Genomic DNA, 115,343 nt, shown 5'->3' with positions numbered 1-115,343 from the left:
CCGGCAATAAACAGCAAGGGTTGTTTGTCACGTGCCACTTGATTTAAGTCATTTTGTCGAATTACCTTACCTTGAGGACTCAAGTAAATCGTTTTACAATGACTCGGCATTTGACTACGTGCCTGCATAATTGCCCCTTTTAAGGGCTCATACATCATCACCATTCCCGGACCGCCACCATAAGGCTTATCATCGACTTGCCTATAGGGCCTGGAAGACCAATCTCTTGGGTTCCAGTAATCAATCTTGACTAGTTTCTGCTCAATTGCTCTACCCGTAATGCCATAGTTTAATGCATTCAGTATTTCGGGTATTAAGCTGATTACTCCGAGATGAAGTACCACTTAAAAATCCATATCCCAATCAACAGTAATTAATTGCTGGTTGGTATCAATATCTAATATAAACTGGTCGAGTAAATAAGGTATTAAATGTTTTTTATTACCTTCTACAACCAAAACATCATTTGCACCTGTAGGAATTATTTCCGTGACAGTCCCAAAAGATTCACCCTTTTGGTTGATCACCTTCATTCCTATAAGTTGATGCCAATAATATTCACCAGGTTTTAGTGTTTCCAGTTGTTCCTGTTGAACTGCAATTTCTATATTAGTGAGGTGAGCTACTGATTCGCGCTCAGGATAACCTTCAATTTGGGCTATGATGGATTTAGTTTGTACTTCAGCACGCAATAACTTTATTGGCTGCCATTTATTGTTGATAAAGGCATGCCAATTTGTGTACTTCAGCACATTATCTCGAGGCTCTGTAAAGGAGTGAACCGTAACAAAACCTTTAACACCATGTGGCCGCCCAAAACGGGCAATTACTATCCAGTTTTCCTGATTATTCACGTTATTAAGCAGCTTCGCCTTTTTTATTAAACTCTTTGACTAAAGCGCTTACGCGATCAGACAATTGTGCGCCTACTTTTTGCCATTGGCTTAATTTTTCTGCATCAATGTGCAAACGTACTTCTTGCCCACGAGCTACAGGGTTAAAATAACCGATACGCTCAATGTAACTGCCATCGCGGCGTTTGCGACTGTCAGTAACGACCATATGATAAAACGGACGCTTTTTGGCGCCACCTCTTGATAAACGTATAACGACCATTGTTTTCCTCTACTTTAGAGTGGTTACGTAAAAATGCCGTGTATTGTACGAAAATTAATTCAGCATGTGAAGTAATTCTTGCGAATTATTTAAAATCATCGGGTAATATGCCTTTTAAACCGGCCATCCCACCAAGTCCACGCATCATTTTTTGCATTCCACCAGGTTTGGTAAATTTTTTCATCATTTTTTGCATTTGTTCAAATTGCTTCAATAACTTATTCACATCCTGTATTTGTGTTCCCGATCCCAAAGCAATACGTTTTTTGCGTGAACCCACAATAAGCTTGGGTATACGACGTTCTTTGGGCGTCATGGAGTTAATAATGGCAATCGTTTGCGCCATGGCTTTATCGCTAACTTGTTTCATTGCCTGCTGTGGCATCATTTGACTGACACCAGGTAGTTTACTCATCATTCCAGTAATACCACCCATATTATTCATTTGCAGAAGCTGTTGTTTAAAGTCTTCCAGATCAAAGCTTTTGCCTTTTTTCAGTTTTTTAGCAAGTTTTTCACTGGCTTGTTTGTCCGCCTTACGCTCAACTTCTTCAATCAGCGTGAGAATATCTCCCATGCCAAGAATTCTTGAGGCAATTCGCTCAGGATGAAACGGCTCCAACGCATCTACTTTTTCACCACTACCGATAAATTTAATGGGTTGGCCGGTAATTTGTTTTACAGAAAGAGCAGCTCCCCCTCGTGCATCACCATCGGTTTTGGTCAGAATGACCCCGGTTAGCGGCAGGGCTTCATGAAAAGCTTTTGCGGTATTTGCAGCATCTTGCCCCGTCATGCTGTCGACCACAAACAGGGTTTCAATCGGATTAATTTCTTTGTGTAGGCCTTTAATTTCAGCCATCATATCCGCATCAATATGCAATCGGCCTGCTGTATCAATCAGCAAGACATCCATATATTGTTTTTTCGCGGCATCAAGCGATTTTTTTGCAATGGCAAGTGGCTGTTCATTGGCTTCTGCTGGGAAGAAGGTAACACCTATTTGATCCGCCAATACTTTAAGCTGTTGAATTGCTGCAGGTCGATAGACGTCGACGCTGGTTACCATTACTTTTTTATTCTCAGACTCTTTTAAGTAACGAGCTAATTTCGCTGTACTGGTTGTTTTACCAGAGCCTTGCAATCCTGCCATTAAAAATACTGCAGGGGGTTGGGTTTTAAAATTAAGCTCGGCACGTTCATCGCCCATGATATGGATTAATTCATCATGAACGATTTTAACAAAGGCTTGATCAGGATTTAATTCCGTTAAGACTTCTTGCCCTAATGCTTTTTGTTTTACTTGTTCAATAAATTCTTTAATAACAGGCAATGCAACATCGGCTTCAAGCAGTGAAAGCCTGACTTCGCGCAGGACGTGTTGTACATTCTCTTCAGTTAATCGACCCTGTCCCCGTAAATTTTTAAAGGTGCGAGTCAAACGTTCGGTTAAGGTTTCAAACATGATGTGGTGCCCGAAAAAAATTGAAACTATAGCACAGAGAAGCCATGATATGAAACTGTTGGGAACATCGTCTCAACTTAAGGGGATGCAGCTCGGACCAGACCATGCCCTAATCCGCGATTAAGGCCACATTCCCTACGTCTTCTAATATGGGCTCTGTATAAATAATAGTATTGTCCACTTCTCTTGCGGGGGCGAGTGATTTTGTGCATAAAGACAGGAAAAAAGGCAGAGATTTTCTGATTAAATCATGTTATTTTACAGTGCGTATTAAAAATCTGCGGGTTACTAAACAAAATCAAGGAACATTTTGTTTAATTATTACCCTATTATTAAGGGTTTCTTAAGCTAATTTCTATATAATTAAGCTTCTGCATGCCCAAAACTGCACTGAAGGAATGCGATGATCGAGAAAAAACATTCACTGACAATTTTCAGTCTGACTATGATAACCGTTGGCTCTGTAGACAGCATACGCAATTTGCCTGCTACAGCCTTATTCGGTAGTCAATTAATCTTTTATTTTGTTTTAGGTGCTTTATTTTTTCTAATTCCCACCGCTTTGGTTTCAGCAGAGTTGGCTTCAGGATGGGCTCGTCAGGGTGGGATTTATATTTGGGTAAAACAGGCTTTTGGCAAAAAAATGGGTTTCTTAGCCATTTGGTTGCAATGGATAGAAAATGTTATCTGGTATCCCACGATTTTATCTTTTGTTGCCGGAACTATTGGCTATTTAATTAATCCCGAGCTAACAAGCAATCCTGTTTTTCTATGGGCAATCATCGTGAGTTCTTTTTGGGGCGCTACGATTTTGAACCTGCGTGGAATGAAATCTTCTGCCGCATTCAGTAATTTGTGTTCTCTTGCAGGTTTATTGTTACCCATGTCATTAATTATTGGTCTTGGGGTGGTATGGATGACCCAAGGGAATCCCTTACAGATTCAATTTGATATCCCCAGCATTGTGCCCCATTTGTCCGATAAATCCATGTGGGTATCCTTAACTGCGATTATTATGTCCTTTTGTGGTATCGAGATTGCCACAGTTCATGCTAATGATGTCAATAACCCACAGCATGCTTTTCCCAAGGTTTTAATCTATTCGGTAGGGATTATTTTAAGTACTTTAATTCTTGGCTCTTTAGCCATTGCGATTGTTTTACCTGGAAAAGACATCAATTTAGTAGCGGGTATTATGCAAGCATTCGAGGCGTTTTTTTCCAGCTATCATTTATACTGGATGATGCCTGTAGTTGCTTTAATGCTGGTTCTGGGAGGACTGGGTGGTGTGAGTAACTGGATCATTGCCCCCACCAAAGGATTATTGGTTGCTGCAGAGGATGGGAATTTGCCAGAGTACTTCCAACGTACGAATGCAAAAGGTGCCCCGGTCGTGATGCTTTTCACGCAGGCGAGCATTGTCACTGTCTTATCCGCCTTATTTTTATTTATGCCGAGTGTGAATGGTTCTTATTGGTTATTAACTGCGTTAGCCGCGCAATTGTATATGTTGATGTATTTCATCATGTTTGCTGCAGCAATTAAATTGCGTTTTTCTGAGCCGCACCATCATCGACCTTTTGCAATCCCAGGCGGAATAGCAGGAATGTTATTTGTCGCAGGTATTGGCATTATTGGGGTATGTGCTACCTTAGCAGTGAGTTTTATTCCACCCGAAGGGATTAATGTTGGGGGTATTGTACGTTATGAAATGACCTTAATTGGTGGCTTAATTTTAATGTGTTTACCACCATTTATCAGTTCTTGGTCGCAAGAAAAAACAGCAGTATTGGAGGCTGTTCCAGATTAACGATCCTTGCATACGTTTCTTGACCTAAGTTAAGAAGAGGCATTTATGGACCAGAGCATGATGGCCAAAGCAAATGGATAGACCAGCAGAATCCAATGAATTACTAAGCCAGTTAATGGCAAGGTTACCCGAATTGGAATGGAAAATTAGCGAGCTTGGTCCATTTTTTTCAAGTCAACGCTTGCCTAAAGGGTTATTCCGTCTTGATGCAGAGATCAGTGGTGCAGCATGTATTGCGGAAATTAAAGCAGACATCCACGCTTTAGGTAAGCAACAAAATAAGCGCAGTGCGTTTTATTTGGCAGAGCGAATCAGACAAAAAATTAATGTTCTGGTGGTTTTATGTCAAATGCATCAAGGTAAAAATAAGCCAGAGGAAAAACCTTCATTTGGCATTAAGATGTTAAGTACCAGGCGGCAATGGATCACTGATCTTGAGACGGAAGTCAAAACCTTGGAAGAACAGCAGCAAGCAATGACTAAAGCTTTGGAGCATCTGAGGCACAATCCTAATGCCAATGCGATTTTGCATTTAAAAGCAGAGTTAGGGGAAGTAGAGCGTCGCCTCACTTTAGCCAAAGAAACGCTCAACCGAGCGGTTTCTTAATCAATAAGAAATCACGCATCGCAATTTTTTTGTGCCCACCTGCATTAATCCCATGCAGCAATGCGACATAGTTCATATTTTATCACCTAAATCTTCAGCAAAGCGCAACATATAACCATCCGGATCTAAAATAATGAATTGCCGTTGGCCAATTTTAAGCTCACCCGCTTGATACCATCGGTCTTCGATAGGCATAAAGAGATTGATTTTATAGCGTTGAATGTGGCTGTATAATTGATCGATCTCAGTCGTTTTTATTTGTAAATTTATCCCCCGACCAAAAGGGACCTCGAGTGGGGCAGTTAACCATATTCGACCCACTTGCTTTATTTGCTCCAACATCAAGCGCGCTCCTTGACGCTCGAGCATCGCAAATTGTTCTTCGTCACGTTGGTATTGGACATTAAATCCTAATACCTCGGTATAAAAAGACAAGCTACGGTCTATATTAGAACAATATAATTCGGGTATAAGTGCTGTGGTCAATCGTTCGATGTTCATAGACTCAGAGTGTATCACCAAGGGATTAGTTAATAATTTACATTAAAAGTGGATAAATAACAGCAGGCCAAGGTAAGCTTAGTTTTGATGAGTCAGGATTACTTTCCATGCCGAGCCGTAGTCGGGATGTAGCAAACACACATTGGGAGAATATCATGCGATTTAAGGGAAAGACGATAGTGGTAACTGGTGGAAGCAGCGGTATTGGTTTTGCTGTTGCAAAACGAGTTACTGATGAGGGTGGACGCGTGATTATCACCGGCCGCAATCAAACGAAACTGGAAACGGCTCTAAAAATCCTTGGAAAAACGGCGCAATCCCTTGTCTCTGATGCCAGTCGCATCAGTGATATTGAAGCCTTGTTTTCTTCCATTAAAAAAGAGGTGGGTTTTATCGATGGACTTTTTGCCAATGCAGGCACGGTACTCTTTGAACCGGTAGATGTAGTGACGGAAGAGCATTTCGATTATCTCATGAATACCAATGTGAAAAGTGTCTTTTTTACTTTGCAAAAAGCAATTCCGCATTTGGCGGAGGGGGCATCCATTGTGGTGAATGCCTCTGTTGCTGGAAGTACAGGTCACGCTACTTCTTCAGTGTACAGTGCGACTAAAGCGGCGGTGCGCTCCATAGCGCGTACTTTTGCTGCCAGTCTTTTGGAGCGAAAAATTCGTGTCAACGCCGTAAGCCCAGGGCCAATTGATACGCCACTGTGGTTCGTTGAAGGGGGGCTTCCCGCAGATCAGGTGCATAAGGTTTTAGAGGATATCAAGGCAGCCAATCCGATGAAACGCTTTGGATCTGCAGAAGAAGTTGCCGCGGCAGTCGCTTTCTTACTTACCTCGGAATCTTCTTATATTACAGGAAGTGAGCTCTTTGTCGATGGAGGATTGACTCAACTTTAAGCTTTGTGCATGGTCATTGTTTTGGGAGGTATTGATTTAGCAATTAGCCTTCCTTGGCTCAAGTTCGATTTATAGGGCGGGGGTGAAGCTGGTTGATTCCTCCTGCATAAATCCGAATTTATTTTCTATGACATTCGTTCTATCTCTGAATTGTTGCAACGTTGAGGCTATGTTTAACAACTCATCTTGATCTTGAATTTTTGTTGTAGAGGCAGCTAAATTGCTGAAATCCTTATTTACGAATAAAGATTCGTTTGAACGTTGTGTTTTTGCATTGATATTAGTAACACCACCAAAAAATCTGTCCTGGAATCCAAGAGAGATCATGGAGTGAGTCAGAAGATTTAAATCAACATCGTCTAGTTTTTTCTTTTCATCAAGTGTTACTTGCTTGGATTGGCTGGCTTGTTTCTTAATATCCTCAAGAAACTCTTCGATTAGTTCTAATAATTCGTCTGGGTCTTGAATAATCTTTTTTGCTAACGCGTGGCTCAGTTTATTACGACTTTTTGCAACCTGCAGATTTGCTCCCTCAGCGAGTTGTAAAGTACCATTGGTTTGCTCTAATAACATATCGGCAAAAAACTCATTGAGATCTGCTAATTTTGCTCTAATCTCTTTTAATTGTGGAAAAATAAGCGAGAACTTTTCTAAAGACGCCAGAAAAGATTTTGTAGTTTGATAACAATTTTTAACTTTAACCAGAGGGTTTGATTTTATTGCATCAAAAGTTGGATCGAATGCCGCAAAAGTACTTATATAATCAGTCAGATTTACTTTCAAAATGTACTCCAATTGGTTTTGTTTAAATTTAAAAGCATTCCTTGCTGTATGTACTTCAAAAGTTCCCTAAATTTTTTATATTGTCAAAAAATCGCGCGATTGTAGCTTTTGAGTTAAAAATAGTCAAAGTAAGGTAATGACCTTCTTATATTTTTGATCTTAATTGCTTTTAGTGGAATTTTTTGCGGTTTACTGCTGAAAAGCGACTCATAAAGCCTTTTTCTTAATCCCAAAATGATCATTTTTCGAGTCTCAATCAAATTGAATTCATTTAGCGTGTTACATGCTTTTCTGAATATGCGTGGTTTCTTCGTCCTCATTCTCCACCTGAGCCAATGGTGTTGAAGTCGAAAGTGTAGCTGCAACAGATGGGTTTAATTGCGAACTAAAAAAAATAAATTGATGTCGTGAGTTGTCAACTGGAAGAGGAAGCAACCTGATCCTGGACGAGAGGGATGGAAGTTCATCCCTTGGCATAGAAAACCGAGGCCTAGTGAAATTCAATAGTGTATTCTTTGAAGGGGTAGCAGCATAAGGTTGTTTTAATTTCGAGCAACCAAAAAAAGTTAAGTTGTGTGGCGAGTCATTCACTGGAAGGGGAAGCAACTTAAGCCTGGAAGAGAGAGGTGGTTTCTCATTATTTTGTAAAGAAGACTCGGGAATATTCTTTGGAGATTGAGTAGCGGTAGTTCCCTGCCAATTTTCAACTGATTGATTAAACCCAGTTGCAGGAATTTCATTGGGATTAAAACCCAAGTTCTGGACTACCTCATCCAGTGATAATGGTTCTTCACTTAACATATCATTTGGGAAAATAATTGGGTTATTAACTTGATGCTCAATTAGTGTTTTTGTTGAAACAGGCCAATGTACCGTTGCATGAGTATTGGGGTCACTAGAGAGCCTATCTATTCCTGACGAAATCGCTTTTATTCTAAATGTATGCTCATCGATCTTTACCAGGTATACGAAGGTACTTTCGTTTATATCATGGAATTTTTGATCAATGGGATCATAATATTTAGGCATTAGGTTTCTTATTAGTGACAAATTTACAACATCATAGCATTAGTGCTCCCTTCAGTTGTATTAAAATTCCTATGGGTTTGTGAACCGTCTAAATTAGATATCCAGAAATATGTAATTTCCTGTGAAAACCAGTTCGTAAACTCTATACATTAATCAAAGTTCATTAATTTTAACTGATTAATACTTAATAAACTTGTATAGCTATAATCAGAAAAATAAATAGATTTAAAAAAGTGATTGACAATTCTATCTTCTAATAGATAGAATCGGATTATGAAAATTACAACAATGCAAGAAAAAATATTAACCACTGCAGAAAGCTTAATCCAGAAGATGGGTTATAACGCTTTTAGTTACAAAGATATTGCTCAAGTGGTGGGCATTAAAACATCAAGCATACATTATTATTATCCAGCTAAAGAAGACTTGGCTGCTGCTGTAATAGATTGGCAACTATCTCGATTGTCTTTTTTTTTAAATGAGTTGCAATTCAACTCTTCATTGTCTTTGCAGAAAAAGTTATTGAGCTTAGTAGATAAAGTGATTTCTTTGACTTTGCATGATGAGATGAAAATGTGTTTGGGTGGTATGCTTGCCTCAGATGTAATTTCATTAACCGAAAAGGTTAAAGTGAAAGTCCGAACTTTTTTTAATGTTTTGGAAAGATGGATAAAAGAAGCAATCAGTGAAGGGGTTACTGATAAACAAAGACTAGGCATAGCTCAACCTGAGGAACTTTCTAGATATATACTGGTTCAACTAGAAGGGGGGTTGCTGATGTCAAGACTGTATGAGGATATTTCTTATGTTGAAACAGTGAAACAATATATTAAAAAAACATTTTGATTTTTTTTATTTGATTTATCTATCTATCAATAGATAGTCAAAGATGTCTATGAAATTTAAACTATTAATTATTTGTTCTCTTACTTTTGGATTAATAACTTCTAACTATGCGAGTAAAACAACCATGATAATTAACGCTAATAACATTAACAACGCTACTTATATCAATATGGAAAGCAAAAACGAATCAACGTCAAAATTTGAAGAATTTCTTAGAAAGGGTGCTCTACTTGTGCGTCAAACCGAACCTAATACTGCTCTGTGGTTCGCGTTAAAAGACGGCAATCATCTTGCTATTTTTGATATTTTTCTTAATGAAAAAGGAAGGGAGCTGCATTTTGCTGGTCAAGTTGCAAAAGCATTAAAAGAAAGTGCTTCACAATTGGTAATAGGAGGGTGGGAACAAGGAGTATTACATAATATAAGTAATTACGATGTCATTGCCTCTAATAACTTTAATATGGATATGGTTTTGACTGCTCAGGAAGCATCTTATATTGTTTTTAAGGCAAAAACGGGTAAATCTCATGAGTTAGAACTTTTATTAAAAGAAGGTTCGCAACTTATTAATTCAACAGAACCAAAAACTTATTTTTGGGTTGCTTTAAAAACTGACAAAAATACTTATGCTATATTTGATGCCTTTCATAATAAAGCCGCTCAGAATGCTCATTTCTCTGGCCGAGTTGCATCTACCCTACAGAAAAATGCGGAACATTTGATTGCAGGAGGATGGGAAAAAGGAGTTTTAGCCCATGTTCGTAATTTTCAAATTATTGCTTCATCCTAATGTTGCGCACCCTGGTGCGCATTTCTTTGTCGTACTATCGGACAATATATTAAGCTGATTAGAGTACACCTTATTGATATAAATCCTATTGAGTAAAATTTTCACCTGTTTCCATAAAACGATAGATATTAAAAGCACACATATGCACATATGGGGTCAGGCCTTGAATTATGAATTTACTTTTAATTGAAAATTCACAATTCAAGGCCTGACCCTCTAAGTCTATGCTCAGCAAAAAAATTTAACGGAAGTTGTTTTTCTGATAAAGAAAAAACAACTACAAAAATTTTTATGTAAAGGATTATTACGATTTCCAAAAAATTCTGATAAATATACTGCATTTACAGATTGTTTAAAACAATCTATTAATTGCAATGATTTAGAAAGTTGGCAAATTTTATTAGATAAAGTAAAAGCTGCGAGTGCCATACATTCTGATCAAGGATTTAAAGGTTGTTTTAAATGACAAAAATATACGCAATAGTTAGTCCTGCATTTACTATGTCTGGTGATGGTTTCGCAGATATAGCATATTTAGCAGTTGCTCCTTTTCATAAGCTGTTTTATGAGCGAGTTTGCGGCTACTCTTTAGGTCATAATGCTCATTTCTATGACACTATACAAGAAGCTAAAAGTAGGTTTGAACGGGTAATAGCAAGCGATGCTGCATCGATTTCTAGAAGAGTAACTCAAAGTGCTATTATAGAATTAGAATTTGATCAAGGGCAGATCATTGGATTTAATAAAATCTATATTGTGGATGATATTACACAACTCATTAAATCAAAAAAAGATGCCCGTTTTTTTAAAGTAATAGATGTGCCTGTGTGGAAAGAACTAACGATTGGATCTGCTGATATATCAGCTAACGCGCTTGCTGAAATTAACAGACAATATCAAACTAAAGATGGACAACATCTCAGCTCTGCGATGACTAATTAGTTCATTTTTCAGCAACGATTGCACATTGTACGAGGTAATTTAAAGTATACATATGGGGTCAGGCCTTGAATTGTGAATCAACTTATAATTGAAAATTCACAATTCAAGGCCTGACCCTCTAACTCCGCTTTAATAAATAGATGTTAAAATTTTGTTCTTTACTGGCTAATAATAGACCACCATGAAATCTAAAGATGAAAATATTTCTCTCAAAAGAAAAGCAAGCGCAATAGAACAAGTCCAATTAGATGGGCCGAAAAGCCTAGAGGTAGATGGGATAGTGGAAATAGGGAAAGAAGAATTCTATCAGCAAAAAGCGCCTAAAAAGCAAAAAGAGATCACTGATAGCAGCTCTAATGAATTGCTACCCCCTACAATCATGGAAGAGCTACTGAAATTGATGTTTTCTCAACCGGAAGTTTTAACACCCCAACCACTGAATCCTAATTCATATTCATCCATATTTTCCCCACTTAATGAGCCACAACAAAAAGAGGTTATGACTCAAACAGTGGAGGCGAATAATGAAGGGGTACAGATCCTTACTATTGATGATGAAGGCAAGGGGAGAGAGGAAGAGTTGGTGATAGGCGACAACCCTTTTGCTACGACTACTCCTGCACAAAGTCACAGACCAATATTTTATCTTGATGATAATAAATCTATTCAAGAGCTAGAGAATTCAATTCACTTATCAGTCAATGGTTCCCAGGTTAACTTTCAATACAAAAGTGGCAAAAAAGACAAACCCGATCTGGTTTACATTGCTCCTCTGAATATCATTTCATCACCGCAAATTCACTATGGTGTTTACGCCAGGCGTTTCATCAAAAAGGGAACTGTTTTATTCGAGTACACTGGTGAAAAAGTTTCCGATGAGGAAAATCAGGATGAAAAGAAAGACAGAGATTATTTTATGTTTTTGAAAAACAGGAACAAAATACTTGATGCAAAATACCAGGGAAATGTCTCTCGTTTTATTAATGCTTCAACCATTCAGGAAAATGTCGAATTTATAGAAAAGAAAAAAAGAATGTTGGTCATTGCCGCCAGAGATATTTATGAAGATGAGCAATTATTAGTTGATTATGGTAAAGATTATTATTTTTGCTTTAAACCTCTCTTTTTACACCCTGAGTTATGCTCGAATCTGGTGTATGGGAAAAATAAATTAGGTGGCGTATTCTGTTGATTGTTCCGCAAGAACATAATCAACAAAAGGAACTACGCCATGAAGAATTGTAAACTGAAAGAAGTCTCAACACCAGTTGAAAAAATTGCTGATCCCTTAACTGAATTATTGAGAAATGGAGCCCGTGATTTGATTAGGCAAGCAGTAGAAGCGGAGCTCAGTGCTATGTTGTCTGAATATGAGGATTATAAATTACTCGACGGTAGACAGGCTATCGTTCGCAACGGTTATTTGCCAGAAAGAACCATTCAGACAGGCGTTGGTGATGTCAGCATCAAAGTACCCAAAGTGCGGGACCGGGGAGGCTCTGGTATTCATTTTCAAAGCCATTTGTTACCTCCCTATTTAAGACGTACAAAGAGTATTGAGGAATTGATTCCCTGGCTTTATTTAAAAGGATTATCAACGGGTGATTACTCCGAGGCTTTAGGTTCTCTGTTGGGTGAGCATGCAAAAGGCTTATCTGCAAATACGGTGTGTCGATTAAAAAGCCAATGGCTTGATGAGCATCAAAGCTGGCAGCGTCAGGATTTAAGTCACAAGCGTTATGTTTATTGGTGGGCAGATGGTATTTACAGTCAAGTGCGAATGGATGACCGCTTGTGTTTGCTGGTTATTATTGGCGTTACTGAGCACGGTCATAAAGAGCTAGTCGCTGTGAGTGATGGGTTCCGTGAGTCCTCAGCAAGCTGGGAGGAGCTGTTGACAAGCTTACGACAAAGGGGGCTTGCTCACACTCCAAAACTGGCTGCAGGGGATGGTGCATTGGGCTTTTGGAATGCTATTAGCAAAGTGTATCCCGATACCCGTCATCAACGATGTTGGGTGCATAAAACAGCCAATGTCCTGAATAAATTACCGAAATCGGTGCAGCCCAAGGTGAAAGCAGCATTGCATGAAATCTGGATGGCATCAACACGCAAAGAGGCTTATAAAGCGTTTGACAACACAGTGGAGTTATTCGCGCCTAAGTATCCAAAAGCAATGGAGTGCTTAAGTAAAGACCGTGAGGAATTACTCGCATTTTATGATTTTCCTGCGGAGCATTGGATTCATATCCGAACAACAAATCCAATTGAATCCGCTTTCGCTACAGTGCGCCTACGTACAAAAAAATCACGTAACTGTGGCTCAAGAGACAGCACGTTGGCAATGGTATTTAAATTGATGGAGTCAGCTCAGAAACGATGGATTAAAATTAGAGGGTTTAACCTATTAACTCTTGTTGTTAATAACGTGAAGTTTGAAGACGGAGTACAGGTTGGTGAACAATCAGACAGAAACGCCGCCTAATGCTGTACACCACTTTTGACAATAACTCTTACACCCTTCGGATAATTTTAGATGTGCTCAGGAAATTTTTGAAGAATATCAGGATAACTATCATCCTGTTCCTTACAATTTTGCAAACTGTACATATGATCTTAGCCCCTTAGGTATTACCAAAGAAGATACTGCTTTTCTACCTAAACCTGTTTACGAAATGCTACAAAATAGAAATATCAGAAAATATGATTCTATTTCTTATTTGCCGTTGCCAATTTTAAAAGTAAAAGATGGGCAATTCATGCCGCTGTGGCAGCAGGAGCGTATCACTTTACTTTTGATGGCCGCTTTTCTGGGTAACGTAACGGTATTGAAGAAATTACTCCAGAATCCTAAAATGGATACAACGATTCAGCAATCAATGTCGGGCCGTACCGCATTACATCTTGCGTGCTTGGGTACCTCCCTAGATAGAACACCTCGAGACATAAAAAATCGATTAGCTGCTATAGATCTGCTTATAGAAAAACCGGGCTTAGATTTCAAAGATAGGAATCATAGAACGCCTATTTTTACATTGATTGATAATGGTTCCCCCAATTATTTAAAGCATCTACTGCAGAAAATTAAACCTTCCGTTACTAATTTCCAACGTCATAAAAAAAATCGGATTGACCCATTTTTCTATGCATTAAAAAAGAATAAAAAAGATCATGCTTCAGTTATTATTGATTATATGGATAGTATTGGAAAATTATCTAAATATGCTGAGCACATAAAAGAGTTTGTGCGTAAAGCGCTAATATTTAATAATGGTCGCTATGATCTCAAATTAATCGCAGCGTGTAATGAAGTGCTTGAAAAAAAAGGCATCCCTGGGACAGTTGTTAAAATGCCAAACCTTTTCAAACCTCTAGTATCAATACCTAATGACCAGAATATGATTTGTCGAGGAGATTCTCAATCTAATTTGCCGGTACAGAATACCTAATCCAGATAAGAAGTGGTTTGACAGACACTAAACGGGGACGGTCCGCACATATGGGGTCAGTGCCTGGCCCTCTGACTCCTCACACAATCTGAGCCAATGTTGTAGTCTAAAGATGGAGCTGTCAAAAAGTCGAGTTAAAAACTAATAAATTGGAAATCCTTTTTCAGAAAATCTAGTTTTTGATTATGTAAGATATTTCTTAAATTCTTTTGTCTAGTTAAATTAAAAGCCTCTGTATATAATAACTTATCAAAATGCTAAATTGTGGGTAATTCTGTGATAAAGGAGATATAAAATGGATGACATTTATTTAATAAAAAAATATATAGGTTATGAATATCTAAGGGATGATATTCAGAACAACATTGAGATGGATAACTTAGATAAAACACAATACCCTCATACTAATTCCATATTTGTAATCAATGATAAAACAGATTTTTCAATATGGGTCGATTAATAGTAATTGGTTCTGGTATTAAATCGATAGCTCATTTAACTGAAGAGTCATTAGTCTTATTAAGAAATTGTGAGAAACTTCTTTTTTTAGTAAACGATAAGATTATGTCGAATTTCTTAATGAAAGAGCATAAAAATGCTGAATCATTAGATGAGATATATTTCAACTATACCAATAGACAAGATTCATATAAAAATTTAACTGACAAAATTGTCTCTGATTATTGTTTATACAGTAGTGTGTGTGTAGTTTTGTACGGACATCCTACTTTTTTTGCTGATTTTGCTTTAAATGCCGTTATAAAAATAAGGCAGCAGGGAGGTACAGCTTATGTATTGCCAGCCATTTCTTCACTAGATTGCTTGTTTGCTGACTTGCTTATTAATCCGGGGCAAGGAGGACTTTGTGTCTATGATGCAACTGAATTGTTAATTTATAAAAAAAATATAGATGTAAATTCAAATTTGGTTTTATATCAAGTAAGCAGCTTGGGTATGAACGATATGAACATTTCCAAGTATTTAGATGTTCTTAAAAAATATTTAATGGCATATTATCCACCTGAGCATGAATTAGCAGTGTACACCGCATCACAAATACCTGGCAAAATATTTTCTAATGAAGTAAAAAAGTTAAAAGATCTAGCTATGGAAAATATTTCTCATATATCAACCATATTTATACCTCCTTTAAAGAGAGGAGAATTAAATTCTGATATATTGGAATTATTTAATTATATTATTTGATCTTGAAATTCTTAAACAACCCCTAAAAAACTTAGCATCATTAGATATATCTAATTTATTATATTTGGATATTTGAAATCTTAAGTCATGCTCAGTAATTTGTTTTGCAAGTAAAATATTATCTTTTGGATCCGATGGCTTATTATGAAAAAAAGATAGTTTTATGTTTTGACAAGCCCAATATAAATCGCTGCCGAAAGAATTGGAGTCATCCGAAGAAAATTCCTCTAAATAAGAGAGAAGAATTTTCCTTAGTACAGCTAATTCTTGGTAAGTACTGTTATTCATTCTAATTTTGAAAGTATTTATTTTTTTGCTTGGCTGCTGAAGAGAATAATATATGTGATCCAAGTTATTATTAAAACTAGAAGGAACCATTAAGATCGGAGAATAAGTTAGCTGGTATATTTTATGGTATATTTCTTGTATAGGCTCTATAGGAAGAAGTTTAGAATTTTGTGCCGGAATATATCCAATTCCTTTTCCCATTATTATATTGAAAATATATTTGGCAGTGTCGATGAGAAAGGGAGTAGGTCTATGTTTGTTTACACTATTTGAAGTCATAAATAAATCATTATAAAATGAATTATACAAGTCCCTACTAATTCTTTTTCTCAAATTCTCTGAAAAAAAGAATTTTACACCCAGCCATGCTGGGTTATTTCTTATCTCATCTATCCATTGCTTCGAAAAAAATAAAATCGTGCTATGCCAGTCCTTGTAATATCCTGTTTTATATAGTATTTCTCTAAATAAAGCATAGTGCTCATTAGGATCTTTAGGGGCTTCAGATTCAATACCTAGGGCTAACTGAACTTTTTTATGGTGAACCTTGCATCCTATATTTGGTAACATAAAAATAGATTTTACACCTGAATGGAGAGAAATAGTATTATTTTCAATTGTTTGTTCTTCTTGGAAAATAATTTGTTGATTAAAAATTGTACCTTCACCTTGCACGGCAAAAGGAAATATTTCATTCCTTTCTTCGTAAGACCATTCACAAAAATTCTCCATTATTAAACCAAGGGGAGAGCTATTTTTGCCGTAATCCAAATCTTTTGCTATTTCATTTGGAATGAGATTAGATCCTAGATAAGATTCATTACCAGTATGATCGGGGATAAAGAAATCACTTTTAGAGCCTATTACCTTCCCATAATCATATGTTGCAAGATAAAGTGGCATAGAAGATACAGAAGATATACTTTCGATTAAATTAAAGAAATTTTTATTAATAATTTTAATTTTATCCTTGACTTCATCCCAATTAGTTTTAATTATAGCGCTCAATTTTTTATCCCTAATTTAATGTAAAAAAATCCTAGGTAAAAATTTACATAACAAAAAAGGTAGTTAAAATTATCATACAGAATTTAATCAGTAAAGGATTACAATGTAATGTTTTCATTGAGAAAAAAAGGAATCAGCCTAAATTTACTTCATTTAATCAGCGGGATTGTTACATTTAGCTATGCAGTTTTGTTTTCTTCACTAGTGTTATATTTAACTAGAGGATTAGGTTATACCAAAAATGAAGCCAATTCCTTTATTGGAATGTTTTTGGCTTTTAATTTCGCATTACATCTTGTTGCTGGATATTTGGGAGGCCGAATTATTAGTAACAGGATTCTATTAATCATATCCACATTTTTTCAGGTTATAGGAACATATATTTTAAGTTTTTCAACCTCTACTGGTTTAATGTATGGATTAAGTTTATTTTTGATAGGTTGCGGTATAAATTCTACTTCCTTAAAGTGCATCCTTACTCAGAAGATAGAAAATGATGCAAACAGAGAAATCTCATTTTTCATCAACTATTCAGCTATTAATGCTGGTTTTTTATCTGGGTTTTTTGTTGGTGGGTATTATGAGTTTTGTTCTAATTATACTCGTCTCTTCAATATATGTAATATTTTTAATGTTCTCGCAGTTATTTTGATTATATGCAATTGGAGATCATATGAGTGTGGAATGGAACAAAGGATAGTTAGCTTTTTTAAGCAAATAACATTAGCGTTAGGAATAATGAGCATATTGTGCTTGCTTATTATAATAGGCTTTAGTTATGCATATTATTCAAATAGTTTAGTTGTTGTTTTAGGTATTTTTACATTACTATTCTTAATTCATCAAATTAAGATAACAAAAATCATTACTGAAAAAAGAAATATATATGCGTTCATTTTATTATCTCTATCGTCAATCATATTTTGGACTTTATTTTATATTGGACCAATGGGTATAACATATTTTTTAAAAGAAAATATAAAAGCCCAGATATTCAGAGTTGTTATTCCACCACAATGGTATATGAATCTAAATTCAATATTTGTGATTATATTCTCCCCTTTATTGGGTTATTTTTTCCAAAAACTAAAAAAATGGGGATTAGATTTAAGTCTATCCCATAAATTTATAATTGCCATAACATTTATTGGTATCTCCTTTTTTGTATTTTCATTGGGTATTATTAATTCAGATGATTCTGGTTTTGTATCTCCGTCTTGGGTTGCGCTTCATTTTATTTTGCAAGCATTTGGTGAGGTGTTTATAGCGCCAGTCGGTTATTCTATGGTAGGCGTATTAGCTCCCCAAAGGTTACAAGGTATAATGATGGGTTTTTGGATGATGGTATCTGGAATTGCGGCTTCTTTGGCTAATTTTCTCTCAAATTCGATTCATTATGAAATACAATTAGATCCACTAAGCAGCAATCCTAACTATTTGAGCTTTTTTGATAAATTAGGTGTATCCGCATTGTTTTTTGCGACTATTATGTTCTTCTTTTCAAGGAGAATTGATAACCTTGTTGCAAAAAATTATGAAAACGACTGTTCCTGTCAGGACAACTCATGAAAAATATTGAGCTAGAATAGTAACATCTATCCTCAGTATCTGCTGTATTAAGTAGTATCCTCAATAGTATTTTCCTCGCTAAAAAATATGCTGCATTCTATATTTCACCTCACATTAACCCTCCCTGATTTTAGGGCCAAGGAGGATATTGGGCCATTAAAATGGAATCGTACAATCGGTTAATTAAACTGTTTACAAAAATATCAGTAAGACTTTTATTTTCCATTAAAAATTTACATGTAAAAAAAAAAATTTTTTCATTGTTTAATTACGACTAAATTGCTCATCGATAAGGAATTAATAATAAAAGGAGCAATCATGTTAGTTACAATGTTAAAAGCAAAAATTCATCGAGCAACAATAACTCAGGCAAATCTGAATTATATAGGAAGTATCACTATTGATGAAAATTTACTACTAGAAACTGGAATACAGGAAAATGAAAAAGTTCAAATTGTGGATATAAATAACGGTTCACGATTTGAAACTTATGTAATAAAAGGGCGCAAAGGAAGTGGGGAGATCTGTGTGAATGGAGCGGCGGCAAGGCTTGTTCATGAAGGTGATAAAATTATAATTATTTGTTACTGCAATCTAAATGAAAATCAGGTATCAAAACATATCCCCAAAGTTGTTTTTATGAATGAAGACAATACCATCCATAGTCGTTCAGAGCAGGAACTTCCTAATACCTTATTTGTAAATTAGCTGAATTCAAAAATTCAAAAAACAAGAAATTTAAACTAAATCGTTATCTTTCAAGATAACCAAATTGCATCAATTGGAGAATTATTATGGACAATACTGTAAATCCCAAAATTAGCTTTATCTTTGGTGGTGTTTCTGTTGAACGCGATCTTTCATTGAGAACGTTTCACAGCATTTATTCTGAATTACAGCATCAAATAAAAGATACAAACCTATATCAATATGTCTACTATGTAACTGAAGAAGGTTTTGTTATTAGAAAACCATTTGATTTTGAAAAAGATCCTGATTATTACATGACGAGCAAAAAAGCTCCAATCTCAATTATCGAAGCATTCCAACACATTAAAAAAAATAACGAATATGTATTTTCTTTATTATATGGGAAGTTTGGTGAGGATGGGCATATTCAAGGTCTAGGAAAAATATTCGATATAAAAAATTCTTTTGGCTCGGTACTTTCTTCTAGCCTAACTAAAAGTAAATTTCACTGCTCAAAATACATTGAATCAATGTATCCCGAACTAGAGCCAATACCGATGCTCTCTATCAGAGATGCAAACATCTCACATATCAAGGCAAAGTTATTGCTTTTTTATAATCAAGAAATAGTGATTAAACCTAATTCACTTGGCACCAGTATGTTTACTGAGCGTATGTTACTCAATGAAAATTCAATCGATGCCGCGGTAAACTTAATCATTGATATCTTAAAGATCGATAATATTGCTCTTTTACAAAAGTATATTCCAGGTGAGGAATATTCTTGTGGCTGTATTGAAAATCTGGGAAGTATTGAGGTGTTACCTCTAATTTTGGTAAGAACCCGAAATAGATTTTTTGGTCGAAGAGAAAAACTTTGTAAGTTTGGAGTGAGTGAGCGAATTATCCCCCAATCTTATAATAAATTTACAACTCAAATTGCTGATATCTCGAAACGAATTTTCTCTGATTTAATGTTTGAAAACATGTTTCGGCTTGATTTTATTGTTTCAGAAGGGAAGATTTATTTCCTTGAAGTTAATTCATTGCCAGGATTAAGTCATGCTAGCTTTTTCCCGAAAATGCTCAAAGAAATCAATATCTCAATGTCTGATTTTATTCAGTTGACATTTAAAAACAGTCTAAACAGGAAGAATAAAACAAATCAGTATAATGAAGAAATGGACTTACGAGGTGCAGCATGAAGTGCATTGGTTTACTTGGAGGTGTTAGCTGGGCTTCTACAATGGAATACTATAAGCGACTTAATTTAACCATTAATAGAGCAAAAGGAAAAAATCACTCAGCCAAAATAGTAATGTATAGTTTTGATTTCGAAGAAATTCTGGAGCATCAAAAAAAACAAAATGAAGTAATGGAATTAAGATTAATTCAAGAAAAAGTGATTTTGTTGGATAAGGCCGGTTCAGATGTAATCGCAATTTGTTCTAATACTACGAATAAGTTGGCGAATCAATTGGATGCTAAGATCCACAAAAAATTAATAAACATCATTGATGCAACCGGTGATTATTTACATCATTTTGGTGCACAAAAAGTGGGTTTAATTGGCACTCGTTATACAATGGAGCAAGATTTTTATAAAAATAAACTGCTTAAAAAAGGACTTCAAGTGGTAACTCCCGATGCTTATGATCGGGAGTTGCTTCATCAGATCATTTATCATGAATTATGTCACGGTATTGTCACGAGTAGTTCAAAAGAGATCGTTCTAAATATTATTAATAAATTAGCTTCGAGTTACCATTTAGATGGGGTCATACTTGGTTGTACGGAGTTGCCTCTATTGGTATCAAAAGCGGATGTTAGTATCCCACTGTTTGATACGGTTGAAATACATGTAAATGCGATTATAACAAAAATTGAACGACTTAATTAGGGGTATAATAATGAGATTTTTTAACCCTAATTTAAAGCTGATTTGGTGTTTGCTATTAGGCATTGTTTGCGTGAACTCAGCAAAATTTATGTGCCTTCCTTTTTTAATCTTATTTCTTAATCATAATACTCACTTTTCATTATGGATAAGTGGTTTAGTCTGTGGAATTGCTCCCTTTTGTTCAATATTTGGTGGTTTTATCGGTGGACAATTATCGGATAAATATGGACGAATTCCATTATTATATATTTCGATTTTCACATCAGCCTGTATCTTCCTATTATTAGGTTTAAGCTGGCAAATTAATTCTCGGTATCTTCAATTAATATTGATCGGCACGCTTAATGGAATGTTTGGGTTATTTTCTTCTTTCTTTCAGCCGGTCGCACTCGCATTAATCAGCGAATTAGTTGATAAAGAACATCGAGAGTTATTTTTTAACTTACGTTATGCCGCAATGAATGTTGGTGCTGTTTTTGGACCTTTATTAGCAGTATATCTAGGAGTTACTTTATCTCCCATTGCATTTTATATAGCAGGCTTCATGTATTTTAGTTTTGGCTGTTTCTTATATGCTGTCCTGTTAAAAGAACCAAGACAACTTTGTAGAAACAAACAAAGCAATGTTTCTTTATCGGCGACCTTACGAGCTATTTCTTTAGATCGTAGGTTATTAAATTTCATTCTTTTTAATATAGTATTTGCCTTATGTTACTCGCAAATCGATTCCACATTAGCTCAATTCATATCCCAGCAAATCGATGATGGTGTGCGTGTCTATTCCTTAACGATTGCATTAAATGCATTGTTTGTGCTGATTGGACAGCTTCCTATTTTTCTATTGTGTAGGAGAATACCGAGGCATCAAGCTGTTTTTTATGGTTGTTTTTTATTTTTTCTTGGCTGTTTGGGTTTTTCTTGTTGTGGTAACAAAGCAAGCTACTTTTACTATTCTATTTTAATTATCACCGTGGGTGAGTTGTTCATATTTCCTATTGCATTCTTGTTTGTTGATGATATGGCTCCTTCGCATTTGAAAGGCTCATATTTTGGAGCTTTAGCTTTTAGAGAATTGGGCTTGGCTCTAGGGCCAGTTTTAGGTGGGGTTCTCCTTGAATCTTTTGGAGGTCAGATCCTGTTTATCATAATTGGAGGGCTGTCATTGATTTCATATTTTTTTGTTTATGTAGGTGAGTACGCGAAACCCGTTATGAAACAGTCTTTAGGAAGAGCGTTTAATAATATGGAGTAAATATGAGTAGATCGATTTTATTTGTAAATGTTTCTGATGAGCATAATTTGGTAAAAATAGAGGCTGCGAAAAATCTAGGGATAAAGGTTTTTTTGATAGCTCCTAATTTACCGGATTGGGCAAAAGATATAGTTGATAAATTTATTAAGGCAGATACCACTAATTTTGCTGAGACTATTTCTGTTTTAAAAGAGGAGTATAAAGAGACACCTTTTGATGGTGTAATTACCATACTGGATAAAAGTGTCGAGTTGGTTGCAGCAATCGCAGAAGAATTTAAACTACCTGGTAGCTCACTTGCTTCAGCAACTACAGTGAAACATAAATACAAAATGCGAGAAGCGTTGAAGAGGAGGGAGGTTCCCCATCCAAAATTTCAATTGGTAAAAACATTTAAGGACTTGCAAAATGCAGCAAATACTATCGGATTCCCATTAATATTCAAACCCGTAGCTGCTTCAACAAGTGTTGCGGTTTTTAAATTAAACAACCAAGCTGAGCTCGAAGAAGCATTTGCGCTGATGAGTACTTGTGAACGTGTATCCTTTTGGTTGTACGCTGATGAGTATATTGCTGAGGAGTTTATGGCGGGACAGGAAGTTAGTGTTGAAGGGATTATTAATCAATCTCAAGTTTATTTTGCGGGGATTACTAAAAAATTTGTAGAAAAACCTGGTTTCACGGAATGGATGCATTGTTTTCCATATGAGCCGGAACCAGAAGTTTGTTCTTCAATTTATAAGGTGGTTGAAAAGGCTATTCATGCCGTTGGCATCAACAATTGTGCTTTTCATGTAGAAGTCATGTTGACCGCCGAAGGACCTAAAATTGTTGAGGTAAACTCACGAATGGCTGGGGGCTTTGTTTCAAGCCACCTTGTTCCATTAGCCTCTGGAATTAATTTAGCGCAAGCAAGTATCCAAACCGCACTTGGCGAACCGATTGAGTTAAAAGCAACAAAAAATAAATTTGCATGCGAACGAAATTTATTCGCAACCGAGAATGGTATCATTACAGATTGGAAGTATGTTGAAGAAATGAGTAATCAACCAGGGGTAAGGGATTTTAAAATTTTGCGACAGGTCAATGAGTTGGTTACTGTTCCGCCGCGAGGGTATGACCATTTGTTATGTGCAGTTATCACCGAAGGAGACACGTTTGAAATGGCAATCGATTTAGCGGATGCTGCTTTGAAACGTGTTCATTGTGTTTATCAGTAAAATCTTTTTAAACCCTTTTTTTCTTCTTTTTTAATTGTTCCCTCTTTCCAAATTCACAGAGGGAAATGAAGTGTGACGCGAGGCGAGTGTGGAAGTGGAGTGTGCATGCAAGTACATGAGAGATTTGAGCACTACATCGATGAAGCAAATCACTTTCCTCACTAGCGTTTGGAATGAGGGACAATTAAGGAATGGTCGGGCCAAGGCACGACCTATGTGTGCTCGCAATGCGATATCATTAAACTCGCACATCAAGAAGAATGATCAATCATTTATCACTCAGTGTCCTTGTTTCTGGCATTGTAAATGTATAGAGGATCAATCCAATTGCGGCAATAAAAGATAGTGAAATAAATCCCACATGAAATCCGTAAATTTTTGCTATGAATCCTGCAATAATGTTACTCAGTGATGAACCGATGCCTGCGCACAATCCAAGAGTACCCAATAAAAAATTAAATCGGCCTGTTCCACTTGCTAAATCAGAAACGATAACTACGGCTACCACTCCAAAAATTCCGGCGCTAATACCATCTAATAACTGGATAATCAGTAGATAAAAGGAACTTTCTGTTATTGAAAATAAATAAGGCCCGTAAAATTAAAAAGATAAAGGAAAATAAAAAAATGGGCTTACGGCCTATTTTATCGATTAAGAATCCCAATGAAAAGGCAACTACTACCATAACGATTTGTGCCAATACAATGCAACCTGCCATAAAGATAGAATCACTATGAGGATTAAGTTTTGCAAGCTCTTGTCCAACCATCGGCAATTGCGCTGCATTAGCAAAATGAAAAACAATCACAATTCAAGGCCTGACCCTCTAACTCTAGACATTCCCTCGCGGATGGTAATTTCCGGCTCGTAACGCAGTACTGTCTTAGCTCGACTTATGTCCAGTGAAAACGGGTAGCCAATCAGCCGGACCAACTCTCGCGTCAGTGGCGGATCTCCAGGCAACCAACCGGCAGCCCAAAGCTTTTCCATTCCTCTTCCCATCAACCAGGCAACCGGAGCAGGTACCGACATCCGTGGTACCTCCAGCCCACTCGCATGCAGGCGTTGGGTTATGAATTCGCGGAAGGTGATTTCTTCGTCATCTGTCAAGAAGAACGCTCCGGTCACTTCGGAGCGTAGTGCGAGCGCTATAGCGTGGCACAGGTTTTGAACATGACAGGTGGCATAGGGGTACTCCCCTCGGTTGATCCACGCAAACTGTCGTTTACGGACTCGGTCGCCCAAGTCACCATCGACCGTATCGCCGGGCCCCCAAATGAGAGGTGGACGCAAAGCCACCGTACTGAAACCATCGGAATGCGCGGCTAGAACATGCGACTCGGCGATTGCCTTCGTTGTTGAGTAAGGCAGATGGCGCAACTCGGTCAATGGCCAAGACTCATCAGCATGGGCAATTGGCATTGCCGCCTGCATAACCACGGAAGCGGCACTAACGTGAACAAAGCGCTTGATGCCGCATGCTTTCGCTGCATTAAGCACTTGATCCGTCAAGGTCACATTGCTGACTTCGAAGTCCTCCCACGACCCCCACATCTTCAGGTGTGCAGCAATATGAACGGCAGCATCACATCCATCCATTGCTTGCTCAAGTGCGGCCGGATCTGCATATTCGAGTACAGTCGACGATGCTCCAAGTGCGCGTAACCGTTTACAGGCCACCTCACGCCTAGCGGGCGCGACCACCGAATGCTCATCTGCCAGTAACCGCTTGATGCTATGCCCACCCACAAACCCAGTGCCGCCTGTGACAAAGACTTTCATGCACTACTCCTGTAAAGGATTGCAATAAATATAGCAATCCTTTAATGAAATTGCCATGATGGTGTTTCTTTAAACACCACACTTACAGTCCAATTTAGCCAATAAAATTTTTCTTCTTAACAAACGAGGGTTTAATGGTAGTTGGAATATGGTGGGGTGATGCACAGAGGAGGGATAATTTTTTCCCATATAATTTATAACAATAACTTTTGAACATTAAATTTTAAAATTAAATATCATCCCGAACCACATATGGGGTCAGGCCTTGAATTATGAATCAACTTTTAATTGAAAATTCACAATTCAAGGCCTGACCCTATAACTCTCCTCCAATGTGGGTCAGACATTTAAAAAGGTTCCATAAGCTTTCTGTTCCTCTGTTAAAGTTAACTCTTGAATGACTTTACTGTATTCAAATGTGCCCTTCACTGAATTTTTATATGAAGAATGCCAGGCTCCGCTGGCTGTGATATATAATTGGTCCTCTTTACTGATAAACTTGATATTTCCTTCTTGCACAATATTGTAAGGAGCTGTTTGTTGTGATGGATTGAAATAGTACTTATGGGCTACAAAGTTCCCATTCTCAAAGTTTAAATTTCCTATAATTCTATATTCACCGTAATCGTCTTGCTCGTCATTAAAGGTTTCGAACTCCATCAAATTTTTTTGCTCATTCCATTTAAAGCGTAATTTTGGATGAAATTTGCCAACTAGTCCCGGAATCCCAGAATCAGAATAGGTACCCTCCCATAAACTGTCTAATGTACTTGGATTCAATTTCAAAAATTCAATCAGATCTGAGTTTTCACCAAGATTATTAGTGGCCGAAATAGAACTTACTGCAACTGCATGGTTGAGCAAGAGGTGAGAATTTTCATAAGGGCCGCTTATTAGTAAAGAATTATCTATTTGACTGCTATTTTTCTTACATTTTTTATATATTATTGCCACTAAGCATACGAATAAAAGTAGTACTACAATCGTACCACCTATTACCTTTAAACATTTACTGTCACAGGATCCGCTACCACCACCATATCCATGACCATAACTACCCCCTCCAAATCCACCTCCATGTCCACCGCCCCCTCTTTGTGCTTCGATAAGTGGGGCTGAAAGCAATAAAACTATTAAATTGAATAAGCGGTTATCAGCGCTGACTAAAGGGAGATTTTGAGTGCGGTTGTAAAAGAAGGTAAACATATTAAGTCCTTTATCAAATATAGAAAGCTGAAATTATATTTTCTGGTTGAAAGAATTTATAAGATATTGAATTTTAATACAATCCAGGTGCAGACCCTTAACATATATGGGGGCAGGGTCAGGCCTTGAATTATGAATCAATTTTTAATTGAAAATTCACAATTCAAGGCCTGACCCTCTAAGTCCTTGGTAGCGTTTGGAAAGAGGGCAATAATGCTAGTAATGCGATATCATTAAACTCGCACATCAAGAAGAATGATCAATCATTTATCACTCAGTGTCCTTGTTTCTGGCATTGTAAATGTATAGAGGATCAATCCAATCGCGGCAATAAAAGATAGTGAAATAAATCCCACATGAAATCCGTAAATTTTTGCTATGAATCCTGCAATAATGTTACTCAGTGATGAACCGATGCCTACGCATAATCCAAGAGTACCCAATAAAAAATTAAATCGACCTGTTCCACTTGCTAAATCAGAAACGATCACTACAGCGACCACTCCAAAAATTCCGGCGCTTATACCATCTAATAACTGGATAATCAGTAGATGAAAGGAACTTTCTGTTATTGAAAATAAAAAGGCCCGTAAAATTAAAAAGATAAAGGAAAATAAAAAAATGGGTTTACGGCCTATTTTATTGATTATGAATCCCAATGAAAAGGCAACTACTACCATAACGATTTGTGCTAATACAATGCAACCTGCCATAAAGATAGAATCACTATGAGGATTAAGTTTTGCAAGCTCTTGTCCAACCAACGGTAGTTGCGCTGCATTAGCAAAATGAAAAACAATTACAGCGCTAAAAAAGATTAGAATTGATTTTGATTTTGCGAGTTGCAAAAAGTGGACAGGCCCGGCTTGTGTTTCGTTATTCTTATTTTGTATCAGGGGCATTTCCCTTGCTACAGAATAGTTTATTTCATTGGGATTAATGAATGGGATTGGCATTAATGCCAGGATTGAAAACATGATGGTGCCATATACTATCCAGGAGTGCCCATATAATTGGGCCAATAATCCTATGATGATAATAGCAACGACGGTTCCTGCATGAACGATCGATTCATTAATACTGACTCTTTGGGGAAACAAGTCTTTCCCCACCAACCCCAAGGATATTGCAGCAATTGAAGGGGGGATCAGGCTGGAGGCCAGGCCAACAAGGGATTGTGCTGCAATAATGAGATATAACGAAGTTTGGCTTAACAAAATGGCGCAGCTTAAAATAATACAGGTACATGCAAAGGCTATAAGCGATCGCTTAAATCGAATGGCATCAACTATTATTCCACTTGGAATTTGAAATAATACGCCAACAATACCTGTTGTAGCTAGCGCTATACCAACCTGGCTAGTGTCCCACCCTAAATTGGAGCGTAAATAAATAGAGAGAATAGGACCAATACCTCCTTGGATATCGGCAATGAAAAATATCATTAGGCTTAATGCAAGCAAACTACGACTCGATAATTGTGAGTTCTTCACTCAGTCTCCTTAAAGAAAATAGGCATAGATTAAAAGATTGATTAACGTGGCGGGACTCCTGTTTTTATAAACTCCATGGACTCCTCAAACTCAGGGGACTAGGAGTACATCTTCCTTTAAAAGTTGGGGCAACTTCCACTTGCAAAATAAAGCGTATTTTATTGAATGCAAAGACATAATACTTATAAACCGAGTTGTTTTAAACCACCTTGTTCCATAGCTTCTGGAATTAATTTAGCCTAAAGAGATCTATGGCAATAATGTTCGCTGAAGAGAGTTTGGGAATAATGAAATGACCGTCAACTAAAGAGAAGTTAGGGCTGAAAATTGAATAATGAAATCTGGTAATTGCATGAAAAATAAAAAAATATTAGTATCCTAACTAAAGAAAGTTACCTAAGATCTCTTATAAAGGATAAGCAGTGCCACAATACCCTATTGTTCCTGAAGTATATGATCAGTCTATTCCACAAATTGTAACTACCAAAACTATTGTTTTGGATTTTTTGGAAAAGGCTGATATTCCTGAAGAATCAACTATCATGGATGTCTGTTGTGGTACTGGTAGTTTAGCTGGTTTTCTTGGAAATCATTTTCCAAGTTGCCGCATTGTAGGGTTAGATAATGCAGAGAACATGATTGAGTTCGCTGAAGAGAAATATTCAAAGAACAATGTGTCTTTTCAAGTCGAGGATCTTACTTCATTTAATCCGTCCCTCAAAAATTCAGCAGATTTAATAATATGCTCCTGGGCTGTATCACATATTCCCATGGAGCAACAAAAAACTTTTACTAATAATCTTTATCAGTATCTTAAAAATGAAGGTCAATTAATTGTTCTCTTCCCAGTAATGGGTTCGACATTGTCTACAGTAATTCAAGAAACTGTAAAATCAGAAAAATGGAATAATATATTTACTAAGTTAGATAACAAGCGGGTTACATTTACAGTCGATCAATTTGATAAGATGTTAAGAGAAGTTAACTTTATGGATTGTAAGGTTGATCTTTGTTCTCAAGAAATAATTTTTAAAAATCAGAGTGAATTACGTTGTTTTATTATCACATCACTTGCACGTTACTTGCCTTATGTACCAGAGCCTGAGCTACGTGAAGAATTTATTAATGATATAACAAATAATTATCAAGAGGCGATGCCTAATCTTTCTTACACTGTTACCATTTTATCAGCTGTTGCAAAACGTACCGCCCTTAATTTGCTGCTACAGAAAAGAGGCTCATTTAGCTCTGACTCCAACCACTGTCGAGAAGAGGATATAACTTCCTCCTTATATTCCAAGCTGAATTAAGTTCATTGATTAGGGCTTCAAGGGTTGGTGTTGATTCAAAGTAATCCTATGCTCGTAACTAGCCTTTAGCTGAAAAGGAAATGTCCTCATTCGCGGCAGAACAATCGAGCAGCGTGATGCAACGCTGCACGCACTACAATCACTCAATCAACATGAGCGCGTAAACCTTAAGGACTGATTTGCTCAATAAAATTTTAGGTTAAATTACACAAGATAAATTCAACAGATCAAAGGGGATTTTGATGGAAGAAAAAAGACAATACAAGAAGTATATTTTTGATTTTATTTTAGCGATTTACCAATGTGTTAATCTACTTACTCAAGTTCACTCTTTTTTTCGAAAGAGCATAAGATCGGCGAAAAATAGAAAAATAATCTACTATTTATTTTTTTTTCTATCTCTTGAACCTGGCAGTGCATCATACGCCCATGTTTCATTACTCCCTGAATTGGAAATTCAATTACAGTCTAATGCAAATACTGTAGTTCCTTGTAATCAAGGACTGGGAAACTGTATGGTAACCATTGCACAAAACTCTTCTTGCTTGTCGCAGCCTGGTTCTATAACAATTACCAATACTTCAAAAGTAGTCGCACAAAATATTAGTACATTTTCTAATGACGCAAATTTCTTGACTTATGTGGTGCAAAATAATGGATGCCCGCCTCGCTTATATCCGGGAGCAAGTTGCACTATATCTTTTCACACCAATACTGGAGTGACCTTTTTAATATCCAATGTGGCCGTTAAAGGAAGTAATACCTCAGCAAGATTCTTTGATATGCAAGCCATTATTTGCAGTCCTCCGAACGCATTGATTAGTGCATCTCCTTCCTCATTAAATATGACAACCGTTGGTCCGGAAAGTACACAAAACATCTATGTGATAAACAGTTCCTCCTCACCTGTTAATGCTGAAAATATAAAGGCTAATTTAAATGGAGCTGGCGGGGCTATCAGTGCAAGTTATGCTAATTGCAGCTTGGTTGCTCCGGGAAGTACGTGCACGATTACATTGACTGCACATAATGTATTACCCACCACTTCTATTGAAATACAAGGCAATAATACTAATTCAGTGTCTGTTAGCTTATCCGTTGTATCGCCGACAGTTTCACTTTCTGTACCTTCAACGGCAATAATTCCTGTCAATGATCCAACAGGAGTTGACATTACTGTAGCTAATTTGACACCGAATACAATAACTAATGTAGGTGTGGATTTATCATCTACAGGATGGACAGGAGTTACAAGTACAACTTGCCCTGTGCTTGCAGGAAATGGAACATGCACAGTAAAAATTACATCAAATACAGTACAGCCCTATTTGGCTCAAGGAGGAATAATTTTCAGTGGCGATGGTCCAAATATATCAAACCCAATTGCCTTGGCTTTTTCCATCTATGGCTACATGGTATTTTCTATTCCGGATAGCTCTACCGCTTATGTAGTAGATAATAATGATGCTTCTGGTTCACCTGTTGTTTGGAGTTCAGACGGAACTGGAGGTACTAATCCCGATTTTACGAGTATTTGGGGCGTAGCCGAAAACTCAACCAGTTTAGCTCCTTTTCCTAATGCAACGGAACCATCAGGGCAAACTGCTACTCAATACCCTGGACAGCAAAATTGTAATGGAGGTACTGATGGTGTGTGCAACTCACAAAATATTTTTATTTATTACAATAGCTTTAGTAGCACTGCGCCAGTTTTAACCAATTATTATGCAGCAGGTCTATGTCACCAAATCACTGCTGATAATAGTGGAACTGTATCTGAGGGCACTTGGTATTTACCTGCAATTTGTCAATTAGGGCCGGATGAAGTAGGCAGGGGTTCAGGCTGCACTTCAAGTATGGAAAATATAGCAACCAATCTATTTTTACTGGGCTTTGTTTCTAATTTAGCAACCAATCAATTGTATTGGAGCTCAACGGAGGCTTCGAGTGCTCCAATGAACGCTGCCTGGTATCAGGAGTTTCGGCCAGGGCCGGTTTCTGAACCTTTTCCTAACGTTAAATCTGGAGTATTCGCTGTTCGCTGTGTACGGGCTGTTAACTACTAATGGATGTTTGTCGGGCCAAGGGCCCGGCCTACAATAATTATCCCTAACCCTCATGCGATAAAATATTGATTAAGGTATCAGAATAAGGATTGAGTACCAGTTGCTCCTTTTGGTATTTAGAAAGTTTTTTAATGTAACGTTCTATGCGCATTGCGATGAGTTTGCCTCCCTTTATCTCCCAGCTTTGAGCAATTGAAAGGGGTTTAAAGCTTCGCGTATATTTACTCCCTTTACCTGAGAGGTGCTCTTGAAAACGTCTTTCGAGATTATCTGTATATCCGGTGTAATAACTTTGGTTGTTACATTGTAAAATATAAACCCAATAGATTTTCTCAGACATGTTGCAAAAAATAATACTCAAATTTCCAGGTGATTCAACTATAGAGAGATGCTCATCATTAAGCAAACATTAAAAAACTATCTTGGCGTATAAAGCCTTTTACTGGTTTAAGTATGCTCTTAATCGATAGCTTGCAAATATATTTGAATGATCTGCACACATGTGCACATATGGGGGCAGGCCTTGAATCAAGAATCAACTTATAATTGAAAATTCACAATTCAAGGCCTGACCCTCTACGTCCTCTTCGATTGGGGTACCAATCACCCGAGTTATATGAGGTCAAACAAGTTGCTTAACTTGGCGTCCATTTTTTTCATGCAAGATCAGGGCAAACTTGCCTGACCAATATGGTTAGAAAGTATAATTCCTCTCTTCTTCCTTTTCCGGCTCTTTTTCTTCACGCTTTGTTGTATTGTTGACATTAGTAGTCTTAACTGGATTGAAAAAAAACAATGTTTGACTAGCAGGACAAGGTCTAGATACAGGTTGTTGATAAATATAACCCAATGTCGCTGATTTATTTTCTTTAGGCGGGGGAGCTATTCTCATCTTGATCTGTTGTAATTCAGGAGCTAACCCAATGATTAGGTTTATGTACATAGGATAAAGTGTTTGACTATCCAAAATAGTACGATTAACAATAGGACTGTCTGATTCAGAAGAAACAGCACTCATCATGATTGCATTATCATGTTCAACATAATTTCTTAATCGCTTTAAGTTTGAGTAATTCTCCTCCAAGAAACTGGTTTTTTGATAAGCATGTAATTGACGAATAATTTGCAGGTGTTGCACTAGCTGACCAAAATTATACTCAAGAGCCGCACGCAATATCGGTTTAGCCAGCAGTCTTACAGCAAGGATTTCTCCATGTTTTTGTAAAGGATAATCTTGCAAAATAGATAACTCTTCGGTTAGAAACTCTCTCATGTTATCTAGAGCCTCTATAGCCGCATTAATCCTGTCTAAAGGACTTAGAGTATGACCTTCATCCTGGTGTTTTTTAGCAATTTCAACGATACTCCGAATAGTATCCAATCCCTTCATTTTGTTTTTTTTCTCCATTTCACGTTGTTTCGCCTCTTCCTGTATTTTCCTAAGCATTTCTTCTCGCTGGCTTTTTTTTAGCTTAGGTGGACTTAAGGCATTCCTCATGATCTGACTTAACCTTGTAAAACTCTGGAAATCGTCTTTCTTCGTGGGGAAATATGCTTGTCTGAATTGTCCTTCTTCTTTGGTGGTCAGCGGTGATTTTTCTTCGCCCCGCAAAATTTTGCGCCACAAATCTTCTACTTCTTGCGGAGCATTCTTTCTTATCAGAAAACCTATAAAAAATTCTTCATCTTCTTTGGACGTTAAGAGGCTTTTAGCATTTCTTTTTTGGGATGATGCAAATTGATCCACAGCTTTTTTTTCTTGTGCTTTATAAATATTTAACCAATGTTCTTGAAAGTTTCCTTCAAAAACAGAGGCTTTTTGTTCACGTAATAGCAAGTTATCCAATAAAAAGATAATAAGCTCTTTTAATTCTACCTGAACTATTTGCTTCAACTGGTGAGGGTCTTGAAGCAAAAGATCCACGACATATTTATTATTATCTTGATCCTGATGAACAATAATATTCCTTAAACTGACAAGATCTTCCCAAGAGACCGACTCATTATAGGCACTATAAAAATTTTTTCCTGTTAGATATTCTCCTAGTTTTTGCAAATACCTTAAAGCTGCGTGCCGGCCTACTTTTGAAGAAAAGTAAAGGAACGTATCTTTGTATTCATCTATCTTGGGTTTAGAATTTCTAGCTTTATCAATCGATTGATTAACAAATGACAACAAAGATAAAACATTTTTATACGTATTGGTATCTATTAGACGCTGTGTTAAAGCTTGTATATTAAGTAAAGAAACAGGTTGGATTAAACTATCAGGCCTTTTTGCATCTAATTCGGCTCTCATTTTTTCTACGCATTCCTTTAAAATCGGAAGGTCTTTCTCGATGATATCAGGAAGTGCGTGAATAAGAATATCACCAGTATGAGCCAACTCATTAACCAATCGGTTAACCGCTGAAAAATAGCATTTCTTTTTTTCTACTTCACTTGAACCTATGGAGCTTAGATATTCTGTGTCTATTAGCAAGGAATTTTCCGAGATATCTTCCCCCATTAAGCCACCAAATTGCTCAAATGTTATCCAGGTAAAGGGGGCGGGAATAAATAATTTGCTGTATTTATTCAGGGTGTCATCAGATACATGGTATAGCGTTTGGCACATCTGCAAAAGAAGCTCCCTAGCAGAGCTAACCCCCCAGTTTTCAAGAACCTCTGCATGAAAATCATCCAATTCAATATCGACAGGGACTGCAATACCCCTGTTGCCGCGATATTTTAAAAGAAAATTAATAATTAAAAGAACATGCTCTAATTGTTGGAGATCACGAGGAATATCTTGAGTTCCTTTTTCTTTCGCTCCAAATTTCAAGGCTTTATTCCAAGAGACAAGTAAATCATCAGTGTCATCATCGTAGGATGAGGTAAAATGTATTCGCAAAAAGTCTCTAGCGGACTTAATTTCTCGTGGATTGTTTAGCCTATCTTCTGTGCTAAGAGGTGTTCTTTGTTGAATAACAGAGGCTTTCTGAAATAACTTAAAATTTACCTCTTTTCGTAAATTAGAAACCGCCCGAACTAGAGATTTATTTGTAAAATAAACTTCAGAATCGTGTAGGGGTTCCACCAACTTTAAAGCCGCGTCGTAATTTCTTTTTTTTGTCAATGAAAGAGCCTGCTTACATATTCGACCCATTTCATCATTGCTTTTAGCCAACTTAGTTAGCTCTTCAACTATTTTTTGGTGACGCAGATTAGAAGGATTTGTTTCTTTCTTTGTAAACATAATATAAACCACCGAATTATTTTTAAAAAAAGTATAACCTTGATAAAATTCATAAGAATTGCTTCTGGCAATACTTATGTTTCCATTCTACCGGCTTAAGGCACTGCCGCTAAGTTAACCCACGAGCGGCCATATCTGTTAAGCAAGAATAACATAAGACCTTGACTGATTAATTTTCTTCAACAAGACTGGATTTGCCAACAATTAAGGTTCTTGGGAAGGTATTATTGCCAAGAGAGAGCTGTGAATAGGCTTAAGATCACATCGTACAAATATCTTGTATTGGCCATTAAGATTTTTAAAGGGGCACAATATTCCATAAAAATTCTAATGGGTCAATAAAAAAAACAACATGCTAAATTCCAACTAAAATTTGGTACGAATTAAACTCACTTGCGCCAAACTCTTAATATAAATGATTTACGATCAATATATTAAGTTGGGTAGTAATTGAGTTTCCTATAAGAATCATCTAAAAGGACTAAGACGGATAATTTAAAAGAAAACTATTTTTGGCTTGCATTTATCTACGGGGGATGAGTTTTTGATATTTAGAAAGTTTTTTAATGTAACGTTCTATGCGCATTGCGATGAGTTTGCCTCCTTTTATCTCCCAGCTTTGAGCAATTGAAAGGGGTTTAAAGCTTCGCGTATATTTACTCCCTTTACCTGAGAGGTGCTCTTGAAAACGTCTTTCGAGATTATCTGTATATCTGGTGTAATAACTTTGGTTGTTACATTGTAAAATATAAACCCAATAGATTTTCTCAGACATGTTGCAAAAAATAATACTCAAATTTCCAGGTGATTCAACTATAGAGAGATGCTCATCATTAAGCAAACATTAAAAAATATCTTGGGGTATAAAGCCTTCTACTGGTTTAAGTATGCTCTTAATCGATAGCTTGCAAAAATATTTGAATGATCTGAACCAGTACTGTTGCAACTGCCATGGAGATCCTTAAGAATTAAGGGACGAACAACTTATTACTTAAATCATAAGGTATAAAATCATATGCCTATAGACAAAATAGTTTGTGTAGGAAAAAATTATATCGAGCATGCCATGGAACTTGGTGATGCAATGCCCGAAAAACCGGTATTGTTTTTAAAACCACCCAGTGTCCTGAGACAAGCCTCTGGTTGGGGTGAGCATCTCTATCTTGATTTTCCCAATGAAGACAACGCCGTACAACCTGAATGTGAAATTGTTCTACGCGTAGCCTGTGATGGGTATAAAATGACACATGATGAAGCCCGCAATGCGATTTCGGACATCAGCCTTGGTCTTGATATGACTTTAAGAGCACGTCAATCTGAACTAAAAAAACAAGGGCATCCCTGGACTACTGCTAAGGTCTTTAAAGATGCAGCTGTTCTAGGCCCATGGATTTCCTATCATCAGTTTCGTGATTATCTGAATACCGAATTTCAACTGCTTGTTAATGGCACGATCAAGCAATGCGCCAAAGGAGCAGACATGATGATGCGGCCTGAAGATTTATTAGTTTATATCAGCCAGTTTTTTCCCTTAAAATCAGGGGACATTATCTATACCGGAACCCCGGCAGGAGTAACCTCAATTTCCAAAGGCACTACAGCTGAATTACACTGGGATAATTACTCATACAACGTAACCTGGGAGTAGTGTTTCCTGTTTTGAGAATTGATTCAACTCCTTTTCCGCGAAGGTGGGTTTGCGGACTATTAGATGCTTAATGGAAATCTTTATTCCATGACGTAGCATCAGGTGGATCTGTATTTTCTGATTGAGGACCTGTTGGTTGGCTTTTGCTTTTATTGAGTGTTGAAAATATCCCTAGCCTTGCTAACCCGAACAGGAGTATTGTCGCTGACTTTGTCTGGAGCTATTTCAGACTCGAGGTCAGAACTCAAAGGTGGCAATGACGTTAGCTCTTGATATTGTGGCGATTTTAATAGTGCATACAAATTTTCAATGTTGGTGTTTAGCTCGATGGGTAGTGAATTTTTTTGTATTGAGTTAGGAGGGGGTAATAGCGTGACCAACTCATTTAACATTAAATTTAATTGATGAGCGTATTCTGCAGACGACATATTGGTTGCATTGGCCATGCTGGTAAAGCTAATGAGGTTGCGCAATAGAGGATTATCAGCAACAAGATGGGCTAATGCCAGTTGGTTTTCGATGGCAATCAATAGCTCTCGTAAACGAATAAGAGTCTGGTTAAATACAATCTGATCGAGATAGGGAAGTACGGGTCGTGCTTCATCAAGATGTAATTCAGTAAATTTAAGGGTTTCTTTTACATCGGTAACAAGATATTGCGTTTGCCCTGGTTTCAGTATTTCTTCTTCACTGGGATAAGCAGACAAGCTGCTAATATCCATTTCATTTGCGTTATTTATATAAAGCATAATGGGCAATTTTTCATTGGCTTCAACGCCTGCAAAATCTTTAGCAGTTTTTACTGAGGTTGAGGTGCTGGTCATCGCATCTTCAGTGAAGGTGTCATTGGCCAAATAGCTGTTCATGATTTCGGGGACGGCTTTATTTTTCATTACCTCTGAAGATGCTTTCATACCTCGCACGGTTTGAAAATGTAAAAGATGTAAATGTTCAGAAGGAATATGATTCATTACCTTATTTGTAATGGAATCAATTTGTTGTCGATAGGATTCCAGTGCACGAGAATCGGCTACAAAACGGCTCAGCTTGTGTGGGTTTGTCGTGCAGCGTGGTGAGTTCATCAGCATATCATGTTCCGTTTGGGACAATTTTAAATCGATACTCAATTTCGTTGTCTTATCATCCAGTTTGATAATGCTTTTGTTATTAATAAAATAAGCTTTATAGTCGAGTGAGCCAGGTGGTGTATTGATAAGAACGATGCCTGGTTTGGTAGATAATTTTTGACTTTTTAAAAAACTGGTTGGGTCCATTTCTTTTTTTGCTTTATCGTCATCACCAATATCTTGTTCTATCTCTGAAATATCATTCGCTAAATAAAGGCCAATGGGTGCTTTTTTATTGGTTGCTTTTATCAAGACTGCTAATGTGGGAAGCGCCTCTTTAAATGCTGCTGCTCTTTGCTGATCATCTTCTAATTGAATTGAAATCCTTTGCTCTTTTCGTGGTAGGGTGCCAAATCTGAGTAATGAATTGAGTTCTAAATACCGCTCAGTGGTATAAGTATGTATCGCTCTCTTTTCGGCATCTAATAGATCACCTGTATTTTCCACAGGATCTAATTCTTTCCTGGCTTGCATAAAACTATCTATGTCTATTGGTGTAGCATCTTTCTTTTTATCAGGAATCTTATTTGACGATTTATTAGCAGGATACATATATTGAAAATGTTTGGTGCTTGAGTAATATTTTTGCAGTATGGATTCATCAAACTCCATGACGCCAAAATCAATATACTTATATGCCTGTGTATAATTGATGACAACATCGCCTTCAATTACAGGTGGTTTACTGGGTGCTTGTGGTTTTGGTTGATTAAGACGTTCTGCTTGCTCACATAATTTAATGTACTCTCTACGGTTTTTTGCATATTCATTAATAAGCAGGGTTTGCATCGTATCTCGAGGTATTTTTATTACATATTCACCTCGTGCATTGATCTCAGTGTGAATATCCATCCCTAAAATAATCGCTTGAATAGCCTGTTCCATTGTTTTTGTCAGCAAAGTCTTCTGTCGAGGCCCTTGGAGTACAGTCGACTCTTTTGCTATTTGTTGTTCTATAGCAGGATAACGCTCTTTATCAGTCTGCAGTAGTTGGGGTTTGAGCCAATCGATGAGGCCTTCTTTCGTTGCTGCTCTGAGGATGGCGATAAATTCATTCGTGGAGTTGAAAGGGTTTTCCCTGCCGTTTTCTCTGCATTGTTCAATGTAGTGCAACAGATTTTGTGCATTTTGTTTATCTGATTCTGCTGCATCTTTTGAATTGACAATTAACTTACAGCGAGTTAACAAAAGTTCTATCGTTTCTTCAATAAATTTTATTTTTACTTCATTGTTATTGTTGCTATCACCGATAAGTCCCCTCAATTTTTTGTAGTGATCACTAGTGGTTTGTAATCTATTCCATTTTGTCCCGTCGGTATCGAGTATTTTTAATACTAATTGCATGTATAAATAAACAGCATCCTCGTACTGTTCTGAGTCAATATTTAATGCTTGAGTTTTTTTATTGATTGTTTCAGGCTTTGCATCATTAATTAATGCTTCAATTTCGAGTGCATGACCGGGTGCGGTGGCGCCACTAACAAGTGAGGTTGCTTTGGCAACCCGAGGCCCATGTTTGCCAATTGGATAATTCTCATTTAAAAACTCTAGGTTCATTGACTCAATTTTATTTATCAGTTCATTGATTTTTCTAATAATATTTGATCTGTCTGAGGCGCTCGAACTTTTGCTGTTCATGTACATATCCTCTTCTAAGCTTATAAAAAAAATTATTGTTTTAGTTGATATGATTATAGTCCACTTGAGAAATAAAAGCCCTTTATGATTATTTATTGTTCTTAATGTTTTCTTAATGTAATGTAGTTATAATAAACAAACGACATATCCTCTCCTTAGGGAAAGCTAGAGGACTGGTACATCACTTAGTTTTAATCATTAAACGGGTTTGTCGCTGAGGCAAAGAATAAGAAAAAGCAAAAGGCTTTTTCTTGAGACTTTAATGCGGCGAAGCAAATCCTGTAACCCATTCGAAGAATTTCTCACTTGCCTCTAATTAAGTTTTATATCGATTTGAGCGATTGGAGATATAATTATGGGCAAATTCTTACTATTCAAAGTGAAGGGTATTAAAGGTACTCCTCCGAAACAAACAGCAAATCTAGAAATGAAAGATGAGGGTAGACATTGGATTGGTTGTTATGGAAATGAAGAAACGCCAATAACAAGTGAGCTTCTCAATGAAGCATTTGATTTGGTGGGGGAGTTGCCGAGCAACAACCTGGATGTCATGATAACAAGTCCGGAAATGGCTGGAAAATTGCATCTGTTCCCCCGCAAATTCACATCGATTATGTTTTCCCATTCAGTGTTTAACGCTTCAGATCTATCTGGAAAGGCTGAGCAGTCCAGGCAGGATTGCATCGAGTATTTAACTCAACTTCCTGACTTTATCACTAAGGTTCATTTTAATGTCTGCCATAAATGGAAAAATCCAGAAGAAGTAATCAAGGCTATTCCAAAACAGGTGACTCATTTCACGATTAATGCAGATGTCATTGAAAATTGCACTCATAAAGAACTGATTTCATTTTTTAGCAGTTTCCCAAATCATGTAAAAGAAATTTCTCTTTTAGGGAGTGACGGAAAAAACCTCGTTATTGATGATGAGGTCTTACGTGATTTAGTTATTAGATTACCTATGTCTGTAAAAACGCTCAAGGTTCCTAAAGCGATGAGCTTTTCCAGTCATATAACTGAAAGGACAATAAGCCTGGATGCCTACAGAAAAAAAGAGTACTTCCCGGATAGTTACGAAGAATTGACCTCAGACGATTTATTTGATAGTGCCGAAAATCTTTTAAATGATTACACCAAAAATACCAATTGCTTCCCTCTTGCTGCACGTTTTTTTACATTACACATGTTTCGACATCATGTAGATAAGGTAAATGAAATAGTGCAAAACAGCACCGGTATCGAGGATTTATTGAAAAAGCTTGAAGCGATAGCGAGCCAAAAAGAGTTCAATCACACAGGTTCTTTGGCACGCAGAATTCACTATATAAAACATTTGCAGTATCAGTCTCAGAAGGAGAATAATGAGGTGGAGCCGTTAAATGATATAACCATGAATATGTAAATTTAAAAATATTAAAAAAGAATCATAGGGAGAACGCTCTTAAAAAGAAGCCATAAAATGATATTTTTTTTAAAGTACCAAAAGGGTTTTGCCTTGTACTTGCTAATCGTGTAGGGAAAGTTTTCGCCCCTGAGTTGTATAACCTTAGGGGCGAATAAATTAGAGCGATAAACTCTTTGCTGAGGTTATTTCTTCTTGGTCATTTTCAGGAACAGGATTTTGGTAAATCGTAAATCGGGTTAATAATGATACTACTGAAACATCAGAGGGTATGGACAAGAGATTACAAACAAAATCGGTAAGTGTCTTGATAAATCCAGCAACTGCATTTCTCATTTCATCAATACTTTGGAATCGTTCCATATCTTCATGTCGAAGGTAAGATAAGTCGACGTTTTGAATGGTGTCCAATAAATGCTGAGGGTTTTTATGATGTTTTAATGCATCTTTCATTAAGCTTGAAATCTGCAGACTGGAGTACCCACCATTGGCGATAAGGCTCTCTATAAAACAAGCCACTTCATGGTCATAGGCTTCCTGATCAAGAGATCCTTTTAACGATTGTAGCTTCAGAACTTTATCCAAAAAATTGGAACAAGTGCTCGTACCTGTTGGATCGATCCACATCCCTGTTGTCTTGTCTGTTGATAAATCCTTTACCTCGAGTAGATGGGTAAAGCCAGAAGAGTTGTTTTCGTTTTTATAACACAAAACAAATTGGTCATTTTTAAAAATTTCAAACATGATTATTCGCCAACGTAAATAATGGGCGGATGTTAGCATAAAATTATCTCAAATGCTTTTTCTATGAACAAATAATTTGTTGTATGTGACACTTTTGATAGCGCTCTAAGATTTTATTTTTAACAAGAAAAGCCTCGATCAGAGACTAGCCTGGCTTCTTGCAGCCAGGCTTTGCTTTTATCGTTTGGAATAAGTACCGATTTAGACTAGTTCATTTTTATGTCGGTCGATACCGCATCATATGGCGTATTGATGTCTATGCCATAGGTATCTTGTCCAAATTTTCTTAACGTTTCCCAGGAATTTGGAAATTGATGCGCATCAAAATAGTGAAAGAAGCGATACAGTTTTGAACCATAGATCGTTTCTCCTTTTGAGCCGGTGGTGATGTCGAAATGAAGTTGTAATGGCGCTTTAAATTGATCGACCCGTGCCAAAAACTCGGTTAATGATTCTGCCTCTTTAACATAGTGTACCAGGTCTTTTTTTAGCGATCGCCAATTACCTTGATTTTTTTGGCTTCGTGCGTCGAGTAATTCAGCCTTACTTTGTATTGGATCGAGTTCAGTTGCTACTATCGCTGATTTGGACTGATTGGGTTTAGATTCTTCTTTCGATTTTTTCAAAGCCAATTGATTCAGTTTTCTTACGTCCGGTAATCCTGAATAAGGCAAAGGTTTTTCCCCAGATAAAACACGTTCCAGATTTCTGAATTGGTGAAATTTTTTGTGTAGAATGGTTTGTGTTTCCCTGGTTTCATAGGTAATCTGTCTTAAGAAGTCATTTTCCTCTTTATACGTTTTGATCCAATAAGCCGCAGAGCTCAAACAATAGCGATGAAGCATTGGCTGAACTATATTTCTAGCATACTCAGAGGCTGTAAGTTCGATGCTGGATTGGACTGTCTCCGTTCCATAAAGATAGGAGGTGTTCTGCTTTGTGGGAGTAAAAGTAGCTTTGACATTAGGATTTGCCCCATGGGCAATTAAGGCTTGAATGATTTCAAGATGGTGATCCATCGCTTCAAACGGATCATCCATTGCACGAGTCATATTGTCCACATAGAAATGCAATACTGACATGTTTCGTGCGGAAAACTCTCTCCCTTGGCTATATAAAGCATCTTCGAAGGGATCCGCAGGGGAATTATAGATAATAGTTTTATCAAACTCTAAACCCTTCTCTTTCAATTTGGGCAATAGGTTGAGAACATCCAATGTCCTCAATCGATTCTCATTTCTATCTAATAATTGAAAGAGCAAGTAATAGGGCTTAATTTGAGCCTGATGATTCAAAGTGCTTGCATCTGCTTTATCTAAAAAGAAATCAAACAGTTTTGGAAAGCCTACGTTCATAGCAAGCATCAAGGGTGTATGGCCATTAGCACTGGTCACATCAAGAGATGCACCGTGTTGAAGCAGTAGTTTGACTATATCAAAAACAAGGCATTCTTCGATATTGCCGGAAAAAATCTTCGCTATGAGCACGTGAATGAGTGCGGGGACGCCGAGTACATCCGAGGTCTGGGGATTGGCTCCGTGTGTCAGTAAGTACTTTAAGATCTCCAGCGAGTTCTTTCCACCCTTAGCCACTGCGTCGATCGCGGTACTCAGAACACTCAGTCGACTGATATCGCCTGCCCTTTGCATGCTTCCTGCGGCGCTTACCACCTCCTGAACCAAATCCTCACGGCCTGCTTGAATTGCGGCGTGTATAGGGAGCTCATCGATATATTGTTTTTTTAAGTCTGCTTTTTTAAATGCTTCATAAAGCTTCTGATTCGATTTTAGCTTTGCCCAGGTAAAGACTGGACTCGCTTTGTCCGTGAGTACCCATTCAAATAATGCTTTTCTTTCGGGGAAAAGGGATAGAGAAAAATAATGGTCTGCAAGAATCTCGATTGCCGATCGCATATCAGGTAATGGCTTCCAACATGGATCAGCCCCGAGTCTAACTAATAATTCAAATACGGGGATGGAGTCTGCTTCTATCGCTGCTTTAAGAAGAGTCTGTATCGAATAAGAATGCTGCTGGAATAAATCAAGTGTTTTGTGTTTTTTTAGAACTTTCTGAGCGAGTTCTTCAATCTTTTTTAATTGCTTCTCGATATTTTTTTTATTTTTGATCTCTGCAATTGCCTCAAATAATTGTTTTACAGACTTACCCATGAGTTTTCTCATTCCTTAAGTTAATTAAAAAAGTCGATTAATCAGTAACTTATTAGTATAAATTCAATTTTTGATCTTAGTGTGCAATTTTATCACTAAAGATTTTTAGGCTCAATGGCAAAGGAATTTACAGGTTAATGAGTCAGTTGCCCGATTACTCAGGCTACAAATCTGAATTTAAGTCTATGCAACAAGGAGGGGTATTGAAATGTCATGCCTTCGAGCAGTATGAGGTTCTAGTTGTTATTCATAATTTTTATGGCAAGAGTACTTGGAGGATATTCCGTTCTTTCACGCATATCTTGCAAACTCTTAAAGAAATTAAATGTCCAATTGCGATCTTGATAAGCTGCTGTACAGCGTCCAGATGTGGTGCCTGCATCACGTTCAAGAAATCCTTTTTCATTAGTAGAATCTGCAATATTAACCAGGGCATGAATGGGATTGGAAGCATCCTTCTTAACCAGACACACGCCTTCATTTAAACCAATTTCAGCAAAATCGCAATCAACAATTTGGTACTTTTCTGCACTGCTTAATGCACGAACCAGTAATTGGATGTCTGCAACTTGGGTGCTTACCTTAATCTCAAAGACCTTTTTTTCCTTATTGTAGGTGATGCTGACATTATTTTGATTTAACGTATTATCGTGTTGGTGGATGAGACTTAAAATTGCTTTTGTTTCAAGGCGGACATTAACGCGCTTTGAATTACTCGATAGGGCAATCAGATACATCACATTCTGTTTTTCTTTAGGTTCCAGCTCCGACTCAAAATCGGTCACTTCATCCTTCATCGCAACAACATGCTCTGTTGACGCCAAACAAGAAACGGGTAGTTTCGGGGCGCTAGGATCACGTGAAATCAAATAATGCTCTTTATCTATTTTTCGTTTTTTTACCATGGACGGATTGACTTCAACTTTTTTTCCCTTGAACAGATAAGCGGAATAACCTGATTCACGGGCTGTATTTGCAGGAGTGGTTGAATGATGCGTTGTCATAAAGGCATCTATTTTTTGTTGCTCTTTTTTGTCGTCGATGACCACAATTTTCTTGTTCACTTCTTTGTAATAGTGCTGTTCGTGCTTATTTAATTCATATTTTCGTTTCAAGGTGCTGTTGCTCCCAATCACACAAAGAGAGTAATAATTGAGCAATATTATATTGGATTAAGATTAAGAAATTATTAACGAGTAATTTCTTGAGGGAGGTTGCAACAGGAGAAATTTCCTGCGATGTAATCGTCAATAGAATTTTTGGTGTGAACGAGGAACATTTTTAGTGCCCCCTGAATAGCAGTTAACCTGCCATCCCCTCTCCACTATCGGGAGAGGGTTAGGGTGAGGGGAAAGTTCCGATCTCTTCCTTAACTCGATGGCAAGTAATCCAGACATGAGTAAATTCGGTATTAGAACAGCTTTTTGCTTTTTGAAAACTCTTTTTGCAAAATTTCATCACTCTTGTCTTCTTCATGTTTAAACAGAGAATAGTATTTTCTTGCTTTGTTTGAAGAGGTCCAAGAAAGCTCCTTCTCTTGGCCTATCTGTAAAAATTCTTTTTTAGCCTCGACATAATTATTATTTTCTCGAGCGCGTTTGATAACCTCTAATTGTTGTGCAACAGTTGCCGGAATTTTCTTCTCTTCACCCTCTACTTTGACGATATGGGGCGTCCATTGGAATCCAACGTTCCAATCTTTAGCAAGCAGATACTGTTCCGCGTTATCCAAAAAGACTTTGGCTTTATATTCTTCCGAGGATTCAATTGTTTTGGTGTAAGCAGTGACTTGTTTCAATAGGGCAGTGATAGACTGACTATAATCAACCCCAGCTTCCTCTCCTTTTAAATGGTGTGCTCTATTTTGGTAAGAAACAAGTTGGGTTAATTCACCACATAGTTGTTTCACAATAGGTAATCGACTAAGGATTTTAAATATTAATTGATCATTTTTTTCAGGATCATTTTTGACCATATAATCCTGAAGGAAATTTAAAAGAGAGGGTAAAGAAGGTGCTACATTCTTTATCTTATATTTATTAATAAACTGTGCTAACTGCTGATCAACCAATGATGCGTATTGCTCAGCGACAAATGCTTTATTAAAAAGCTCCATTTTTTCCACGGTCGGATGAATCGCTTTCAGATAAACACGCGGTTGATTGGCTATCGCTTGCCTATAAAACTTAGCTCGAGTTTTATCATGACCTTCTTTAAATCGTACTTGCTGTGTTGTTATATCTAAATCGTCGGCAATAACATTTCCTGTAAGCATCCCCTCAACCATCGAGCCTAATAGCCTGGCTTCAGAGCCTATGAATGTTGGTGAAACCCCCTGTGCAAATTGCTCATCCTTTTTAATAATTTCAAGGAGAGGTTCTTTGAGCTTTTTTAACTCATCCATAAATTCTGATATTTTTAGTTTAGGAGCAGATTGGATTAACTCTTTGAGTTTTTGATGTGTTGCATTTAAAGCACGATTCGCATCATCATAATAATGAGTCAGGAAATCATCTTGCAACTCTGCAGGTAATTGATCAAAACGCTCAATGGCAGCCTCAAAAAATTGCTCCCTATAACGTTTTTGCACCGCTTCTTTTGAACTTAACTCAGGTAGTTTGGCCACTATGGTTGACATTTTTACCTGCAAAACAACAGGAGAATGGTGAAATTCGTGTTTGGCAAAATTAGGAATGATGCTTAGGTACGATTCTAATGTTTTGTTGATGCTTTTTCGACCATAACCTACAGGGGCATGCTTTTTATCTTCGTTTAAGTAAGCAATTACTCCATTATAGGCACCCATCTCATAATTCAAATCAATGAGGTATCGAAATGAGTCTTTATCGTAATCACTTAACTTAATTGCCCGATAATTACTGAGTTGATGCGCTTGATCGACAAGATCTTGCTCCGCCTCAAAAAATACGATTTCTTCTTCATTTAAAAGAGCCTTGCTTTCATACTCTGATTTTCGCACAGCAAGACGGTCTTGATAAAATGAGTCGATTTTAGGAATGTTTTGAATAAAATATTCTCTATTGGTATTGATTTCATCTATCTCTTCAGACTGGAGACCAGCATATTTATTCTGTAATATCTCGGGTCTATTGGCATCAAAAATAAGATCTTTTAATATGGTTTGTAGTGAAGGCTTAGGCTTAAGCGATTCAGATTCCACTTGCGATTTTGCTAATTGAAATAAATTTTCCCAAGTTTTTTTTCTTTTTTCAAAATCACCAATTCCTATATTTTTTGTCAACTCAGAATTTTCAAAATCCTTTAAAATACCCCCTTCAACCGTTTGACAATAACTTTCTGGGCATTTAGAAAAACCATGAGCATGTCTGATGACGTCTAAATTTAAGAGCTTGCCTGAACTTAATCTAACGGGAACTGATTTCTCATTTAAAGAATCAAGTTTTGATTGTAACTTCTTGATAATCGATTCTAATTTTTCCTTATCTTCTGCTGTAGGTATTTGTTCTTTTAGTCGTTCAATTTCTTGTTGCAATGAAGAGATTTTGTTTTGAAGATATTTAACTATGGTTTCATTTTCTTGGCGCAAAGGAACAGCATTCAAGTAAGTCAACTGACTCGAAATATCAATCTTTGTTTCTTTCGCGATTACCTTTTTTAACTTGGTAATGAGTTCTTGTTCCTCACTATCTGGAGATGGATTGTGATTTGTGGTAAGAACTACTTTTATATTTTGTTTCTTGCCATATTGTAGGACATTGATTAGTTCACGTACGCGTTTCTGTTGTCCACTACTCATATCAACAAGTACATCATCAATATCAAAGACAATGAGTTTGGGCGGTTTAGGATATTGAGTCGATTTAGGGATGTGCTTTTCAATGCGTGATTCAAAATAATCAATTTCATCGAGAGTGCTTTGGGAAGCGCCAGATTTAATGGCTTTAATTCTTAAAAGATTGTCCAGCGATTGACTGTATTTTTCTGTTGCCACGTCAAGGCGAAGCTGTTCCTCCTCATAGAGATCAACCACTTTTTGGATTTGCACTTCCATTTTTGCTATTAATGGCGTTATCACCTCATCGTGTTGGTGGCTGCTTAGATATTCCGATCTCAATGCAGCAAAGCGTGTTTTTAATTCCTGAAATTCAGGAGTTCTCAATTGAGAATGCTTCTCCAGGCGTGAGAAATCTTTATCTAAATTTTCAAGCTGTACTCTAAGAGCATCTGATGAGGTAATTAAAAACGGAACATATTTTGCAACTAACTGAAGAACTTGCTGTCGCGCTTGCTCACATTCCGTTTCAGTTAAAGGTTGGGATTTGCGATATAAATCAAGTTTCTCCGGTGCTGGTTTTTTATAGCTGCGAGCTAAATCATTCATCGCCTCAAATAATTGCAGAATTTCTTTAGAATAAGCACCGTCGGAATGCTCACCAAAATACTCTTTGGGAAGTACTTTGAACGTGGCATCTAATAGAGCAAAACCTAATTCACCTACAAAATTTTCGAGGTTGTCTGTTTTGGTTTGGTTTTGCAAAATAGCCAATTTAAATGGATGCGTGATGTGTTCTCTTTTCCCTTGGAATAAGTTATCCAAAGTGAGGAGTACATCGGGTAGTTCTTCATCGTGATTAATAAAATTAAATACTGTTTTCAGAGCAGTAAACTGTTTTTTTAATTCATCCCACTGTTGCGGACTCAGCTCGTTCGCGACATTTAATTCACCTAATCGTTGATAAATCAAATGCATTTTTGTAATGATATGTTGTGGATTTACCTCAAGATGGTCATAACCTAAAACGAACAACTGCTCTATGACTTGGCTGTGTTGGAGCAAGCTGTCGTCAAGCACTTTATAGTCCGCCTCATCAACTTTTTCTAGAAGCCCAATGCGTTGTTTACAGCGCTCGTACTCTTTTTGTAAATTTTCAAATGCTGTTCTAGTGAACTTTTTGGGATCGTGTTGAATAATCGCATCTAATATTCCAGTCAGTGTTTCTGAAACATGAGCATTTACTGCAATACATGCTTTTTGATCTTCTTTAGATATCTTATTCCAGTTTTTTAAATAAGCGTTTTGTAGATGTGCAACGAATAAAGATTCATATTTTTTTGATTGTTCTTGTTGTTCTCGAGCGTGATCAGGGATTGCCTCACTCTCAGTTTCCTTTGCAATTTCATCCAGTAGAGCCTGATAACCTCCACTGCGAGCCTGTAAATCAAAGAACAACTCCAGCTCATCAGGGTTCCTTCTTTCTTTAAATGCGTGCAGTAGGAATTCAGTAGAGCTATGAATTGAAGAGAATAATGTTTTTGTTCTGCCCGAAATAATTGAGCTTTGGCTAACTTTTGAAACCCAAGCGGCTAATTGTGGAAAAGGAGTGGCGTTTAACTCTTGATATTGTTCTACTAAGGCAAGAAGTTCCTTATGCTCTTCCTTTACCAATTTTTGAGATGGACTCATCTGGTTAAGGTAATGATCAATTTCTTGCTTTAATAAAGTGCCATAAATGATATAAAGCTCAGGATTCTCGAATTCAAGAGAGGCGTCCGCTTCCTCCCTCATCTGCGCAATTAATTCCTCATGATTTACTTTTTTGTGCTGAGGATTTAAAGCGCGTAAAAGATAGGCGATTTGGGCGCTACTTCCTTTCCCGTCTCGGCAATGGGTATGAATATTTTGTTCAGGAAGAGTATTCATCCCTACTTCTTCAACATAGGCTAACTCTTCTCGAGTTAACTTCAAGGGTTGTTTCTCTTGAATCGGAAAATGATGTACTTGGATGGGCTTACTGCCATTGATGCTGATTTCGTAAGTGATAAATCGTCCTACTTTTCCAATGGGACGCGAAGTAATGTGGGTGTCCTTAAGTTCAGGAATATGCGGAAGTGTCACGCGTCCGTGCGCATCAGGTATGAAATAATTGATAAAATCTTTATCTAGACCCCCTTGCATTTGAGCATAGGGAAACACTCTGCCCATCGCAAAAACATGAGTCACATTATTGGCTAATAAGTTGTTTAAAAATCTTGCAATGTCACGTTGTGATTCATAAACTTCTGCACTCTTTGAAGGAATCAGTGAGCGAGCGGAATAAGGGCCAGGTGAAATTGAAACGTTGATGTCTTTAAATTTAAAATAACCCATACCTACCATTTGTTTGGCCGGCACTGCTAATTCCATGCTTGAAGGTTCTGTCAGTTTAAATTCTTTAGCTGCTTCCCCAAATTCAGCAAAGCACTCTTTAGCTAATCCCTTCTTAGGTGGATGAGATCTTATATATTCAAGTTCTTTTCTAATTGCTTCTTTTCTACTTCGTAAGCCAGGGCTCCACTCATTTGCTAAAGAGTTAAGCTCATCTTCGAGCATAATCTCTTTTTTATTGTTTGCGGAAGTGAGATCTTTAATTACCGAACTGATAACCGATTCAAAAATTATCATTTCTCGAAATGAGAGATGTTTGAGTCCATAAGATTCCAGTCGCTTTTTAATTTGCTTTTCATCAAATTGAATCTCATATAGGGCGGCAATCCTTTTATTTATAGAACCGTCTGCATTAAATACCTTATACGCCTCAAGTTCACGCAATGATGCGAACTTATATGTTCCGAATGTACTTTTTATTTTGGCAATTTCTTTGTCAAGAACGACTTTGTCTATCTTATCTGGATTTGCAAGTTGTTTACCTAATTGAACCAAAAATTCACGTTTGTCCCTTTCTGAAAACTGAAGATTTTCTTGTTCTATTTCTTCATTGGGTACTATCGCCACGGGTTTAGTTTTGAATCCTTTAGATAACTCTCGACTTTTTTGGCGCAACACATCGTTTTTATTACCTTGAGTCTCCAACACTTTGAGATAATCTTGATTATAGGCGCTACTCGGAGCACCATGTTCTTTCATTTTTTTATGGCTGTATGCGCAGGTAAAATCACCGCAGGCATAGACATCGCGTTGCGGATAAGTGGGGCCAGTGAGGGTAATCGTAATTTGACTCTCTTTTATTCCACATTTTGCCAATAAATTCAGAGTAAAGGCTTTGATTCCAGATGCACCGCTGGGACCAAAAGGGTCAAACAGTTCAAGCTCATATTTTCCTGCAGCATTATCAGGTTTAGTTAAATAAATGCCTCGCCAATGACCAGGACCTACTGGAATAAAAATATGCTTAATCCCTTCATTTTTTAGGGCTGCCATTAAATAGTCTTGCACGTCAAGAGAGGTTGGATCGTAGCGATCTGCTGAGGCAAGTACTTCGATATTCCCATAAGATTGAGGCATTAACCGGTCCATATCATGGTCTTGCAATTGATCGTGCATAGTACGTTGATGAATATATACTGCATCGTAACTGCCTTGGTCGCGGTGTCTGCGTTGAACTACGGCTGTTTCGCGGTCAAATTGATCGGTGATTTGAGAGTAAATAGAAGCAACAACGTCTGGGAGCGAAGATTCTTCAAAATCGATTTCAAGATTTTTGCTAATAATATTAATTACTTCATCGCTTTGAAAACCTAAAGATATATCACGTGCAGCAGCAAACTCATTAATAGCGGTTAAAAGTTGTTGCTTTTTCGCAGTTAATTTATTTTTGCAACGTTTTTTTAATTCTTCTAGGCACAATTCTTGCCTTTCTTTACTTAATGCCATTTACTATTCCTCTAGTGTGGTCACTACTTCAATACGCTAAAGACGGTAGGATTCCTATATTTGACCGTTTATTTATGAATATCCTCAGGGCTTATGTCTCTTGTTCGCACGGATAAATCCCATTATTAATACAATCTTATCTCATTAACATTAAGAAAGTATGAGCAACTCAGAGCAAACCAATATGGTACATTTTGGATATTTTAAAGACAAATAGCTTCAAGGTAAACATATATTGAACAATAAATTATTTAAGTGAGTAAGAAGTATTTCAAAATTCTTTGCTCAGGATGAAAATTTGGCAGTTATGGAATAACTTGTGCCATGAAAAAAATGAGTGTTAATATCGGAATCATCCTCAGAATAGTTTCTGTCGTTCTCGATATTTAGCCATTATATTGGTGCATTAATATTTGAATTTAATTCTTGACCTTTTCGTTACGTAATCCCTTATCGTGTGAATTGTCGATTTAGAGGAATATCAGATGCCTTACACAGTAAAGAAATTAGCTGAGATTTCAGGAGTGAGCTCACGAACTCTCCGTTTTTATGATGAGATTGGTCTATTGAAGCCTGCCTATTATGGGGACAATCTGTATCGTTATTATGAGGAAGAGCAACTTTTGATGTTACAGCAAATTTTATTTTTTCGTGAACTTGGATTTCCTCTGAATGACATACAGAGGATTATTGGTAGTGACGGGTTTGATAAAATTGAAACACTGAGCACGCATAAATCGATCCTCTTGGAAAGTCTTGAAAGAACAAAAGCTCTTATTAAGACAATCGATAAAACTATTTCACATATTAGAGGAAATTTAACCATGAGTGACATCGAAATGTATGAAGGATTTGATCCTAAAAAGCAGCAGGAATACGAACAGTACTTGGTTGACAGCGGTAAAATAACCCAAAAAGAAATTAATGAAAGTTGGAAAAATATTCGTCATTGGAAAAAAGAGAACTGGGACGAACATGCCAAAGAGGGGGAGGAAATTAATCTCGGCTTGGTGCAATGCATTCTGAATCAAGATAAGCCAGGAGCTAAGAAGGTTCAGGATTTAATCCACAGACATTATAATTGGGTAAAACACTTCTGGACACCAAACAGAGAAAGCTATATTGGACTAGGTCAAATGTATCTTGAGCATCCGGATTTTAAAAATTTCTACAATCAATTTCATCCTGATTTAGTGATGTTTTTAGTTGACGCCATGAAAATTTATGCGAAAGAACAATTGAATTAGCAGATGTAGATTTGAGAGATTCTCTACAAATTGACTCAGTGAGACTCTCTTTATTTTATCAACGTAGACAGGGCTATTTGAGCCCCGTCTCGACTTGTTTGTTGCGCGGGACACAGAAAAACGCTTTGATTACTCCTTTTTTGATGCTCAATTTTTCCCTATACTGTTCTTGACAGTGCCATTATGAATCACAATAATTCGATGGATTTATCGAAAATTCAGTTGCTGCACGGATTGCCGGCCCTAACTAGGAAAAAAAATGAAAAATAAAATAGTTATGTTGGCACTAACCTCTTTACCCCTTACGTTTTCGCTCGATACTTATGCCGATGAGTACCATTTGAATGGTTTGTCGTTAAGTACTTCAGTAGGAATTCTGTCAGGTAAGGCCCACGAATATGTTTATTATCCAGATACAGAGAGTAAGTTAAGCCAGCTGGATTGGCGTATAAAAAATGCCGCAATAATCAATGGGGAATTCAATTATGATTTCCTCAATTGGTTGAGCATCAATGGCAGAGGATGGACAACTCTGGCAAAAAATAAGGCGGCCATGGATGATTATGATTGGTTCAATCCAAATCAGGAAACCTGGACTGACTGGTCACATCATGATAACACGCATCTTAATTACGCGAATGAATTGGACCTGAGCTTACGAGCCTGGTTGATGCAAAAACAAGATTACAAGCTAGGCCTGGCGGCTGGTTATCAATGGAACTCCTTTAGTTGGCGCGCAATGGGGGGGTGTTACCAATATAACAATGGGGCCTATACCGGTTGTTTTTCTAGCGATCAGCCTGGAATTGGATACCAACAAAAATTCAGTACGCCCTATGTGGGTCTAGCCGGAAAATATTCCATCAATAATTTTGAGTTTAATGCGCTTTTAAAATTTAGCGATTGGGTGTCAGCGCGCGATCATGATGAGCATTATGCCCGCAACTTAACGTTCAATGAGCATGGGAATAATTTCACCTATTATGCTGCAACCCTCAATTCAGGCTACTTTTTAACACAAAATGCGAAAATTTTTGTTGAAGCTTCCTACAATCATTATTCAAATGGACATGCTGATACTGAAATAATTGATAACGATACAGGAGAACGCGGCTATGAAAGCAATTCAGCCGGTTTATCCAACAAAAATTATACTGTCGCTCTTGGCATGCAGTATCTTTTTTAAGTGTGGCTGAATCGATTTGAATTAGCCATCATCCATTTGCAAGGACAGGTTGGGCCAAGGCCCAACCTACACTGATGGTGCTAATTGATCCATCTTTCTGGAGATGTGATACGGCTAAAGACGGTGGGACTTTATGATTTCAATCGCGAGCAATTTCTATTTTATATTAGGGTTCGGTTGTGGTTGTTGTGGCATTTCTTGGAAAACTTGACTCACAAAATAATTCATTTTTCCTGATTCAGCTTTTTTTCTAAACAACATATTAACAAAGTCATCGGCTACAAGCGGCCAATGATCTTCAGGATTGGGCTCATTTTTATTTTCTTCATCGATAAGTGCTTCATTTTCTTTTAAAAAAGCATTTACTGCTTCTTCATCATACGCTACAAGGGCTCCTGAACGAATGCTTGCAAAGCCACCCTTGGGAATTACTTTGTATTCCTTATTATCTGCAACATGCACGTATATATTTTTAATGGAATTATAAGCATATAACTCTTCATTAGTAGGATTCGGAATCATAAAAACTTTTAGCCCCTTTTTTTTCAATAATTGATAAACTTGAAATGACTCAAACCCAGAACCACGAATTGTCTCCAGTGGCAAATATCCCAATGCTTTTGTTTTTCCAACCTGAGCTAAATCGCTCATTTCTGGATGGGAGAAAAAGTCATAAGATGGTGGCGGTGTAAACAGTGGCTTACTCATCGGTGCTTCATCTTGAGAACTCACTTCTTTAGAGGTTGATTCACTTTTTTTTTGTGACGAGAGTTTTTTAAAAAGTTCTTTGAATGATTTCATAATTTGCATACCGATTGATATTTATTCAAATTATATGCAAAATATTCTGATGCAGCAAAAAAGTAGATTAAAATTTCTTAAAACATACAAATTATTACTAAAAGTTGAGGATCGAGTTTTACTTTAATTTGGTTCAAGATCAAGTTACATCAACCATAGACAAATTAAGTATTCATAATAAACCAATCGATCTAATACAAATCCCGGAGAAAAGTACTCTTTCTACTTTGCAGGATCTTAAGTTATTTCCTCACGGGGTCACTCGCTATTCCAAGATATATTTATCAGCTCATGGACACGGGGAATTAGATTATTGTGTTTTAGACAAGCGGACAGTGCAAATCTATATGAACTAGATGAAGTTGCTGCATATTTCTCAAAGATATTGGTGGATCAAGAATTTAAAAATCCTGACATCAAGCCGCGGTTAACTTTGGTGATGAGTGTGCGTGAGGGGCTAGGTTTTACAAAGAAATTACAACAAATGTTATTGCAAAACTATGGGGTATACGTTGATGTGATTGCTAATGAAAATGTGATACATGAACAGTTTGAATATAATGCAATTAGCAATTAAGCAAATATTTCTCATAAAGAAACCTCTATCAAAGGATCTGGTAGAGAGCATAAGAGACAGCATAGTAAAGTAATATTAGGAATAGAATACCTATAAAGAAATAAACTACTTTTTAGGCATTCTGATATCTTTTACTAATTCCCATAAAAATGCCTTCTTTAAAGGGCCCTAAATACCATGCATAGCAGAGACGTTGCCAAACTGGTTTTTCGAGAACGCCCACCCGTCGTAAACAGCTGTCTTACACAAAGACTGTCAATAAAAGGTTTCTTGGTCAGTTGTTACCAGTCTTTTATCTATCTCTATCGTTGGTTTCATCCGTTTACGACAGAATTCGCATTGCATTTTCATGGCTTCCCTCTGTTTCGTTCAGGCTATCATTGGGAAATAGCCTGAAATCCTGCTTCATCAATTATAGTTTTAGCATATTGAGCAATTAATTGATGGATGGGCGCTGTTGGGTGAACATGATCCCAGAATATATATCCAGAACACGAATTAGAGTTTGCATTAAGTCGGGGTAGGGTTTGTTCCTGATACCCTACTAACAGAGCTTCTTTTAGAACGGGGTTAGAAAGAATAGCTTGCTTCTTCTTTTCATCCAGCACTAAATGATGTTGCTTGGCTTGAGTTTTTAAATAGTTGTCCAAAAGCTCAGTATTATTAGCCATCGCTCTTAATGAAAACCCTCCAGAGTAACAAGGCTGGGTGATATTGGTGACATTGAATTGATTTGGCTCACTGATTAATTGATTAAATAGAGAGTACACATCAAAATAAGCAATATTCACATTAGGGTATCGTTCTTTTAGTTGATTATATTTAGCTAAAAGTTTTTCATTATGCTTGTTGGTTAATTCACTTAACAAGGCCTGATTATTGTTTTGGGCTGCTTCAGGTGTTTTCCCTAAATCGGGAATATTAACCATTAAAACCATTACCGCTCCGTTATTAATCAGGGATTCAATATCAGTCCCAATGGCATCAACGACAGAACTAGTGATATCTTCTACATTAGTAGGACCATTAAGGTAGTTGTTACTGCCAATCCAGACTATATAAAGAGTAGTATCCTTATTGGTGTATTGATGTAGATAAAGATAATCATTGATTTCCGCATCAAGGGTGTAAGGTAAATTTTCTTTGTAAGATAGAACAGCCCCAGCACCTCCGACAGCAAAATCTTGAAAGTTATCGCTTGAGCCGTTGGGGAAATAGTTTTGATAAAGATTTTCAACCCAGACAGGGCCATTGCTGAAGCGTCCTTGATAATAAGGCGGAGACTTAGGAATAAAATGAGCCATGTAGGTGTATAGATTTCCATTATCTGACAAGCTATCTCCAAAAACGGTTATAGTATCAAATTTGTAACTGTAGGAATTGATGGATAACGCTAAAAGCACTAAGAGAATAATCGTTTTTTTTATCAATTTCGTTCTCCGTAATAGCTAAATAATAAATTTAGTATATAGAATAATTATTACTGTAATATTAAGAGCCAAAATGATAAGTTATATTCTCATATTGATTTACCATGCACAAAGTAATGGCTGTATGCGCATTAGATTAAGTGATACTCGACCCTCAAGTTTTTAATCTGACATGTCAGATAAAATTAATTAAGTAGCCCTCCCATATTTCAAAGAGTCTGTTGGCTCTAATCCAATTGGAGTTCTATTACTAAGGTGTTTACTATAGGGACAAGAAGAATCACTTTTTTAATTTGTTCAGTGCACTGCTCTAACTCATCACAAGGGTCGTGACAATGAATAAGCTGACTAATGAACTGAACAATAGCATCAAAACGCATCCTTTTAAGGCCAATGAAATGCGCGCAAACCTAACAGAGTGTGTTGATTTATCAGAGAGTTATAGTAGTTGTCAAATTAAAAAAACTTGAGGATTGAGTAAAAGGTGTTCTGCTGACTATAATTTAAAGTATGTTCAAACGAGGAGTAATTGTAATGCCTAAACATAAAAAGAAATTACTTCAAGATACGTCGCTCCAGAATGGTGAGGTTCAAGGATATAAATTTCAAGAAGATGATTACGCCAATCAAATGGCTTATCTTTTTGGCGGTGATAAAGGAGAAAAAGCCGCAAAAAAAATATTAGACGATGCGAATGCGCAATTCCCAAATCCATTAGACCTTTTAAAGAAAAAGAAATTTATCGAAGATCAGGTAAAACAAAGAGCCACTGAGGTTGATAGCGGTTTTCATGCTGGAATAAAAAACATTTTTGAGGGCTTAAAGAATATAGATCATCCAGTCAAGGGTGAGGAAGCAGGGAAGGAGGCAATGCTCAGTCTCATGAAGGGTCTTGGACTAAATGTCGATGATGATAATGTGCAGACTCATTATTCACCTGGGCCACCTCAGGTTTTCCAAGTTACTTGGGTCAATCGTCCCACTGAAAATCTCGCGAAAGAAGACTCTAATGTAAATAAGCTTGCCCAATGTTACTCAGAATGTTTGTCACCGAAGATAGGCGAAAAACAAGAGTTCGATACTGCTTGGCAAACCCATAAAGCCCATGCGTTGCAGGGTGGACCAAAAATTGAAAAATCCGAATTTCTAAGTCAGGCTGATCAATCGTTTGAAGCTCACTTAGATTCCCTAAAAAATCCAATAAAACAAACTGCACCTCAAGAAGAAGTGGTCAGCGATTCTAGATTAACCCATCATTGATCGATGGAATATCGGCTCCTCAGTCACTAGGGGCCTAGATGCTCATAGTCGGTGGGTTAAGAAGAGTTCACCATGTTGCTGTTAAGTTTAGAATCCTCTCTCCCATTCGGGGGAGAGGGGATATTCCTTTTGTGTTACATATTCGCCATGGTGACAACAAAATTTGGAATATTAGGCGAACCAACTCCAACGCCATCGTTCCAAAATTGATCTTCAGGCTCAAGAGTAAGCGCTGAATCCCAGCCAAACGTTTTATTCTTAATGCTAAATGCCGATGCGGGAGCAGGAATCCCCTGGATCGTTGTCGATGGTGGAGGGGTTGCGCCACTTATAATAAGCGATGGTGGAATAATCAGATTAATTGCCCTGTTTGAAAGTAAAACATCATTCATCTGATACAAATAAGGTGCGGCATGGCCTATAGGTGTTCCTTTATTCAGTAAGCTTCGTGCTTGATTGACTAAAATTAAAGTTGCCGAAAATAAAGGACACGCTAAACTGGTGCCCCCATCTTGCACGGTTACGTCATCGGCAATAATCAGTAAACCTGTTTGCGGATCGCCCAGCATTGCGATATCAGGTAGCGCACGATGCTTTCCGTAATTATTAATTACTCCATAACCACCAGCCGTATAGTTGCTAATGGAGTTCTGCCAAGTCACTGGTCCATAAAAGCGGCTAATGCCCCCACCGGTACCCCCATCAAAGGCATAGCTCCCACTATCGTTTTTTACTGAACCCCAGACAGTTTCAAATGCATAACGGTAATTCGTATCTACAAATAAAGCAGTCGCCCCAACCGCTGTGACGTAAGCAGAGCTGGAAGGATAATCAACTGTTGGTGAGGGAGGGCGGGGTGGGGTGCATTTTTTCGGTGATGTAGGTATTGTCACCACAATCGCCAGAAGAAAAGTTAACACTGATTCCCGCTGCCGCAGCTAATTCCAAGGTGTGTTCGAACGAAGTATCCAAAGTTTCTTGGCCACTCCAACTATTGGAAATGACATAAGCATTAGAAAACCCTGCGATGGAAAACTTATTGTGAATCAGTGTATGAATCACTTCGGTTAATATAGTCTTTTGATCCTTACCTAACACCAAAACAGTATTATCTCCAGGGGCTATTGTATGCGATGATTCAATGTCTAGGGCGATCTCATTACTAAAAGAGGATGCATTCGGACATGTCCTAAAGGGGGTGCCATCAGGATTAATGATCGCAAAATTTTTCGCAGCTCCTGAGGTCACAAAAGGCTTGATATTATTCGCATTAAAATATTTATTTGCATCATGTAAAATTTGATGAGGCGTATTCGTGCCACATGCATCAACGACAACTAATGTTTGGCCCGCTCCATCGAGATGCTTGCCATTAATGCGCGGGATGTTTTTCAAATTATAAGTCTTTTGCAAATTGGCTCCTGTAAAGCCTTGCAATGAAATGTCTGTAGGAATTGCAAAGGGAACAAAAGAATTCCAGATAAAATTTAAATCATGAACTTCTTTCGCGTCATGTTGAAGATTTTCTATGTTTGAGTGAAATTGAGGGATAGTGCTAAGGCCAGTAATTTCAGTAACATATTGAGCAATCTCCCGATTCAGTTGGGGAGGGTTTGTATTTGCATGAACGGTTTCGTTTTGATATTGATAATAGTTCATTTGTACATGAAGAGCTTGCTCAATTTGCGCCACGGTTCCTGTGACACGCACGCTGTGGTTAACCACTTTTGTTTGCATCCCTTGAGAAGAAAAAAATTGTTGTACCGTCTTTTCTGCTTCTTTGCTTGGTGCAAACTCTTGTTCATAAAGGTTTGCAGTTAAAAATTGATGATAACGGGGGCTATTGGGATCATAAACCTCTTGAACAAGCCTATCTAATTCTGCCTTATTCCGTAATTTTAACCAGACAATAAATGAAATTTTTTTCTCAGAGGGCACTGGTTTTATCCAGGTTGCCTGCTTGAGTAAATGTAACCCTGGATTGGGCAAACTCAATAAATCATTTTCTGGTTTTGCATAGGGAGTTGAGGTGACAAAATTCAATGACAATAAAAGTACTACTGCTTTTTTAAGTTTCAACATAATGATCTCCCTATGTTACCCGAAGAAAAATAAACTAGTGATTGGGCTGGATGTGATAAATCCCAAGTCATCGCCAGTGGTCAAGGAGAAAACATGACCGTTTTGTGTCCCGGCGTGCATCAAGCTTGCATCCGAATTAACAAACAAGGTGTACGTTATTTGGGATAAAAGGGTCCAGCTTGGATTTGGATCCGTCAAGCTGTTGGCGAAATAGGCATATTCAAAATTGATGGTTCCAGGGGGTAAAGTACTGTTTGTTGAGGTTTGTCGTGTATTGACATAAAGTTGACCATTCACCGCAAAAACATTTTGCACTGGTACAGGAACACTCGATTCGGGACCACGGATTTGATTCCAGTTCGTTCCATTATCCGTTGAATAATAGACATTCCCATCATTGCTTCCTACATAAATCGCAGAAGAGCTAAAGAATATGCTGTTGATGGGACCGGTACCTGGATTTGTTGTGGTTGCAGTCCACGTCACTCCATTGTTACTCGAATAATAAACTTTTCCTTCTTGAGTTCCGCTATAAATTCTGGAAGTAGTGGTAACAAAAACACTATTTACTGATGAAGTCCCTGGTGCATTTGTCGCAGTCCAGGAAGTACCATTATTGGTTGAGTAATATACTTTACCATCTGCGCTGCCTACATATAAAGCGCTTGGTGTTGCAAAGACACTATTCACCGCATTACCTGGCGATGGTGCAGCGGTCGCAGTCCAAGTTAAACCATTATCAGTAGAAAAGTAAACGAAACCTTTTGCAGTTCCTGAATATATTGTGCCGACGCGGGTAAAAGTTACTTCCACGGTATGATTGTCATCAATATTGGCGAGGGTAAATGTCGTTCCCCCTTTTTGGGCTCTACCGCCGTCGACTACCCATTCATCCACTTGATAACCGGTGTTAGGGGTTGCTGTAAAAGTCACACTGCTTCCTGCAATAACGGTTTGTGGGGTATTGGGATTAATTGCCCCATTGGCACCAGCACTTGGTGTAATCATATAGGTTGTGATTGGAATGAGAGTAATGTTTAAAATGTTAGCTAAAGCAGGTTGATAGCACTCCAGTACCCCTCCTTGCTCACAGACAACAGGGCCCTCTTTAATATTATTTTGTAGGGCGCTCCCATTGACGAACAAATTAAGCGTACAGGATTGATGGCCTTGCAATGTAAATGGATTGGGGCAATTTCCCGCTGAAGTAACCTGGGTAATCCCGGTAATGGACTTCATAGACAAGGTATGTGTTCGGCGAGATTGATTGGTAATCGTGTACTTAATCGTTGCCGATCCAATTGATGTGACCGAAACTGTTGGTGGATAATTAGGATCAGGTGTGAAAGTCCATACGGGTTTAACTGCATGACTTAGTGTAAAGAATAAAAAAGCAATCACCGCGATGAAAAGCTGGGGCAAAGTCATTTTAAATCGTTGCATCTTCAAATCCATTTTCAGGTACATTTTTAGTGAACTTTATCTTAAATTGAATACTTAATAGAGATCAATAAAAATAGAGGGATAAAAATACTTTTTTTTCAATGAGTTAAAAATGAAAAATCATACACAGATTCTTAATTGGGCCACTGATTATCTACTCTCTAAAGGATATTCCTTAACTCGTTCACCCGAAATTGTATTAGAAACACCTTGGTCTAATGTGATTCGATTTCCAACTTCAAAAGGCAATGTCTATTTAAAACAGCCGGCACCCTTAATCGCCCAAGAGCCAAAAATCACACAACTATTGGCCACTCAATTTCACGCCAATGTACCGATTGTGATCGCAATGAACGAAGAGCTGCATTGTTTTTTAATGCATGATGCTGGGCAATCACTGCGTGACTATCTAAAAAATGAATTTCAGCCGGTTCTATTACGTCAAGCCATTAGGCAATATACCGCGATGCAGCGAGCGACAGAAAATCATCTGGAATCTTTATTTGCCCTGGGAGTCCCTGATTGGCGATTGGATAAATTACCCCAACTCTATGAGTATCTAATCAACCAGATAGCTTTTTTAAAAGCTGAGGGTATGAACGACAACGAACTGCAAACTTTGCACGATTTAAGACCACAAATCGCATCAGAAATTGAATCTTTATCCCGGTTTCAGATTCCTGAAACTCTAGTTCAATCTGATTTTCACACGAACAATATTTTGATTCATCCGAAAACCAAAAAATTAACTTTCATTGATTTGGGAGAGATAGTTATCACCCATCCATTTTTTTCTTTACATACTTTTCTGCGTCAAGCCATCATGCACCATGGCCTAAACGAGCTCGATCAAACCTATCATCAACTTCAAGAAACGTGTTTCGAAAACTGGCTGGACTTGGCATCAAAAAAAAAGCTATTTGAAGGATTTATGTTAGCCAAAAAATTATGGCCCATTTATTCCGCGCTTGTTTTTTATCGTATCCTACATAGCGTGGATCAACAGTCCTTTAAATTGTTTTACGCCAATAGACCTAATCGACTTGCAGGTTTTTTTAGAGAATATACGGCAGCTAGTGGTGCTTAGGTTTATCTGATATTGGGGCTGAAGAATTAAATAAATTTTAATATGTGACGTTTGTCAAAATTATTGGTAATGTGGAAGGCTTTTAAAAGTAGAAAAAAATTTTACATATTTTCATGTTGCTAAAAGTAATAGTACTGACGGTGAAAATTACCGAAAACTCGAAGTAACTATTTATGGCAGGAGCTAGATAGACTATAGGAGTAGTAAATGAAAAAAATCACTATAAAAGAAGCCCTAGATAACTATGATAGTAGTAAGGGTTATAGAAGAACCTATATCAAAGAAGAGCCTCATATTAAAGAATTGCGAAGTTTTTATGAAGACTTGGAGGAGGACGATTTATCTCCTTCCTCGTTACTTAAATTAGCGCTGATTTTAATTGGTAAAAATACACGAACTGAAGAGAGCGCAAGCGGTAAAACATTCGAAGGACTGGTTAACAAACTAGGAGGATATGAAGCACTTGACACTTTATACGCTGCAAAACAATTAACTGAAGATAATGTCGTATTTTTGGAAAGACACCCCAATGAAGCGAAAGCTTTAGCTCCTCTCATCGTATCTATCGCTAAGAACCCAATAGGCGCCGATTTAAAAAAGATAATTTCTATAGCCGAAAAAATAAAAAATCCACAAGAATTAATGGCTGTCTTTAAAGAGTTGGCATTAGTTGCACACTCTAATTTTACCATTAATATTTTATCTCTATTAAATCAACACAATTTAAATACTGATGAGGTAATGCTCCTACTCAAAGGATCTGAGCAACATTTGATAATTATTTACCAAATACTGGAAACATTGGCAATAAATCCATCGCTGATTACTCTACCTAATCTGATTAATATTTTAAAAATAGAACACCTTTATGATCTCCATGCTTTATTAAAAATCCTGCCGCCAGATCAGGAAACCCTGGATAGCTTATTTCAATCAGGCGTTTCCTATACCTTGGGACAATATTATTGGATTGAAGAACTCGTTACCCAATTTAAAAACGCAAGTTGGGACCTTCACCCCTATTTAGGGATCATTCTAAGTGGGAAAATCAATGGCGGGGCAGTAAAAAAAGCCATAACAGAACTAATTGAATTGAAAGTAAATTCTGAACTTTTACCCCTAATCATACCTACTATTTTTAACAACTCTCATGAAAGTGCCCAATTAATGGAGGCGTTGAAAACACTGCATAAAGAGGGTTTAGATGAAGGTTTTCTTAAAATTGCATTTGCAATACCTAAATTTTCCAACGAGCTTGCGGCAGCTCTTGTGATGCTGCAAAAAGCAAAATGTGTTAATGAGGCAACAAAAGTATACATTGGTTTAAGTCCAGAATATGCTTTGGGTTTGGCTCAATTTTGGATTCAATTCTCGAATGCAGGATGCGTCGACTTATCCTATCGCGCCGCGATGTTGAAACAACCACAATGTGCTTCCTATACTGCTGAAGTGATCGAGTTTTTACAACAACATAAACTTCATGATGAAAAGAATATTATTGCTGTTTGTAAAGCAAAATTAACGAGTAAAGCATTGCTTAATTTGTTGAATCTTATGCTTGAAGCAAAAATTTTAAATCAGGACAGTTTAGATATCCTCTTGCCAAGATTATCTTGGGTTAAAACCTTGCATCATGGGGCGCAGTGTCTGGCGAATGGTGATAAATTAAATGCATTGAATTTTGATTCACTGGTTTCTGATCCTATTAATGCAGTTGCCTTAGCGGGAAATTTAGGGGGGAAACTTTATCCTAAAGACAAACCTTCCTTTAAAAATCCCGGTGCTCAGGATTTTGCCACCATTCGTAGAAATGCCTTAGTATTGTGTCAAGGTTATCGACAAGGGCTTTTTTCCACCGGAATGTCTTCTGAGCAGAGACAGGATTTCGAAACGAAGCGTGGTAAGACTGTCGAGCAAGCACAAAAAGAGGTTTTAGTAAAAATTGCTCAATATACAGGTAACCATGCATTAGACGGGGCAACCGAACACAATATTGCTCAAGAAACTTATTCTTCCATTTTAAAAAACAGATAGATAGTCGTTATCAGAAGCTCCATATATATCAGCCGCTCACAGAGGTGAGCGGTTTCTATCTGAAGATCCCCCACAATATGGAACAATTTCAGTCTTAACCCAGCACCTATCGTCCCCGCACACCCTGAGCCGCGTTCAATGAGACCAGTTGCGCCGTTCTTGTGGGATTAACCCGCTTTAAATAGACATTCAGGGTACGAATTTTCGTTTGGTTATTTCAATCCTACTATTTTTATAGTAGGATCTACTAAAAAAATAGTAGAGAATGCTCTATTTCGTTACTGGAGAGGAAAATGTCCGTAAAAAAAGTATCGTCAGCCCATGATCGTCTGCTTACAGAAGTAGAGCTTGAATTAATGAATATTATTTGGAGTCTTAATAAAGTAACGATTAAAGAGGTTGTGTCGCATCTGTCACAACAAAGGCCTTTAGCTTACACCACCGTGGCGACGGTGGTAAAAGTGCTTGAACAAAAAGGGTTTCTTGAATGCCAAAAACACTCCTATGCCCATGTGTTTGTGCCAATTGTTACAAAATTTGACTATGAAAATACCTGTCTTGATCATCTTGTTGCTAATGTTTTTGATGGAGAGCCTGTTGCTCTTGTCCAAAGACTCTTGATGGCCAAAAAATTACAACACGATGACCTGCAAGCCATAGAGGAGGCACTGAAACAATTAGCCCCGGACGCCCAAAAAGAAGGGGTGGAATAATGTTATTCATAGAAATTTATTTGAGCATTCATTGCTTACTCTTAATTAGCTCATACTTTATCGGGGGGCGTTGGTTAGCAAAACAGCCTTCTTTTAAACTGAAACTGGCCCGTTTTTTATTAGTCAGCTGTGTGGTTTCTCCATTAATTGTTCATTGTGTGAACTTTAAGCAAATGCCGGAGCGCCCTGGCGCTGTTTCATTTGATACGCTGCAAGAATATATGAATCAGCCAATTTTAAAGCAAGAACCGGCAAAACGCGTAAACGAATCCGCAGCTGCGTTACCCCTGGAAAATGTCAGTTATTGCCAGCTGTTTTATTTAATATTGGGTTTCATTATCTTATTTCGTGGTTATCACCTTTTATCAGGTTTGGGTAGCTTACGCGCATTGTTGCATGAAGCAATTCCTTATCGGCGCTCTGGAAAACTGATCATTAAAGTCTCTGCTCGCTGCCATATTCCTTTTTCAGTGTTTTTATTAAACAAAGCTTATATTGTATTGCCCGTGTCCTTATTCTCTTCTCCCAAAAATGTGAGCATTGCGATTGCGCATGAAGGGCAACACCATCGTAATGGAGATTGCCTATGGTCCTATTTTATTGAAACCTTGCGCATTATCTTCTTTGGAAATCCTGGTGTTACTCGATGGCATAACACTTTAAATGAATTACAAGAATTTTCATGTGATGAAGTACTGGTTGGCCACCCAAAAATTTCGGCACATGACTATGGCCACTGTCTGTTCCAAGTGATTCAGACAGTATCCCAAAGTTCTCAGTCACCTAATCAAGAATTTGCATGTGCGGTGGGCATGGCTTTGAACAATGAAAACGAAGACTGTACTTTCATCATAAGGAGAATTTCAATGTTACCAACTTATCCATTTAATGCATCTAAGCCGCTGTGGTTAGGGATTGCATTTGTTGGGTTATCTATTTTGGCACCCATGTGTGTGGCTTATTCAGCAGTAGGATCCTTGAACAGTCCTAAGGTAAAAGGTGTGGATACAACTCATTTAGATCCTAAAATGCAAAACATCGCGGAGAAAGAAATTAGCGCAGCGGTCAAACGCTATCACGCAAAATCTGGGGTTATTGCTATTGCTGATCCCAATACGGGCAATATCATTGCATTTGCTGAATCAAATCAGCAGGGGCAAAACAGTTGGAGGTCACGTGTTTTTTCACCTGGCTCGACAATAAAACCTTTTATTGCAGCCGCGGCAATCGATTCTGGTACAAGTTCTGCAACCAAAAACTATGATTGTCATTCACCTTATTCCCTAAAAGGTAAAACATTTGCAAACTACAATTCTGATGTAGGTTCTGCTTCTCTAACAGAGGCGATTGCACAGTCGATTAATGTTTGCCTTATTAAGGTGTCACAAGAGACTGGAGCACCAATAATCCGAAAAAAACTTGCTGAATTTGGTTTTGATATGAATTCGTGGTGGCAAGCAAATCAGGATGACGAGGTGCAACTGGCAATGGCTTCGCTGGGTGAGAATATCCCTGTCACCATTGAGTCGTTAACAAAATCCTATGCTGTTCTTGCGAACAAAGGACGTCCATTTGCTCGAGGAGATAAACCTGTTATCTCAGAAACCACGACAAATTCAGTGAATCATATTCTTAAGTACGCCGTCGATAATGGTACAGGGAAACGTGCAGTGATTCCTGGTGTTGCCGTGGCAGGTAAGACCGGAACGGTTATCGAGAATGGGAATAAGCATCTTGCTTTATTTGCTGGGTATGCGCCAGCCGATAAACCTCGTTATGTCATGTTAATCGTAATTGAAGACGGTCATTTAAACATGAAAGGCAAGACATTGACCTCGGGCGGGGAATTAGCCGCTCCTGTATTTCATAATGTCGCGATGAATAGTCTGTATGGGGCTAGCCAATAGCTGGCTCTATGGAGCACTGATTTTACTTCGGTTTAGTCGTGAGCTTAATGCAGATCAGATGAGGGTTGGGCCAAGGCCCAACCTACTAGACTGCCTATACCTTTTCCTCTTGAGAGAGGAGGAAAATTTCCTAATCTAATTAAAACAATTTTGAGGTTGTGATGAAAAAAAATAGTGTATTCCTATGTATGGGGTTGTTTTTTTGCAGTCCGATTTGGGCTCAAGGTACCTGCTTCTTGGCCTATGAAAATCAAACTGTGTTAAAACATGAAGGTGATGAGTGTAATCAGCGTTATGCCCCTGAATCGACCTTTAAAATTGCATTAAGTCTTATGGGTTTTGATTCAGGGATATTAAAAGATGCCCTTCATCCTGAATGGCCTTATAAGAAAGAATATGAACTTTATCTCAATGTATGGAAATACCCTCATAACCCGCGCACTTGGATAAGAGATTCTTGTGTTTGGTATTCGCAGGTATTGACACAACATTTAGGTATGAAGCGATTTAAAAATTATGTCGCGGCATTTCACTACGGCAACCAAGATGTAACCGGTGATAAAGGTCAGGACAATGGACTAACCCATGCTTGGCTTTCAAGTTCGCTTGCCATTTCGCCCACAGAGCAAAATAAGTTTCTACAAAAAATAGTCTATAAAAAACTTCCAGTGAGCAAAAAAGCGTTTACTATGACTAAAGACATTCTCTATATTCAGGAATTAGCTGGTGGTTGGAAACTGTATGGAAAAACAGGAACTGGTCGACAATTAACGGCAGATAAAAGCAAGAAGCTTCCTTTACAACATGGATGGTTCATAGGATGGATTGAAAAGGATGGTCGGGTAGTTACTTTTGTGAACCATATTGCTGACAGCAAAGAAAAAGCGACTTTTGCGAGTTTTAGAGCGAGAAATGACGCACTTATCAAATTACATTACTTGATTAATGAGCTGGAAAAATAAGAGATTCATGTCGAAATGCTCCTGCAGAGGACCACTGCGTTGTCGGTAAAGTGCACGTATCCTCATGAGACTAACACTCCGGTTCTGCGCTGCGTTCCTCTGAGCATTTGTTTCTTCGCAGCGCGTTTCAAAAGAGGTCTAATGACTCAAAAAGTTGAAAAAAATGCTTGACCCTATTGTTGCTATATACCTTACCTTTGTATTTAAGGAGGGAACATTATGACCCAATGGTTCGTTAAAGACATAAGCAAATTAACCGGTGTTTCAGTACAAACCCTGCACCATTATGACCGTACAGGGTTACTTAAACCTTCATTGCGACGTGCCAATGGGTATCGTGTTTACTCCGAGAAGGATTTATTGAAGTTGCAACAAATTATTGCTTTGAAATTTTTTGGTTTTGAGTTGTCACAAATCAAAACCTTACTCAATGAAGAGCATAGCGTGCTGAAAAATTTTAACAGCCAAGCCCAAGTCTTAGAACAAAAAGCAGCTGCTTTACTTGAGGGTGCCAAAACTTTGAGAAGCATAATTGACTCTGTTGACAACCATCAATCGATTCCTTGGGAAACCATTATTCAACTTATTGAGGTATATAGAATGACAGCGCATCTTGAGCATGATTGGGTTAAAGAAATATTCACACCCGATGAATTAAAGCAGTATGTAGCGTTTGAACAAGAAATGAAAGCCAATGTGACACCGGAACAACAAGCCGCTTTTGAAAAGAATTGGAATCAGCTGGTGGATGAGGTGAGCCATCATCTTAAGCACGATCCCAACTCAAAAATAGGGGTTGAGTTAGGAAAAAAACTTATGGATTGGGTTAATGGAGTATACGGTACAAAATATGCTCATTTAAGAACCAAAAAATTTGAAAAAGGTTTTGGGGAGGGAAAAGGTCTTGAGGAGGTGGGTTTGACACCAGAAATTGTATCATGGATGGATAAAGCGATGGATGCATACTGGCGAGAGCGAATTTATGGGATTCTTCAACAGCTAGGAAAAACCTCTTCTTCAACCCTGTTAACACTTTGGAATGAAGTATTGGTTGATATGTATGGAGATGAGACTGCACGCCAAACAGGTATATATGACCTTCTTTTTAAGGACGATAAGGTTAGTCCAGAGGCAAAAGCTTGGCTTAAAAGTATCATCAATCCTTAAAAATTGATCCCCTAGTAATAGCTTATGCGCAGTTAGCGATACAATGAGTAAGCCGGATCAGTAATAGTACCGATCCGGTGACTTTATGAATAAAAGTGGAGCGTTGACTTATTTTTTTGATTCATGAAAGAAATTGCACATTTCGTCCATAAATGCTTGATGCACTTGTTTTTTCTCCATTTTATTTTTCCAACGGTGATGATTTCCTTCGGCAACTATTTTAGCCAATTTCTCCATACGATCATTTTGAGTTTTTAAAATGTATGCTTTAATTTTGTCTTTTAATAGCTCTTCCCATGCCTCATCAGCAAGTTCTAAAAAATAATTTGATTGCATCTCTTCTCCATCGGCATGATCACAATGGCCATGTTCTCCATGATGGTGTTCTTCATGCATATAATGACAAGGACAATGGCATTGTTCTTGAGCGCATCCATAGCTTCCCATATTTTCTCCTTTCAGATTTTTTCAAAATTTAAACCATCGCACTACATAAAAAGACAACCTATCTAAAATAAATGGCAACTTAATTCATTGCAAGGGGGGGTAAGCGGGCATTAACTAACCTAACGAAGTTGGATAAGCATGCTGTCTAATTTTGGATGCAGATGATTAGTTTGCTGCAATGGAGTATTTTTTAGATATCACTATTACTTTGTGTTCTTAACAAGAAATCCTCATAACTATTAAATTTAAATAGGCAGATTTTTTGAAACTACTTTACAAGGTACGAAGAACTACTCATTTTGAAATGAATCATCAGTTTTTAAAACCATCGCTGGTTTTCTCCTATTTCCTATACATTTTGAATTAGTCTTTGTTGCTCTGCCTCATCATGAGATTCTTGCGAGGGATTTATGTCTTTTGACAAGGCACTGGATGCCAATCCTACTGAAACGATACCTGAATAGATCAACAAAAGTAAAAACGAAGCAATACACATATTTTCTTGAGAAGAAACATTGCATTCTTGCTTATCAAACATTAAAGCAATTGCGAGTCCAAATCGAGCTAAAGCGATAAGTCCCTGGAGTAAATGCAAAAGCTTTTCTGAAACATGGGAGTCACTATGGGAAATCGCATAAATGGAACCTATTGTTTGTGCCACGGTGCCGGGTATAACAATTGAGGGGGCATAGGATTCCACGGTTGTAGTAAGTATCTGAATAATGCTATTAGAAACTTGTACATTATGGTGAACAGTTGAAGTCTGTTTCGAACCACTAAAAAATCTGGGCATGTTTTTTCCTTAAAATCATGAGTTACGACATTACTATACTCTTCATCAAGAGATCATCAAGCGCTGCTTGTTAGATTCAAATTTATCTTAACCAGGAATTAATATACATAAGTTGTCGGTTGGCCAAGGCCCAAGCAACATCAACTCAGCAAATCTCACCGAGAAAACCTCTAATCGCAGATGAGCTCAGGGTGATTACTAGATAGAAATTGAACCCATAATCCATTTCTGAGACCCGGGTTTGCTAATTATGTGCATCATGGAGTATCAGCTGCATCACATTTGAGTTAATTGACGTTTGTAAAAATATATAATAGGGTATTCAAACTGCATGACGTCATCGATCAAATTGTTAAGGATAATTATGCGTTTACCTAAAATACTCTGTATTAGCTTTGCATTACCTATTGTTTGTTCTGCAGGGACTATGGGCAATGTAAGTCCTTCTAAACTTTGGTCTGTCCCTATTCAAGGAGGCTTTTTTGGAGCATCTCAGGGCAAAGATCAACATATTGATATTGATGGGTTGATAGGTAACCAATATACCTTGGATAACAATTCTCAAATTAGTGGACTTGTTGGTGTTGGGCTCTATTTTAATGGTCCTTCTAACCATTGGTTTCAGCTTTCATATGGAGTCGACGCTTTTTATTTAGGTCAAACTAAAGTCCGAGGTGATATTATTCAAGAGGACTTGTTTACTAACTTTTCTTATCAATACAGTATTCAAAACGTCCCTGTCTATGCCGCCGCTAAGGCACTTATATCGACGAACAACCCAAAGTACAATATTACGGTTGATGCAGGAATAGGTCCCAATTTTATGTGGACTTCTGGCTATCATGAAACACCATTAGAAGACTTTGCAATCCCTGATAATGCATTTGAGGGGACCTCTACAACCCATTTTTCTGTAATGGCTGGAGCCGGTATTCGTTTAAACAATATTATTGGTCCAATGCCTGTTGAATGCGGTTACCGTTTCTTTTATTTAGGTAAAGGTCATTTAAATGCGGTTAATGATCAATATCTCGATAATTTATCTACTGGCGATACTTATGCCAATGCATTGGTGTGCGCAGTAACACTATAATTCTTTGGATGTTGCATGATAAAAAAGATACCTATTACTCCCTAAGCGAGCGAAACATCATCTTATCCAGTATAAACGCAACTCCAATCTTGGTTTTTTCAAGAAACACAACTGTCTAAAATTATTTAATTCGAGACAGTTGCTCTGTTTGCGCTGTGTTAGGCTAATTTCATTGCAGCCAAAGTAGGTTCTTCCAGTTGAGTCTCTTCTTTTTTTAAGTTTAAAAGATCTTTTCCTAATTGATCGCGTTTCACTTTAATATCCCAAATTTTGCGATGAGTTCCATTATCTATTTCTCTTTTAATCACATCAATTTGTTCTTTAGTGAGTTCCCCGGTATAACGATAGTAAGCGTAAAGTTGGGCACATATCTCCTCAATTTTTTCTTCATCACTTAATTTTTCATTCTCAGGTTGTAGATGAAAATCAATCACACAACATAATGTGGCACGCACCTTGTTAAAATGAAGCCCCGATAAAAATGCACGATAAGCAGCACTGTTGCGAACAAATAAAGGAATAAGGGGGTTTTCTAAACTCCAGAAACCATCAAGTCTGACAACATGAATCGGGGTTTTATTCATCAATGCAAGTTTGGCTGCCCCAGTGTAGACTCTAGGTGGTTCTTGGCCTATTCTTGCGAAATTACCTTGAGGGAAAAGGGCGACGCAGCCATTTTCATCAAGTGCTTTACTTGCCAGTTCGAGCGAGCCAGCATTAGCAGTTCGTCCATTATTGCTTTTAGCATGTGCATCTACTGGTATCGTGTTAAACATTTTCAAAAAAGAGGCAACACCAGGCACAGAATTAAAAGAGGTGGTGGCAAAAAATCGAGGTGGTGTCCCCTTCATTTTGGAGGCAACAACGACGGCTTCCCACCCCGTTCGATGTGGACCTATCGCAATGAGTTTATTTTCAGTTTCTTTATTGGTAATTTCTAAATCATCACTTTTGGTATGCATCATACGCATCATAAGCACTAAAAGACCGGCTATTATGCGGGCAAAACGATTGTCATAGTTCAGGCGATTATTGGACTCAGCGTATCGCGCAAGTGCGCAAGTTGCTACAGCAAGACCAGTGAGTAGGAACAATATAGTATAAGCACTTGATATAGGCTCATCAGAACTATTGCATTGATCTAAATGGCTATACATGAAAATTACTCCTTTAAAATCAGATACGAATTGTATTCTATGATTCGTTAATTGAATCACACTCCGTTAAGTATTTTGGCTTTGCTGTGCGTCAATGAATCAATAGAGCTCGCTTTGGCCAAGATTTGCTATAGTACCTTTAAAATGGATGTTGTCAATTAAATGCTGATGCAACTGATTGAATACTTAACTGATCGATTCAAGTCAGTTGCTCCTTGTTTGATCCAGCAGGACAGCAATTTTTAATTGAAGGCCAATAAAAGTTCTTCTTCTTCAATGGGCGCAATTTCATCACAGAACTGATCAATATTTTTACCTAAATTATTTAATTGTTCTGTCATAGGATTTTTTTGTGAAGAATAGATTCCATAAGAAAAACCACCAACACATAAAGCAGGAATTCCAATACTTGCGAGAGCGACTGCAAGGTAATCGGTAAAGAAACTTGCAGAAAGATAACCAAAATACCAAGCACCGAATGCTGCACCGATGGTCAATGCGAGACTGAATAACAAGATGTACATACAAACAAGGGCAAGCTTATAATTTGCGCTGGGTAAATCAGTAGGAGTATGGATTGTAGCGGGGATGCTTAACGCATTAGTTTGTAGTTCTTTGCATGCCTCTGAAATTTTTTTTTCATGCTCGGACGACTCTTTTGCTGAAGCTTCTGCAACTAATGACATCAGATTTGTTGTATTACGAATTATCAAGTTTAACTGCTTCTTAGAATAAGAATCATCGGTTAATGCAAGAATACTTTGACATTGATCGATGATTTTAGCCCCACATTTTGCGATTTTTTTGAGATCTAGAGTATCTTTTTTCTTTTTTTGGGGTTTTAAAAACCAATATTTGGATAATCGAATTTCTACATCATGTTTCATCGGTAAACTCCTTATTTTTAAATATCCAAACAGAGTAAGCTGAGTCAAACGACCAACTTAATCCATTAACAAGCTGCTTGATACTACAACAAAAGAAGATGATCCAATCTGGATTATCCTGTTGTCAACATCCCACAAGAAATTCCTGTGACCGTTTTTCTTAAAAGAGGCAAATCCTTTCTTTTCATCGCCTCGATTTGAATGAGATTCAAAGGATGAACCAGAGTTGATCTTAATTGAATGCTTTCCCCAAGCCAGGGTTGATGAAAACAAAAATCTTGCTCACCCGTTATCTGATGGAAAAATAAGATGGTTGACTCGAGTTCTGATTGAAAAGGCTTGAGGTATTCATTGGATCCAGTCAATTGATCCAGGTATTGTTCCCAGATAGGGAGGTACACTTTAGAAAGCGTTACGCCTAATTGTTTTACAAAGGCTGCCAAAAGAGCATTTTCCTTATAAAGCACCTTAAGTCTGTTTTTTCCAGATGCATTGAGCTCTAACCAAGTAGATCCAATACCCCACCAAGTCGGGAAAAGAAGTCGGGTTTGAGTCCAGCATAGGATCCATGGGATGGCTCGAAGTTTTCTTTGATCGGGTCCTGATTTTCGTTTGGTCGGACGAGATCCAATCTTCAGTTCGTTTAAAAAATGATAAGGTGAGGCCTGTTCAATGGTTGGCCAAAACCATTCGCTTTGTATCAGTTCTTTATATTTCTGACTGACTTTGGCGGAAAATAATAATAATTCTTCGGGATAATTATTATCTGTGTTCTTCTCTTTGTGTGAATAGATATCTAGAAATTTATCAATCTGGCTTTTAAGTATGGAACTGGAACCAAAAAGTCGGGCAACCATTTCACCTTGAATGGTCACTTTGTAATTACTCATCATTTCCTTGGACCAAGAAGCAGTTTGTTCCTTGATATCTCCACCTCCTCGTTCAATGCTGCCACCCGATCCATGAAAAAATATGGGCCGAAGATTTTTATTTTCCAAGGTAGCCTGAATACGTCCTAGGCTTTTCGCAATCATCAGTCGGGAAGGCAATACTCCGTTTTCTTTAGACGAGTCGGAATAGCCCAGCATGACCTCATAATTTCCATCCCACTGTTGCAGATGCTTCTGTCGAATATCTTCAGTGATTGAATCATTTAATATGGTATCTGCGCTGGTAAGCGCGAGTTGATTTTCAAACAAAGGCACAACAGGTAAAGCGTAACTTTTAAAAACTTGCTTCACCAGGTTAATTCCATTTTTTATATCCTCAGCAGATTCAACCATGCTGAGAATAAAACCGCGTATATAGTTTTTGGGATCCGTCCCCTGAGTGATAGAGTAGACTTGCTCAAGCATTTTGGTAATCGTTGTTTTTTTGATGCTGTTTAAGCTTTCTTTTACTACAGCTGAATCTTCTCTGAGCTCTAATGGTATCACCAGAGTGGGGTAGAGCTGAAAAATACTGGAGATTATGGAAAATTGTTCGAGTTCGAAATTTAAAAACTGAAAGGTGTCTGTTTGTATCCCAGTTAATTCCTTTTTGAATGCAGCTACTGTTTCATGATCTCTTGGTTTTATTTTCTTAAGATTGTTCGCTTTTTTGATAACCTGATTGAGCTGATTTTCTAAGACTTTATTTTCATTTAATGCGGTTGAGAGTTTGACCGTTTCCAGTACTTCTTTGAGGCACGCCTGGATATAATCGATAAAAAAAGATCGGGAGAGTTCGAGGCTTTTAACCATTATTTTTTCATTAACCCCGGAATGCCCATCTTTATCACCTCCTACCCAAGTGCGTAATTGAATAGGGACACCCTTAGTTAAAAAAGAATGATACAGTTTGATGTTGTAAGGATTGAGTGCGTATTGATAGATATATTGAGCCTCATCTTCGACGCTTGGTTTTTCATAAAAGGAAATATTAATCTGCAGTGCGATTTTAAGCATTTGATCAAGATAAGACTCATTCATCAAATAAGGGGATTTAAGTACTTCGACAAGATAGTCACGAATCGCTTTAAACAGGGTTAAAAATTCATTGGTGCGCGCTTCTGTCGGATGTGCTGTTAAGACATAATGAATTCCCTGAGGTTTGTCCGCGTAGATTTTTTCTTTCCTTTGATCAATACGAAAAATGCGGTAGGCATTCTCGCAAGCATTAATGAGCTCCATCATGAGAGAAAAACCATGAGCTATTTGATAAAGCTGAGTACCATCAAGCTTGGAAAGCTCCATTTGAAGACTAGAAAGAGCAGTTCTAAGTGAAAATGCTTCATTCCCAATGGTGTTTTGCATGGATAGTCGCATGAGCTCAATTCGTTCGAATGTTTCTTTTCCATAAACTTCTGCAATGGCGTTCCCTAAACGAGTAAGGGACCAGGAAACCATATGACCGAGTTCTCTTGGTAGATGGGAGATGTTTTGTTTCATCGAAAACTCCGATTTTTAAAAGGTGTTCTGAATGTCTTGCGGGCTGATTTTCCCTGGTTTAGCGAAAAAATCATCATTGGCTCACGCAGATCATGTATACGTTAACCTTCTCTCGTGATCTTACGCCGACTAGACACCTTTATACGCCTTTTTTCAGTTTGGTAATTTACGGAAACTAACTGATAGGCGGTTCCAACTATTTATAGCAATAATTGCCATTGTAAGATCAATGAGCTCCTTTTCACTGAAACAAGTTAAGGCTTCCTGATAAACATCATCAGGAACATGAGTTTCTGATAATAAAGTCACGGCTTCGGTCCAAGCTAAAGCGGCTCGTTCACGAGTTGTGAAAAACGGAGATTCTCTCCATACGACCACTGAATGGAGACGGCGTTCGGACTCACCTTCTTTTTGTGCTTCAGTACTGTGTAGATCGACACAATAGACACAGCCATTAATTTGAGAGGCGCGTAACTTAACCAGATTAAGAAGGGTCTTTTCTAATCCACAACGATTAACGTACTGTTCAACACCTAACATAGCCTTAATCGCATCAGGTGCTGCTTTATAAAAATCAATTCGTGAGTCCATTATGATTCTCCCTAAATTTTTAATCTTATTTATAGCATGTCCTTGCATTTTCTAGTACAAAGTTGAGTGTATTTTGTGAGCTGAACGCAAGCATCACTTTATTTGCTATTCATCCATAAAGAGAAGAAATAATTTTTGAAAGTGCTCCATAGGATTAGCGGAGAACATGCTGTTGCCACAATCGCTCTACATCATGCCTCTGATTCAACATCAATCACTTTTTTTAATTCGTGGCGTTAAAACAGCTAAAACAAAAGCAACGAGAAACAAAACCGGGACATCACCATATAGATGAGCAAAATGGTTAGGGTAGTACAATGCTTGGACGGTCATGATGAATCCATGTACCACACTGGACCAGACGGTAAACCAAATTAAACTTAACTGCTGAGTTGGATTTTTTGCTGCCAGGATTAAAAATACGCCTAATGTTGCATAAATTCCCAATATCATTTGTAAATAGACGTTTTGGCCAACATGATGCCAAGCCCATCCAGAAGGCCATAAAAGGGTTAATGGATATAGAGCAAAAATAAAAAGTAGTCCGATGATAACCAAAACAACGCGAAGTATTTTATAATCGTTTTTGGTGTCCATGATTAAGCTCCATTCCAAAATACGTTCTCATGTTTTAATTATAGCAACTCTGGATGAAGCAACGTCTTATCAAGTGATCATTTGTTCGATTAAACGGAGTTACCCCGCCTAGATGGACCTGAATGAGGTTCATCAGGCTCTGGTTGATCCCGTTTTAAAAAAGACTGCCTCGATTAATTTATCAGCTAAGGAGTCGTCTAAAAAAAGTTTTGGGACGTTTCTGAGTCATTTTCTTTAAAACCCGCTTCGATCTGATTTTTTAAATCATCGAGAACAAAGGGATTTATTGACGCTACACTATCATCCTCTATGAGAATTGGCTCGGGAGCCAAATTGCTATTCCTAAATTTTGTTTATGATTCATAAAAATCCTCAACCTAGGATAGGCTATCGTGATGCCTTAGCGTTACAATGAGTAAGATACGCAAAAGGTGTGTTCTCCCTCGGGTAGAGAAAATAATATGATTCAAATTGAAAAAGTAAGCGGTGAGTTGGCTCAAACTTTGTGTCAAACAATTACCAAAGATTTGCCTGAATACTTTGGTCTACCAGAGGCCAATGAGCACTATGCAATAGGTGTGAAAACACGTACGAATTTTGCAGCGAAAAAGGGTGGCAGCTATATTGGTCTTGTTTCGATTGATTTTCCTTATCCTGATAATGCCACTATTTATTGGATGGGTGTAAGACGGGACTTTCATCGTCAAGGTGTGGGTAAGCAATTAATCGAAGCGGCTTGTCATTTTGCTAACACCCAAGGGGCAACGACTATAACAGTTGAAACATTAAGTCCTTCTCAAGCGGAAGAGAATTATCTTAAAACATACCTATTCTATCAAGCCGTTGGTTTTAACGCTCTTTTTGATTTAAAACCTGCTGGCTATGAATGGAAGATGGTATATATGGTGAAAAAGATTAAGCCTTTGACCGTAAGCCAACACTCAATTGTTATAAAGGTACTGGAACTATCTGATATCCCTATTCTGGTCGATGCTTTTCAAAAGGCAAATTGGCAAAAACCGGCATCATTGTTTAAGGCGTATTATCAAGAACAACAGCACTCTGAGCGAGTGATATGGATCGCTTATTTTCAAGACCAGATTGCTGGCTACGTTACTCTAAAATGGAGTTCACAATATGAACCTTTTGCTCAGCAAAAAATCCCAGAAATTATGGATTTGAATGTATTACCTTCTTTTCGCAAGCTTGGAATAGGAAGTGCTTTACTGACTGTTGCTGAAGAACAGGCAGCGAATCGGCATGATAGAGTAGGCATTGGTGTTGGATTATATGGAGGCTCTGATGGGGGATATGGACAAGCCCAACGTCTTTATGTAAATCGAAGTTACATTCCTGATGGTTTAGGGGTAACTTATAATTATAAGCCAACAGTTCCCGGGCAAACATACCCCCTGGATGATGATTTAATTTTATGGTTTACCAAAGAGCTAAATAAAACTACTTAACTCTGACGCTCTAGGTTCTTTGTTTCTTGTTAGGTACGTGATTTAATTGTTGCTCCTATTCTCAAGACAAGATCAGTTAATAATCAATTTCTAGGTGAGCTCAAGATTGGACGCTGGGTTTTTGTAGCCAGGCCTCGCTCGCTCAAGATTAATGATCTCGGTTTTAAGCGAAGTATGGTGCAAACATCATAAAAACAATGGTAGAAAAACTACAAACAATATTTCGAAGGGCAATTCAATTATGCGAACCAGATATTAATTGAAATTTTACTAAAAAGGTAAATATTTTATGTCTATTTTTTTTTATCCAAAGAAGGTTAATTATATCAATTATGTCGATGGGTTAAGGGCTTTTGCAGTTATATCGGTTCTTTTTTTTCATTTGAATTGTGGATGGTTCAAAGGCGGCTTTGTTGGTGTCGATGTTTTTTTTGTTATCAGTGGCTTTCTCATTACTCGATTAATCATTAAGGAAATTGAAGAAACAAATCAATTTAATTTTACAAATTTTTATTGCCGGAGAGTAAGAAGAATTTTCCCGGCCCTATTTTTTGTACTTATAAGTTGTTGGGTAGCAGGCTTTTTTCTATTCTCGCCCAATCATTTTCAATCTCTTGGCAAATCCTTATCTTACGCAGCTGTTTCTTTATCAAATATTTTCTTTTGGCAAGAAAGCGGTTATTTTAGTGCGGCATCTGAGTTTAAACCATTGCTTCATACTTGGTCATTGGGAGTTGAAGAACAATTTTATTTGATTTGGCCCTTAATCATATTAGCGACAGCCCGATTTAATAAACGATTGTTACCCCTAATAATAATCCTCTTAGGATTAATAAGTCTTATTCTTAATTTTTTTTACCAAAAAAATCATCTTGAGGCTTTATATTATTTGATGCCATTTAGAATATTCGAGTTTTGTATTGGCGCACTGATGGTTTGGCTGATTCCTTATCGATTTAAAGTAAGGCTACTCGATGAAATCATTTGTTTCATTGGCTTGGCGCTGATGATCTTCGCAGTAATCTATTTTAATAGTCATATGGTCTTTCCTTCTTATCATGCTTTAATCCCCACAGTAGGGGCTGCTTTAGTTATTTATTCAGGAAATGCGCGCTGTGTGGGTTTGATTTTTTCAAACAGAATATCAATTGCTATAGGACTAATAAGCTATTCTTTGTACTTGGTTCATTGGCCGATTATCGTATTCTTTTCCTATATTACTTCAGAAGCAATAACATCAGTATTCGCAATAACTATGGTAGTATTTTTATCTGTGTCTGTTGCTGTGTTGATGTATAATTTTATAGAGCAACCCTTTAGAAAATCGATTCCTAAAGATAGTAAAGCGCAATATGTAACCCTAATAAAATGGACGCCTTGTATTTTCCTAACATCATTATTGGGACTCACTGTGTATTATAACAGTGGATGGTCTTGGAGAGTTCCTGAGTATGGTACATTAAGTCAAATAAAAAATCCTGAAGAATATCATACTAAATATTTTGGCGGAGAAGGATTTCCATACCCTTTTGGATGGACCTATAAAACAGATGATACGAAACCCGATATCGTTCTAATGGGTGATAGTTATGCTCAAATGCTTCAATATGGTTTAGTAAATCAAATTGCAAAACCTTTTAATAAATCGATTTACATTGCCGGTCAAAGTTGTTTGATTTTGCCCGAGATATACAGAAATACACCTGGTTATGATTGGAAGCAACAATGTGTTAATGTATTGAATGAAGCATTAGCAAAATTAAATGAGAAAAACGATTCTATTCTTATTCTTTCTCAATCATGGTTCTTTCAGATATCTTATGCCAGTGATTCAACAAATGATCAACCGTTAAACATTAATCTATCTAGCGCCAACGCAAGTGATTATCAGGCTTTTCTGATTAAACTCGATAAATTGAGGAAGCTAATTGGTGACAGAAAATTAATAATAATAGGTGATGTCCCTGGTGCTGGGAGTAATGATACTTTTTCTTGTCTGACAAGACCGATATTATCTAAAGTAAACTGCATGTCTAAAAATAACATCTCGAGAAACACTAACACCCTAGCAATTAACGTCAACACCATATTAAAAGGGTTTGCTAAAGAAAATAAAAATACATTCTTTTTAGATCCTTATTCTGTTCTTTGTGATAATGAAGTGTGTCATTCGATTAGCCCTAAAGGTATGCCCTATTATAGTGATGGGCATCATTTATCTAAATTAGGTTCAAAGTTTATGATGGCAGGATTTAGAACGAAGCTTGAGTCGATAATTTCTAATAATATTCTAGAGCAAGGTTAAGAAAATCTTAGCAAGCATATGCTGGGCTGCAAAGCCTACGTTGGATGAACCTCAAGAAAATGGATTTCCCCACCAGATTACTTTAAGATAAATTTCTGTTGATACCAGGGAGTTGGTTCATCATGAACAATACAAAAATGATTGCGGCTATCTGTATTGGCAACGCCATGGAGTGGTACGACTTTATGATTTATAATTTCATGCTGCTTTTTATTGCGCAAACATTCTTCCCCAGTGATAACTCCATTACTTCGTTACTTGCCTCAATTCGCTCTACCTGTTTAGCGATAAGCTACAACGGAGCGGTTATGCTCTTTGGTGGTTTTGCTCCTTTTATTATTACTGCATTTATCGAACAGAGTAAAAACCCAATGGTTTTTAGTTATTATTTAATGATCGCAATAAGCCTAAGCTTCGTTGCAGCTTTGTATCTTGCTAAAACAAAGAACTATGATGACAAAACCAGAATGGTTAACGAAATTTATGGTTCTGTCGAAAAATTTGAGCACAATTAGGTCTAGCAAGCGTAGGCAGGGCTGAAAAGCCTGGCAAATGCGGCGAGCATCAATACAAAAAATAATCTTCACACATCTTGTCTATGGCAAGTACTTATTTTTAAAAGCTGCTTAAAAATAAGTTATCTCCTATGATAAAATTATGATCATTTTTTAATGGTTATCAATGAGGGTAGAGGGTGTTTAATACATTTCACATAGCTGGAGTAAACGCATTTGATGAAAAAAAATATGAAATAGCTAAAGATTTTTTTCTGCGAGCAATTAATAAAAATCCAGAAGTAGCGGAAAGCTATTTTTATTTAGGAAAATGTTTCTTTTTTCGTGATGAAAAACAACAAGCTATTCCTCCTTTAAAAAGATTCATTGAATTGAGGCAAAGTAATTCAGATGAAGTTGCCAACGTTGCTTATGCATTCGACTTATTAGGTCAATGTTATGAAACGGAAAACAGGGACACGGCTGCACTCAAATGTTACGAGACGGCAACTAAAATTTATCCCTCTGGTGCTTCTGCTTGGAATAACATGGGTTTGTTTTATATGAAATCCGCTCAGCATTATCTTGAGGCAGACTCGACAAATAGCGCGAAGCTGTTTAAAGGCGCATATGCTTTTATCAAAAAAGCCTTGGAAATATGCAGTAACAACCCTGTATTTTTACACAGTCTAGCCAGTTGGTATGAACAATACGTTGAAGTTCTTGAACGAGTGGTTGAAGACGAAGAGACTATTCAGAAGAATACAGCAAGCAGTTTTAATGATGCGATAGACTATTACCGAAAAGCATTATCAGCATGCACCGAACAAGACTTGGCATTAAGAAACATTATTTTATCCAACCTAACCGAATGTCTCGCGCAATATGGCCATCATTTCTATCAAAATAAAGAGTATAAAAAAGCGCAAAAAGCTTATTTGGAAGCACTTTCTCTTGATCCAGAACATCTTGTTGTGATTAATCAAATTGGAATGACGCTTTCTAAACAGGAGAATTACTTAGAGGCACGACAATATTTTTCTGCGATTTTGGATAAAACAGAGGATAAACAAGAAATTGCGGATGCTTGGTTAAATATAGCGTGTACTTATCGCTTAGAGAAAATATGGGATAAGGCGGAAGAGGCGCTAAGTTACGCTAAGAAATTTGCACCTGAGGACGCATCTATTGCCGAAGAAGAAATAAAGTTGAATGAATCAAAATCAGCTGCTCTTCTTGTATCGACACCTCAAACCCTATTTGGCAACTCGAATCCTGACTCTCGAATTGTAATTAAAACAGTTCCAGAATCAAGTTTTTCAATTTGAGTTTTAGCATATGTTGGGTCATTTGACCCAACATAATTGCTAATTTTGATCAAAAGAAGAATTTCTGCTTAGTTAATTGTTTTATTTAATCAATAAATCTTGGATTGAGTGTATTGTTGGGGCCTAATGACCAACGCAACTCTTGCGTAACAAAATATTAAAATTAGCTCATTTTTATAGGTGGAATTGATTTTTATTTGCAAAAATAGCCTTATTAGAAAACATTTAGTAAAATAATTAAATAGGGCTGTTATGTTTTTAGAGGTTAATCATAAAATATAAACTTGAGTAAGTTATAACCCCCAAAAAGAGTTCACTGGATATTAGCATTAAACGTATCTTGGCAGTATCCAAAGAGAGGAATTTTCTAATGATCGCAGAAAAGTTAAACATCAAGTTTGATATTGAGCGCATTCAAAATTATTTTAATCAATACGTCAAGCATCTGCAGCCCGTCCAACAAAATGAGATGTTCGGTGGTTGGAGTATACTGAGTACAAGTGGTGATTATCGAGATGGTTTTCAACAAACAGAAAAGCGTTTCTACCTTGTTGATGAGGCTAGTGGCGAATATAAGTTTGACTATGAAAGAGCCCATCGTGAAATTGGTTATACATGGCCGAAGATGCACGTGAATCCCACTCAAGTAGCTACTGGATATATTGCTGACATTATTGAGACTATTCGCAAATTAGGATTACAACCCCACCATGCTCGTTGGACACGGATTTCGCCTCGCGGAACCACTATTTGGCATCGAGATACATGGGAAAATTCTTATAAAGTTCGATTGCATATTCCTGTGATCACCAATCCTGAGTGTAAATTCGAAACTGAAGAAGGTGCAATTCACATGCCAGCAGACGGTTATTGCTATCTTGTTGCCGTTAATTGCTTGCACAGAGCATACAACCATGGCAATGAGGATCGCATTCATATCATCATGGATGTGATTGATGATGTGGGTATCAGCCAATATCACCGGACCCCCAAATGTCTGCAAACCAATAATCGTTTTATCAATTGGCCCATTCGCGTAATTAAAAAGATTTGGGGCTCTTAAGTCGCAGAAATGATGACTAAACGTATGCCATAGTTCAAACTATGGTTATTATTATGATGATAACAAAAGTATGAGTATCACAAATATTAATCACATTACGCTTGCATGCGCTGACATTAATCGGTCTTTCTTGTTTTACAAGGATGTTATGGGGTTTAAGCCTCTCGTAAAATGGGATAAAGGAGCCTATTTTCTTGTAGGGGATTTTTGGTTCTGTCTCAATGTTGATTTAGCCAGGAAACCACAGCCTTGTTATACTCACTATGCCTTTAGTGTCAGCAGCGAAGACTTTCAATCTCTGGCTAAGAAGATTACTGAATCAGGGGCATATCTATTCAAAGACAACACTTCGCCAGGTGACTCACTCTATTTTCTGGATCCAGATGGACATAAACTCGAAATTCATGCTGGCAACTATCAAACTAGAATTGCAGCTAAAAAAATAGATATGGGTAATTGGAAGAATGTGGAATGGTTTGTGTGATCAAAATTGATTTTTTAAGAAAACATCCACACGCCACACCCGAACTTTAGAGCGAGTTATGTGGGAAAAAATAAAATCTTGGTTTGCATCTCAGTGGAATCAAATAACAGCAAGCGTAGGCTGGGCGGCAAAGCCTAGCAAATGCTCTGACGAATAGACTGATCTTGGAGTTAATAAAATAGACTGCATTTTGACTCATAAATAAGGAAGGTTATGAAATAATCTTCCTTATTTATTAAGCAAATCTAAGGCATTAAGAAATTAGGTCGAATCTTTCGTTGCGTACCTCATTATCTGATTCATTATCTAATTCAACCTTGGGTGTAGGTAAAGATCTCATTGGCTTTGCTGTAAATATACTTAATGGCCATGCAATGGATGAACTGTTGGGAATAGCCCTGGGCAAAGCCATCATGGAAGCCTGATTCTCAAGACGAGTTAAACTCAATGCTACGGGTAGATATAAGCTTGCCCCAGGCAATTTAACGGGTCCAGTTAACAGCTTCTCCAGAAGAGTATTTCGTTCTTGAGCATCTAAAGGGATTAATTCATGTTGGGTGGTATGTTCACTTGCATCTTTAGCCTGATTGGAAAGAAAAACCTGCTGTAAATAACTACTATGGCAATCAGCATAAGAAGGAGCAACAAACTCGACGGTTCCAATTGGATTAGACCCGGTCTTTCTAAATGAAATCGAGGTAATTTGTGGTTTAGAAAAGTTGAAGCGTAATTTATTTGTCCCTTTAATTCCCACGAGCTCTTCTTCTAATTCAGTGGCAGCGGTTTCAACAACCAAATTACTTCCATTATAGAAATTTAGTCTTTTTTCTTCATCATGAGCTTCTAGAAAACCGCCTGGAACCGAATATAATCCAAGAGCTGCTCTTTGTAATAACATCGACATGCCGTTACGAGTTACCAATGGAGAAAGAACACCTGTCTTAAAAAAATTATGTTGATAAAGTGAACTATCCTCAGGGAATTTTTTATTACTCAGCGCGACAATAAAAGAATAAGGTACTTTTTTTGCCTCCAAATAGAGCGTATTAGTGCTTTCATTGTATGTTACGGCAGTAATAACCATCTGTTTGCCATCATAAAAACGTGGATTTTTGATTTTTTGTTCTGCAACTACTTTTAATCGAGCATCTTCTTCTGCCTGAGTCAGATTAACTTCTGGTAAATCATCATAAAAATCAGCCGGTTCTAAAGTTGAACTATTTTTTACAAAAATAACCTTCGGGCTCTTCTTAAATTCAAAACTTGATTGAGTTGTATTCGCATCAAAATTAATTGCGGCTTGTTTTGTATCAGTAGCATAAGAACGAGATAATTGATCGGTACTGGTGTGTTGAGATACAGTTTTTTCCCACAAACGAATAAGATCTAACATTTATAAACCTCACGAAATACTAAAAAAATGCAATTGTATTATAAATAAACATTAATGAATATCATGCCGTTCAAAACACCATCAACTATTAAAATGAAATGATGGTAATCGGAAAATCAATTTTATTTTTTCTTACTCATAGTTTTATGAATTACCAGTTGCCATCAAAATATAACTCATATTTCTGATTCGGTTTGATTCATTCTTCTAAGATTTTGTGTCGTTTCTCCAATAAGGTTGGGTCAAGAAGGACCCACCTTATTGCATTTTATCTGGACTTAATTTAATCCTGAATTTAAATGAGATTTTTGGAGAGGCAATTGACTGTCCTCATCATTATGAGTTTGAAAAAAAGAGCTTGCCGATCTTTTTATTTTGCTTAACTCTTTATCTTTTATCCCTTCTGGGAGCATAAAAGAATTATTTTTTTTAAGAATAGGTCTACTCTGATCTAATCCTTTTTTCATAAAGAATCGTTCCAATAGATTAGGTTTCTTTTCTTTGGCTGGCGTTTGCTGCATCGTATAACTACGTGTTAGACGCGGAGATGGGGTGGGGCTGTATGTTGAGGGTTCTGAAATGGTATCAGTACGCTCTCGACCGTTACTATGAGAAGGAGATAACTCACTCTTCTCAGATTTATCATCTAATTTTGCGCTGTCCTTTTTTATCGTGCATAAAAGCGATAAATCTTTACACTGTTTCTTAATCTTTTTATTTTCGATAGTACCTAACAAATGTATCGTCGTTAAATATTCTGGTAAATTAACAGCATCGATGCGTTGTGTCAGATTATTTTTAATATCTTCTAATATTCCTCTTGCTATGCCTTCAAGAATGAGTTGACCTTTTCCGGAAGTGCCATCCATTAATTTAGTAACAAAAACCCGCAACGCAAGTTGTAATTTTTGTTCATTCACCTCTACACCAAGATTTCGATATCCCTTTCCTTGTCTTGCACTATGAATTTGAGCCGCTAAATTACTTATTGCCTCTTCCTTTCTTGGCTCTTTTTTCATTGCTCCTATTTCTAAGCTACGCGTTTCCAAGCCTTTTACTAAAGTGCTCATCTCATCTTGAAAATCAAAATAAATAGTTCCCTTTTCTGGATTACTTTCTGAACCTAAAAAATGTTCTAGAGTATTCCAGGCATTATTAATTATCGTAGTAAATACAGCTACCTTAGCAGTCAATAGGTTTCTTCGTACCAATACTTCAGTACGTTCCGATTCAGTGAATGCACCTAGGAGATCATCAGAAATCTTTTTGTTTTGTTTGTTTAACCAACTTTGTTGTATTCTATAAATAATGGCACTGGCAATTTGATCATGTATCTTTTGGATTTCTTTACTTATCTCTTCTTTGGTGGCTTCGCCGCCTAGCTCAGTCTGAAGCCGCTCCCCGATTAATTGAACTTGCTTCTCCCAAAAGTTATGCCACGCTTCGCTCTCTTGAAAAGGCTCGAAAAAAATTTTATAAAAAATTGCTTTGGTGTCATTAAGATTCGTTTCATTCACTCGAGGCTTCCATTTATCGAAGAGTTCGCCAAATGTTTCGAGTACTTTGTCCTCACATAATGTTTCTAATAGTGCCGTGGGTTCTTTTATTTGAACATTGCCCAGCGACGGTGTAAAAAACAACCTTCCATTTAATTTATTTAACAGTTCCCCAACATCTTTACCCCCTACAGGGCTGTTTTTCAGAGTATCGGATACATACTCTAAATATTCGACTAACATTTCCGCAGCTTTTTTCATTGCAAGAGTCTCTCTTTTAGTTCATGTTGTTCTATATTTGACGCCATAGTCGCATTGTATTCCAGAAAAGGTCAGCCATCTCATGCTCCACATGAGATCAAACTGCTCCAATAAGTCTAATGAATTTGAGGAGCTCAATGCGGTCATCTTTAGAGGCCCATCATGGATTTCTAATTGAGCATGAAATCCATTCTTTGTACATATCTTGAATCAGATTCCTCATCCCTTTGTTGCAAAAAGGACTGAGAAGTATTTTCATTGGCAAAAAAAGAACACAAAGTTTCTGATACTCTTGGACTCGGAGTATCATCCATTCTGGATACAAATTCTTGAGCTGCGGAACTGGTATCGGTTGTCTCTTGACCATGGGTATCATCATCAAAATAATCATCGCTAAACCAACGGCTGGTCAGCCTCTTCCTGATAGAGGTAGATGCTGATTCAGTATCAGGAGCATCTCGTTGACTACTTGGACCAGGCTTTTCAGTGTCTGTCGCAGGAGGATCTATAAGTTTTACTTGCTCTAGATTGCCTAGTTGCTCTGCAAAATTAGACGGAGTTGCCCAAGGGTCGTTAGTTAAAGACTTGCCACCAGCCTCTAATAAATGTCCTGTAAGTGTCACGCAGTTATATACTTCGGCGTTCTTGGGATTCCTTGAGAGAAGTCTGTGGATAAAGTCAGATGCTTTTACTCCAGGAAGAAGTTGGTAGCACACTTCACCCGTATCCAAGCCCTCTTTTATCCGAGTGAACTCATTTTTCATTTTTTGCTTGTCGAGGCCATGAACGACAAATACTTTATCGGGTTCTAATGGTAAGATTTCAACAGGCTGCATGAGATTTGCGAAATCTTCCTTTGGCCTAACCGCTTCTTGCATGCAATCATCTGCTAATTTTGTCGCTAAAGTGGCTGTTAATGGCCATATTGACGTAAGGCCTCCAGCAGGGGTTGATTTGGGCCAAATACTCCAATACTGATCATCGCTAAATTTCATTGAGACATGACCAAGGCTATTAAATCCACTTGACCAAACATAAATAGTGACTGAATCGTCTTCCAATAGGACTGGTTCTATACTCACGCTTTCCTTTTTAGATAACATAAAGGACTCCTCCCTTTATTGGTTATTTAGCAGCAAACCAAATCAATGCTGTTGATGCGAAGAACATCTTTGTTAAAAATTGCTCAAGTGATTATATGGAACAATGGAGTTGGTTGCAAGGCTGTTGCATACCGTAATTTAGGGCAAGCTTTCTTAAATATATGAAAGATATTCTCAATCCAGAAACCTACTACTCTTTCATAAAGAGAAGCAGGTTTAATTAACGTACAAGACCTATTAGTTGACCATGGACTCATATCTTGAGCAGTAATCTAAATCCGATTCATCGTCCTTTTGTGCGGTAATAGGTTCACTACTAAAAAATGAATCAGAACATTCTGACGGTCTTGAAGAGGGTGTATCTTCACTTCTAGATGTTGGCTCGTCTTCTGGTGAAGATATTTCTACCGGCGCATCTACTTTTTCAGGCTCCTCTACAGATCCACTATCATAAGTAGGCCAATCATCATCATGGCTACTAGAGCTTTGCTGTATTGGTTGCGTGTGGGATTGAGTTTCTTCCGAAGTTTCTTTCCAGGTAAAAAAATCTCTTACCGAATTGAACATGCTTCTCAGCAAGCCTGGAGCTTCCTCAGTTGCAGTCGTTTTACTTTGTTCTGTCGCTGTAACTGTATCTTCTGTTTTTTTAAACTGAGAAGCAAAATGACTATTAATGCTTGCTGGTGCAGCAAAGGACATTATGCCCTCAGGTCTTTTCATACCACCTGCTTCTAGGATTCTGCTCACTGCTTCAGCACAATTAATTACGTCAACTTTCGCAATTTCAGATTCAATGATGTCTCTATCGAGCATCTTCAATCCCAGCAACATATTTGAGGTGGAAGAATTATTGTTGAAAACTGCTGTTGCAGCTTTTGTTACTGAACCTGGAGTTAAGCTAAAGCTGGCACGGCCTGAATTCATTAATTCGTTTAGTTCGTCTATCTTTTCAATAACAGCATCCATATCTTTTATCTGGTCAGTAATGTCATAAGATGCATGAACAGGACTGTCTGACGTAGAGGGGGTACTATGATTTACTGCTTTTGTAGGAAAAACGTACATCGAGCTAATAGCAAGTGGCGTAAATGCAGATAACTCCGCGCTTGGATAAACACTAATTACGTGTTTTTTACCCTCATGAGTGGCCTCTATTGAAACATGTCCAGTACCACCAACTTCGGGATGCTTGTGATAATTGAGCACTACTTTGGAAGCGGTTTGGACAACCTCGAGTTCAATTTTCTTTTGCATAATACACCCCGCAAGTTTTAAAAGCATGAAGTGTATTATAAATGAACAACATTAAGAGGGTATTAAGTGATATTGCTTACTCTTATAAATCATCATTCCTGCGTCTAGCGATATTGTCTTATTGAGTTCAATAAGCTGATCAGCTTAAGATAACCATTTGGTAGTTTTAAAATATAGAATAAATATTGACCAACAAGTGGATTTATAATGCAATCAGAAGAACTAATAAATAAAATATCCAATGAAGAGAAGCCAACTCTCTCTGATGAAGCACTGCATGCTCAAGCAAATCAGTATATCGATGAATTTAAACAACTTATCTTTCAGTGTCTTCCCTCAGTCATTTCCCAGATCATTGAGCGGGAAGTTTGGAAAAAAAGAAATAATCCCTATAAAAATTTTGGCGAATATGCTCTTGAGAAATCATCAGATGGCCTGGGTATTACTAACAATGAAATGTTGTGGTTATTGCGGGCGGCTATGGATGTAAATAGGCAGCATGTAGCCCATTGGGGTGATGTGCTGAGTATGGTGGATAACAATGTCAGGGTTTATGCGAAGGAAAATAAAATCTCTATTAAAGATTTGAATCACGATCTCAGGGAGCAAGATAGTACAAATCCTAGTCTGCCTCAGGAAAACAATATTACGTATTTACCCTCGCATTCAAGATCTATTGATGGACAACTTATGAAGTTAAAAAAGAAAGATCCCATCGCCTATGAAAATGTGATGCAAGGAAAAATGAAGATAAACGAGGCTTGGATCAAAGTTCCCAGAAAGCAACAACAACCTATTGAAACAATAAAAAATAAATTTTTTAATTTGTCTCAATCAGATCGCGAAGCTTTTTTGGAGTGGCTTGAACAAGAAAAGGATAACCTGCAAAAATAGAGTCTATGGGGCAGGGTTTCAATTTTGAATCAGTAATTAAAAATTAGAAAATTCACAACCCAAGCTTTTGCCTAATATAAAAGTTGCTGCTCAATTGAATAAACCCAAGTAGGGGAGGGGAGCTCGATTTGAGCAGTAATCAGTAATAGGTCATGCATTGCGTTAAGTGCTCCCATTGTTTGAGCTCCGCAAACTCCATACCAGCCTGCATCACCACGTCCTATGTCCTAAAAAAGGTATTAGAACTATTTTTTCATTATGGATTCGGGCTCCACTATTGATTAATTTGAGGTGATTAATTTGAGACAATTAGATCATTATTAAAACTTTTTATCATGCATTTGGGGTTTTCGATAGTTTAAAGATTTAAAGAATAATTCTTAATATGATTTATAATTAAACAGAATATTTTAAAATCTCATTACTAATAGTCAAGGAGGAGTATTGATGAGTAAACAGAACAGAGCAGTATTGCTGGCGCTTGTAATTTCTTTATTATTTGCTTTTACAGAAGTTCAAGCTGCTTCTGTAAACGTTGATAATCTATCTCAATGCATGGCAAATTGTAAGGGAGATAAAAGCTGTGTCAATAAGTGCGTTTCGAGTAACACCCCAAGAGGGATAGGCAAAGATGTTCTACAATGCCTTCTTGGTTGTGGACTGGGAGTTATCTCAACAGCCGATAATGTAACTGTAAAGGAGCAAATCAAAGCATGCTGCGATGGTTGTCTCAAAGCGATGCATTAACTCGATTATTTTACCGAGATCACCTGAGCTGTGATCTCGGTAAGTTCCTTTGATATAACATCTTGCTACAAGAATAGCTCAGATATTTTGCTTACAGTCGATATTTGGCACCGCAAATGGGTCGTTTAATAAGCATCGATTGATTGTACTCATTTCAATCAATCGACACTTACCTTGTCGATTAAAAAACCTCATTATTTAGGACTAGGAGGAGGTCAAAACTCTTCTGCTCTCTAAAGTCGGGTCATCATTGGCCCCTTCACTCAACCGTTCATCAAAAAATCTTGGCCCAGTTTGTCTCATTTTAGAATGATTGGTTTTGGGGGATTTTTCTGATGTTGGTAATAGAGTTTTAGATTGAAATGCTTCTGGAGTATGGCCCTGTCCCGTTTTTTCTATCAATGGCTTCTCTATCGGTGAAGGAGCTTGAGTGGTTTTTCTTTTATTAAAAACGGTAGGCCAGGTAAAAGCAATCGATACGAATACTAAAATGACTGGAGACAATATGGCCATGGTAACGGTTAATGCAAACTTCTCCCCTATTGCTTCTCCCAAGGTTTCTCCAACATGAATTCCGCTTCGGATTCCACCAGCAACAGAATAAGCAAGAGAATCGCCTATCAATGCGCATAATTTGAGCATATTGAGAAAGCCCTGCTTTAACTTTTGAGCCTCTGTTTGGTTTTCTTCTGGTGGTTGATAAATTGATTCAAATTTTTCTTTTAGATCGACATAAGTTTTCGGGTTAAAGACTTTATATACTTGTGAAAAAGTATTAACAAACATGGTTGTCGAGGTACATATCATCGCAATAGCATATGCTAAAAGAGTTTCAGGAGTGGCACCTATAGCATTTAAAAATTTATTTACCCCTGATACAGTAGTAAACCAGGTTAACGTCGCATAAACAGCTAAAAAGATCGTACTTACGAGTCCTAATAAGACACATCGCAAGAGACCATAGGGTTTTTTATAATCTTCAATAAAAAGATTTTTAAATTTTGTATAATTCTCACGTATGCCTACCGCTTGAAACGAATAAAAAGAAATCGCTGCAATCACCGATAATCCAATCGTAACTGCCATAACCAGCGGGTTAGAGATGAGCAGACCTGCCCCCAAAAAAGTGAGAAGTCCTACGAGGCCAGCATATCCAGTAATACCGGCAGAAATACAGGCCAACAAGGTCACGATACCAAACAATAATTTCTGACCTTTGTCGAGTATTGTTTTTTCCCTTGCATTTTCTTCAGCAGTCTTAAATGTTTTCTGTTTGCTCGGTTGAAAGCCAGCACTATCCAGCATGGCTTGTCCGCGACTTAATAAACATACTATTCCGTTACATAAGGAAAGTACTATCGCTAAGCCGAGGCTAAAGCCAAAGGGAGCTCCTAAAGTACTTAATAATCCCAGGCAAAATACCATACATAGCGCCATGGAGGTAACTACCTTACCAATGACTAATGGCACACCTTTTATCAGCCTATTTGTATTTTGCTCGGGGGTTCTTGTAAATTCTTGGCCGTTGCAAGAGCAGGTAGCAATTTGTAAGACCTCTTGCTTGGATAATCTTTTTCCACCCGAAAGTATCTCTCCCCACTTAAAGGTAAGGAAACTCCAAAAATAGTGGGAAAATGGACGTATTAGAATATCTGTTATTCGAAGATCCCCATTGAGAATGGCTTGTTGGACTTTAGCCGATTCTTTGGGGTTAAATTGATATTCGCTGAACGAGGCAATAATCCAATCTCTTTGGGTACGAAATTTTCTTTTTAAAACCATTATGACTTCTGGTTTATAAAGAGCAGAATCGATTTGATCTTGTTCTAATATATCAATTATTTCATTCATTTCGACAAATCCTTTTTTAATACAGGTTGCGTAGCTTATTTATAATTTCACAAGAATTCCATTTAAATTTTTAAAAAATTAATTATCAATAGGTATGAACCTTTATCATTTTCGTTAGAAAGGATTTGACATACTGTCCAAGTTACATTCTAATCGTATTTTTTATCATGATATGGACAATCATGGGCTTTTTGAAATTTCTAAAACCTGCACCTTATCTTCATGAAATTCAAGATAAAAACATTGTGAAACAGCAGTACCGCTATTGGCGTATTCGTACTTTTTATGCAATGTATATAGGCTATGCTTTGTTTTATTTTACGCGCAAAAGTTTTACCTTCGCGATGCCTGCATTACAAAGTACATTGGGGATGACCAAAACAGAACTGGGAATGATTGCGAGCATTTTGAGTTTAAGTTATGGCATCAGCAAATTTTTGAGTGGAATTCTCGGTGATAAGTCAAATCCTCGTTATTTAATGGCGATTGGACTCATTTTGACAGGTATTTTTAATATTTTATTTGGATTGTCTTCCACCTGGTGGTTATTTGCTATTTTTTGGGGATTGAATGGGTGGTTTCAAGGTTGGGGATGGCCAGGATGTACTAAATTATTAACCCATTGGTATTCTCAATCCGAACGTGGCCGTTGGTGGAGTATTTGGAATACATCACATAACGTTGGTGGTGCATTAATTCCATTGATTGTTGCTGTCTGTGCGCAGTATTTCGGCTGGCGTTCAGCCATGTTTGTGCCTGGAGTCATCTGCATTTTAGGCGGTATTTTTTTAATCAATCGTTTAAGAGATACTCCGCAATCGCTTGGTTTACCTGCGATAGAGGAATATCGAGACGATTTTTCTGGTTCATCAAGCCATCACCCGGAAAAAACAGAACTTTCAGTCAAAGAAATTCTTTGGAATTATGTGTTAAGTAATCCTTATATTTGGATACTGTCCATTTCTTATTTGTTTATTTATATTGTTCGCACGGCACTGAATGACTGGAGCATGTTGTATTTAACGGAAGTGAAGGATTATTCCTTAATCACAGCAGGTAGTTGTATCATCTGGTTTGAAGTGGGTGGCTTTTTCGGAAATCTGGTTGCCGGCTGGCTTTCTGACAAAGTATATCAAGGTAAACGCAACCCGATTAATATTCTCTTTACCGCAGGTGTATTTGTCACTTTGTTGTTATTTTCGTTGACCAAGGCATATACCCCATTTCTCGATTCATTATTTCTCTTTTTCTTTGGTTTTTTTATCTTTGGTCCCCAAATGATGATTGGTATGGCCTGTGCGGAGTTAACCCATAAAAAAGCAGCGGCAACTTCAACCGGCTTTGCGGGATTTTTTGCCTATTGTTTAGGTGCTGTACTGGCGGGTGCTCCTTTGGGTGCGATTATTAAAAACTACGGCTGGGATAATTTCTTCCTTACATTATTTATTTGCTGCCTGATTCCATTTTTTATGATGCTGCCACTCTGGCACGTGAAATCACATCCACGAGTTCGTAAATCAGAGTTTCCAGGAACATCTGAGTTGGTTTCGTGAGGCGCCTGCCTGGGTGATCCAGCACCAATAAAGGATGCTGTAATTACACGTAGGCTGGACTGAACAGTCCAGCGTCCTAAACGCTTCTACAATCTTGATAGGCCGGAATACGTGATATAATCCAGTTAATGGAAAATTTAAATTAAGTCATCAAGCGATGGGATACCGGCGCTCAAATATCCCTGGCATGACCCATTGTAAGCTTATAATGGAAATAGTCTATGATTGAGACAACATATTGATAAATGGCAGTATTGTTTTAAAGCCCAAAAAACGTGTGCCAGGTTGATACTGGGTGTTATTTCGGCACCGAAAGAGAAGAGCATGTCACTCATTTCCTTTTTATCCCATTTAGTCCATTCATTGAAAAGTATTTCTAGCACCAATGATTCGAAGTTTTGATGATTTATTGCAAGATTAAATTATTCAATGAGATAGAAAATTCTTCTTATTGCTCCTAACTGTCCAAATTTATCTTTGAAAATATAGGATAAAGGGACGGGACAACTTTGATTCCTTTCAAATTTTAGCCTTATCTTAAACTAGTTCCATACTCTAGAAATTTATCTTATATGTGTAACGCGTCTATTCTTCCAATTTAACTGCTATGAGTCTGCTGCCAATGGGCGTAACGTATTGTACGATATCGTACTCTATGCGGGTTCTCGAAGGGATATCTTCACCTAATCATCAGATCGTCATTATTTATAGGCAGCTATATATTTTCCTACAAGCTGAGCAATAAAAACGGCTAAATAGGCTTGACCACAAAATGCTTCCATCCAGGACAAGCATTGCATAATAGAACCTGTAGCTACTACATCGCCAAATCCTACAGTAGTTAATGTGATAAACGAATAATAAATTGCCCTGGTCTCCGGATGGGGCTCCAAACCGGATATCGATTGAGGATACAGTATATAAATAAGTAAGTATAAATAGGCAAAAGTTAATCCAATAAAAAGATAAGCAGAGAGGGAGCCAAATAAGGTTGTAATACTAATCGTTTTATCCTGCAAAGTCAGTTTGATACAACTTAGGGTCATTAGCAGGAAAAAAAGCATTCCAAATAGTAATTTTAGAATATGTTCGGGAAGATTTATTATCCATAGGTCAATTATAATCAGACATATTTCGAACAATCCTAACAGGAATAGATAGAAAAGAAATTTTTGCTTGTGTTCAGCGATGACAATCAAGCTCATAATAATAAGGGTAATTAAGAACAAATCTGCAATTGGCCGGATGCCAGTTTGTGCTTCAATAGCTCTGAGCATACAAAAAATCAAAATCACAAAGAATAAAAAAAGGAAACGTAATCTTTTTATCAGCGCTATCATCCTCAATAGTCCATTAATTAAACTCCTGTCTATGTGAAAATTATAGATTCTAATCAGCAAAAGTTTAACTTTGCATTATCCATTTGTAGAATGAAGACTAAAATGTTTGAAAAGTTCGAATCCCTTTTTTCATCCCTAATCCGGAAAGTGGCAAAAACTTACGCATCAGAAATGAGCAATAATATCCATTGCACCTAATACTGTATATCGTTTGCTTGGTGGAATCCCTGCATTCGCATTACCATTGAATGCATTTCTATCCAGTGCATAATCGTAATCAACTTCTGGACGCAGTTCGATTTGTGGCGATAGCCAATGTTGCCAACCCAGCCCAAAGTTCAGATAGCGAGTTTTTACACCGGTACGTTGTCCCTGTTTGTCGTCATAAAATTCAGGTCTAAATGAAATATTATCGAGAGGGGAGAATTGATAATTAATGTAGGCCACAGTAGCTAATACCGACGCCGTACAAGAAAGAGCAGATGTGCTATTGCATTGTGCAGCATTTGGCGCATTAAAAGGAATATATTGTGGCGAAAAAGGAGTTCCTCCAGCGGCAATGGCGGCCGCCGCAATGGGATTGTTACTATTAGCGACGTTGTTTTGATGCAGTGTATAAATTTCATAGGCAATATGCCACCGGTCGTTGAATTTATGGTAAAAAGTGAATCCATACCATTGAAGATTATTGTAACCCCATATGCCATTATTGATGCCATCCATACATGGATAGAATGTATCTTTGCCATCATTCCAGGTAAAGCGAGCACAAGCAACGGCTGACAATCTAGCTCCTGGATCTTTCAAAAAGGTTGTATTTGGATACAACGGATTGGGTGCAGGATTTTTTACCTTCTTCCCCATATTCCAAATTGCGGTATCTGTTCCTCCAACTAAACCTAGTTGGAAAATGACATTTTTAGCAACTGCTAAACTCGCAACGACCCCTTCATTGGTATAGTTATCAAAAGTGTAAGTCATAGAATGCGAATACATATAATTATTGGGCGCAAGTTGCGCCTCAATATCAGGAATGGAGATATAACGCCCAACTCGGAGCAGTAATCCTTGAGCTACATTAGGTATATATAATTCACCATAAACCATTGGGAAGTCATAGCCATAAACCGAGTTGTTATTTAAAAGCTGATAACTGGCAATCCCATATGCCGTGGTATAGCGGTAGTTTTCCCCATAAATTCCTGATAGTCTAAAACCCCAATCGATATGGTTTGTTTGAACTGTATCGGGAACGCGTTCAATATAGAGAACGGTTTGATCCAGTTGAACGGTATTAGGTGTATATAGATAGGCCATAGGTGCATTGCCACCAGGTTTTACCGTGTTGGTACTTATATTGCCTCCGCCATTGACCCAGCCGTAAACTTGAATATGATTTTTTTGTAGCCATTTTCCGGCAGAAGTATTCGCAATGCCAACCATAAGTGGGCTATCAACAGAATTAGGTAGACTTACCCCTAAAGCCGTAGCAGCACCATAAGGCCATTCAGTAAAAGGCATTGGTGGTGTAGACTCTGGGGTTGCAGGCCAGCCTGTTCGATGTGAGGATGGGGCATGAGGATCAGAAGGTGCTGCAGCATGTCCCATTTCCAACTTATAATAACGAAAAAAACGAGTAAAAAAATCTTCCCCTAAATAGTTATCCAAACACGCAAAGTTTTTATAAGGATCACATTTTGATGTGGTTTGATCTTTTGCCCAGACTGAGGGAGTAGTTGTAGCCAAAATGAGACAAAAGAATACTTCTAAAAAAATAATGTTTCTCAAAATTAACATCCTGTTAAAACATATAAATTAATCTTTTTAATAAATTAACAGAGTAATGTATTGAATAATAGTTAATGCTCAAACAAAAACAGTGATAAAAATACTTGCAGTTCAAATTTTTATCTTTCTCGAGTGAAGGACAATTAATCCTCTGCCTCTACTTGTGTATTCTTATAAGAAAAATAAGCAGGCGTAGCCTGGGTGAAACTCTAAAGGATTCAAACCGGGGTTACGCTTGCCCTATCAGCTTTTAATGTTGCAGAAATAATTTTGGGTGTCAGTTTTACAACTTCTTTTTTTAAGAAATTATTTTTGCAACACAACGGATAAATACAGTTCGTATTGACCATTGGTATTGGAGAGTAAGAATTTTTGAGGTGTGTTGATACCCCAAGTCACTGGTTCTGATTTTTGATTAGGCACACTCCATTGCGAATGTAAAATTCCTTTTTCATTTTTTAATTCAATACGAATTAATCCAATAATATCATCTGGATTTAAAGGTTTTGAGTCTTGATCCATCAGAGATACAATCAAAATAACTTTTTCGTCGTTCTTGATGGGTTCAGACCATAAAAGAGTTGACTTAAGAGTATTGATTTTTGATGGTGGCACATGAAGTGGAAACTCTGGGATTCGAATATATTTCATTGGCTGTTTGGCTCGTAATACACTGATATCAAAATATAAATCATCGCCCAACCACTCTCCCTTTTTTATCATTTTAATTTGATTCAAGATAAGCTTAGGAGATAGCTCCTGATTATTAACTGCGAAAGCCATGGATGAGAAACAAAAAACAACAAGTACACACCAACGTAGCCATTTCATTTTCTGACTCCTTTCAATAATTTTTTGCATACCCATAGTCTTTTGCAGGGGCAGCTAATATTCAGTATGGTATAAACCAGTAATAATGGCTATAAATCAATATACAATCGCATAATAAATAATAAAAAATACCTCAAGCATTAGAGTTTTTGGGGTAATTGGCGACGGCGTGATTAATATAAAAATTAAGCATGGATAGGGCTCGTTGAAAAACCGAGATGCGCAGAGTGGTGGATGGAGTCGTTTACCAGATGTGGATTAAAGGGACATGTTAAGAAAATCCGATTTTTTACGAAGTGAAGCTGCATAAGCAAGCATAGCGTAGATGAAGTGAAACGAAATCCGGCTGTATTAAAGTGGCAACTGTATTGAATTATATTCAAGACAGTTGCTACGCTTGCTTTTCTTCTTGAAAAACATCAAGAGTGAATTGAATCGCCTGCGTATTTGTATTAGCTCATGTTCGATGAGCATGAAACCTTAAATGATGATTTTGGACCTGATACTCAATCCAGGTGTTTGTTTACCCACTTTACTAAATCTTGTGAACTTATGACGCCGGCATTCCTCGCAACTTCTTTGCCCTGATGAAAAAGAACGAGCATGGGGATACTCTGAATGGCAAACCGTGAGGCTAAAGAAGGTTGCGCTTCAGTATCAACTTTGGCGAGCCTTACCTTAGGTTCAAGAAGACGTGCTGCAGATTCGAATTGTGGTGCCATCATTTTGCATGGGCCACACCATTGAGCCCAAAAATCAATAAGTACAGGGATATCATTCCGTTCGATATGGCGATCAAATTGATCATTTTCCAAACTTATCGGTTTACCATTAAAAAGCGACTGTTGGCACGTTCCACAATTGGGATGTTCACTCAAACGCGAAGCAGGTACTCGGTTAATTGTATTACAATGAGGACAAACAACATGCAAATTTGTATTCATGAGTTAAAATCTCATAGCACTAATTAGTGAATTGGTATTGTAACTTATCATAAAATTCCAAAGCTATAGAACTAGAAAAGACAAAATGCAGAGACAAAAGAGACTTGTGGGGCACCCGTTTCCGTTGTCCTCGCCTTACTTTGCCTATCATTTTGCTTATGCATCACTGCCGCGCACAAGAAGTACTGGTGTTGTGGCAATTCGAACAACATTCTCCGCCACGCTACCTAGAAAGAGACGACTAAAGCCACGCCGGCCATGCGTGCCGATCATTAATAAATCAGCAGGCCATTCTTTTGCTGCGTCAACAATTACCTCAGCTACTCTCCCCTGAAATGGCTTTAATTCCAAAATTAATGTTTCAGGTTTGATAGATGATTGCTTCGCTATTTTTTTTGCAGCATTATCTAATATCTTTTCTCCATCTTCCTTCCAAGCAGCAATAATTGAAAGATAGTCAAAAGAAGGCCCACCATAACGAATACTGCTTTCATCAATAACATGGATAATCCGCACATTGGGGCTCTGATCTTTAGTTAGTTTAATTACTTCGTCTACTACGGAGTCAGATATCTTACTCCCATCCAGTGCTAGCATGATATTCTTATACATTATTAATGGCTCCTTGCTCGTATTCACTTCAGAGAAATTGTAGCAAGCGTAGGCTGGGCTGAAAAGCCTAGCATCTGCAAACCTCCTTGCGTTCTTGAAAGAAATGGAAATGTTAAATTAAGTCCAAATCTTCTGCAGCGAGTTTGGAATGAGGTCTATAATACATGTTGGGGTCGTGACTCGCCTTTTCAGTTATAGGCAAACGGCAAGACGCGACCCTATTACATAAGCCCAATTAGACTTAATGAGGGTTGCCGGTTGCACCAAAATTGTGTTTTTCTTATGGTATAAAGATCTTGTCAAAAGTTTACCATAAGCGTAGAGCTTATCTTTTTCATAGGTTGATGCATGCCAAAGTAGGGGGGATAATATGGAAAGACCCAAAATAGGACTAGTCCTTGGCAGCGGGTCAGCACGCGGCTGGGCACACATAGGGGTCATCCGTGAATTGGTGAACATGGGCATAAAACCAGATCTTGTTACAGGCTCATCGATAGGTGCTGTGGTCGGAGGCGCTTATGCATCAGGCCACCTCGACGAATTTGAAGAATGGGTTTGCACGCTTAGGCGTCTGGACATTCTAAAATTATTAGATGTTCGCATGGCTGGTGGTGGTTTTATCCAGGGTAAACCGCTGATGATTGCTATCGAAAAACGCATTGGCAATCCTAATATCGAGGATCTGAAAGTTCCCTTTGCGTGTGTTACAACATCGCTCTTGAGTGGTAAAGAGCACTGGTTGCGCGATGGTTCCTTACTCGATGCTGTGCGATCCTCCATCGCCCTACCTGGAATCTTTGCACCTATTGCTTTAAAACACGATATTATGCTGGATGGCGGCCTAGTTAATCCTGTACCTATTTCACTAGCACGTGCTATGGGTGCCGATTATGTCATCGCCGTTAACCTAAATAGTGATCTCATCGGCAGACATTTCTCCCAACATCACAGTGATGCAGCAGCAGATAATCAAGATAACAAAAAGAAATTGGAATATGCTGAAAAGCTTGATCCAAACATTGCTGTGTGGGCGTCCAAGCTGAAAGTTGACTTCGGCATCAGGCTGGATGCATTTATTTCCTCCCTGCATAAGAAGAAAATCCCTGAACCCGGTCTCTTCGACGTGATCGCGGGCTCCATTAACATTATGCAGGATCGCATCACTAACTCGCGCATGGCAGAAGATCCACCGGACGTTCTCATCACACCGAAGCTTGGCTATATCGGTCTTATGGAGTTTGATCGAGCGCAAGAAACGATACGAGAAGGTCATGAAGCAACTCGACGTGTGAAAGACAATCTGGAAAAGCTTAAGCACACATCATAATTTCTACAGAAGGAATGCACTACAAATGTCCTACAATGTATCACGGTGTCGTACTCAAATTCCCCAGATTTTGAAGTTGGTTAAATATGCCGTCAACTTGATGTGAGTCGATTTTATTAATTATGGCAAACACAGGTGCTTAGCGATACTGTGAACCATTGCACGTAACCAACGATGCCCAGGATCAAGATCATCTTTTTGGTGCCAATATTGATAGCAATTAAAACGGTCAACCTCAAAGGGTACTGAAGCAATACTTAATGGTATCAAATGAGAGAGCTTTTCAGCTACTTGGCGAATACTTAAGGTCAGATAATGAGAGTCAGTTAGAACAAGTAAAGGCATGATACCCTGTCCTAAGGTAATAGAAACCCGTTTGTCATGTCCTAGTTGACGTAAATAGCGATCAAAATAATTGTAAAAAGGAGTTTCGCTTAATGAAAATTGAATTAATGGGTACTTAAATAGTTCTTCAATGCAAATTTTCCCTTTTTTGATTCCTGGATGCTTACTGCTGCCAGCGATGACGGCTTCATCCTGAAACAATTTTTGTTGCTTTAAGCTTTCTGGAACTCCCTCAAACATACCAATCATTAAATCAATATCACCCGACTCAAACACTTCCGCTGTATTTAAATAACTAGGATGTTTGATGTTCAATTTTACTCCGGGAGCTTCTTGTTCCAATCGTTGAATCAAGCTTGGAGTCAATAAAATAGACACCAAATCAGTCATACCAATTGAGAAGCTTCTTTCTGCAGTTAAGGGATTAAAGATTTCTGTAGTATTAAATAGTGTTTCAATCAGTGAGAGTGCTTGTCGGGTTTTGCCGATTAAGGACTGCGCTAAGGGGGTCAATTGCATGATGTTGCCTTGGCCACGAACAAGCAAATCATCATGGAAATGCTCACGCAGTTGCTTCAAATAAATACTCATTGAGGACTGGCTTATACCCATTTTTTTACTAGCAAGAGTTAGATGACGACAGGTTAATAGTGCATGCAGTGCGCGAAGTAAATTGAGATTAAGTTTATCCATAAATAGCGAACCTAATAGGCTTTGAACTACTATTTTTACCGGCTTCTTGTTTGAGGTATAGTCGAGAACGATATAGTTTGCAAATAAGCTTGAGACTAATCGGAATGATGAAGGATATTAAAAAAGCTCGCAGGTTTTGAACCTCGAGCTTTTTCTCGGTTTATCCTAATAAAGATTAGAGAAGACTGCATTGCTCTGAGAACTTGGGTTTGTAAGTCATCTCTGGTTCCCCATGTAACTTACCCAAAGCTGTTTGTAGATAATCTTCGATTTCAGATTGATTGCTTATTTTCTCTTCGCAAGCGATCATAAATACTTCTTTGAATTGCTCGAATTCTGATCGGGTGACTGATTGTTCGATGTACTCATGTGATCTCATTCTTAAGGCTCGAATCTGCGCTGCTTGATCCACCGTACGTAGTAATTGATTATGCACCCAAGTTCCAACTAAGGTATCAGTTAATATTACCGTATCAAGACTGTTTCCTCGATTTATAGAGAAATGTTCGATTCCTGCAGATGATTCAGCATAAATTGATAAATCACCAGCTTCTCTATAAATTCCTATCACGCAAGTTTCATCAGTGATTAAATGATCATGATTGATAACTGAACGTTTACTGCTCAAATTTTCTGTTTTGCTCTGCATGGATAACTCCTAATTTACAATGGTTTAATAAATTCATCACCTCAACATGAACAACTTTTAATCTTATTGAGTTGATTTTTTATATTCTATCGATGGAAAATTAGCCTTTTCTTAAAACTCTTAATAAAACTTTAATAATGAGTATTAGAATTCTGGATGATGAGTGCTGATGTGGAAGTTCGACTTATATGGGGAGGTCACGACATGTGCAAGTTTTTAGTAATGATGGTTCATTGCTATGCAGAATTCTACTAATTATCGATCTTCAAATTAGGAATTGCCCAGTTAACCTAACAATAAACCAGGCAAATGAGATCAAAAAAATCAAAGCGATGCGAGTATGATCGTTACTAATTGTTTGTTTTGGTGTTTGAATTAGTTTTATTTTCATCCAAAGGCTGAGTGCATTTGCATCGAGCATTTCCGTGTTCATCGCAATAACAACCGCATCCTTTACCGGGGCAGTCAATTTCATCTGAAGACTTTGCACCTGTACAGTTGTCTACGTTGCAATCATCGGCAAACAAAATGGTCGGAGTAAATATTGCGAAACAAATGGATGAAGAAAGTAATAATGATTTAATAATGTTGCTCATAGTGAATACTCCTTTTCTTGATCCTTAAGTTAGAAAATACAGATTACAGATCGAAGAGCACATATGTGTGATAGTAAGTATAGTATATTTTTTCAATATCGATTCATTCCAATTGCCATGTAACGAATCAATTCGCTTTGCGAGACAAAGAAAAAAGGAACGAGGAATATGATAGAGACGTTATTAGGAGCATTGTATTCGAGATGAAAAAGATCATGAACGTCATTTAAATTACATACATTACAACTCTGTGAAACATGGTTAAAAAAGCCAGAGATTGGCATTATTCGAGTATCCACCGATATATCGAAGCTGAGATATTATGCAAGGAGAGGGGGGCAGTGATGAGGGTAGGGGATTTGGGGAGTAGGAATTGGTTGTATAAGGAAATTTAGCGTTTGACGCACATCGCATGTTGAATTACGGTTAACGCCTAACCCAACCTACCTCGCTGATTAGTAAAAATAGGTACGGGTTGCTCATGCATCCATTTTACACAAGAGACGATACCCAATACCTGGCTCGGTTATTAGATACTGAGGTTGTGCAGGATTTTTCTCCAATTTGTGACGTAATTGATGAATGTAAATTCGTAGGTATTCCACATTTTCAGTATTATTTTCTCCCCAAACAACCCTTAATAATTCTTTATGGGTGACTATCTTATTTCTTCGGCGAATTAAATTCGCCAAAATATCGTATTGTACTGGTGTCAGTGACACTTTTTCATTATTGGTCCGGACTTCACGATTGATTAAGTCAACCACAAAATCACCCAATCGAAAAGATGGAGTTTCCTTTTCAATAGATTGTTGGGCATGACGTAAGGCCACACGAATTCGTGCATGCAACTCTACCACACTAAATGGTTTGGATAAGTAATCATCTGCGCCTACATCAAGAGCGATTACCTTATCTCCTTCTTGATCACGAGCAGAAAGAACGATAATGGGTATGGAGATCCATGTACGTAAATTTTTGATGACATTGATTCCATCCATATCAGGTAACCCCAAATCCAATAAAATGACATGAGGTTTCATATCACGAACGATTTCTAATCCTTCTTTACCTGTTTTTGCCTCTAAAAACTGATAGCCTTCACTGACAATCGATGTTTTTAAAAATCTTCGAATGGGCAGTTCGTCTTCAATTGCTAGAATGATGTAGTCCTTATTGAGCATATTTATCCTAATGGTAAGGTAAAACAAAAAATGGCTCCGCCTTTATTGCGCGCTTCTGCCCATATTTCACCTTTGTGTGCATGGATTATTCCTTTGCAAATCGCAAGTCCTAAACCTATTCCTTTTGTATCTGATTTTTGCCCTTGGTAAAATTTATCAAAAATTTTATCGATTTCTTTCGGATCAATTCCCGGTCCTCGATCAGCAACTTTTATAATTGCATGATGCACTTTAAAATCGGCGGAAATTTCTATGGGTGAGTCTTGCGGCGTATGCTTAATCGCATTTTCAATTAAATTAATAAGAACTTGACCAATTAACGTATTATCAAAAGGAATTAACGGCGTATGCTTTGGAATTTCAATAAGAACTGGCCTATTGGCAAGTTGTTTTTCCAGTTTATTCAGTGCAATACCAATGACTTCTTCAAGAGCATGCGATTGTTTTGTCATCCGAATTAATCCGGATTCTATCCTGATTATTTTTAAAATATTGTTGACTAAGCTATTTAGTCGTTCCGATTCATCATAAATATTTTGCGCTAATTCTCGTTTTGATTCTTCATTTAATTTTTGACCTGATTGCAATAAGCTGCTTGCAGAACCAATAATCGCAGTTAACGGTGTTCGAAGATCGTGGGAAATCGATGAGAGTAAAATATTGCGAAATCGCTCCTCCTCCATTTCCATTTGTGCTTTTCGTGTTACTTCAATTTGTCGTTGACCATGAATTGTAAGTATACTGATTAATTGCCCAACGAGCATCATGACAATCAGAGTAAAAAGTGATTGAATGTCTAAAACAGACAAGCTGAAAAAAGGGGGAACAAAGAAAAAATCGTACATAAACACACTGAGTATGGATGCAAAAATCGAAGGTCCAATTTGGCCAAATAATGCTACAACAGCGATCCCTAAAAGGTAGACCATGATTAGGTTACTGTCTTTTAAATGCGGATAGAGTAAAAAGCATATAGACGTGCAAAGAGCAATAATCCCAAGTGCTTCTAAATAAGTTAATAAACGGTTTTTAGAGTGGGGTAGATACTTGAAAAAAGGTGATTCAGATACCTCTTTTTTGGCTTTTGGATTGCTCATAGGAGTATTTTTTAAAAAAACGATGATTACTTGTTCCAACTTGTTTGCTTTTTTCTTCCTTGTATTGCTCATATTTTTTACCGTAATAAATTTTTAGGCTTCTATTTATCATATTATTTTACGCCTTGAAGAAATAAAGTGAAGCATATTCCGACATCGAACGGTATGTCGGAATATACTTTTTGCTTAAGACTACTTCTTAACTGGATTTTTAGTTGGGGTAGGTTGTGGGTTTTTGCTGGGGTTATTTTGTTGGATCATTTATATCTCCTTGAAATTAAATGTATAATCGCATCCCGTTATTGGTAATGCGTGCAACTAAATTAATTCCAAATGGCATTAAAATTCCATTAAGATAAAAAATAATTTTTATAAAAATAAAAAGGGAATAAAAAGCAAGTAGGTTGGGTTAGGCGTTAGCCGTAACCCAACAAGTGCACTCCCCCTCACCTCATAAATTATTGTAAAGATATCTGATACAGAGTTATAAGCTTGGTATAGGAAAGTAACAACACGAGTCCAATCGCAATGTATTATCGAAGAGTCTTTAGACCAGGATCTACCTATTTTTTTACTCTTAACTTAAAAGACAGGGCCAGCAATTTGTTGGTTCAGAATATTCATGTACTGCGTAAAACGATGTCACAAATAAAGAAGCGCTATCCATTTGAGATTAACGGAATTGTGATATTACCAGAACATCTTCATATGATGATAAGTTTGCCGAAAGGTGATAGTGATTACCCTTTAAGAATTCGTTTAATTAAAAGTAATTTTTCCCGCCAATTGCCATGTAACGAATCAATTCGCTTTGCGAGACAAAGAAAAAAGGAAAGAGGGATATGGCAGAGACGTTATTGGGAGCATTGTATTCGAGATGAAAAAGATTATGAACGTCATTTAAATTACATACATTACAACCCTGTGAAACATGGTTATGTGAAAAAAGCGAGCGATTGGCATTATTCGAGTATCCACCGATATATTGACGCGGAGATATTATGTAAGGAGTGGGGAGGTTGCAGTGATAAGGATAGGGGATTTGGGGAGTAGGATGCGGGGCTTTTTAGCAGCCTATGCTTGCTGATAAAATATTTCAAGGAAAACGCAATCCAATCAATGTTCTCTTTACTGCTGGTGTATTTGTCACTTTGTTACTATTGACGGTGACTAAGGCATATTTCTTAAAAAACGTTTTACATTAATTATTAAATTGGCAAAAGAAAGCAAGTTTTATTTCCCGGATGAGGATTATATAGAATATTGCCTTAAAAAATCGTTCAAAGATTCTTCGGCTTCCTCGTATTTTTTTGACCAACTATCTACCACACTCTTTATTTGGCTTTGCTCTGCTTTTGAATCTTCATCAAATTTTTGCATTTCTCTTTCGATATCTCCTTCCGGGTCAGAGCTTTGGAGTGCAGCTTTTTTGACTTCTTTCAATTTGTCCTCCCTCTGAAAAGGTTGATAAAAGCCTAAGTTACCGTATCTGAATTCTTTAGCTAATCCATTATTTAATTGATCATACTCATTTAGCATTTCTTCCTGATGCTCCAATAAGTATTCAAAGCGAAAAATTCCTTTTTTAATTTCTTTTATTCTTTGTTCTTCACTAAAAAGGTCAATTCGATTGGGGTTATATAAAATTGTCCATTTTATATCATTAGATATTAATAATAAGTTAATCAATAAATAATTCGTTCGAAGATTTACATCATAATATAAATGTAGAATTTCTAATTCATGGGCTAGTTTATCAATTGCTCTGATTTTATCGTGAACAGTAATTGCTTCATTGATCTCATGATTATAAGTTTTAACAGCATTTAAAGAATATTCATAAGCTAACTTAGGTTCTGGAGTTAATATATAGACGGGTACTCCATTTTTAATTTTTTGATAAATGTTTTGGGCGAGCTCTTCTATTTGTTCATCCTTAAAATTTTTAATGTTTACACTTTTGTCTGAAGAAGTTTCACCAGCACATGCCAGTGCATTTTTCCTCGCTTCTCCAATTACATCAATAAACTCTTCTCTATTAGAAAATTCTACTCGAGAAGGACTGCCAAGCATAAATCCCTCTGCATTATTGTCTTTTCTAATTCGAAATAATAATTCTCTAACTCCTTCTATTGTTGATGTATCTTTGAAAATTGGAAATCCGTTGTAAATAGTACGATATCCTTTAAGACCTTCCCCTTCATCATCCATTTGGGCCAAACCTTTACTCAGCTGAAGATGCAATCTGTCTATTATCTCAAGTGTTATATTTGTTTTGATCTTTGGATCAAACCTATATAACTCTAGAATTGTGGTAGTGGTATCAAACAAGTTCTTAACACATTTTCGCTCTCGAAACTCATAATCAATCCAGTTTTCTTTGCAATGGTGAAATAATTCAAAGTCAACAAATAATAAGTATCGTAATTTATGAGGAATCGCGGAAATATCTTTTATAATGGACTGAGTTTTAAATAGTTCTTCCTCGACATCGCTCTTATACGACAAATTTTCTTCTTCCTGTTGTTCGTGTTTTAATGGGTCTAGTTCTGCTCTGGTTATGATTATTCCACTCGGGTGAGTTATCGATTCTAATCCATCAATAAATTCTTCTCGGGTTAATTCTTCTCCCATCTTTTTTTCATCTATTTTTATTTTAGCAATCCCAGTATGGAATAATTTATGAGGTTGACCATTTCGCTGTAATTCTATTCCTGTTTTTTTAAATAGTTTTTTAGAGGCAAATGCAGCTCTTTTGAAATCTTGGTAAGCCCTTACGTGAGTTTCTGAAATGAGTTTGTTCTCTGCAAAGGTTATGTTGGCTATACTTTCCAAGGTTGCACTAACTCGTAACAACCCAGGAAAGTCATTCACAAGGACGTAAACATACTGTTCTTTTAGAGTGCTTTTCTCTTGCATATATTTTTCCTCTAAAACAAAAATACCTTTAATATTTATAATAATAGTGTATTTTAGATTCAATTTGGTCTTTTAATATGCCCCAACAGGTGTCAGCTTGGAGGTTGTATAGTGATTAACGCACTGCAGACTCTGGGTTTGACTTGCTTAGGGATAGAAATACGGGGACCTATTACAGAAATAAAGGCGCAAAGAAATTACCTGATTGTGCAAGCGGATAATTGATTAGCACGGTAGATTGGTTGTTTTGGACCCAAGCTATCGCGCTTAAAAGTGCCCTAGAGGTTAAACCCTTGGTTATTTACCTGGTAAAGCTTTTAGCCCTGTGCGACGGGAAGTTTCTGAATCCGTAATAAGAAAGATAATAAAAAAACTTTAAATAAGCTTTGAAATTTGTGAATTAATCAATTTTACGAACCTGTGTCTTTGAACATTTAATTGATTACAATAGTTCTGAAATGTAAAATTCCCTGCTTGATTATAGAGGGAAATATAATGAAAAAAATTGTTCTAACTGCTTCTCTTATAGGGATTATCTGTTCTGGTTTTCAATCTTACGCATATATTCCAAGTGATGTAATCCGTTTTAAAGAAGATACAGATTGCATTCGGTGTAATCTTACTCAAAGTGTTTTTTCATCCAAATGGAAAAAGATAGAAAAGTCAGGTGGAAAATTTGATGGTTCTTTTTTTACTAAATTTTCATTGTCTGACTATAAAATTAGTGATTCCAGTTTTGCTGATACCAATTTTGTCAAAGCAACATTGGATAATAATGAATTTAATAATTCGACATTTCAAAATGCAAACCTATCTTATTCGGATTTGACCAATGTAACATTTATTAAGTCAGAATTTAATAATGTTAATTTTAATCGTATTTCAATGAGCGGATCTTTCTCTTCTTGCTCTTTCAATAAAGTTGATTTTACCGATTCAAAGCTTGAGAAAGTTTCTTTTTCAAGGGCAAAAATGGTAAATGTTAATTTTTCAGGAGCGACACTAAAATCTGCTGATTTTAGCAGAGTAAATATTGAAAATGTTAACTTTAATAATGCTGATTTGAGTTATGCATTCCTGATAGGTTCAAATATTACTGAAGAGCATCTTTCAAAAGCCAAAACCTATAAGTGCGCCACTCTCTCAAATGGTGATCTATACACTAATAATGGCGAATTTGATTGCAGATAAACAAAACACGCAAGCTTTTCCAGGAGGAACTAATGAAGAACTATAAAGCAGTAACACTATTCATTTTAATTGGTTTATCTTTATCTTCTCAAGCAAAGGTTTTGGCTGACCCGGAAGATTTGAAGGTATTTGCTGAGACAAATTATTGTCAGTCATGTGATTTGAGTGGCGCTAAAATTTATGACGATCATGAAAACGGTTCAATACTTAATTCATATGCTATTAAGACCGAATTTTTAGGTGCATTATATAAAATGAACTTCTCGGGAAGTATAATGACTTATTCAAAATTTTCTCACTCTTCTCACCGTGTTATGAGGATTCAAGAAGCAAATTTTGATAAAGTAAATTTGAGCTATTCCAGTTTCCATAATACGGATTTAAGTCTTTCAAATTTCAGCGATGTAAACTTAAGTTACTCTGATTTGGATCAAGCCAATTTTTCGGGGGTAAACTTTACAAATGCGAATTTGAATAATGTAATCATACGCAGCTCTATTTTGATAGGGGCAAATTTGACCCAAGAACAACTGAAACAAATCAAAAGTATTGAGTGCACTGTTATGCCAAATGGTGAACTGAACACCAATAGATGTTAATTTTTTCTCTCAACATGAATCAGTGCCCTTTGATGTTTTGCGGAAATTTAGAAATTTATCCAATTGCCGCAAAACAAATTGTAATTAAAAAATCGACACAACATTACTCTTGATTGGCAGAGGCAATCGATTGTATTTTTTAGCATATTCATTAATCTTTCGTTTAAACTGCCCCCTTAAATGGGAAAGAGCCGCATTATTCGAGTATTCACCGATATATCGACGCTGAGATATCATGCAAGGAGTGCGGAGGTTGCAGTGATTAGGGTAGGGGATTTGGGGAGTAGGAATTGGTTGTATAAGGAAATTTTAGCGTTTGACGCATATCGTATGTTGGGTCACGGCTAGCGCCTAACCCAACCTACCTCGCTGTCATTTTTTGAATAATGAAATGGATTCAAAAGGAAGTTCAACGGGCTTATATTCAGACGAGGGGACATGAGTCTCATCTTTTCGCTGAACATAATACTTATGATTAGGTTCAAAGGAAACTCTGACGTGATGATATCTATACAGTAAATGGATTAGTCTTTCATCCACCTGCTTATTAATGGATATAATGGACGACCGTGGTAGAACTTGTTGTAAAAGTAACGTATCTTTAATGAGTTTATTAGTTCTAAAAATTCCCCCAAAGCAACAAAAACCAAGTAGAAGCACACCTGCAAGACAAGTAAAACTTATACGAATGAAACGTTTATATTTAGTAGATTGTAAATCTATTGCTGCAATATGAGCTTGAAATAGCGGTGTTAATATCTCTGCAAAAAACAAAGCCCAAAAAGGGAAGGATTGCGCAATATAACGGCTAGATTGTCGAGGAGAAATCGCCACGGGTACGGAAGAAACTAAGGCAAGTAAGAGAAAAAAATAGATCCAGGGGTAGTCACGCAGTTTTAACAGGATATTTTTGAACCATGCAATGTTTGCAAAAGAAAGGCTCTCTTTTTTTATAATTTTGTACATAAATAAAGTGAGTGCAATGATCAATATTTGATTTTTAAAGATCAACCAGAAAATATGTATAAATCTTGGAACATGGATGTTAACACCATAAGCACCTTTAAACGTTCCTACTATTTGTTGTTGAAAATAAGCGATGATATTTTCTAATATCACTGGATAAAAAAATACTATAAGTGCAAAAAGAATAACTGTTAAGAAAGTAGTTAACAGACTTGATTGTATTCCTTTCTTTAATATGAACGATGAAGGAATTGTTAATGAGTAAATGATTGGTATTGTAATAGGGAAAAGAGCTTGAATACCTTTAGTAAGAAATCCTGCGATAATAAATATTGACCCAAGCAATAGGAATGCAAACCGCTTTGATAAATCAGAGGTTACACATGCGTTTAAAATAAAAAGAGAAGCTGTTGTTGTGAATACAACTAATGTTGCCTCTATATTTCCCTCCCATGCTGGATGAAAAGTCCCAACTGTTAATAACCATGAAAGGATGGGGATCCATATAAACGTATGTTGCAGCTGGGGATGACGTTTGTGCCAAAACAATGTAACTAAAAATAAAGATAATAATCCCATCAAGAAAAAATAAAATTTATCTACAAAAACTCCCTCACCAAATAATTGAATGAATAATGAATGAGTATAAAAAGATAAAGGAGGATGTTCATGGAATATTGAAGAAACAGACCAAACTGAACTTAAAGGTTTCCAGACGGTACTTAAGTGATTTGCAATGTCTAATGCAAAACAAGCATATAATCGTCCATCACTTGACAATCCATGCATAGTAAAAGGAATGCAAAAAAATAGAAATAACGTTATGGTTAAGACAATATAAGGTAGATTTAAACGAAACAAATACACACCATGCTCCTATAAGATAAATTTGTATCATTAATTGGTCAGCTATTTAATGGTTTTGTGTTCATTGTCCTCTTCCTTGAAAACTGTCTAAATGGCGTCTAGATGACTTTTTCGAACTTTCTGAAAACTACCGTAACTACTTGATTTTATTGGTGTGCCCACTAGGACTTGAACCTAGGACCAACGGATTATGAGCCCTGGTCCTTAAAAATAACACGTTGATTTTAAATAAATAATTCGCAACGGGAAACCACTACAAATGCCGTACAGAGTATAACAATGTCGTACTCAAACACGCAAATCTCACGCAAGGATATTTTAGCTAATTTAATGGCATTTTGCTAGGCAAGACATTCGATTGTCATGAAAATGATTATTTGAGACAACATCGGGAATAAGCGTGTAATTTTCAAGCCTGCAAGAAGAAGTATATTTCTTCAAGGAATAATTGATATAGTTTATTTATTAAATTTAAAGTTCTTCTTGAAATAATTGTTTATATTGGAAATATGTTGAAAAAAGAACATATAAAATCGCAACTAATGAAATAATTAAACTACCATAATAAAATAATCGGGTGGATCGAAAACAAACGGTTATCAAACCTCATCAATTAGCTGACTGGTATAAAGCAGTCATTGTGTTGGTGGAGACAGACAACTACCGCAACGCCTTACTGTGGCATGATTATTTTTTATTACTCTTATTCACCGGTATGAGAAAGATGGAAGCTGCCTCTTTGCGCTGGGAGGATATTGATCTCAAATCCAAAACAATCACCCTCCAAGACACTAAAAACCATGAAATCCACACATTACCTATGTCTGACTTTGTTTATGAGTTAATGGAACGCAGAAGCCGAAATAAAACTAGTGAATTTGTATTCCCAGCGGAAAGTAAAACGGGTTATATCTATGAACCTAAAAAAGCGGTGAATAGGGTAGTGGAGTTATCTAGCGTAACATTTACTTTGCACGACTTAAGACGAACTTTTGCTACTGTTGCCGATAGTTTGGACTTACCGGCTTATGCTTTAAAACGTTTGCTGAATCATAAAATGAATAATGATGTTACAGCAGGGTATATCATGAAAGACGTTGAACGATTGAGGAAGCCCATGCAACAAGTAGCTAATTTTTTACAGGAACACATGACAGCGGTAGTTGAGATATGAACATCAATGAATTGATAGAACATTGGAAGCATATCTCACCGGTGATACGTGAGCCCCAAAATGCAGATGAATATGATCAGTTAGCTGGTTTTCTCGATAAATTGCTGGATATTGTTGGGGAAGATGAATCTCATGAATTAATCGGCCTGATAGATGTTATAAGTGCAATGGTCTCCAAGTATGATGATTCTCATTTCTAATTGTTACGCCAGCTACTTTTATTTATTAATTTCATGAGCCTAAATCAATTTACAAATACCAATCTAAGCTCATAGATTATAAAGTTATGGTTGCTGATAAGACTCTATACGACTGGCTAATGCAATCACATTCTCTTTAATCTGAGGGCTAAATTCCATGTTTGCACACTCAAGCTCACGACTAAACGTTGGGTCATACCATTTTATTTTATAGAGATAGCCACTTTCTTTGGTTCCTTTGACAAGTATAACCGTCGGTCTATTTTGAACGTCATAAGAAACCAGCTCTTTAATGAGCTCAACACCTAATCCCGATAATTTTCTATTATGCTCCGAAAACGCGCAGCTACCAATTCCATTTTTATCAAAAAATTGTACCGCGCCATCCCATCCATCGCCAGTATCACCATTTTTTACCGATTTATATGCACCATAAGGAGCAAAACCAATGCTCATGTCCATGTCTTCCGGTGGAACACCAACAAATGTATATGCAAGTTTTAGATCAGTACTGGAATCTCTTATATGAGTGCTTTCTGCGGAAAGAACTCCATTGTATTTTTTCTTTTGGTAAGCTGCGGTATTTTTTAAATCTAGTAATTCCTTTGCTCTTGGTTCATTGTCATTAACATAACCATTTTTTTGTTGTTCATCGTTCATAACTAGATACTCTCGCATTTTCTTTGCCAAATGAGCATCGTTTGCATCTTTAATATTCATGCTATTAATATATTTGTTTGCAGTGACAATATTTATTTCATTATATTCAGGTATCTCAATACCTGCTTTAGCAAGAATTTCTTTGTTTTTTTTATTTATTTCTTCTTTTGTTAAAGCTTGCTCATTGCTTGCTATTACACTAAAAGAAAATAAAGCAGTGATCCCTGCTATTAATAATTTGCTATTCATTTTTATTCCCTTTATGCCTGTACTTATTAATAATCCCACCAGCCATTATAAATGCTACAGTCGCCAACAGATGTTGTATCAAATGGTACTCTTCCGTTGCCATAGTCACTTAAATAATGATACCCGGAAACAACCCATCTGTGATCGTTTAAGGGGGCTTCATTCCAATGAACAGCTGCTTGCCTCCAAGTAACAGCATATCCTGTATCAATAAGATGACCTCCTCCATAAATATTGGTATGAGTACTTACAACACGCCAATCATAAGCGTGACCAAGCCACCAAGTTATAGATTCATTATTGATACAATTTGCTCGACTATGGACAGTCGTAGCGGCTAATCCTGCATTTGCTATATTAATTTGTGATCCAAATAATAAAGCTAAAACGATTATTTTGCTTTTCATCCATCTTCCTTTTTCCATTTTAAAGCGTGGATAGGATAAAGCAAATTTATAAAATGGACAGTGTGATCAAACTATATTTCCTATTCAAATGGAATTAAATTCATTAAAAAAATACTTGGGACGAAGGGGACAAGTGGGGCATCCGCATCATTTCTGAGCTAGAAATGTCCCTACCTCATTTTGCAATTGTGGGACGTATGGGACAAAGTACATTTTTTCACATAAATAATAATACCAAAAGCGATTATTGATTCGCAGTTCGCGATTCGCGAATTGCGAATTTGTGCTATA

General features: G+C 37.3%; 99 protein-coding genes and 2 pseudogenes (1 of these 101 running past the window's edge). 48 read left to right on the top strand and 53 right to left on the bottom strand.

Features of this window, described 5'->3' with window-relative positions; all coding sequences use genetic code 11:
• The 4 genes from trmD to ffh form a co-directional block, all read right to left on the bottom strand.
• Positions 1 to 344 carry the 5' portion of a tRNA (guanosine(37)-N1)-methyltransferase TrmD gene (gene trmD, locus ACF8MK_RS02400; RefSeq protein WP_392538037.1) on the bottom strand. The gene continues 406 nt to the left of window position 1, outside the view, so only the first 344 of its 750 coding nucleotides appear in the window; its start codon is at positions 342 to 344; the stop codon falls past the left edge of the window.
• Positions 345 to 854, bottom strand: coding sequence for a ribosome maturation factor RimM (gene rimM / locus ACF8MK_RS02395; RefSeq protein WP_265702194.1), 510 nt, complete (start codon positions 852 to 854; stop codon positions 345 to 347).
• Positions 855 to 858: 4 nt separating this feature from the next.
• Positions 859 to 1,116 (bottom strand): 30S ribosomal protein S16, encoded by a 258-nt coding sequence (rpsP, locus tag ACF8MK_RS02390; protein WP_265702195.1) that lies wholly within the window; start codon positions 1,114 to 1,116, stop codon positions 859 to 861.
• A gap of 85 nt (positions 1,117 to 1,201) precedes the next feature.
• Complete coding sequence (gene ffh, locus ACF8MK_RS02385; RefSeq protein ID WP_392538036.1) at positions 1,202 to 2,581, bottom strand: signal recognition particle protein; 1,380 nt, start codon at positions 2,579 to 2,581, stop codon at positions 1,202 to 1,204.
• A gap of 403 nt (positions 2,582 to 2,984) precedes the next feature.
• Here ffh and ACF8MK_RS02380 point away from each other — a divergent pair, with 403 nt between their 5' ends.
• On the top strand, positions 2,985 to 4,391 hold the full coding sequence (locus ACF8MK_RS02380) for an APC family permease (protein WP_392538035.1): 1,407 nt from the start codon (positions 2,985 to 2,987) through the stop codon (positions 4,389 to 4,391).
• A gap of 73 nt (positions 4,392 to 4,464) precedes the next feature.
• Positions 4,465 to 4,998 (top strand): hypothetical protein, encoded by a 534-nt coding sequence (locus ACF8MK_RS02375; RefSeq protein WP_392538034.1) that lies wholly within the window; start codon positions 4,465 to 4,467, stop codon positions 4,996 to 4,998.
• Here the strand turns inward: ACF8MK_RS02375 and ACF8MK_RS02370 are convergent.
• Positions 4,979 to 5,074: a DUF1697 domain-containing protein gene (locus tag ACF8MK_RS02370; protein ID WP_392538033.1), complete on the bottom strand. Its 96-nt coding sequence runs from the start codon at positions 5,072 to 5,074 to the stop codon at positions 4,979 to 4,981. The two genes, ACF8MK_RS02375 and ACF8MK_RS02370, sit on opposite strands and share 20 nt — an antisense overlap.
• Positions 5,071 to 5,499, bottom strand: a complete 429-nt coding sequence (locus ACF8MK_RS02365; protein ID WP_392538032.1) for a bleomycin resistance protein — start codon at positions 5,497 to 5,499, stop codon at positions 5,071 to 5,073. The genes ACF8MK_RS02370 and ACF8MK_RS02365 overlap by 4 nt, the downstream gene beginning before the upstream one ends.
• A gap of 155 nt (positions 5,500 to 5,654) precedes the next feature.
• On the opposite strand from ACF8MK_RS02365, the gene ACF8MK_RS02360 reads away from it, so the two are divergent.
• Positions 5,655 to 6,404 carry an SDR family oxidoreductase gene (locus ACF8MK_RS02360; protein WP_392538031.1) on the top strand — a complete coding sequence of 250 codons (750 nt, stop codon included), beginning with the start codon at positions 5,655 to 5,657 and terminating at the stop codon, positions 6,402 to 6,404.
• 69 nt (positions 6,405 to 6,473) lie between these two features.
• Here the strand turns inward: ACF8MK_RS02360 and ACF8MK_RS02355 are convergent, their stop codons facing one another.
• Together ACF8MK_RS02355 and ACF8MK_RS02350 are read right to left on the bottom strand one after the other, a co-directional pair.
• On the bottom strand, positions 6,474 to 7,187 hold the full coding sequence (locus ACF8MK_RS02355) for a hypothetical protein (protein WP_392538030.1): 714 nt from the start codon (positions 7,185 to 7,187) through the stop codon (positions 6,474 to 6,476).
• A gap of 279 nt (positions 7,188 to 7,466) precedes the next feature.
• Positions 7,467 to 8,216, bottom strand: a complete 750-nt coding sequence (locus ACF8MK_RS02350) for a hypothetical protein (RefSeq protein ID WP_392538029.1) — start codon at positions 8,214 to 8,216, stop codon at positions 7,467 to 7,469.
• 273 nt (positions 8,217 to 8,489) lie between these two features.
• On the opposite strand from ACF8MK_RS02350, the gene ACF8MK_RS02345 reads away from it, so the two are divergent.
• The 7 genes from ACF8MK_RS02345 to ACF8MK_RS02315 all read left to right on the top strand — a co-directional run bounded on the left by ACF8MK_RS02345 (position 8,490) and on the right by ACF8MK_RS02315 (position 15,449).
• Positions 8,490 to 9,062, top strand: coding sequence for a TetR/AcrR family transcriptional regulator (locus tag ACF8MK_RS02345; RefSeq protein ID WP_392538028.1), 573 nt, complete (start codon positions 8,490 to 8,492; stop codon positions 9,060 to 9,062).
• A 49-nt stretch (positions 9,063 to 9,111) separates the two neighbouring features.
• Positions 9,112 to 9,852 carry a putative quinol monooxygenase gene (locus ACF8MK_RS02340; protein ID WP_392538027.1) on the top strand — a complete coding sequence of 247 codons (741 nt, stop codon included), beginning with the start codon at positions 9,112 to 9,114 and terminating at the stop codon, positions 9,850 to 9,852.
• Positions 9,853 to 10,314: 462 nt separating this feature from the next.
• Positions 10,315 to 10,794, top strand: coding sequence for a hypothetical protein (locus ACF8MK_RS02335; protein ID WP_392538026.1), 480 nt, complete (start codon positions 10,315 to 10,317; stop codon positions 10,792 to 10,794).
• Between the two features lie 181 nt (positions 10,795 to 10,975).
• Positions 10,976 to 11,986 carry an SET domain-containing protein-lysine N-methyltransferase gene (locus tag ACF8MK_RS02330; RefSeq protein WP_392538025.1) on the top strand — a complete coding sequence of 337 codons (1,011 nt, stop codon included), beginning with the start codon at positions 10,976 to 10,978 and terminating at the stop codon, positions 11,984 to 11,986.
• Between the two features lie 39 nt (positions 11,987 to 12,025).
• Positions 12,026 to 13,279, top strand: coding sequence for an IS256 family transposase (locus ACF8MK_RS02325; RefSeq protein ID WP_392536665.1), 1,254 nt, complete (start codon positions 12,026 to 12,028; stop codon positions 13,277 to 13,279).
• A gap of 274 nt (positions 13,280 to 13,553) precedes the next feature.
• Entirely contained in the window at positions 13,554 to 14,243 is a 690-nt protein-coding gene (locus ACF8MK_RS02320) for an ankyrin repeat domain-containing protein (protein ID WP_392538024.1), read from the top strand.
• Between the two features lie 447 nt (positions 14,244 to 14,690).
• Positions 14,691 to 15,449: an SAM-dependent methyltransferase gene (locus ACF8MK_RS02315; protein WP_392538023.1), complete on the top strand. Its 759-nt coding sequence runs from the start codon at positions 14,691 to 14,693 to the stop codon at positions 15,447 to 15,449.
• Here the strand turns inward: ACF8MK_RS02315 and ACF8MK_RS02310 are convergent.
• Complete coding sequence (locus ACF8MK_RS02310) at positions 15,429 to 16,745, bottom strand: hypothetical protein (protein WP_392538022.1); 1,317 nt, start codon at positions 16,743 to 16,745, stop codon at positions 15,429 to 15,431. The two genes, ACF8MK_RS02315 and ACF8MK_RS02310, sit on opposite strands and share 21 nt — an antisense overlap.
• A gap of 108 nt (positions 16,746 to 16,853) precedes the next feature.
• Between ACF8MK_RS02310 and ACF8MK_RS02305 the strand changes: the two genes are divergently transcribed.
• From ACF8MK_RS02305 to ACF8MK_RS02280, 6 genes are all read left to right on the top strand, one after another.
• The gene (locus tag ACF8MK_RS02305; protein WP_392538021.1) at positions 16,854 to 18,314 is read left to right on the top strand and encodes a peptide MFS transporter; all 1,461 of its coding nucleotides are present in this window, start codon (positions 16,854 to 16,856) and stop codon (positions 18,312 to 18,314) included.
• 318 nt (positions 18,315 to 18,632) lie between these two features.
• Complete coding sequence (panD, locus tag ACF8MK_RS02300; RefSeq protein ID WP_392538020.1) at positions 18,633 to 19,022, top strand: aspartate 1-decarboxylase; 390 nt, start codon at positions 18,633 to 18,635, stop codon at positions 19,020 to 19,022.
• 86 nt (positions 19,023 to 19,108) lie between these two features.
• Positions 19,109 to 20,209, top strand: coding sequence for an ATP-grasp domain-containing protein (locus ACF8MK_RS02295; protein ID WP_392538019.1), 1,101 nt, complete (start codon positions 19,109 to 19,111; stop codon positions 20,207 to 20,209).
• Positions 20,206 to 20,904 (top strand): aspartate/glutamate racemase family protein, encoded by a 699-nt coding sequence (locus ACF8MK_RS02290; RefSeq protein WP_392538018.1) that lies wholly within the window; start codon positions 20,206 to 20,208, stop codon positions 20,902 to 20,904. The genes ACF8MK_RS02295 and ACF8MK_RS02290 overlap by 4 nt, the downstream gene beginning before the upstream one ends.
• A 10-nt stretch (positions 20,905 to 20,914) precedes the next feature.
• Positions 20,915 to 22,156 (top strand): MFS transporter, encoded by a 1,242-nt coding sequence (locus ACF8MK_RS02285; RefSeq protein WP_392538017.1) that lies wholly within the window; start codon positions 20,915 to 20,917, stop codon positions 22,154 to 22,156.
• 2 nt (positions 22,157 to 22,158) lie between these two features.
• The gene (locus tag ACF8MK_RS02280) at positions 22,159 to 23,376 is read left to right on the top strand and encodes an ATP-grasp domain-containing protein (protein ID WP_392538016.1); all 1,218 of its coding nucleotides are present in this window, start codon (positions 22,159 to 22,161) and stop codon (positions 23,374 to 23,376) included.
• Positions 23,377 to 23,644: 268 nt separating this feature from the next.
• Here ACF8MK_RS02280 and ACF8MK_RS02275 read toward each other — a convergent pair whose 3' ends face one another.
• The 5 genes from ACF8MK_RS02275 to ACF8MK_RS02255 all read right to left on the bottom strand — a co-directional run bounded on the left by ACF8MK_RS02275 (position 23,645) and on the right by ACF8MK_RS02255 (position 27,858).
• Positions 23,645 to 23,905 carry a hypothetical protein gene (locus ACF8MK_RS02275; RefSeq protein ID WP_392538994.1) on the bottom strand — a complete coding sequence of 87 codons (261 nt, stop codon included), beginning with the start codon at positions 23,903 to 23,905 and terminating at the stop codon, positions 23,645 to 23,647.
• Positions 23,901 to 24,185 (bottom strand): MFS transporter, encoded by a 285-nt coding sequence (locus tag ACF8MK_RS02270; protein ID WP_392538015.1) that lies wholly within the window; start codon positions 24,183 to 24,185, stop codon positions 23,901 to 23,903. The genes ACF8MK_RS02275 and ACF8MK_RS02270 overlap by 5 nt, the downstream gene beginning before the upstream one ends.
• The gene (locus ACF8MK_RS02265; RefSeq protein ID WP_392538014.1) at positions 24,182 to 25,159 is read right to left on the bottom strand and encodes an NAD-dependent epimerase/dehydratase family protein; all 978 of its coding nucleotides are present in this window, start codon (positions 25,157 to 25,159) and stop codon (positions 24,182 to 24,184) included. The genes ACF8MK_RS02270 and ACF8MK_RS02265 overlap by 4 nt, the downstream gene beginning before the upstream one ends.
• A 339-nt stretch (positions 25,160 to 25,498) precedes the next feature.
• A complete protein-coding gene (locus tag ACF8MK_RS02260) occupies positions 25,499 to 26,365 on the bottom strand; it encodes a hypothetical protein (protein ID WP_392538013.1) in 867 nt (288 codons plus the stop codon).
• A gap of 263 nt (positions 26,366 to 26,628) precedes the next feature.
• Positions 26,629 to 27,858 carry an MFS transporter gene (locus ACF8MK_RS02255; RefSeq protein WP_392538012.1) on the bottom strand — a complete coding sequence of 410 codons (1,230 nt, stop codon included), beginning with the start codon at positions 27,856 to 27,858 and terminating at the stop codon, positions 26,629 to 26,631.
• A 422-nt stretch (positions 27,859 to 28,280) separates the two neighbouring features.
• Between ACF8MK_RS02255 and ACF8MK_RS02250 the strand changes: the two genes are divergently transcribed.
• Both ACF8MK_RS02250 and ACF8MK_RS02245 read left to right on the top strand, forming a co-directional pair.
• Positions 28,281 to 29,168: a class I SAM-dependent methyltransferase gene (locus ACF8MK_RS02250; protein WP_392538011.1), complete on the top strand. Its 888-nt coding sequence runs from the start codon at positions 28,281 to 28,283 to the stop codon at positions 29,166 to 29,168.
• A gap of 242 nt (positions 29,169 to 29,410) precedes the next feature.
• Positions 29,411 to 31,234, top strand: a complete 1,824-nt coding sequence (locus ACF8MK_RS02245; RefSeq protein ID WP_392538010.1) for a hypothetical protein — start codon at positions 29,411 to 29,413, stop codon at positions 31,232 to 31,234.
• A 43-nt stretch (positions 31,235 to 31,277) separates the two neighbouring features.
• Here the strand turns inward: ACF8MK_RS02245 and ACF8MK_RS02240 are convergent, their stop codons facing one another.
• The 3 genes from ACF8MK_RS02240 to ACF8MK_RS02230 all read right to left on the bottom strand — a co-directional run bounded on the left by ACF8MK_RS02240 (position 31,278) and on the right by ACF8MK_RS02230 (position 35,247).
• On the bottom strand, positions 31,278 to 31,574 hold the full coding sequence (locus tag ACF8MK_RS02240; protein WP_392538009.1) for a GIY-YIG nuclease family protein: 297 nt from the start codon (positions 31,572 to 31,574) through the stop codon (positions 31,278 to 31,280).
• 354 nt (positions 31,575 to 31,928) lie between these two features.
• Positions 31,929 to 34,472, bottom strand: a complete 2,544-nt coding sequence (locus ACF8MK_RS02235) for a hypothetical protein (protein WP_392538008.1) — start codon at positions 34,470 to 34,472, stop codon at positions 31,929 to 31,931.
• A 523-nt stretch (positions 34,473 to 34,995) separates the two neighbouring features.
• The gene (locus tag ACF8MK_RS02230) at positions 34,996 to 35,247 is read right to left on the bottom strand and encodes a GIY-YIG nuclease family protein (protein WP_392538007.1); all 252 of its coding nucleotides are present in this window, start codon (positions 35,245 to 35,247) and stop codon (positions 34,996 to 34,998) included.
• Between the two features lie 240 nt (positions 35,248 to 35,487).
• Between ACF8MK_RS02230 and ACF8MK_RS02225 the strand changes: the two genes are divergently transcribed.
• Positions 35,488 to 36,120, top strand: coding sequence for a fumarylacetoacetate hydrolase family protein (locus ACF8MK_RS02225; RefSeq protein WP_392538006.1), 633 nt, complete (start codon positions 35,488 to 35,490; stop codon positions 36,118 to 36,120).
• A 149-nt stretch (positions 36,121 to 36,269) separates the two neighbouring features.
• On the opposite strand, the gene ACF8MK_RS02220 is transcribed toward ACF8MK_RS02225, so the two are convergent.
• Positions 36,270 to 38,885: an ADP-ribosyltransferase gene (locus ACF8MK_RS02220; RefSeq protein ID WP_392538005.1), complete on the bottom strand. Its 2,616-nt coding sequence runs from the start codon at positions 38,883 to 38,885 to the stop codon at positions 36,270 to 36,272.
• A 355-nt stretch (positions 38,886 to 39,240) separates the two neighbouring features.
• Between ACF8MK_RS02220 and ACF8MK_RS02215 the strand changes: the two genes are divergently transcribed.
• The gene (locus ACF8MK_RS02215) at positions 39,241 to 40,287 is read left to right on the top strand and encodes a DUF5617 domain-containing protein (protein ID WP_392538004.1); all 1,047 of its coding nucleotides are present in this window, start codon (positions 39,241 to 39,243) and stop codon (positions 40,285 to 40,287) included.
• A gap of 159 nt (positions 40,288 to 40,446) precedes the next feature.
• Here ACF8MK_RS02215 and ACF8MK_RS02210 read toward each other — a convergent pair whose 3' ends face one another.
• The 4 genes from ACF8MK_RS02210 to ACF8MK_RS02195 form a co-directional block, all read right to left on the bottom strand.
• Positions 40,447 to 41,031, bottom strand: a complete 585-nt coding sequence (locus ACF8MK_RS02210) for a hypothetical protein (RefSeq protein WP_392538003.1) — start codon at positions 41,029 to 41,031, stop codon at positions 40,447 to 40,449.
• Between the two features lie 206 nt (positions 41,032 to 41,237).
• Positions 41,238 to 43,199, bottom strand: coding sequence for an ankyrin repeat domain-containing protein (locus ACF8MK_RS02205; protein ID WP_392538002.1), 1,962 nt, complete (start codon positions 43,197 to 43,199; stop codon positions 41,238 to 41,240).
• 236 nt (positions 43,200 to 43,435) lie between these two features.
• On the bottom strand, positions 43,436 to 44,314 hold the full coding sequence (locus tag ACF8MK_RS02200) for a hypothetical protein (protein WP_392538001.1): 879 nt from the start codon (positions 44,312 to 44,314) through the stop codon (positions 43,436 to 43,438).
• A 296-nt stretch (positions 44,315 to 44,610) separates the two neighbouring features.
• Complete coding sequence (locus ACF8MK_RS02195; protein ID WP_392538000.1) at positions 44,611 to 50,832, bottom strand: hypothetical protein; 6,222 nt, start codon at positions 50,830 to 50,832, stop codon at positions 44,611 to 44,613.
• A 485-nt stretch (positions 50,833 to 51,317) separates the two neighbouring features.
• Between ACF8MK_RS02195 and ACF8MK_RS02190 the strand changes: the two genes are divergently transcribed.
• Positions 51,318 to 52,079, top strand: a complete 762-nt coding sequence (locus ACF8MK_RS02190; RefSeq protein WP_392537999.1) for a MerR family transcriptional regulator — start codon at positions 51,318 to 51,320, stop codon at positions 52,077 to 52,079.
• 259 nt (positions 52,080 to 52,338) lie between these two features.
• Complete coding sequence (locus tag ACF8MK_RS02185) at positions 52,339 to 53,265, top strand: omptin family outer membrane protease (RefSeq protein ID WP_392537998.1); 927 nt, start codon at positions 52,339 to 52,341, stop codon at positions 53,263 to 53,265.
• Positions 53,266 to 53,421: 156 nt separating this feature from the next.
• Here the strand turns inward: ACF8MK_RS02185 and ACF8MK_RS02180 are convergent, their stop codons facing one another.
• Positions 53,422 to 54,066 carry a hypothetical protein gene (locus ACF8MK_RS02180; RefSeq protein ID WP_392537997.1) on the bottom strand — a complete coding sequence of 215 codons (645 nt, stop codon included), beginning with the start codon at positions 54,064 to 54,066 and terminating at the stop codon, positions 53,422 to 53,424.
• 313 nt (positions 54,067 to 54,379) lie between these two features.
• On the opposite strand from ACF8MK_RS02180, the gene ACF8MK_RS02175 reads away from it, so the two are divergent.
• Positions 54,380 to 54,643: a hypothetical protein gene (locus ACF8MK_RS02175; RefSeq protein ID WP_392537996.1), complete on the top strand. Its 264-nt coding sequence runs from the start codon at positions 54,380 to 54,382 to the stop codon at positions 54,641 to 54,643.
• A gap of 377 nt (positions 54,644 to 55,020) precedes the next feature.
• On the opposite strand, the gene ACF8MK_RS02170 is transcribed toward ACF8MK_RS02175, so the two are convergent.
• Entirely contained in the window at positions 55,021 to 56,073 is a 1,053-nt protein-coding gene (locus ACF8MK_RS02170) for an SGNH/GDSL hydrolase family protein (protein WP_392537995.1), read from the bottom strand.
• A gap of 335 nt (positions 56,074 to 56,408) precedes the next feature.
• Between ACF8MK_RS02170 and ACF8MK_RS02165 the strand changes: the two genes are divergently transcribed.
• Positions 56,409 to 56,543, top strand: a complete 135-nt coding sequence (locus tag ACF8MK_RS02165) for a hypothetical protein (RefSeq protein ID WP_392537994.1) — start codon at positions 56,409 to 56,411, stop codon at positions 56,541 to 56,543.
• A gap of 64 nt (positions 56,544 to 56,607) precedes the next feature.
• Complete coding sequence (locus tag ACF8MK_RS02160; protein ID WP_392537993.1) at positions 56,608 to 57,333, top strand: hypothetical protein; 726 nt, start codon at positions 56,608 to 56,610, stop codon at positions 57,331 to 57,333.
• Positions 57,334 to 57,467: 134 nt separating this feature from the next.
• Here ACF8MK_RS02160 and ACF8MK_RS02155 read toward each other — a convergent pair whose 3' ends face one another.
• From ACF8MK_RS02155 to ACF8MK_RS02145, 3 genes are read right to left on the bottom strand one after another with little or no spacing between them, the layout of a single operon-like run.
• Positions 57,468 to 58,226: a hypothetical protein gene (locus tag ACF8MK_RS02155; protein ID WP_392537992.1), complete on the bottom strand. Its 759-nt coding sequence runs from the start codon at positions 58,224 to 58,226 to the stop codon at positions 57,468 to 57,470.
• Complete coding sequence (locus ACF8MK_RS02150; protein ID WP_392537991.1) at positions 58,165 to 59,415, bottom strand: protease pro-enzyme activation domain-containing protein; 1,251 nt, start codon at positions 59,413 to 59,415, stop codon at positions 58,165 to 58,167. Before ACF8MK_RS02150 ends, ACF8MK_RS02155 begins: the two co-directional genes overlap by 62 nt.
• Positions 59,416 to 59,430: 15 nt before the next feature.
• A complete protein-coding gene (locus ACF8MK_RS02145; RefSeq protein WP_392537990.1) occupies positions 59,431 to 60,858 on the bottom strand; it encodes a YCF48-related protein in 1,428 nt (475 codons plus the stop codon).
• A 112-nt stretch (positions 60,859 to 60,970) separates the two neighbouring features.
• On the opposite strand from ACF8MK_RS02145, the gene ACF8MK_RS02140 reads away from it, so the two are divergent.
• From ACF8MK_RS02140 to ACF8MK_RS02115, 6 genes are all read left to right on the top strand, one after another.
• Complete coding sequence (locus ACF8MK_RS02140; RefSeq protein WP_392537989.1) at positions 60,971 to 61,945, top strand: aminoglycoside phosphotransferase family protein; 975 nt, start codon at positions 60,971 to 60,973, stop codon at positions 61,943 to 61,945.
• 207 nt (positions 61,946 to 62,152) lie between these two features.
• Entirely contained in the window at positions 62,153 to 63,979 is a 1,827-nt protein-coding gene (locus tag ACF8MK_RS02135) for a hypothetical protein (RefSeq protein WP_392537988.1), read from the top strand.
• Between the two features lie 293 nt (positions 63,980 to 64,272).
• Positions 64,273 to 64,692: a BlaI/MecI/CopY family transcriptional regulator gene (locus ACF8MK_RS02130; RefSeq protein WP_392537987.1), complete on the top strand. Its 420-nt coding sequence runs from the start codon at positions 64,273 to 64,275 to the stop codon at positions 64,690 to 64,692.
• Positions 64,692 to 66,599 carry a penicillin-binding transpeptidase domain-containing protein gene (locus tag ACF8MK_RS02125; RefSeq protein WP_392537986.1) on the top strand — a complete coding sequence of 636 codons (1,908 nt, stop codon included), beginning with the start codon at positions 64,692 to 64,694 and terminating at the stop codon, positions 66,597 to 66,599. The genes ACF8MK_RS02130 and ACF8MK_RS02125 overlap by 1 nt, the downstream gene beginning before the upstream one ends.
• 161 nt (positions 66,600 to 66,760) lie before the next feature.
• Positions 66,761 to 67,561: a class D beta-lactamase gene (gene blaOXA / locus ACF8MK_RS02120; protein ID WP_392537985.1), complete on the top strand. Its 801-nt coding sequence runs from the start codon at positions 66,761 to 66,763 to the stop codon at positions 67,559 to 67,561.
• A 219-nt stretch (positions 67,562 to 67,780) separates the two neighbouring features.
• Complete coding sequence (locus tag ACF8MK_RS02115) at positions 67,781 to 68,728, top strand: MerR family transcriptional regulator (protein ID WP_392537984.1); 948 nt, start codon at positions 67,781 to 67,783, stop codon at positions 68,726 to 68,728.
• Between the two features lie 108 nt (positions 68,729 to 68,836).
• Here ACF8MK_RS02115 and ACF8MK_RS02110 read toward each other — a convergent pair whose 3' ends face one another.
• Together ACF8MK_RS02110 and ACF8MK_RS02105 are read right to left on the bottom strand one after the other, a co-directional pair.
• Positions 68,837 to 69,175: a hypothetical protein gene (locus ACF8MK_RS02110; RefSeq protein WP_392537983.1), complete on the bottom strand. Its 339-nt coding sequence runs from the start codon at positions 69,173 to 69,175 to the stop codon at positions 68,837 to 68,839.
• Positions 69,176 to 69,524: 349 nt separating this feature from the next.
• Positions 69,525 to 69,968 carry a hypothetical protein gene (locus ACF8MK_RS02105; RefSeq protein WP_265703285.1) on the bottom strand — a complete coding sequence of 148 codons (444 nt, stop codon included), beginning with the start codon at positions 69,966 to 69,968 and terminating at the stop codon, positions 69,525 to 69,527.
• 364 nt (positions 69,969 to 70,332) lie between these two features.
• Between ACF8MK_RS02105 and ACF8MK_RS02100 the strand changes: the two genes are divergently transcribed.
• Positions 70,333 to 71,061, top strand: coding sequence for a hypothetical protein (locus ACF8MK_RS02100; protein WP_392537982.1), 729 nt, complete (start codon positions 70,333 to 70,335; stop codon positions 71,059 to 71,061).
• Positions 71,062 to 71,219: 158 nt separating this feature from the next.
• Here ACF8MK_RS02100 and ACF8MK_RS02095 read toward each other — a convergent pair whose 3' ends face one another.
• From ACF8MK_RS02095 to ACF8MK_RS02075, 5 genes are all read right to left on the bottom strand, one after another.
• Entirely contained in the window at positions 71,220 to 72,218 is a 999-nt protein-coding gene (locus ACF8MK_RS02095; protein WP_392537981.1) for a lysophospholipid acyltransferase family protein, read from the bottom strand.
• 242 nt (positions 72,219 to 72,460) lie between these two features.
• The gene (locus ACF8MK_RS02090) at positions 72,461 to 73,105 is read right to left on the bottom strand and encodes a hypothetical protein (RefSeq protein WP_392537980.1); all 645 of its coding nucleotides are present in this window, start codon (positions 73,103 to 73,105) and stop codon (positions 72,461 to 72,463) included.
• A 113-nt stretch (positions 73,106 to 73,218) separates the two neighbouring features.
• The gene (locus ACF8MK_RS02085) at positions 73,219 to 75,534 is read right to left on the bottom strand and encodes a phosphoenolpyruvate carboxylase (RefSeq protein ID WP_392537979.1); all 2,316 of its coding nucleotides are present in this window, start codon (positions 75,532 to 75,534) and stop codon (positions 73,219 to 73,221) included.
• Positions 75,535 to 75,687: 153 nt separating this feature from the next.
• Positions 75,688 to 76,125: a carboxymuconolactone decarboxylase family protein gene (locus ACF8MK_RS02080; RefSeq protein ID WP_392537978.1), complete on the bottom strand. Its 438-nt coding sequence runs from the start codon at positions 76,123 to 76,125 to the stop codon at positions 75,688 to 75,690.
• 210 nt (positions 76,126 to 76,335) lie between these two features.
• Positions 76,336 to 76,722 carry a DUF6632 domain-containing protein gene (locus ACF8MK_RS02075; RefSeq protein ID WP_392537977.1) on the bottom strand — a complete coding sequence of 129 codons (387 nt, stop codon included), beginning with the start codon at positions 76,720 to 76,722 and terminating at the stop codon, positions 76,336 to 76,338.
• Between the two features lie 461 nt (positions 76,723 to 77,183).
• On the opposite strand from ACF8MK_RS02075, the pseudogene ACF8MK_RS02070 reads away from it, so the two are divergent.
• The 7 genes and pseudogenes from ACF8MK_RS02070 to ACF8MK_RS02040 all read left to right on the top strand — a co-directional run.
• Positions 77,184 to 77,516, top strand: a pseudogene (locus ACF8MK_RS02070) (GNAT family N-acetyltransferase); the annotation flags it as partial.
• Positions 77,517 to 77,624: 108 nt separating this feature from the next.
• Positions 77,625 to 78,188 carry a GNAT family N-acetyltransferase gene (locus ACF8MK_RS02065; protein ID WP_392538993.1) on the top strand — a complete coding sequence of 188 codons (564 nt, stop codon included), beginning with the start codon at positions 77,625 to 77,627 and terminating at the stop codon, positions 78,186 to 78,188.
• A 289-nt stretch (positions 78,189 to 78,477) separates the two neighbouring features.
• Positions 78,478 to 80,493, top strand: a complete 2,016-nt coding sequence (locus ACF8MK_RS02060; RefSeq protein WP_392537976.1) for an acyltransferase family protein — start codon at positions 78,478 to 78,480, stop codon at positions 80,491 to 80,493.
• Positions 80,494 to 80,615: 122 nt separating this feature from the next.
• On the top strand, positions 80,616 to 81,008 hold the full coding sequence (locus tag ACF8MK_RS02055; protein WP_392537975.1) for a hypothetical protein: 393 nt from the start codon (positions 80,616 to 80,618) through the stop codon (positions 81,006 to 81,008).
• Between the two features lie 179 nt (positions 81,009 to 81,187).
• Complete coding sequence (locus ACF8MK_RS02050) at positions 81,188 to 82,315, top strand: tetratricopeptide repeat protein (protein ID WP_392537974.1); 1,128 nt, start codon at positions 81,188 to 81,190, stop codon at positions 82,313 to 82,315.
• Between the two features lie 370 nt (positions 82,316 to 82,685).
• Positions 82,686 to 83,378, top strand: coding sequence for an aspartyl/asparaginyl beta-hydroxylase domain-containing protein (locus ACF8MK_RS02045; protein ID WP_392537973.1), 693 nt, complete (start codon positions 82,686 to 82,688; stop codon positions 83,376 to 83,378).
• Between the two features lie 70 nt (positions 83,379 to 83,448).
• Positions 83,449 to 83,862: a fosfomycin resistance glutathione transferase gene (locus ACF8MK_RS02040; protein WP_392537972.1), complete on the top strand. Its 414-nt coding sequence runs from the start codon at positions 83,449 to 83,451 to the stop codon at positions 83,860 to 83,862.
• A 253-nt stretch (positions 83,863 to 84,115) separates the two neighbouring features.
• Here the strand turns inward: ACF8MK_RS02040 and ACF8MK_RS02035 are convergent, their stop codons facing one another.
• The 4 genes from ACF8MK_RS02035 to ACF8MK_RS02020 all read right to left on the bottom strand — a co-directional run bounded on the left by ACF8MK_RS02035 (position 84,116) and on the right by ACF8MK_RS02020 (position 89,369).
• Positions 84,116 to 85,255, bottom strand: a complete 1,140-nt coding sequence (locus ACF8MK_RS02035) for a hypothetical protein (RefSeq protein WP_392537971.1) — start codon at positions 85,253 to 85,255, stop codon at positions 84,116 to 84,118.
• Positions 85,256 to 85,533: 278 nt separating this feature from the next.
• Entirely contained in the window at positions 85,534 to 87,012 is a 1,479-nt protein-coding gene (locus ACF8MK_RS02030) for a hypothetical protein (RefSeq protein ID WP_392537970.1), read from the bottom strand.
• Between the two features lie 170 nt (positions 87,013 to 87,182).
• Positions 87,183 to 88,115, bottom strand: a complete 933-nt coding sequence (locus ACF8MK_RS02025; RefSeq protein WP_392537969.1) for a hypothetical protein — start codon at positions 88,113 to 88,115, stop codon at positions 87,183 to 87,185.
• Between the two features lie 237 nt (positions 88,116 to 88,352).
• On the bottom strand, positions 88,353 to 89,369 hold the full coding sequence (locus ACF8MK_RS02020; protein ID WP_392537968.1) for a hypothetical protein: 1,017 nt from the start codon (positions 89,367 to 89,369) through the stop codon (positions 88,353 to 88,355).
• A gap of 207 nt (positions 89,370 to 89,576) precedes the next feature.
• Between ACF8MK_RS02020 and ACF8MK_RS02015 the strand changes: the two genes are divergently transcribed.
• Positions 89,577 to 90,263 carry a hypothetical protein gene (locus ACF8MK_RS02015; RefSeq protein ID WP_392537967.1) on the top strand — a complete coding sequence of 229 codons (687 nt, stop codon included), beginning with the start codon at positions 89,577 to 89,579 and terminating at the stop codon, positions 90,261 to 90,263.
• 447 nt (positions 90,264 to 90,710) lie between these two features.
• Positions 90,711 to 91,010 (top strand): hypothetical protein, encoded by a 300-nt coding sequence (locus tag ACF8MK_RS02010; RefSeq protein ID WP_392537966.1) that lies wholly within the window; start codon positions 90,711 to 90,713, stop codon positions 91,008 to 91,010.
• Between the two features lie 204 nt (positions 91,011 to 91,214).
• Here the strand turns inward: ACF8MK_RS02010 and ACF8MK_RS02005 are convergent, their stop codons facing one another.
• Positions 91,215 to 92,861, bottom strand: coding sequence for a hypothetical protein (locus ACF8MK_RS02005; protein ID WP_392537965.1), 1,647 nt, complete (start codon positions 92,859 to 92,861; stop codon positions 91,215 to 91,217).
• 182 nt (positions 92,862 to 93,043) lie between these two features.
• Between ACF8MK_RS02005 and pgtP the strand changes: the two genes are divergently transcribed.
• Positions 93,044 to 94,414 (top strand): phosphoglycerate transporter protein PgtP, encoded by a 1,371-nt coding sequence (pgtP, locus tag ACF8MK_RS02000; RefSeq protein ID WP_392537964.1) that lies wholly within the window; start codon positions 93,044 to 93,046, stop codon positions 94,412 to 94,414.
• 701 nt (positions 94,415 to 95,115) lie between these two features.
• Here the strand turns inward: pgtP and ACF8MK_RS01995 are convergent.
• From ACF8MK_RS01995 to ACF8MK_RS01975, 5 genes are all read right to left on the bottom strand, one after another.
• The gene (locus ACF8MK_RS01995) at positions 95,116 to 95,691 is read right to left on the bottom strand and encodes an ion channel (protein ID WP_392537963.1); all 576 of its coding nucleotides are present in this window, start codon (positions 95,689 to 95,691) and stop codon (positions 95,116 to 95,118) included.
• A 228-nt stretch (positions 95,692 to 95,919) separates the two neighbouring features.
• On the bottom strand, positions 95,920 to 97,542 hold the full coding sequence (locus tag ACF8MK_RS01990) for an outer membrane beta-barrel protein (protein ID WP_392537962.1): 1,623 nt from the start codon (positions 97,540 to 97,542) through the stop codon (positions 95,920 to 95,922).
• Positions 97,543 to 97,848: 306 nt separating this feature from the next.
• Positions 97,849 to 98,373, bottom strand: coding sequence for a hypothetical protein (locus tag ACF8MK_RS01985; protein WP_392537961.1), 525 nt, complete (start codon positions 98,371 to 98,373; stop codon positions 97,849 to 97,851).
• A 506-nt stretch (positions 98,374 to 98,879) separates the two neighbouring features.
• Complete coding sequence (gene trxC, locus ACF8MK_RS01980) at positions 98,880 to 99,317, bottom strand: thioredoxin TrxC (RefSeq protein ID WP_392537960.1); 438 nt, start codon at positions 99,315 to 99,317, stop codon at positions 98,880 to 98,882.
• A gap of 156 nt (positions 99,318 to 99,473) precedes the next feature.
• A complete protein-coding gene (locus ACF8MK_RS01975; RefSeq protein WP_392537959.1) occupies positions 99,474 to 99,929 on the bottom strand; it encodes a universal stress protein in 456 nt (151 codons plus the stop codon).
• 370 nt (positions 99,930 to 100,299) lie between these two features.
• Here ACF8MK_RS01975 and ACF8MK_RS01970 point away from each other — a divergent pair, with 370 nt between their 5' ends.
• Positions 100,300 to 101,256: a patatin-like phospholipase family protein gene (locus ACF8MK_RS01970; protein WP_392537958.1), complete on the top strand. Its 957-nt coding sequence runs from the start codon at positions 100,300 to 100,302 to the stop codon at positions 101,254 to 101,256.
• Positions 101,257 to 101,376: 120 nt separating this feature from the next.
• On the opposite strand, the gene ACF8MK_RS01965 is transcribed toward ACF8MK_RS01970, so the two are convergent.
• The 5 genes from ACF8MK_RS01965 to ACF8MK_RS01945 form a co-directional block, all read right to left on the bottom strand.
• Entirely contained in the window at positions 101,377 to 102,294 is a 918-nt protein-coding gene (locus ACF8MK_RS01965) for a LysR family transcriptional regulator (RefSeq protein WP_392537957.1), read from the bottom strand.
• A 175-nt stretch (positions 102,295 to 102,469) separates the two neighbouring features.
• On the bottom strand, positions 102,470 to 102,943 hold the full coding sequence (locus ACF8MK_RS01960; protein WP_392537956.1) for a hypothetical protein: 474 nt from the start codon (positions 102,941 to 102,943) through the stop codon (positions 102,470 to 102,472).
• Positions 102,944 to 103,293: 350 nt separating this feature from the next.
• A complete protein-coding gene (locus ACF8MK_RS01955) occupies positions 103,294 to 103,539 on the bottom strand; it encodes a hypothetical protein (protein ID WP_265705231.1) in 246 nt (81 codons plus the stop codon).
• Between the two features lie 479 nt (positions 103,540 to 104,018).
• On the bottom strand, positions 104,019 to 104,723 hold the full coding sequence (locus tag ACF8MK_RS01950; protein ID WP_392537955.1) for a response regulator: 705 nt from the start codon (positions 104,721 to 104,723) through the stop codon (positions 104,019 to 104,021).
• 2 nt (positions 104,724 to 104,725) lie between these two features.
• Positions 104,726 to 105,892, bottom strand: coding sequence for an ATP-binding protein (locus tag ACF8MK_RS01945; RefSeq protein ID WP_392537954.1), 1,167 nt, complete (start codon positions 105,890 to 105,892; stop codon positions 104,726 to 104,728).
• Between the two features lie 456 nt (positions 105,893 to 106,348).
• Between ACF8MK_RS01945 and ACF8MK_RS01940 the strand changes: the two genes are divergently transcribed.
• Positions 106,349 to 106,873: a transposase gene (locus tag ACF8MK_RS01940; RefSeq protein ID WP_392537953.1), complete on the top strand. Its 525-nt coding sequence runs from the start codon at positions 106,349 to 106,351 to the stop codon at positions 106,871 to 106,873.
• A 198-nt stretch (positions 106,874 to 107,071) separates the two neighbouring features.
• Here ACF8MK_RS01940 and ACF8MK_RS01935 read toward each other — a convergent pair whose 3' ends face one another.
• Entirely contained in the window at positions 107,072 to 108,739 is a 1,668-nt protein-coding gene (locus ACF8MK_RS01935) for a hypothetical protein (protein WP_392537952.1), read from the bottom strand.
• 495 nt (positions 108,740 to 109,234) lie between these two features.
• On the opposite strand from ACF8MK_RS01935, the gene ACF8MK_RS01930 reads away from it, so the two are divergent.
• Together ACF8MK_RS01930 and ACF8MK_RS01925 are read left to right on the top strand one after the other, a co-directional pair.
• Positions 109,235 to 109,930: a pentapeptide repeat-containing protein gene (locus ACF8MK_RS01930; RefSeq protein WP_392537951.1), complete on the top strand. Its 696-nt coding sequence runs from the start codon at positions 109,235 to 109,237 to the stop codon at positions 109,928 to 109,930.
• A gap of 32 nt (positions 109,931 to 109,962) precedes the next feature.
• A complete protein-coding gene (locus ACF8MK_RS01925; protein ID WP_392537950.1) occupies positions 109,963 to 110,529 on the top strand; it encodes a pentapeptide repeat-containing protein in 567 nt (188 codons plus the stop codon).
• Between the two features lie 372 nt (positions 110,530 to 110,901).
• Here ACF8MK_RS01925 and ACF8MK_RS01920 read toward each other — a convergent pair whose 3' ends face one another.
• Positions 110,902 to 112,362 (bottom strand): ArnT family glycosyltransferase, encoded by a 1,461-nt coding sequence (locus ACF8MK_RS01920; RefSeq protein WP_392537949.1) that lies wholly within the window; start codon positions 112,360 to 112,362, stop codon positions 110,902 to 110,904.
• A 574-nt stretch (positions 112,363 to 112,936) separates the two neighbouring features.
• Here ACF8MK_RS01920 and ACF8MK_RS01915 point away from each other — a divergent pair.
• Positions 112,937 to 113,536: pseudogene (locus tag ACF8MK_RS01915) on the top strand (tyrosine-type recombinase/integrase); the annotation flags it as partial.
• Entirely contained in the window at positions 113,533 to 113,736 is a 204-nt protein-coding gene (locus ACF8MK_RS01910) for a hypothetical protein (RefSeq protein ID WP_392537948.1), read from the top strand. The pseudogene ACF8MK_RS01915 and the gene ACF8MK_RS01910, both read left to right, overlap by 4 nt.
• Before the next feature lie 84 nt (positions 113,737 to 113,820).
• Here the strand turns inward: ACF8MK_RS01910 and ACF8MK_RS01905 are convergent, their stop codons facing one another.
• Together ACF8MK_RS01905 and ACF8MK_RS01900 are read right to left on the bottom strand one after the other, a co-directional pair.
• Positions 113,821 to 114,645: a hypothetical protein gene (locus ACF8MK_RS01905; RefSeq protein ID WP_128130231.1), complete on the bottom strand. Its 825-nt coding sequence runs from the start codon at positions 114,643 to 114,645 to the stop codon at positions 113,821 to 113,823.
• Positions 114,646 to 114,671: 26 nt separating this feature from the next.
• Entirely contained in the window at positions 114,672 to 115,052 is a 381-nt protein-coding gene (locus ACF8MK_RS01900) for a hypothetical protein (protein WP_058464400.1), read from the bottom strand.
• Between the last annotated feature and the right edge of the window lie 291 nt (positions 115,053 to 115,343).

Origin of the sequence: Legionella sp. 227 (assembly GCF_043161935.1) — a bacterium.
Lineage (GTDB): Bacteria > Pseudomonadota > Gammaproteobacteria > Legionellales > Legionellaceae > Legionella > Legionella sheltonii.
The sequence above is the reverse complement of the archived record's forward strand: the minus strand, read 5'-3'. Positions and strand labels throughout refer to the sequence as shown.

Excerpts from the sequence above, each read along its gene's own strand:
- ACF8MK_RS02005 (WP_392537965.1), bottom strand. The coding sequence starts at position 92,861 with ATGAATGAAATAATTGATATATTAGAACAAGATCAAATCGATTCTGCT.
- ACF8MK_RS02260 (WP_392538013.1), bottom strand. The coding sequence starts at position 26,365 with ATGTTTACCTTCTTTTACAACCGCACTCAAAATCTCCCTTTAGTCAGC.
- ACF8MK_RS02105 (WP_265703285.1), bottom strand. The coding sequence starts at position 69,968 with ATGCCCAGATTTTTTAGTGGTTCGAAACAGACTTCAACTGTTCACCAT.
- pgtP (WP_392537964.1), top strand. The coding sequence starts at position 93,044 with ATGGGCTTTTTGAAATTTCTAAAACCTGCACCTTATCTTCATGAAATT.
- ACF8MK_RS02290 (WP_392538018.1), top strand. The coding sequence starts at position 20,206 with ATGAAGTGCATTGGTTTACTTGGAGGTGTTAGCTGGGCTTCTACAATG.
- trxC (WP_392537960.1), bottom strand. The coding sequence starts at position 99,317 with ATGAATACAAATTTGCATGTTGTTTGTCCTCATTGTAATACAATTAAC.
- ACF8MK_RS02095 (WP_392537981.1), bottom strand. The coding sequence starts at position 72,218 with ATGTATAGCCATTTAGATCAATGCAATAGTTCTGATGAGCCTATATCA.
- ACF8MK_RS01935 (WP_392537952.1), bottom strand. The coding sequence starts at position 108,739 with ATGCAAGAGAAAAGCACTCTAAAAGAACAGTATGTTTACGTCCTTGTG.
- ACF8MK_RS02365 (WP_392538032.1), bottom strand. The coding sequence starts at position 5,499 with ATGAACATCGAACGATTGACCACAGCACTTATACCCGAATTATATTGT.
- ACF8MK_RS02025 (WP_392537969.1), bottom strand. The coding sequence starts at position 88,115 with ATGTTATCTAAAAAGGAAAGCGTGAGTATAGAACCAGTCCTATTGGAA.
- ACF8MK_RS02150 (WP_392537991.1), bottom strand. The coding sequence starts at position 59,415 with ATGTTGAAACTTAAAAAAGCAGTAGTACTTTTATTGTCATTGAATTTT.
- ACF8MK_RS01960 (WP_392537956.1), bottom strand. The coding sequence starts at position 102,943 with ATGCAGAGCAAAACAGAAAATTTGAGCAGTAAACGTTCAGTTATCAAT.
- ACF8MK_RS02130 (WP_392537987.1), top strand. The coding sequence starts at position 64,273 with ATGTCCGTAAAAAAAGTATCGTCAGCCCATGATCGTCTGCTTACAGAA.
- ACF8MK_RS02165 (WP_392537994.1), top strand. The coding sequence starts at position 56,409 with ATGAATAAGCTGACTAATGAACTGAACAATAGCATCAAAACGCATCCT.
- ACF8MK_RS01985 (WP_392537961.1), bottom strand. The coding sequence starts at position 98,373 with ATGAAATGGCTACGTTGGTGTGTACTTGTTGTTTTTTGTTTCTCATCC.
- ACF8MK_RS02225 (WP_392538006.1), top strand. The coding sequence starts at position 35,488 with ATGCCTATAGACAAAATAGTTTGTGTAGGAAAAAATTATATCGAGCAT.
- ACF8MK_RS02010 (WP_392537966.1), top strand. The coding sequence starts at position 90,711 with ATGAGTAAACAGAACAGAGCAGTATTGCTGGCGCTTGTAATTTCTTTA.
- ACF8MK_RS01955 (WP_265705231.1), bottom strand. The coding sequence starts at position 103,539 with ATGAGCAACATTATTAAATCATTATTACTTTCTTCATCCATTTGTTTC.
- ACF8MK_RS02380 (WP_392538035.1), top strand. The coding sequence starts at position 2,985 with ATGATCGAGAAAAAACATTCACTGACAATTTTCAGTCTGACTATGATA.
- ACF8MK_RS02370 (WP_392538033.1), bottom strand. The coding sequence starts at position 5,074 with ATGAACTATGTCGCATTGCTGCATGGGATTAATGCAGGTGGGCACAAA.
- ACF8MK_RS02020 (WP_392537968.1), bottom strand. The coding sequence starts at position 89,369 with ATGCAAAAGAAAATTGAACTCGAGGTTGTCCAAACCGCTTCCAAAGTA.
- ACF8MK_RS02235 (WP_392538008.1), bottom strand. The coding sequence starts at position 34,472 with ATGTTTACAAAGAAAGAAACAAATCCTTCTAATCTGCGTCACCAAAAA.
- ACF8MK_RS01945 (WP_392537954.1), bottom strand. The coding sequence starts at position 105,892 with ATGAGCAATACAAGGAAGAAAAAAGCAAACAAGTTGGAACAAGTAATC.
- ACF8MK_RS01965 (WP_392537957.1), bottom strand. The coding sequence starts at position 102,294 with ATGGATAAACTTAATCTCAATTTACTTCGCGCACTGCATGCACTATTA.
- ACF8MK_RS02195 (WP_392538000.1), bottom strand. The coding sequence starts at position 50,832 with ATGGCATTAAGTAAAGAAAGGCAAGAATTGTGCCTAGAAGAATTAAAA.
- ACF8MK_RS02345 (WP_392538028.1), top strand. The coding sequence starts at position 8,490 with ATGAAAATTACAACAATGCAAGAAAAAATATTAACCACTGCAGAAAGC.
- ACF8MK_RS02360 (WP_392538031.1), top strand. The coding sequence starts at position 5,655 with ATGCGATTTAAGGGAAAGACGATAGTGGTAACTGGTGGAAGCAGCGGT.
- ACF8MK_RS02305 (WP_392538021.1), top strand. The coding sequence starts at position 16,854 with ATGTTTTCATTGAGAAAAAAAGGAATCAGCCTAAATTTACTTCATTTA.
- ACF8MK_RS02180 (WP_392537997.1), bottom strand. The coding sequence starts at position 54,066 with ATGAAATCATTCAAAGAACTTTTTAAAAAACTCTCGTCACAAAAAAAA.
- ACF8MK_RS02210 (WP_392538003.1), bottom strand. The coding sequence starts at position 41,031 with ATGTTTGAAATTTTTAAAAATGACCAATTTGTTTTGTGTTATAAAAAC.
- ACF8MK_RS02350 (WP_392538029.1), bottom strand. The coding sequence starts at position 8,216 with ATGCCTAAATATTATGATCCCATTGATCAAAAATTCCATGATATAAAC.
- ACF8MK_RS01910 (WP_392537948.1), top strand. The coding sequence starts at position 113,533 with ATGAACATCAATGAATTGATAGAACATTGGAAGCATATCTCACCGGTG.
- ACF8MK_RS02280 (WP_392538016.1), top strand. The coding sequence starts at position 22,159 with ATGAGTAGATCGATTTTATTTGTAAATGTTTCTGATGAGCATAATTTG.
- ffh (WP_392538036.1), bottom strand. The coding sequence starts at position 2,581 with ATGTTTGAAACCTTAACCGAACGTTTGACTCGCACCTTTAAAAATTTA.
- blaOXA (WP_392537985.1), top strand. The coding sequence starts at position 66,761 with ATGAAAAAAAATAGTGTATTCCTATGTATGGGGTTGTTTTTTTGCAGT.
- ACF8MK_RS02075 (WP_392537977.1), bottom strand. The coding sequence starts at position 76,722 with ATGGACACCAAAAACGATTATAAAATACTTCGCGTTGTTTTGGTTATC.
- ACF8MK_RS02060 (WP_392537976.1), top strand. The coding sequence starts at position 78,478 with ATGTCTATTTTTTTTTATCCAAAGAAGGTTAATTATATCAATTATGTC.
- ACF8MK_RS02100 (WP_392537982.1), top strand. The coding sequence starts at position 70,333 with ATGCGTTTACCTAAAATACTCTGTATTAGCTTTGCATTACCTATTGTT.
- ACF8MK_RS01975 (WP_392537959.1), bottom strand. The coding sequence starts at position 99,929 with ATGTATAAGAATATCATGCTAGCACTGGATGGGAGTAAGATATCTGAC.
- panD (WP_392538020.1), top strand. The coding sequence starts at position 18,633 with ATGTTAGTTACAATGTTAAAAGCAAAAATTCATCGAGCAACAATAACT.
- ACF8MK_RS02315 (WP_392538023.1), top strand. The coding sequence starts at position 14,691 with ATGGGTCGATTAATAGTAATTGGTTCTGGTATTAAATCGATAGCTCAT.
- ACF8MK_RS02040 (WP_392537972.1), top strand. The coding sequence starts at position 83,449 with ATGAGTATCACAAATATTAATCACATTACGCTTGCATGCGCTGACATT.
- ACF8MK_RS02340 (WP_392538027.1), top strand. The coding sequence starts at position 9,112 with ATGAAATTTAAACTATTAATTATTTGTTCTCTTACTTTTGGATTAATA.
- ACF8MK_RS02080 (WP_392537978.1), bottom strand. The coding sequence starts at position 76,125 with ATGGACTCACGAATTGATTTTTATAAAGCAGCACCTGATGCGATTAAG.
- ACF8MK_RS02240 (WP_392538009.1), bottom strand. The coding sequence starts at position 31,574 with ATGTCTGAGAAAATCTATTGGGTTTATATTTTACAATGTAACAACCAA.
- ACF8MK_RS02085 (WP_392537979.1), bottom strand. The coding sequence starts at position 75,534 with ATGAAACAAAACATCTCCCATCTACCAAGAGAACTCGGTCATATGGTT.
- ACF8MK_RS02045 (WP_392537973.1), top strand. The coding sequence starts at position 82,686 with ATGATCGCAGAAAAGTTAAACATCAAGTTTGATATTGAGCGCATTCAA.
- ACF8MK_RS02015 (WP_392537967.1), top strand. The coding sequence starts at position 89,577 with ATGCAATCAGAAGAACTAATAAATAAAATATCCAATGAAGAGAAGCCA.
- ACF8MK_RS02285 (WP_392538017.1), top strand. The coding sequence starts at position 20,915 with ATGAGATTTTTTAACCCTAATTTAAAGCTGATTTGGTGTTTGCTATTA.
- ACF8MK_RS02220 (WP_392538005.1), bottom strand. The coding sequence starts at position 38,885 with ATGAACAGCAAAAGTTCGAGCGCCTCAGACAGATCAAATATTATTAGA.
- ACF8MK_RS02325 (WP_392536665.1), top strand. The coding sequence starts at position 12,026 with ATGAAGAATTGTAAACTGAAAGAAGTCTCAACACCAGTTGAAAAAATT.
- ACF8MK_RS02245 (WP_392538010.1), top strand. The coding sequence starts at position 29,411 with ATGGAAGAAAAAAGACAATACAAGAAGTATATTTTTGATTTTATTTTA.
- ACF8MK_RS02215 (WP_392538004.1), top strand. The coding sequence starts at position 39,241 with ATGGGCAAATTCTTACTATTCAAAGTGAAGGGTATTAAAGGTACTCCT.
- ACF8MK_RS02330 (WP_392538025.1), top strand. The coding sequence starts at position 10,976 with ATGAAATCTAAAGATGAAAATATTTCTCTCAAAAGAAAAGCAAGCGCA.
- ACF8MK_RS02030 (WP_392537970.1), bottom strand. The coding sequence starts at position 87,012 with ATGAAAAAAGCTGCGGAAATGTTAGTCGAATATTTAGAGTATGTATCC.
- ACF8MK_RS01950 (WP_392537955.1), bottom strand. The coding sequence starts at position 104,723 with ATGCTCAATAAGGACTACATCATTCTAGCAATTGAAGACGAACTGCCC.
- ACF8MK_RS02055 (WP_392537975.1), top strand. The coding sequence starts at position 80,616 with ATGAACAATACAAAAATGATTGCGGCTATCTGTATTGGCAACGCCATG.
- ACF8MK_RS02320 (WP_392538024.1), top strand. The coding sequence starts at position 13,554 with ATGCCGCTGTGGCAGCAGGAGCGTATCACTTTACTTTTGATGGCCGCT.
- ACF8MK_RS02125 (WP_392537986.1), top strand. The coding sequence starts at position 64,692 with ATGTTATTCATAGAAATTTATTTGAGCATTCATTGCTTACTCTTAATT.
- ACF8MK_RS02145 (WP_392537990.1), bottom strand. The coding sequence starts at position 60,858 with ATGCAACGATTTAAAATGACTTTGCCCCAGCTTTTCATCGCGGTGATT.
- ACF8MK_RS02035 (WP_392537971.1), bottom strand. The coding sequence starts at position 85,255 with ATGTTAGATCTTATTCGTTTGTGGGAAAAAACTGTATCTCAACACACC.
- ACF8MK_RS01930 (WP_392537951.1), top strand. The coding sequence starts at position 109,235 with ATGAAAAAAATTGTTCTAACTGCTTCTCTTATAGGGATTATCTGTTCT.
- ACF8MK_RS02110 (WP_392537983.1), bottom strand. The coding sequence starts at position 69,175 with ATGGGAAGCTATGGATGCGCTCAAGAACAATGCCATTGTCCTTGTCAT.
- ACF8MK_RS02140 (WP_392537989.1), top strand. The coding sequence starts at position 60,971 with ATGAAAAATCATACACAGATTCTTAATTGGGCCACTGATTATCTACTC.
- ACF8MK_RS01970 (WP_392537958.1), top strand. The coding sequence starts at position 100,300 with ATGGAAAGACCCAAAATAGGACTAGTCCTTGGCAGCGGGTCAGCACGC.
- ACF8MK_RS01995 (WP_392537963.1), bottom strand. The coding sequence starts at position 95,691 with ATGCTCAGAGCTATTGAAGCACAAACTGGCATCCGGCCAATTGCAGAT.
- ACF8MK_RS02205 (WP_392538002.1), bottom strand. The coding sequence starts at position 43,199 with ATGGGTAAGTCTGTAAAACAATTATTTGAGGCAATTGCAGAGATCAAA.
- ACF8MK_RS02135 (WP_392537988.1), top strand. The coding sequence starts at position 62,153 with ATGAAAAAAATCACTATAAAAGAAGCCCTAGATAACTATGATAGTAGT.
- ACF8MK_RS02230 (WP_392538007.1), bottom strand. The coding sequence starts at position 35,247 with ATGTCTGAGAAAATCTATTGGGTTTATATTTTACAATGTAACAACCAA.
- ACF8MK_RS02265 (WP_392538014.1), bottom strand. The coding sequence starts at position 25,159 with ATGAAAGTCTTTGTCACAGGCGGCACTGGGTTTGTGGGTGGGCATAGC.
- ACF8MK_RS02115 (WP_392537984.1), top strand. The coding sequence starts at position 67,781 with ATGACCCAATGGTTCGTTAAAGACATAAGCAAATTAACCGGTGTTTCA.
- ACF8MK_RS02065 (WP_392538993.1), top strand. The coding sequence starts at position 77,625 with ATGGTGAAAAAGATTAAGCCTTTGACCGTAAGCCAACACTCAATTGTT.
- ACF8MK_RS01925 (WP_392537950.1), top strand. The coding sequence starts at position 109,963 with ATGAAGAACTATAAAGCAGTAACACTATTCATTTTAATTGGTTTATCT.
- ACF8MK_RS02090 (WP_392537980.1), bottom strand. The coding sequence starts at position 73,105 with ATGAAACATGATGTAGAAATTCGATTATCCAAATATTGGTTTTTAAAA.
- ACF8MK_RS02295 (WP_392538019.1), top strand. The coding sequence starts at position 19,109 with ATGGACAATACTGTAAATCCCAAAATTAGCTTTATCTTTGGTGGTGTT.
- ACF8MK_RS02160 (WP_392537993.1), top strand. The coding sequence starts at position 56,608 with ATGCCTAAACATAAAAAGAAATTACTTCAAGATACGTCGCTCCAGAAT.
- ACF8MK_RS02335 (WP_392538026.1), top strand. The coding sequence starts at position 10,315 with ATGACAAAAATATACGCAATAGTTAGTCCTGCATTTACTATGTCTGGT.
- ACF8MK_RS01940 (WP_392537953.1), top strand. The coding sequence starts at position 106,349 with ATGTATTATCGAAGAGTCTTTAGACCAGGATCTACCTATTTTTTTACT.
- ACF8MK_RS01900 (WP_058464400.1), bottom strand. The coding sequence starts at position 115,052 with ATGAAAAGCAAAATAATCGTTTTAGCTTTATTATTTGGATCACAAATT.
- ACF8MK_RS02375 (WP_392538034.1), top strand. The coding sequence starts at position 4,465 with ATGGATAGACCAGCAGAATCCAATGAATTACTAAGCCAGTTAATGGCA.
- ACF8MK_RS02185 (WP_392537998.1), top strand. The coding sequence starts at position 52,339 with ATGAAAAATAAAATAGTTATGTTGGCACTAACCTCTTTACCCCTTACG.
- rpsP (WP_265702195.1), bottom strand. The coding sequence starts at position 1,116 with ATGGTCGTTATACGTTTATCAAGAGGTGGCGCCAAAAAGCGTCCGTTT.
- ACF8MK_RS01905 (WP_128130231.1), bottom strand. The coding sequence starts at position 114,645 with ATGAATAGCAAATTATTAATAGCAGGGATCACTGCTTTATTTTCTTTT.
- ACF8MK_RS02190 (WP_392537999.1), top strand. The coding sequence starts at position 51,318 with ATGCCTTACACAGTAAAGAAATTAGCTGAGATTTCAGGAGTGAGCTCA.